At 68.3% G+C, this 115,343-nt stretch carries 88 protein-coding genes, 2 tRNA genes and 4 pseudogenes (2 of these 94 cut by a window edge); 51 read left to right on the forward strand and 43 right to left on the reverse strand.

What is annotated here, in order from left to right; translation table 11 throughout:
• On the forward strand, positions 1 to 498 hold the 3' portion of the coding sequence (locus K883_RS17405; protein ID WP_008255493.1) for a helix-turn-helix transcriptional regulator. The gene continues 237 nt to the left of window position 1, outside the view; 498 of the gene's 735 nt are visible here — the last part of the coding sequence; its start codon lies off the left edge, out of view; its stop codon occupies positions 496 to 498.
• On the forward strand, positions 491 to 928 hold the full coding sequence (locus K883_RS17410) for a group III truncated hemoglobin (protein WP_020822172.1): 438 nt from the start codon (positions 491 to 493) through the stop codon (positions 926 to 928). Before K883_RS17405 ends, K883_RS17410 begins: the two co-directional genes overlap by 8 nt.
• A gap of 15 nt (positions 929 to 943) precedes the next feature.
• Here K883_RS17410 and K883_RS17415 read toward each other — a convergent pair whose 3' ends face one another.
• Both K883_RS17415 and K883_RS17420 read right to left on the reverse strand, forming a co-directional pair.
• On the reverse strand, positions 944 to 1,690 hold the full coding sequence (locus K883_RS17415; RefSeq protein WP_036455053.1) for a succinate dehydrogenase/fumarate reductase iron-sulfur subunit: 747 nt from the start codon (positions 1,688 to 1,690) through the stop codon (positions 944 to 946).
• A gap of 116 nt (positions 1,691 to 1,806) precedes the next feature.
• The gene (locus tag K883_RS17420) at positions 1,807 to 2,214 is read right to left on the reverse strand and encodes a cupin domain-containing protein (RefSeq protein ID WP_231504851.1); all 408 of its coding nucleotides are present in this window, start codon (positions 2,212 to 2,214) and stop codon (positions 1,807 to 1,809) included.
• 52 nt (positions 2,215 to 2,266) lie between these two features.
• On the opposite strand from K883_RS17420, the gene fdxA reads away from it, so the two are divergent.
• Positions 2,267 to 2,620, forward strand: a complete 354-nt coding sequence (gene fdxA / locus K883_RS17425) for a ferredoxin (RefSeq protein ID WP_008255500.1) — start codon at positions 2,267 to 2,269, stop codon at positions 2,618 to 2,620.
• Positions 2,621 to 2,826: 206 nt separating this feature from the next.
• On the opposite strand, the gene K883_RS17430 is transcribed toward fdxA, so the two are convergent.
• The 4 genes from K883_RS17430 to K883_RS17445 form a co-directional block, all read right to left on the reverse strand.
• Positions 2,827 to 3,294, reverse strand: a complete 468-nt coding sequence (locus K883_RS17430; RefSeq protein ID WP_009976198.1) for a GreA/GreB family elongation factor — start codon at positions 3,292 to 3,294, stop codon at positions 2,827 to 2,829.
• A gap of 85 nt (positions 3,295 to 3,379) precedes the next feature.
• Positions 3,380 to 4,657, reverse strand: a complete 1,278-nt coding sequence (locus K883_RS17435; protein WP_036455056.1) for an NAD(P)/FAD-dependent oxidoreductase — start codon at positions 4,655 to 4,657, stop codon at positions 3,380 to 3,382.
• A 138-nt stretch (positions 4,658 to 4,795) separates the two neighbouring features.
• Complete coding sequence (locus K883_RS17440; RefSeq protein WP_051197720.1) at positions 4,796 to 5,413, reverse strand: Rv1733c family protein; 618 nt, start codon at positions 5,411 to 5,413, stop codon at positions 4,796 to 4,798.
• A 180-nt stretch (positions 5,414 to 5,593) separates the two neighbouring features.
• The gene (locus tag K883_RS17445; protein ID WP_036455058.1) at positions 5,594 to 7,117 is read right to left on the reverse strand and encodes a PucR family transcriptional regulator; all 1,524 of its coding nucleotides are present in this window, start codon (positions 7,115 to 7,117) and stop codon (positions 5,594 to 5,596) included.
• A gap of 330 nt (positions 7,118 to 7,447) precedes the next feature.
• Here K883_RS17445 and K883_RS17450 point away from each other — a divergent pair, with 330 nt between their 5' ends.
• The gene (locus K883_RS17450) at positions 7,448 to 8,545 is read left to right on the forward strand and encodes a 3-keto-5-aminohexanoate cleavage protein (RefSeq protein WP_036455059.1); all 1,098 of its coding nucleotides are present in this window, start codon (positions 7,448 to 7,450) and stop codon (positions 8,543 to 8,545) included.
• Positions 8,546 to 8,578: 33 nt separating this feature from the next.
• On the opposite strand, the gene K883_RS17455 is transcribed toward K883_RS17450, so the two are convergent.
• The 10 genes from K883_RS17455 to K883_RS17495 all read right to left on the reverse strand — a co-directional run bounded on the left by K883_RS17455 (position 8,579) and on the right by K883_RS17495 (position 21,289).
• Positions 8,579 to 9,349: a slipin family protein gene (locus tag K883_RS17455; RefSeq protein ID WP_008255514.1), complete on the reverse strand. Its 771-nt coding sequence runs from the start codon at positions 9,347 to 9,349 to the stop codon at positions 8,579 to 8,581.
• Positions 9,346 to 9,972, reverse strand: a complete 627-nt coding sequence (locus K883_RS17460; protein ID WP_036455061.1) for a hypothetical protein — start codon at positions 9,970 to 9,972, stop codon at positions 9,346 to 9,348. The genes K883_RS17455 and K883_RS17460 overlap by 4 nt, the downstream gene beginning before the upstream one ends.
• Before the next feature lie 2 nt (positions 9,973 to 9,974).
• The gene (locus tag K883_RS17465) at positions 9,975 to 12,299 is read right to left on the reverse strand and encodes a nitric-oxide reductase large subunit (RefSeq protein ID WP_036455062.1); all 2,325 of its coding nucleotides are present in this window, start codon (positions 12,297 to 12,299) and stop codon (positions 9,975 to 9,977) included.
• 129 nt (positions 12,300 to 12,428) lie between these two features.
• Positions 12,429 to 12,914 carry a hemerythrin domain-containing protein gene (locus tag K883_RS17470; RefSeq protein WP_029248447.1) on the reverse strand — a complete coding sequence of 162 codons (486 nt, stop codon included), beginning with the start codon at positions 12,912 to 12,914 and terminating at the stop codon, positions 12,429 to 12,431.
• Between the two features lie 437 nt (positions 12,915 to 13,351).
• Entirely contained in the window at positions 13,352 to 14,743 is a 1,392-nt protein-coding gene (locus K883_RS17475) for a PPE family protein (protein WP_036455065.1), read from the reverse strand.
• Between the two features lie 355 nt (positions 14,744 to 15,098).
• Positions 15,099 to 15,428 carry a hypothetical protein gene (locus K883_RS26910; protein WP_020822183.1) on the reverse strand — a complete coding sequence of 110 codons (330 nt, stop codon included), beginning with the start codon at positions 15,426 to 15,428 and terminating at the stop codon, positions 15,099 to 15,101.
• Between the two features lie 196 nt (positions 15,429 to 15,624).
• Entirely contained in the window at positions 15,625 to 16,875 is a 1,251-nt protein-coding gene (locus tag K883_RS17480; protein ID WP_036455067.1) for a hypothetical protein, read from the reverse strand.
• Complete coding sequence (locus tag K883_RS17485) at positions 16,872 to 18,218, reverse strand: condensation domain-containing protein (protein WP_036455068.1); 1,347 nt, start codon at positions 18,216 to 18,218, stop codon at positions 16,872 to 16,874. The genes K883_RS17480 and K883_RS17485 overlap by 4 nt, the downstream gene beginning before the upstream one ends.
• Positions 18,218 to 19,864, reverse strand: coding sequence for an ABC transporter permease (locus K883_RS17490; RefSeq protein ID WP_036455069.1), 1,647 nt, complete (start codon positions 19,862 to 19,864; stop codon positions 18,218 to 18,220). Before K883_RS17490 ends, K883_RS17485 begins: the two co-directional genes overlap by 1 nt.
• A 33-nt stretch (positions 19,865 to 19,897) precedes the next feature.
• Positions 19,898 to 21,289, reverse strand: a complete 1,392-nt coding sequence (locus K883_RS17495) for a condensation domain-containing protein (RefSeq protein WP_036455071.1) — start codon at positions 21,287 to 21,289, stop codon at positions 19,898 to 19,900.
• A gap of 906 nt (positions 21,290 to 22,195) precedes the next feature.
• Here K883_RS17495 and K883_RS17500 point away from each other — a divergent pair.
• Positions 22,196 to 23,854 (forward strand): NAD-dependent malic enzyme, encoded by a 1,659-nt coding sequence (locus tag K883_RS17500; RefSeq protein ID WP_036455072.1) that lies wholly within the window; start codon positions 22,196 to 22,198, stop codon positions 23,852 to 23,854.
• A 10-nt stretch (positions 23,855 to 23,864) separates the two neighbouring features.
• Here the strand turns inward: K883_RS17500 and K883_RS17505 are convergent, their stop codons facing one another.
• Positions 23,865 to 25,448, reverse strand: coding sequence for a diflavin oxidoreductase (locus tag K883_RS17505; protein ID WP_141244905.1), 1,584 nt, complete (start codon positions 25,446 to 25,448; stop codon positions 23,865 to 23,867).
• A 156-nt stretch (positions 25,449 to 25,604) separates the two neighbouring features.
• Here K883_RS17505 and K883_RS17510 point away from each other — a divergent pair, with 156 nt between their 5' ends.
• The 4 genes and pseudogenes from K883_RS17510 to K883_RS17525 all read left to right on the forward strand — a co-directional run bounded on the left by K883_RS17510 (position 25,605) and on the right by K883_RS17525 (position 29,399).
• Positions 25,605 to 26,396, forward strand: coding sequence for a hypothetical protein (locus K883_RS17510; protein WP_036455073.1), 792 nt, complete (start codon positions 25,605 to 25,607; stop codon positions 26,394 to 26,396).
• A 192-nt stretch (positions 26,397 to 26,588) separates the two neighbouring features.
• Positions 26,589 to 27,271: pseudogene (locus tag K883_RS17515) on the forward strand (maleylpyruvate isomerase N-terminal domain-containing protein).
• Positions 27,272 to 27,366: 95 nt separating this feature from the next.
• Positions 27,367 to 27,984: a TetR/AcrR family transcriptional regulator gene (locus tag K883_RS17520; RefSeq protein ID WP_009955693.1), complete on the forward strand. Its 618-nt coding sequence runs from the start codon at positions 27,367 to 27,369 to the stop codon at positions 27,982 to 27,984.
• A 347-nt stretch (positions 27,985 to 28,331) separates the two neighbouring features.
• Positions 28,332 to 29,399 carry a 3-deoxy-7-phosphoheptulonate synthase gene (locus tag K883_RS17525; RefSeq protein WP_036455075.1) on the forward strand — a complete coding sequence of 356 codons (1,068 nt, stop codon included), beginning with the start codon at positions 28,332 to 28,334 and terminating at the stop codon, positions 29,397 to 29,399.
• 138 nt (positions 29,400 to 29,537) lie between these two features.
• Here K883_RS17525 and K883_RS17530 read toward each other — a convergent pair whose 3' ends face one another.
• The gene (locus tag K883_RS17530; RefSeq protein WP_036455076.1) at positions 29,538 to 31,175 is read right to left on the reverse strand and encodes a (2,3-dihydroxybenzoyl)adenylate synthase; all 1,638 of its coding nucleotides are present in this window, start codon (positions 31,173 to 31,175) and stop codon (positions 29,538 to 29,540) included.
• A gap of 95 nt (positions 31,176 to 31,270) precedes the next feature.
• Between K883_RS17530 and K883_RS17535 the strand changes: the two genes are divergently transcribed.
• The 10 genes from K883_RS17535 to K883_RS17580 all read left to right on the forward strand — a co-directional run bounded on the left by K883_RS17535 (position 31,271) and on the right by K883_RS17580 (position 54,006).
• Entirely contained in the window at positions 31,271 to 34,774 is a 3,504-nt protein-coding gene (locus K883_RS17535) for a non-ribosomal peptide synthetase (protein ID WP_036455077.1), read from the forward strand.
• An 8-nt stretch (positions 34,775 to 34,782) separates the two neighbouring features.
• Positions 34,783 to 35,553, forward strand: coding sequence for a thioesterase II family protein (locus K883_RS17540; protein ID WP_009976231.1), 771 nt, complete (start codon positions 34,783 to 34,785; stop codon positions 35,551 to 35,553).
• A 5-nt stretch (positions 35,554 to 35,558) separates the two neighbouring features.
• Positions 35,559 to 36,878 (forward strand): beta-ketoacyl [acyl carrier protein] synthase domain-containing protein, encoded by a 1,320-nt coding sequence (locus tag K883_RS17545; protein WP_081914394.1) that lies wholly within the window; start codon positions 35,559 to 35,561, stop codon positions 36,876 to 36,878.
• Positions 36,878 to 39,925, forward strand: a complete 3,048-nt coding sequence (mbtD, locus tag K883_RS17550) for a mycobactin polyketide synthase MbtD (RefSeq protein WP_036455080.1) — start codon at positions 36,878 to 36,880, stop codon at positions 39,923 to 39,925. Before K883_RS17545 ends, mbtD begins: the two co-directional genes overlap by 1 nt.
• A gap of 1 nt (position 39,926) precedes the next feature.
• Positions 39,927 to 46,502 (forward strand): non-ribosomal peptide synthetase, encoded by a 6,576-nt coding sequence (locus K883_RS17555; protein WP_036455081.1) that lies wholly within the window; start codon positions 39,927 to 39,929, stop codon positions 46,500 to 46,502.
• Positions 46,499 to 50,938 (forward strand): non-ribosomal peptide synthetase, encoded by a 4,440-nt coding sequence (locus K883_RS17560; RefSeq protein ID WP_036455082.1) that lies wholly within the window; start codon positions 46,499 to 46,501, stop codon positions 50,936 to 50,938. The genes K883_RS17555 and K883_RS17560 overlap by 4 nt, the downstream gene beginning before the upstream one ends.
• Positions 50,935 to 52,221 carry an NADPH-dependent L-lysine N(6)-monooxygenase MbtG gene (gene mbtG / locus K883_RS17565; RefSeq protein WP_008255571.1) on the forward strand — a complete coding sequence of 429 codons (1,287 nt, stop codon included), beginning with the start codon at positions 50,935 to 50,937 and terminating at the stop codon, positions 52,219 to 52,221. Before K883_RS17560 ends, mbtG begins: the two co-directional genes overlap by 4 nt.
• Complete coding sequence (locus K883_RS17570) at positions 52,202 to 52,417, forward strand: MbtH family protein (RefSeq protein WP_008255573.1); 216 nt, start codon at positions 52,202 to 52,204, stop codon at positions 52,415 to 52,417. Before mbtG ends, K883_RS17570 begins: the two co-directional genes overlap by 20 nt.
• Positions 52,418 to 52,664: 247 nt before the next feature.
• Positions 52,665 to 53,201 (forward strand): MTB12 family secreted protein, encoded by a 537-nt coding sequence (locus K883_RS17575; RefSeq protein ID WP_009976241.1) that lies wholly within the window; start codon positions 52,665 to 52,667, stop codon positions 53,199 to 53,201.
• 280 nt (positions 53,202 to 53,481) lie between these two features.
• A complete protein-coding gene (locus tag K883_RS17580; protein ID WP_036455083.1) occupies positions 53,482 to 54,006 on the forward strand; it encodes an MTB12 family secreted protein in 525 nt (174 codons plus the stop codon).
• Here K883_RS17580 and K883_RS17585 read toward each other — a convergent pair.
• The 3 genes from K883_RS17585 to K883_RS17595 form a co-directional block, all read right to left on the reverse strand.
• Positions 54,000 to 54,911 carry a sigma-70 family RNA polymerase sigma factor gene (locus K883_RS17585; protein ID WP_036455084.1) on the reverse strand — a complete coding sequence of 304 codons (912 nt, stop codon included), beginning with the start codon at positions 54,909 to 54,911 and terminating at the stop codon, positions 54,000 to 54,002. The two genes, K883_RS17580 and K883_RS17585, sit on opposite strands and share 7 nt — an antisense overlap.
• Positions 54,908 to 55,504, reverse strand: coding sequence for a carboxymuconolactone decarboxylase family protein (locus tag K883_RS17590; RefSeq protein ID WP_008255579.1), 597 nt, complete (start codon positions 55,502 to 55,504; stop codon positions 54,908 to 54,910). The genes K883_RS17585 and K883_RS17590 overlap by 4 nt, the downstream gene beginning before the upstream one ends.
• 83 nt (positions 55,505 to 55,587) lie before the next feature.
• Positions 55,588 to 55,902 (reverse strand): type II toxin-antitoxin system VapB family antitoxin, encoded by a 315-nt coding sequence (locus K883_RS17595; protein WP_008255581.1) that lies wholly within the window; start codon positions 55,900 to 55,902, stop codon positions 55,588 to 55,590.
• Between the two features lie 217 nt (positions 55,903 to 56,119).
• On the opposite strand from K883_RS17595, the gene hrcA reads away from it, so the two are divergent.
• The 8 genes from hrcA to era all read left to right on the forward strand — a co-directional run bounded on the left by hrcA (position 56,120) and on the right by era (position 64,369).
• Entirely contained in the window at positions 56,120 to 57,151 is a 1,032-nt protein-coding gene (gene hrcA / locus K883_RS17600; RefSeq protein ID WP_008255582.1) for a heat-inducible transcriptional repressor HrcA, read from the forward strand.
• Positions 57,152 to 57,207: 56 nt separating this feature from the next.
• Positions 57,208 to 58,356 carry a molecular chaperone DnaJ gene (gene dnaJ, locus K883_RS17605; RefSeq protein ID WP_008255583.1) on the forward strand — a complete coding sequence of 383 codons (1,149 nt, stop codon included), beginning with the start codon at positions 57,208 to 57,210 and terminating at the stop codon, positions 58,354 to 58,356.
• A gap of 13 nt (positions 58,357 to 58,369) precedes the next feature.
• A complete protein-coding gene (locus K883_RS17610; RefSeq protein ID WP_014384384.1) occupies positions 58,370 to 59,131 on the forward strand; it encodes a 16S rRNA (uracil(1498)-N(3))-methyltransferase in 762 nt (253 codons plus the stop codon).
• A gap of 113 nt (positions 59,132 to 59,244) precedes the next feature.
• A complete protein-coding gene (locus K883_RS17615) occupies positions 59,245 to 60,303 on the forward strand; it encodes a PhoH family protein (RefSeq protein WP_036455086.1) in 1,059 nt (352 codons plus the stop codon).
• A gap of 20 nt (positions 60,304 to 60,323) precedes the next feature.
• Positions 60,324 to 60,857 (forward strand): rRNA maturation RNase YbeY, encoded by a 534-nt coding sequence (ybeY, locus tag K883_RS17620; protein WP_008255587.1) that lies wholly within the window; start codon positions 60,324 to 60,326, stop codon positions 60,855 to 60,857.
• Positions 60,858 to 60,907: 50 nt separating this feature from the next.
• Positions 60,908 to 62,128: a hypothetical protein gene (locus tag K883_RS17625; RefSeq protein ID WP_263646491.1), complete on the forward strand. Its 1,221-nt coding sequence runs from the start codon at positions 60,908 to 60,910 to the stop codon at positions 62,126 to 62,128.
• Positions 62,129 to 62,166: 38 nt separating this feature from the next.
• On the forward strand, positions 62,167 to 63,477 hold the full coding sequence (locus K883_RS17630; RefSeq protein ID WP_036455088.1) for a hemolysin family protein: 1,311 nt from the start codon (positions 62,167 to 62,169) through the stop codon (positions 63,475 to 63,477).
• Positions 63,470 to 64,369, forward strand: coding sequence for a GTPase Era (era, locus tag K883_RS17635; RefSeq protein ID WP_008255596.1), 900 nt, complete (start codon positions 63,470 to 63,472; stop codon positions 64,367 to 64,369). The genes K883_RS17630 and era overlap by 8 nt, the downstream gene beginning before the upstream one ends.
• An 8-nt stretch (positions 64,370 to 64,377) precedes the next feature.
• Here era and K883_RS17640 read toward each other — a convergent pair whose 3' ends face one another.
• Positions 64,378 to 65,838: an aminotransferase class I/II-fold pyridoxal phosphate-dependent enzyme gene (locus K883_RS17640; RefSeq protein WP_008255597.1), complete on the reverse strand. Its 1,461-nt coding sequence runs from the start codon at positions 65,836 to 65,838 to the stop codon at positions 64,378 to 64,380.
• A 76-nt stretch (positions 65,839 to 65,914) separates the two neighbouring features.
• Positions 65,915 to 67,405, reverse strand: coding sequence for an amidase (locus K883_RS17645; RefSeq protein WP_008255598.1), 1,491 nt, complete (start codon positions 67,403 to 67,405; stop codon positions 65,915 to 65,917).
• Between the two features lie 62 nt (positions 67,406 to 67,467).
• Here K883_RS17645 and recO point away from each other — a divergent pair, with 62 nt between their 5' ends.
• The 3 genes from recO to K883_RS17660 all read left to right on the forward strand — a co-directional run bounded on the left by recO (position 67,468) and on the right by K883_RS17660 (position 69,728).
• Positions 67,468 to 68,265, forward strand: a complete 798-nt coding sequence (gene recO, locus K883_RS17650) for a DNA repair protein RecO (RefSeq protein WP_008255600.1) — start codon at positions 67,468 to 67,470, stop codon at positions 68,263 to 68,265.
• 165 nt (positions 68,266 to 68,430) lie between these two features.
• On the forward strand, positions 68,431 to 69,300 hold the full coding sequence (locus tag K883_RS17655) for a decaprenyl diphosphate synthase (RefSeq protein ID WP_008255602.1): 870 nt from the start codon (positions 68,431 to 68,433) through the stop codon (positions 69,298 to 69,300).
• Complete coding sequence (locus tag K883_RS17660) at positions 69,300 to 69,728, forward strand: hypothetical protein (RefSeq protein ID WP_008255604.1); 429 nt, start codon at positions 69,300 to 69,302, stop codon at positions 69,726 to 69,728. Before K883_RS17655 ends, K883_RS17660 begins: the two co-directional genes overlap by 1 nt.
• Positions 69,729 to 69,731: 3 nt before the next feature.
• Here K883_RS17660 and K883_RS17665 read toward each other — a convergent pair whose 3' ends face one another.
• Both K883_RS17665 and K883_RS17670 read right to left on the reverse strand, forming a co-directional pair.
• The gene (locus tag K883_RS17665) at positions 69,732 to 70,127 is read right to left on the reverse strand and encodes a Fur family transcriptional regulator (protein WP_008255605.1); all 396 of its coding nucleotides are present in this window, start codon (positions 70,125 to 70,127) and stop codon (positions 69,732 to 69,734) included.
• Positions 70,124 to 70,549: an ArsR/SmtB family transcription factor gene (locus K883_RS17670; RefSeq protein WP_170320583.1), complete on the reverse strand. Its 426-nt coding sequence runs from the start codon at positions 70,547 to 70,549 to the stop codon at positions 70,124 to 70,126. The genes K883_RS17665 and K883_RS17670 overlap by 4 nt, the downstream gene beginning before the upstream one ends.
• Positions 70,550 to 70,732: 183 nt before the next feature.
• Between K883_RS17670 and K883_RS17675 the strand changes: the two genes are divergently transcribed.
• The 3 genes from K883_RS17675 to K883_RS28580 all read left to right on the forward strand — a co-directional run bounded on the left by K883_RS17675 (position 70,733) and on the right by K883_RS28580 (position 74,393).
• Positions 70,733 to 72,124, forward strand: coding sequence for a glycine--tRNA ligase (locus tag K883_RS17675; RefSeq protein ID WP_036455575.1), 1,392 nt, complete (start codon positions 70,733 to 70,735; stop codon positions 72,122 to 72,124).
• A gap of 251 nt (positions 72,125 to 72,375) precedes the next feature.
• A complete protein-coding gene (locus K883_RS17680; protein ID WP_014382304.1) occupies positions 72,376 to 73,602 on the forward strand; it encodes a PPE family protein in 1,227 nt (408 codons plus the stop codon).
• Between the two features lie 503 nt (positions 73,603 to 74,105).
• Positions 74,106 to 74,393, forward strand: a complete 288-nt coding sequence (locus K883_RS28580; RefSeq protein ID WP_369798897.1) for a hypothetical protein — start codon at positions 74,106 to 74,108, stop codon at positions 74,391 to 74,393.
• A 51-nt stretch (positions 74,394 to 74,444) separates the two neighbouring features.
• Here the strand turns inward: K883_RS28580 and K883_RS17690 are convergent, their stop codons facing one another.
• The gene (locus K883_RS17690; RefSeq protein ID WP_036455089.1) at positions 74,445 to 76,424 is read right to left on the reverse strand and encodes a TPM domain-containing protein; all 1,980 of its coding nucleotides are present in this window, start codon (positions 76,422 to 76,424) and stop codon (positions 74,445 to 74,447) included.
• 142 nt (positions 76,425 to 76,566) lie between these two features.
• Between K883_RS17690 and K883_RS17695 the strand changes: the two genes are divergently transcribed.
• From K883_RS17695 to dnaG, 3 genes are all read left to right on the forward strand, one after another.
• On the forward strand, positions 76,567 to 77,844 hold the full coding sequence (locus K883_RS17695; RefSeq protein WP_014382307.1) for a deoxyguanosinetriphosphate triphosphohydrolase: 1,278 nt from the start codon (positions 76,567 to 76,569) through the stop codon (positions 77,842 to 77,844).
• Positions 77,845 to 77,911: 67 nt separating this feature from the next.
• Positions 77,912 to 78,529, forward strand: a complete 618-nt coding sequence (locus K883_RS17700; RefSeq protein WP_008255630.1) for a superoxide dismutase[Cu-Zn] — start codon at positions 77,912 to 77,914, stop codon at positions 78,527 to 78,529.
• A gap of 30 nt (positions 78,530 to 78,559) precedes the next feature.
• Positions 78,560 to 80,512 (forward strand): DNA primase, encoded by a 1,953-nt coding sequence (gene dnaG, locus K883_RS17705; protein WP_014382309.1) that lies wholly within the window; start codon positions 78,560 to 78,562, stop codon positions 80,510 to 80,512.
• On the opposite strand, the gene K883_RS17710 is transcribed toward dnaG, so the two are convergent.
• Entirely contained in the window at positions 80,496 to 80,774 is a 279-nt protein-coding gene (locus tag K883_RS17710) for a hypothetical protein (RefSeq protein WP_009953068.1), read from the reverse strand. The genes dnaG and K883_RS17710 overlap by 17 nt on opposite strands.
• Positions 80,775 to 80,916: 142 nt before the next feature.
• Between K883_RS17710 and K883_RS17715 the strand changes: the two genes are divergently transcribed.
• Positions 80,917 to 80,989, forward strand: a tRNA-Asn gene (locus tag K883_RS17715).
• 28 nt (positions 80,990 to 81,017) lie between these two features.
• On the opposite strand, the gene K883_RS17720 is transcribed toward K883_RS17715, so the two are convergent.
• From K883_RS17720 to K883_RS17760, 10 genes are all read right to left on the reverse strand, one after another.
• On the reverse strand, positions 81,018 to 82,403 hold the full coding sequence (locus tag K883_RS17720) for an NtaA/DmoA family FMN-dependent monooxygenase (RefSeq protein ID WP_008255635.1): 1,386 nt from the start codon (positions 82,401 to 82,403) through the stop codon (positions 81,018 to 81,020).
• Positions 82,400 to 83,521 carry an LLM class flavin-dependent oxidoreductase gene (locus tag K883_RS17725; RefSeq protein WP_036455091.1) on the reverse strand — a complete coding sequence of 374 codons (1,122 nt, stop codon included), beginning with the start codon at positions 83,519 to 83,521 and terminating at the stop codon, positions 82,400 to 82,402. The genes K883_RS17720 and K883_RS17725 overlap by 4 nt, the downstream gene beginning before the upstream one ends.
• Positions 83,518 to 84,639 (reverse strand): LLM class flavin-dependent oxidoreductase, encoded by a 1,122-nt coding sequence (locus K883_RS17730; RefSeq protein ID WP_036455092.1) that lies wholly within the window; start codon positions 84,637 to 84,639, stop codon positions 83,518 to 83,520. The genes K883_RS17725 and K883_RS17730 overlap by 4 nt, the downstream gene beginning before the upstream one ends.
• Positions 84,640 to 84,781: 142 nt before the next feature.
• Complete coding sequence (cysE, locus tag K883_RS17735) at positions 84,782 to 85,465, reverse strand: serine O-acetyltransferase (RefSeq protein WP_008255645.1); 684 nt, start codon at positions 85,463 to 85,465, stop codon at positions 84,782 to 84,784.
• 2 nt (positions 85,466 to 85,467) lie between these two features.
• The gene (gene cysK / locus K883_RS17740; protein ID WP_008255646.1) at positions 85,468 to 86,400 is read right to left on the reverse strand and encodes a cysteine synthase A; all 933 of its coding nucleotides are present in this window, start codon (positions 86,398 to 86,400) and stop codon (positions 85,468 to 85,470) included.
• 485 nt (positions 86,401 to 86,885) lie between these two features.
• On the reverse strand, positions 86,886 to 88,016 hold the full coding sequence (locus K883_RS17745; RefSeq protein ID WP_008255648.1) for a YeiH family protein: 1,131 nt from the start codon (positions 88,014 to 88,016) through the stop codon (positions 86,886 to 86,888).
• Positions 88,010 to 88,162, reverse strand: coding sequence for a hypothetical protein (locus K883_RS27930; RefSeq protein WP_162130882.1), 153 nt, complete (start codon positions 88,160 to 88,162; stop codon positions 88,010 to 88,012). The genes K883_RS17745 and K883_RS27930 overlap by 7 nt, the downstream gene beginning before the upstream one ends.
• 140 nt (positions 88,163 to 88,302) lie before the next feature.
• Positions 88,303 to 89,106 (reverse strand): trehalose 2-sulfotransferase, encoded by an 804-nt coding sequence (locus tag K883_RS17750; protein WP_008255650.1) that lies wholly within the window; start codon positions 89,104 to 89,106, stop codon positions 88,303 to 88,305.
• Between the two features lie 148 nt (positions 89,107 to 89,254).
• On the reverse strand, positions 89,255 to 89,512 hold the full coding sequence (locus K883_RS17755; protein ID WP_369798898.1) for a hypothetical protein: 258 nt from the start codon (positions 89,510 to 89,512) through the stop codon (positions 89,255 to 89,257).
• Between the two features lie 117 nt (positions 89,513 to 89,629).
• On the reverse strand, positions 89,630 to 93,871 hold the full coding sequence (locus K883_RS17760) for a bifunctional nitrate reductase/sulfite reductase flavoprotein subunit alpha (protein ID WP_014379817.1): 4,242 nt from the start codon (positions 93,869 to 93,871) through the stop codon (positions 89,630 to 89,632).
• Between the two features lie 329 nt (positions 93,872 to 94,200).
• On the opposite strand from K883_RS17760, the gene K883_RS17765 reads away from it, so the two are divergent.
• Complete coding sequence (locus K883_RS17765; protein WP_008255654.1) at positions 94,201 to 94,668, forward strand: LppP/LprE family lipoprotein; 468 nt, start codon at positions 94,201 to 94,203, stop codon at positions 94,666 to 94,668.
• Positions 94,669 to 94,712: 44 nt separating this feature from the next.
• On the opposite strand, the gene K883_RS17770 is transcribed toward K883_RS17765, so the two are convergent.
• From K883_RS17770 to K883_RS17780, 3 genes are all read right to left on the reverse strand, one after another.
• Positions 94,713 to 96,665 carry an acyl-CoA dehydrogenase family protein gene (locus K883_RS17770; RefSeq protein ID WP_014379818.1) on the reverse strand — a complete coding sequence of 651 codons (1,953 nt, stop codon included), beginning with the start codon at positions 96,663 to 96,665 and terminating at the stop codon, positions 94,713 to 94,715.
• A 49-nt stretch (positions 96,666 to 96,714) separates the two neighbouring features.
• Positions 96,715 to 99,057: an ATP-binding cassette domain-containing protein gene (locus K883_RS17775; protein WP_036455577.1), complete on the reverse strand. Its 2,343-nt coding sequence runs from the start codon at positions 99,055 to 99,057 to the stop codon at positions 96,715 to 96,717.
• Positions 99,058 to 99,171: 114 nt separating this feature from the next.
• Entirely contained in the window at positions 99,172 to 99,660 is a 489-nt protein-coding gene (locus K883_RS17780; RefSeq protein ID WP_036455093.1) for a MarR family winged helix-turn-helix transcriptional regulator, read from the reverse strand.
• Positions 99,661 to 99,769: 109 nt separating this feature from the next.
• Here K883_RS17780 and K883_RS17785 point away from each other — a divergent pair, with 109 nt between their 5' ends.
• The 4 genes and pseudogenes from K883_RS17785 (at position 99,770) to K883_RS17795 (ending at position 104,239) form a co-directional block, all read left to right on the forward strand.
• On the forward strand, positions 99,770 to 101,806 hold the full coding sequence (locus K883_RS17785) for an ATP-binding cassette domain-containing protein (protein WP_225336764.1): 2,037 nt from the start codon (positions 99,770 to 99,772) through the stop codon (positions 101,804 to 101,806).
• Entirely contained in the window at positions 101,803 to 102,657 is an 855-nt protein-coding gene (locus tag K883_RS17790; protein ID WP_008255659.1) for a CbiQ family ECF transporter T component, read from the forward strand. The genes K883_RS17785 and K883_RS17790 overlap by 4 nt, the downstream gene beginning before the upstream one ends.
• A gap of 10 nt (positions 102,658 to 102,667) precedes the next feature.
• Positions 102,668 to 102,742 (forward strand): annotated as a pseudogene (locus K883_RS28585) (hypothetical protein); the annotation flags it as partial.
• Positions 102,743 to 102,784: 42 nt separating this feature from the next.
• Positions 102,785 to 104,239, forward strand: coding sequence for an amino acid permease (locus tag K883_RS17795; protein ID WP_036455095.1), 1,455 nt, complete (start codon positions 102,785 to 102,787; stop codon positions 104,237 to 104,239).
• An 8-nt stretch (positions 104,240 to 104,247) separates the two neighbouring features.
• Here K883_RS17795 and K883_RS17800 read toward each other — a convergent pair whose 3' ends face one another.
• The 3 genes from K883_RS17800 to K883_RS17810 are packed head-to-tail and all read right to left on the reverse strand — an operon-like array spanning position 104,248 to position 107,280.
• Complete coding sequence (locus K883_RS17800) at positions 104,248 to 105,588, reverse strand: extracellular solute-binding protein (RefSeq protein ID WP_008255661.1); 1,341 nt, start codon at positions 105,586 to 105,588, stop codon at positions 104,248 to 104,250.
• Positions 105,585 to 106,409 carry a carbohydrate ABC transporter permease gene (locus K883_RS17805; RefSeq protein ID WP_008255662.1) on the reverse strand — a complete coding sequence of 275 codons (825 nt, stop codon included), beginning with the start codon at positions 106,407 to 106,409 and terminating at the stop codon, positions 105,585 to 105,587. The genes K883_RS17800 and K883_RS17805 overlap by 4 nt, the downstream gene beginning before the upstream one ends.
• On the reverse strand, positions 106,396 to 107,280 hold the full coding sequence (locus K883_RS17810; RefSeq protein WP_008255663.1) for a carbohydrate ABC transporter permease: 885 nt from the start codon (positions 107,278 to 107,280) through the stop codon (positions 106,396 to 106,398). The genes K883_RS17805 and K883_RS17810 overlap by 14 nt, the downstream gene beginning before the upstream one ends.
• A gap of 58 nt (positions 107,281 to 107,338) precedes the next feature.
• Here K883_RS17810 and K883_RS17815 point away from each other — a divergent pair, with 58 nt between their 5' ends.
• From K883_RS17815 to K883_RS17855, 9 genes and pseudogenes are all read left to right on the forward strand, one after another.
• The gene (locus K883_RS17815; protein ID WP_036455096.1) at positions 107,339 to 108,856 is read left to right on the forward strand and encodes a TldD/PmbA family protein; all 1,518 of its coding nucleotides are present in this window, start codon (positions 107,339 to 107,341) and stop codon (positions 108,854 to 108,856) included.
• Positions 108,853 to 110,226: a metallopeptidase TldD-related protein gene (locus K883_RS17820; protein WP_036455097.1), complete on the forward strand. Its 1,374-nt coding sequence runs from the start codon at positions 108,853 to 108,855 to the stop codon at positions 110,224 to 110,226. The genes K883_RS17815 and K883_RS17820 overlap by 4 nt, the downstream gene beginning before the upstream one ends.
• 41 nt (positions 110,227 to 110,267) lie before the next feature.
• Positions 110,268 to 111,134 carry a carboxymuconolactone decarboxylase family protein gene (locus K883_RS17825; RefSeq protein ID WP_036455100.1) on the forward strand — a complete coding sequence of 289 codons (867 nt, stop codon included), beginning with the start codon at positions 110,268 to 110,270 and terminating at the stop codon, positions 111,132 to 111,134.
• Between the two features lie 438 nt (positions 111,135 to 111,572).
• On the forward strand, positions 111,573 to 111,971 hold the full coding sequence (locus K883_RS17830; protein WP_009953104.1) for a hypothetical protein: 399 nt from the start codon (positions 111,573 to 111,575) through the stop codon (positions 111,969 to 111,971).
• Between the two features lie 326 nt (positions 111,972 to 112,297).
• The gene (locus tag K883_RS17835) at positions 112,298 to 112,717 is read left to right on the forward strand and encodes a DUF732 domain-containing protein (RefSeq protein ID WP_051701161.1); all 420 of its coding nucleotides are present in this window, start codon (positions 112,298 to 112,300) and stop codon (positions 112,715 to 112,717) included.
• A 130-nt stretch (positions 112,718 to 112,847) separates the two neighbouring features.
• Positions 112,848 to 112,921: transfer RNA gene (locus tag K883_RS17840), tRNA-Ile, on the forward strand.
• 113 nt (positions 112,922 to 113,034) lie between these two features.
• A pseudogene (locus K883_RS17845) lies at positions 113,035 to 113,739 on the forward strand (helix-turn-helix domain-containing protein); the annotation flags it as partial.
• Between the two features lie 114 nt (positions 113,740 to 113,853).
• A complete protein-coding gene (locus K883_RS17850; protein ID WP_008258297.1) occupies positions 113,854 to 115,086 on the forward strand; it encodes an IS256-like element ISMysp7 family transposase in 1,233 nt (410 codons plus the stop codon).
• Between the two features lie 49 nt (positions 115,087 to 115,135).
• Positions 115,136 to 115,343 (forward strand): annotated as a pseudogene (locus K883_RS17855) (integrase core domain-containing protein); its annotated part runs 284 nt beyond the window's last position; the annotation flags it as partial.

A 115,343-nucleotide genomic window follows, 5' to 3' on the forward strand; every position in this document is an offset into this window, starting at 1 on the left:
GGCTACCGCGCGGTGCGCGAGCGACTGGACTATCGAATCCTGGCCGAGATCCTGGCCTTGGAACTCGGTGATACCGCCGATAAGAGGCGGCGCCGCGCCGAAGCCGCCGGCCGTCGCTGGGCCGAGCGGATCGCCGACGACGTCCCGCACGAAGACGCTGCGGGACAACGTGTTCCATCCGACGCGGCACCGAAGAAGGCCGCTGACGAGCGATCGGCGATGATCACGACGGTATTCGACAGGATGGGATTCGGTCCCGAGCCGGTTCCGGCACAAAAATCGACTCGCGACTATCAGCGGACGATCCGCCTGCACAGCTGCCCGGTCCGCGATCTGGCCCGTGATCACCCCGAGGTGGCGTGCGCGTTGCATCGCGGCCTGCTGCAGGGTCTGGCCGGCCCGACGAAGCCGGTCGGTTCGACTCCGGGGATGCACGTCGAGCTGGAGCCGTTCGTCGAACCCGAATTGTGCCTCGCGACGGTGATCGCGCATGACTGAGTTGTGTGTTCCCGTCGGCCAGGCGGACGCAGATCTGGTCGCCCGCGCGGACATCGAGGCGCTGTTGCGCCGGTTTTATGGCCGGGTGATGGTCGACGACACCCTCGCCGAACCCTTCTCGGAGTTGCGGAGCAAGGGCCTGGAGTCGCACATCCCGGTGATGGCCAACTTCTGGGAGACGGTGCTGTTCCGCGCCGGACTGTACCGCGGCAGCGCATTGCACGCCCACCGGCACGTCCATCAACGAATCCCGTTGGGGGACAGCCATTTCGTCCGCTGGCTGACCGTATGGAACGCCACCGTCGATGAGATGTTCCGGGGGCCCATCGCCGAGCGCGCGAAGATCCAGGGCGCCCGGATCGCCTGGGCGATGCACCGACGGCTGACGGGCGCGGACTCGCCGGAACTCGACAGCCTGGTCCCGCGCTGAACGCCGAGGGGCGCACTACCGGCGAAAGAATTTGCGCCCCAGCCAGGCCGCCGGGTCGTATCTGCGGCCGGCGACGCGTTCCTTCATGGGAATGATGGCGTTGTCGGTGATCTTGATGTTCTCCGGGCAGACCTCGGTGCAGCATTTGGTGATGTTGCACAGTCCCAGTCCCTGCTGATCGTGGGCGAGGTCACGTCGATCGGCGGTATCGAGGGGATGCATCTCCAGTTCGGCGAGGCGAATGAACATGCGTGGTCCCGCATACGCTCGCTTGTTGTCCTCGTGGTCACGGATCACGTGGCAGACGTTCTGGCACAGGAAGCATTCGATGCACTTGCGGAACTCCTGCGAGCGCTGGATGTCGACCTGGGCCATCCGGTACTCACCGGGACCAAGATCCTTCGGCGGTGCAAAAGACGGTATCTCTCTGGCCTTTTCATAGTTGAACGAGACATCGGTGACGAGATCGCGAATTACCGGGAAGGCTCGCATCGGGGTGACGGTGACGGCTTCGTTCTCGGTGAAGCTCGACGTGCGGGTCATGCACATCAACCGCGGGTAGCCGTTGATCTCCGCGGAGCACGACCCACATTTGCCCGCTTTGCAGTTCCAGCGCACTGCGAGGTCGGGAACTTGCGTGGCCTGCAGCCGGTGGATGATGTCAAGCACGACCTCGCCCTCGTTGACTTCGACGGAGAACTCGTGGAATTCGCCCCCGTGCTCGTCGCCGCGCCACACTCGAATATTCCCGTTGTAAGTCATCAAACGCCTCCGTCCCGTCAGTAGGCTATGCATCCAATCGGTCCCTGCCGCGCAGGAAATAGCCAGCGAGCCGACAACTTCCTTGAATCAAGGATTGTTGCCATCGCTTCCTCCAACTACGGCGGCAGGATTTTCCACTTCTGGTTCACCGTCAGGTAGCGAAGTCCGTCCGGGCCGGCGATGAACTGCGGACGCGCCCGACCTGGGAGCCATAACACGGCGCCGGGCGCCAGTTGGATCGTGTTCTTGGCGGTGGTGAGCCGGCCGCTGCCGGACAGCACGTGGATCATGGCGTCGACTTCGGTTCTGGGGGCGTCGATTTCGCCGTCGGGCGGCAGCGTGACAATGTTCCAGTCCAGGTGTTGTTCGCGCATGCCGGACCGCTTGGCCACTCGGGCGTCTTCGGGCAATCGGCCTGTCGGCAAGCCGGCATCGGCGGCCAGGACCGTCGATCGCATGCCGGACCTGGGCAGCCGCGCGTCGCCGAGTTCGTTGTCGGCCAGGGGTTTCGCGTTCTCGGTCATCGGCGCCCGCTCCATCTGGTTTATACAAGCCAACTTGTGTAAACTCTACGGCATGGCATACGTGATAGGAAAGCCATGCGTAGACGTGATGGACCGGGCCTGCGTCGAGGAGTGCCCGGTCGACTGCATCTACGAGGGTGGCCGGGCGCTGTACATTCATCCCGACGAGTGCGTGGATTGCGGGGCGTGCGAACCCGTTTGCCCCGTCGAGGCGATCTACTACGAGGATGACCTGCCCGAGGAGTTGCAGCCGTATCAGGCGGACAATGCGGCGTTCTTTTCCGAGACGCTGGAAGGCCGTGACGAGCCTCTGGGGTCGCCGGGCGGGGCCGCCAAGATCGGCCCGCTCGGCGTCGACACACCGCTGGTGGCCAGCCTGCCCAAGCAGGAACCCGAGCAAGCGTGACCGCGGTCGTCATGCCGCGCGAGCGGCCACGGGGAATCTCGGGGTGAGCACCGCGTGCGTGCTGCTGCTCGTCACCCTGTGACGTGAATCCCCGCCTCACCCATCACATTCGCCCGTACGCGACGGCCATCAGCAGAAAGATCCCCGCGACCAGAAGAAACATCGTCGCCAACGGGTCGATCACATCGAAAATCATGGAATCGCCATCAGCTGATGCCGGCTAGGTGAACGCCGTAGGGGACGGCCTTCAGCAGTGTGACGGTGAGCGCGACACCGCTGGGCAGGGTATAGGTGCGCTGCTCGCCGGGACGCGCACCGGCGATGGCGGCGCCCAGCGGTGATCGGATCGAATAGACCTCCATGCCACCGTATTCGGCGCCGCGCACGCTGAACAGGAACGTTTCGACCTCGCCGGTGTCGTCGTAGCGGATGGTCAAAACCATTCCGGGCTCGGCGATCCCGTCATCGGGCGGGTCCTCACCGACGACCGCATCGACCAACAACTCATGGATCCGTCGGATGCGCACCTGCCACGCACGCTGGACGGCGATCGAATTCTCGTCATTGGCGCTACCGACGGCGTTGGTGTCACACAACTCCCGCAGCGTCGCCAATTCCCGCTGAAGCCGCTCGTAGGCCTGCGGTGAAATCCATGCGGGTTGAGTGCTGGTCATATCTTTTCCCTTCTTCTGACAGCGTTGGAGCGCGCCCGAGAACGTGCTCGCGGGCGAGGATTGGCGGAAGGCTTGCTTTCCGGGGTTAACGGGTGGCGTGACGCAGGGTCCGGTGCCGCGGGTCGAATTCGGCGAGAGCCTGGGGCTGCTTGCCGGTGGTGATCTGTTCGGCGAGCAGCCGCCCGGTCACCGGGCCGTGTGCCAAACCCCACATGCCGTGCCCGCCCGCCACATACACGCCACGCACCAGCTCACCGATCAGCGGGCGGCCATCGGGGGGGACCGCGCAAGCACCGGCCCAGACATTGCTGCGCGCGGCCCAATCCACCCCGTCGAGTAGGGAACTGGCGTCGGCGGCGATGGCCTCCACCCGCTCGCGTGGGTGCGGCGGGTGGCGTCGGCGGAGTTCCAAGGCGCCTGAAACACGCAGCGCGCCTTTGTAGGGCGTGCACGCGACCCGAATGTCCGGCAGGTAGATAGGCGCCAGTATCGGGCGGTCCACCGGCACGGTGAACGAGTAGCCGCTCTGGGCCTGCACGGGGACGCGCAGCCAGCGGCCGGCCAGCCGCGACAACCGATCACCGGTGGCGATGACCGCGGCATCGGCGGTCAGCGGGTCGCCGCGGCGCGGGTGCACCACGGCCCCGTGATTCGAGCCGTGGACGTCGTCGACTTCCAGCCTGTGCATCGCCGCCCCGCGGGCCATCACCGAGCGGCCCAGGGCTTCGACGAACCGTCGCGGGTCGACGAACCGCTGTCCATTGATGTTTAGCCCCGCGGTGACTTCCGGGGAGGCCAGGGGCACTTGCTCGCGCAGCGCCGCGCCGGAGAGCGCGGTGACATACATTGGCTGTCCGGCGTTTTCGAGCTGCTGCAGCGATTCCAGCATGCGCTGCGCCTCTTTGGTGCTGCGAAACAGCGCGGTGATCGGCGCGTCGGTGATCGGTGCGTCGACCCCGTTGGCGATCAGCACGTCGAAGGCTTCGATGCAGTCCTCGTTGAGCGCCACGCCGGCGCGCAGGGCCCGCTGCGACGACGCACGCCGATGAGGCGGGGACAGCTGCATGAAAATGGCCCCCAGGTGCGCGCCGAGGGTCGACGGCAGCTGCGGCGGCATGGCCGGCTCGCGAACGGCCTGCCATTCGTCGCGCAGCACGCCGGCGGGCTGGAGCGGAAAAGTCAGTGCCGGGGCGATCCATCCCGCATTGCCCCATGACGCGCCCGCTGCAACGCCCGTGCGGTCGACCACCGTGACGTCGACACCACGTTCCTGGAGGAACCACGCCGTGGACAACCCGGCGACGCCGGCGCCCACGACGATCACGGATCTGGGCCCGCCGTCAATAGATTCGACGCCACCCATCGCGCACCTCCGCAACTGATCTTCTGACTGGTGAAGTCCATGGTGGTGTGGACGGGTGCCGCGGTGGTTGCCGGAATCCGACAATGCGGGACTGGGCCGTTGTGCCGAACCGACAACGCCGCTGCTGCCGTTACCTCATCAATGCCCAACTAGGCTGTCGAAGTCCCGTTGCCATCGGGCGTAGCGCGACCGGTCGAGGGCGACACGGACGACGCCGAACAAGCCCGCCGCCAACAAACTCACGGTGGACCAGGTCGCCACGGCGAACGCCACCCCCGCGTCGACAGCGGTCCGCACCGCTGGGCGCACCGGGGCGCCCTTGCCATCGACCCAAATCTCAAACGCGTCACCGGACTTCACGTTCAACGGCGCGGAAACGTCGCCGGTGTGCTCGATCCCGTCGACCGACCATCGTGCAGGCACCGTCACCGTTGGGCTTTCGAGATCCCTGCGCGAGTGGCTGTCGCCGATGGACGTCGCGGTCACCTGCCGGCGAGCCTGCTCGGCGTGAACGCGGCTGCTGGACTCGTGGACGGCGGTTCCCACGGCAGCCCCGATGGGAACCCCCAGTAGCGAGATCGCGACGGCCAAGACCAACACCAGCGCCTCCACCCGGTCGCTGGCGCGTATCAGCGGGTTGTGCCCGAACAATCGCGAAGACAGTCCCCGCGGCAACGGCACTGTGAAGCTCTCCATGGCGGCGCCATCGTCCGGGTCGCCTGCGGGCCGAAGATGATCGGGACGGTGGGTGCTCATCGGATGTTTCCTATCGACGGGTCGGCGCGGGCTTTGATCGCACACGGCAGCCGGAAACACGCCGCCACTGAAACCGGCCACGGGTGACAACCTCATGATGGCGGGCATGATCGCCACAGGGTTTGCCGAGCCAAGACAACCGGGCCGCGGCGCTTTGTCGGATCCCGACAGCCCCGTCGGTCAGTCGGTGTCGGTTGCCGCGAGCTCGATCATCATCGCCAGCCGCTTTCTGGCGTCGTCCAACGACAGGTTGGTGAGCTCGGCCATTTTGCGCAGCCGGTAACGGACGGTGTTCTCGTGCACTCCCAGCCGTTCGCCGGCCTCGGTCGGGTCGCCCTGGGCCTGTAGCCACGCTCGCAGCGTGAGCACGTAGTCCGTTCCGTTGGCCTGGTCGTGGCGGCGCAGTTCGGCCACCGGTCCGCGGGTCGGGGCGCGCCCTGAGCGTGCCGCGGCTCGCAGCCGCTGCAGCAGGATGTCGTCCCACGACTCGTCGTAGGCCGGCGGCGCGGCGGTCGGCGACATCTCGTGCAATGCCAGGCATTCGTCGGCCTCCTGGCGAGCGGCGGCGAGGTCCGCCAGCTCGGCCACACCGCTGATCCCGGCGATCACCGTCACCCGCTCGGGCAGGGCCGCGTGCAAAGTCGTCACCCAGCGCCGCGCCGTCGCCGCGTCCTCGCCGGGGAGCACGGTGTAGACGATATTGCCCGCCAACGCGCTGCGCCCCGGCCGTGACCAGCCGAACCCCGTGGTGGCGCGCTCGAACGCCAACAGCAACGCCGCATCGCGGTCGGTCCCGACGAACGCCTGCACCGCGATCACGCGCAAACCGTTGTGCGCCAGGCCCAACCTGCTCGCCACCGTGGACGCGTCGGTCGCGCCCTCCAGCAATCGGATCACCAGCTCGGACTCGACCTGGCGCTCCAGGTCGGCGCTCGCGCGTGACCGCAGCAGGTGCAGGGCCACGGTGTGCGCGCCATCGGCCAGGGCCCCGCGCGCCGCGTCGTCCAGCGGCGCCGGGCATGCCACCCACACCGACCCGATCAGTTCCGCGCCGGATCGCACCGCAACCACCATGCGTCCGGTCAGACCCTGGTCAGGGGCCTCGGCGATAAACAGCGGCTCGTCGGAGACCGCCAGGTGAGCCAGCACCCCACGCGCCTCGAACAGCGCGCGCAGTGGTTCCGGCGTCTGCCGTCCAAGGATCGTCTCGACCCGTGCCGGGTCTGCATGTTGCTGCAGCCTCGAGTACGCCAACACCCGCAACAGACGGTCGTGGATGACGACGGCGCTACCGATCGCGTCTGCCAAACTATCGGCCAGCGCGAACAGATCGGTTGGGCCGCGCCCGGATTCCGTCTCGCGACCTTCCAGCACCAGGCCGTAGACCACCGCCGCGACCGCGCTCCATGACACCGCCTCGTCGATGACCATCACCGCGCCGACACCGGTGTCGCTGTCAAAGGTCACCGGCGCGTCACGGTCGCTCAGCACCACCACGATCGCGCGCGCCGACGCCGCCCAGCGCACCGCCTCGTCGTGGGAGCCGGCGCCGATGGCCAGCAAAACGTCGCCGACGACCGGCCGTTCGGTGGGCGGCTCGTGGACGACCACGCTGCGCAGCTCGGTCGAGCGGGGCACCGACGACCAACGCAACCGGACGCCATACCCACCCAGGACGTTCACCAGGCGGTCCAGTGTGATCATGCGCCGGCTCCAACGGTGTGCAGAAACGAGAGGTAGGTGCCTTGTATTGTGCCCCGGATCGCGAGCGGTAAGCCGATTGTGGCTGCGGAGTCGGAATTCGCAGCGGTCTACCGCGGGTTTCGGCCGGACCGCCCTAGGCGGTCAGCCGCAGTGAGGCAAGCCATCACGCCGCGCCAGTCGTCCGATGCGGTCCGTTCTGGTCAACGCGCCCGACGACGTCTAGACTTTTCACAATTTCATTTGTAAAAACATAGGGCGGGCATGTGCCGCGCGGGCCGCGATCAGCCACCGGCCGGCGATGGGCATCTGCGAAGAAAGGGCAGCGGCGCAATGAGTTTTCGCGACGACGGCAAGGTGTACCTCGAAGTCGGGGTCAACGAAGACGTCAGCAAGGATGAAAACCCGAATGTGCCCTACGGCGCCGAAGAGACGGCGCGCGACGTGGTCGAGTGCATTCAGCGCGGAGCCACCGCCGTCCAATTCCATGCCCGCTACGACGACGGCCGGCAGGCGTGGGCCGACGACGAGGTCTCCCGCACCATCTTGGCTGCCGCGGCCCGCGACGTTGACCCGTTGGCCTACCCGGGCTACGCCGGTAGCCTCGACCACATCTGGGCGCTGGCCGAGCACCCACCCGCCGGTACAGGACTGCTGCTCGCGCCGTTCGACCCCGCCCAACACGTCAAGCGTGTGCTGTGGCAGGAGGACGAAAACCAGTTCAAGACGGTCGGTTTCGACGATTCTAACGGTTCGCAGCCGTCTTACCCGCCCGAACTCGACCGGTTCACCAAGCTGGGCCTGGTGCCCAGCATCGGTGTGTTCAACGACGTCGACTTGCGCTGGGTGATACTGGCGGCCCGCATCGGGATCTTGCGGCAACCGCTGAACATCAAGTTGTTCTTTTCCGATCGCTGGGTCTCCTATAACGATCCCGACCCCGATGTCCTCGATTACCTGGTCTCGCGCATCCCGAAGTGGATCGACCACGAGATCGTTGTCGTTCCGTATGCGATGAGCTCCGCCGAACGGCGCCAAGAGCTTTGGGAACATGCGCTCAACCGCGGGCTCGGCATCCGGGTGGGCATCGGGGATTGCCCGACGATATCGCGGACCACCACCAACGCCCAGCTGGTGGATCGCGCGGTCAACCTCGTGACCAAACGGGAACTCACGCCCGCCACGCAGGATGACGTACGCGCCCGCTTCGCCGCGGCCGAGGTGGACGAAAGCGAGTTGGTAAGGGTCGTCGTCAACCGGAACCGGTGTATGGGATGGGGCGTCTGCTACTCGCACGCGCCAGAGATCTACCAACCCGATGCCGAGGGATACTGTGTCGTCGTGAAGCCCCACGTCGACCCCAGCCTGCTGGAGAAGGCCCTCGAGGGCGCGGCGAGCTGCCCGGAACGGGCGATCCGCGTCGAGGTGTGACATCGCCCGCGGCCGGACGATGCCCAGCGAGGATCACGGCGGGGATGTCACCGAGCGCTGCAGGAAAGGCGTGAGTATGTCGACGGGCAGTGGGAAAACCACGGTCGAATTCTGATCGGCGCCCAACTCCAAAAGTGTTTGCAGGTACCGGAGTTGAAGCGAGGCCGGATTCTTCGACAGGGTCTCGGCGGCCTGGCTCAGCTCGTCGGACGCCTGTAGTTCGCCGCGGGCGTTGATGACCTTGGCGCGGCGTTCACGCTCGGCTTCGGCCTCCCGGGCCATCGCCCGCTGCATGGATTCGGGGATCTCGACGTCCTTGATTTCCACGACCCGGACCTCGATCCCCCAGGGCCGGGTCTGCGCCTCGATGATGGTCCGAAGATCGTTGTTGAGGTCCTCGCGTTGGGCCAGGAGGGTGTCGAGGTCCGCGCGGCCCAGCAGCGAGCGCAGGGTGGTTTGCGCGATCTGTGAGGTGGCCACCGCGTAGTTCTCCACGGCGAGAATCGCTTTGAGGGGGTCGACAACCTGAAACATCACCACCGCATTGACCCGGGCGGGCACGTTGTCGCGGGTGATCACCTCCTGCGGCGGGATGGTCAATGTCACCACCCGCTGATCGACCCGAATCATCTTGTCCACCAGCGGAATCAACCACCGTGGGCCCGGCCCGTACAACGGGCGGGCATGGCCCATCCGGAACACCACGCCACGCTCGTACTCGCGCACCACCGCAAGCGAAAGAAATGTCAGCACGACCACCAGCACCGCGATTGTCACCCCGGCCACCCACAACAGCGCGCTCACGTCGCCGCGTCCTTCTCGGGTCGGCCCGCGCCCCAGCGGGTCGAATAGCGGTCGACCGCGAGAGCCGCCTGGTCTTCCAGCGCGGAGCGGTGCGCCACGTGCCCGGGAGCGTTGGACGGGGTATGCCACAAATGGCCCGCCAGCGGCGTCCCCGCCGCCAGCGCGATGGCTATGACGCCGATCAGTACCAGCAGGTCGGCGGGGGAGTGCAGCCTGGCAAGCATCACCAGCGGCATCACCACCCCCAAAGCCGCTACGCAGCAAGCGATGCCGCGGTGAAAGCGTCCGGCTTCGGAATGCGGCCAGGGGTCGATCTCGCGGCTGATCTCGCGCCCGTGCTCCGAAGTCGTACAGGTCGATTTGACCGGGCAGCTGTTGCACACGCTGGGCTTGGCCCGGTAACGCATCACCCGGTGCTTCGGATCGAAGGAACTCGGCCACAGCCAGTGGTCCTCCGGGCACACCCACGCGTCATGGTCGGCGTGGTAACGGAATTGGCCGCTACGCCACTGCGCGGCGCGCTGCGACACGCGCCGTGCCATCGCGTCGACACCCCAGGCGGTGCCCACCAGTGCCAGTGCGTACCCGGCAACCAGCCATGCCGCGGCGGTGGGGGATGTCATCGTCAACCCTTCTGCGATGCAGCCGGAGTCGGGTCGAGTTCGGTGTAGAGCGGATGTTCGTGCAGCTCGTCGCTGGTCGGCGCGCGCCGGACGTTGCGTATCGCGGTCCACGCGATCCAGACGAACGGCAAGACACCGCCGAGGATGAAGACGAAATCGCCAGGCAGCCGCAGCCATTCGATCAGCGAGTTGCCGGGACGGGTGAGGTAGCCCAGCGACCGCGCCTCGAAATACCCCGTGCTCACGGAGTGGTACAGCTGCAACACCCCCAGCGGCAGCAAGGTGGCGAACACCATCCAGGCCAGGCCGATGTTCATGCACCAGAAGGACAGCCGCGCCCACTTCTCCGGCCACTTGTCGGCCGGGATCGCGTAACGGAAGGCGAACATGGCCAGCCCGACGGCGAGCATGCCGTACACACCCATCATCGCTCCATGGGCGTGGTTGGCGGTCAGGGCGGTGCCGATCTGGTAGTAGGACACGATGGGCAGGTTGATCAGGAACCCGAAGATGCCCGCGCCCAAGAAGTTCCAGAATCCAACCGCCACCAGGAACATGACCGCCCAGCGATGCGGGAACGGTGTTTCGTGGCTTTGTTGGCGAGATCCCAGCTGCAGGAACGCCCAGGCCTCGACGGTCAGGAAGGTCAGCGGGATCACTTCGGCGGCGGAGAAGAACGCGCCCAGCGCCATGTGTTCCACGGGCGTGCCGGAGAAATACAGGTGGTGCATCGTCCCGATCACACCGCCGGCGGAGTACAGGATGATGTCGAGGAAGATCACTCCGAGCGCGATCCGCTCGCGCACCACCCCGAGCAGGACGAAGATGTAGGCCACCATCACGGTGGTGAACAGCTCGAGGAAGTCCTCCACCCACAGGTGGACCACCCAGAACCGCCAGAAGTCGGCCACCGAGTAGTGGGTGTCGTGGCCCGCCAACAGGCCCACGGCGTAGAAGGCCGGGATCGCCAGCCCTGTGAAGAAGAACATCCACGGCAGGTTCATCTTCGACTCGCCCTTGAGCTTGCCGCGGATGCCGCGCCAGATGATCGCGATCCACAAGAACAGGCCGACCGTCAGCAGGATCTGCCACAGCCGCGGCAGGTCGAGGAATTCCCACTGCTGGGAGAACAAGCCACCCGCGGGAATCACCCCGTAGATTGAGAGGGCCTCGCAGATCAATGAGCCGCCCACCACCAAGACGAGCGCGCCCAGCAGCCCGTACACCAGCCAACTCTGTCGTCGCGGTTCCCGACGGCTGATGAAGGGCACCAGGAAGATTCCCCCCGCCAGAAACGCGGCCGCCGTCCAAAACAGCGACAACTGCACGTGCCAGGTGCGGGCGAGGTTGAAGGGCAACAGCTTGGCCAGATCCAGCCCGTAGAACGCCGACAGGTCGGCGCGGTAGTGCTCGACGGCGCCACCCATCAGGGTCTGCGCCAAGAACAGCACCGAGACGATCGCGAAGATCCAGATCGCGGCGCGCTGCGAGGCGGTCAGTCCCACCTCGCCGGGCTGGCGGAACGACAACGTGGATGCCTCCGCGCTGTGCCACCCGATCTTCTGGCTCCACCGCCCGTACACGGCGAACATGATGCCGGTCCCGCCCAGCAACGTGACCAGCGACAACACCGACCACACCACGATCGATGCGGTGGGCCCATTGTCGACCCGCGGCTCGGCCGGCCAGTTGTTGGTGTAGCTGTAACTGTGACCCGGGCGCTCGGCGGCGGACGCCCACGCCGTCCACGCGAAAAACGCGGTGAGGTCATGGATGTCGGCCGTGCTGGTGATCATGTGCGGCAGCAACCCGTACTTGGTGGAGTTCTCGCCGAAGTAATCCGCGTAATGCTGTTGGAGATGGTCGAAGGCGGCCGCCTGCTTATCGGTGAACACCAACGTCTTGGTGTCGGCGTCGTAGCGGTTGGTGCGAAACTCGGCCACCACCCGTTCCTTCGCGTCAGCAGCCCCCTGTGCCCGCCATTGCGCGGCCACATCGTTGGTCGACATGCGCAGATATTCCGCGGTGTAGTCGGGACCGAGGTAAGCGCCATGCCCCAGCACCGACCCGTACTGCATCAGGCCGCGCGCCTGATAGAGCTCTTGGCCGCGGGTGATCTGGGCGCCGCTGAACAGCACCTTGCCCGACTCACTAACAACGTTGGCCGGCAACGGCATTGAGGCGGTGTAGGTCCGGTACACCAAGATGCCCATCACCAAGAACCCGAAGATCATCACCAGCGCCACGCCCTGAGCCCAGCCCTTGCCGATCAACGACGCGGCGGGTGCCGGTGTGGAAGGTCGTGACGGTGCTGATCGGATTGCCATGTGCCGGTGCGCTCCTCGGGCTGAGTGAGGGAGGGAAACGTGTCCGGGTAATTACACAATGACGATTGTAGAAATTCACTATGAGCTGCATCACGCCCGAATGCGGGCCGCACGACCCCGGTTAGCCGGCTAGCGACCGCGTTTCGTGCCCGCCTGCTGGCAAACCCATCCATCGGGTATGCGGCCCGTGACGACGAACCGGGTGAGCTGCGCGCTCGTCGGCGCCGGCAAATCGTAGTCGGCGTGCAGATACACCACCGGCTCCTCTTTGAAGTTGTGCCCGTGCAGTTGGTCCAGCAGCTGGTTGCAGGTGGCGTCGAGCAGTGGACCGCCTGTCCGGTCGGCGAGCAGTCGCGTCAGGGCTTCCATCGTCCGCCATAGCTCGCCGTGTTCACGCATCATCACGAAGACGGGCATCATGATCCCCGCCTTGCGGATCGGCGGGAACAGGAAGGTCTCCTCCAGATAGATGTGCCGGCGCAGCGCGTCCATCGTCGCCCTCAGCAGCTCGGGTTGCCGGTCGCCGCCGTCGAGCTTTCCGACGAAACATTCGATCGCAGCGCCTATTTCGCGGTGTTGCCGCATGAGTTCGGCGGATAACACCCGGTCGGGCATCACGTGCTCCTCTACGTCAATGTGCAGATCGGGGCGGGCCAGTTCCTAGAAGGTGGCGGGTCAAGCCGGTGGTGTTGCCGGCGACGAGGCAAGGTTCGGTTCCCGTTGCCCGACAGCGAGTCCCTGCTGTAAGCCCCCGATGAGCTGCTGCCGCTGGGCGGGGGCGCCGGCAGGGCTGGTCTGTGTGCAGCTGCAGCTGAGGCCGCCAAAGGGATTGGGGCCGTCGTCACCCGGATCCGGGTCGGCGCCGGCGTGTATCGGCGTCGACGCCCCGAGCGCCACGATGACCGCGGCGCACAGGTTTGTCAGGAGCGCCAAAGGTTTTCGGTTCGGCGGCCGGTGCGCAGACCGGTGTGGTGTGGGTGTGTCCATTGCGATTTCCTTCGGATTCGACGAGCTTGCGCCTCCCGTGACGGGCTGCGGACGGGGGCGCTGTATCATCCGGCCACTGGCGAATGCGGGATGAGCGAGACGCGCAAACCGACGCGCTGAACCGCACCCTCGGACTCGCGACCGACCATGCCGCCCAGCGGCAGCTTGGACACGGTCGGGCCGGGGGACGGCGCCGCGGCCCATCCGCCCGGCATGGCGCTGGAGTGGAGGGCCTGCAGGGGCGTGACCGACGAAACGGTGGCGGCCCAACTCGGGGGCACGGACAACGTGCTCAGCGAGCTGGCTTGGCCCACGCCCGCCGCAACGCCGTGACCCAATCCCGCGACCGGCGGGAGATTGCCCAGACCCGCGGCGGCGCCCATACCGCTGATGCCCTCCACGCCGCTGGCGCCCTCGGCCCCCAAAATGGAACCGGCGCCCGCGTAGTCCAGTGCCAACCCCTGGTAGTCCAAACCGAGCCCCTGGTAATCCAAATCGAGCCCGTAGAGGTCTATGCCGATTCCTCCGGTGTCGGCGATCAGGCCGGCGCCGTCGGCGCCGAAACCCGCCGCCTCTCCCGCCAGCGCGCCCGTACCGCCGTCGAGCGCCGGCGCGGCGGCGAGTGTGGAGGCCAGTCCCGTCGCGGCGCCCGCGCCCGTGCTCGCGCTCTTCGTCGCGCCCTTGCCGGAGGCGTTGGTCAGACCCGACAGCGCGCTGAGCGGGGCGGTGGCCCCCGACGATCCCAGCGAAGCGCCCGTGCCCATCGCCGCCTGCGACAGCCCCGTGCTTGAGGACGAGCCGGGTGTCGAAAGGCCTTGCAGGGTTTGCGGCACAGAGGAGGCCCACTGCGTCGCCGTCGCGTGGGCGGTGCTGCCGGATTGCAGCGCCGCGTGGGTGACGGCGCCGATGTGGCCGGCGACGGCGGTCGAAGTCGCCGTTTGGGGCGGCGGCGACGCCACGGGCGAAAGCGCCGAGGCCGACGCCGAACTGGCGGCGTAGCCGTACATCGCAGTCGCGTCTTGCGCCCACATTTCGCTGTACTCGGCTTCGGTCGCCATGATCGCCGGCGTGTTCTGCCCAAAGATGTTCGTTTGGATCAGGGCCAGCAGCCGAATCCGATTGGCCGCGACCAGCGGAGGGGGGACCGTCATCGCGTACGCGGTTTCGAAGGCCGCCGCGGCGGCCGTGGCCTGGGCGGCGGCCTGCTGGCATTGCTCGGCGGTCGCCGCCATCCACGCGATGTAGGGCATGACCGCGGCCACCATCGACATCGATGCCGGCCCCGACCAGGACTCGTCGGTGAGGCCGGCGATCACGGCTTGGTAGCTGCCGGCGGCATCAGTCAGCTCGGCCGCCAGCGTCTCCCATCCCGCCGCGGCGGCCAGCAAACTTGCGGGACCGGGCCCCAAATACATCCGACCAGAGTTGATCTCCGGTGGTAACGCGCCAAAATCCATGCCTATCTCTGTCCCCTTGTCAGTTCTCTGGGCGGACCGTGCTGACGCCGCGGCGGTCGCACGCGACATCCGGTCACGCAATCGATGTGGTGATGAAAAGCCCGAGTCCCCAACGCATCACGCGACGCGACCTGGTGAGCCCGCATACCCGGGTTCGTTGGATTGACCTCGCTATTGCGCGAATTGGCACACCTGTTTCCCGGCAGCACCGGGGTGTGTGTGATGGCCACAACACGTCTGCTGAACGGCCCAGACGACGACCGATCAGCAGATGCCGGGGGCACCGGAGCTGATCGCGGCTAGCGTCTGATCCGCCGCGGGTGGGTATTGCGCGCCGGCGAGGTGACGCGCCCGATCAGCAACGGGCGACGCAGAACTGAATCAAAATATTGTGCCCGGCGGGACTGGACGCCGGCGCGCGTGCCGGCGTATCGACGCGCTGCTGGGACCAAATTATGCCGAGGGTGGGTGGGGCCGACGATCCGGATTGCCGAGGCGTCGAAAGAGCGAAAGTGCTTCCACGATCACGCTTTAACGCGACGCTCTTGAACGCCTTGTCGTCGTTCACCGTGGATCCGACGCCGAGGCGACGTACCGGAACCGACTCGTGGTCGGAGTGCATGGGGTTGGAAAGCGGGCTGACCGACGAGGCGGCCGCCTCCGGCGGCGAGGCGTTGGCGGCCATTTCGGCTCGCAAAGCCCCGCAACCGAGTACAGCTGCAACGAGTGCCAGCGCAGCTACGATGGCCAACGCGGGTTGCCGTCGCGGCCACCGTGAAAGCAGTCCAACTCCGAAATTCACAGTGCCATGCACTCTACCAGCCGCGATACATCGACAGGCAACGCGTCACGTCCAGCAAAACCCCGATCGGGCGCCCCCGTCAGACCATCCGCGGTCCGCCGAAACCCGGAACCGCGCCCACCGGGATCAGCGCCAGCGCGATGACGAGAAGGATGAACAGCCGCACCGTCTTTGGTGTGGGTCGCCGATCGATCTCGGGCCTGCGCGCCGCGAAAAGGAGGAAGACGATCGCGACGTCGAACGCTACGATCGTCAGCCAACGGGTCCAGTCGAAGCCGGTCAGAAAGACCGGGATGACCAGCAGCAGACCGGTGATCACCCAGGGAGTTCGCCCGCGCAAGGCGTCGACGAACGCGCGCAGCGGGACGCCCGAAAGGGCGCTGAGACCCCACACCGTCACCGCGGCGGCACCGGCGCCGAAGAGCAGTGAGACGGTGAGGCCGAGCGCGCCGATGTGGCCGACGGTTCGGATGGCGTCCGCGATTCCGTTGGCGTAGTTGGGCATCACATTGCGGCACACCCAGTCGTGGTAATCGGTTTGATTCGGTTGTCCCGCAAGCACGTAGTGCATCAGCGTCGCAGGCGATGTGACCGTGGCAAAGGGGTTGGGCACCGGGTGATGTGGCACCGCCGCGCACAGTTGAGGGGCGATGTCGTGGCGACCGAACGCCGCCACGGCAGCCGTGGTGAGGACTCCCGGCAGCACGGCCAGGAGCATGCCACGGCGCCAGGTGGTTTCCAGGGCCCCGCCGAGGACGATGATTGCCAGGAATGCCCCCAACGCGAACTGCAGCCCTATCGCCTCGTGCACCAGCGTCAAGGCGGCGATGACGGCGCCGTAGGCGGCGCACCATACAGTCGCGACGGGCCGGGATCGTGTGAGCGCCAACGCCGAGCTGAACGCCGCGAGGGCCGCCCCACCGAACAGGTCCGGCCGAGCCGAGAACGCCGCGAACGGGACACCGAATGGCAACAGCGGCAAAACCGCCGCGACCATCAGTCTGCGTTCAGACCGATGGCGACCCGAGACCACCACACCGGCGACCGTTGCCAGCCCGCCCAAATAGACCAGCGTGGACAGCCACCGCAGACCGAGCGTGGCCGCGAAGTAGTGGTTCGGGGCCAACCGGACCAGTTCACCGGCGAGCCCGCGGCGGACGAAGCCATGCGTGTAGTCGGCCGTGTAATACGACATCCAGTACACGTCGAGGGGAACGACCTTGATCGCGAACCACAGCACGGCCGCCGCCCACGCCGCGATCGCGACGGCGACACCCACGTGAAGGCGACGCGCGCGTTGATCGGCCTCGAGGGCGAGGTCCACCGTCACGACCCGTCCCCATAGACCGTAGTGGCGGACAAATGCAGGTCGGCCAGCGCGTCGCACGCGAGCTCGCTCGTGGCCGCGGTGATGGGGTGGGCGCCGCCGTGGTAGCCGACGATGGTGAGAAATCGGCTGCCGTTGACCGTTCCTGTGCCGCAGAACAATTGGCCGTGTGTTTGCTCGATGCGCGACCGGGTGAGGCCCTGCTCGGCCAGCCGCATCGAGAACTCGGTGGCATCCGCACCGTCGATGCGGCCGACGGCGGCATCGAGGCTGCCGAGGTTGGAGCAGCCCACCGGCAGCTGGCCGGACGACATGGCGATGCCCTCGGCGCGACGGACCAGCCATCGTGGCGTGAACGGAATGAGTGGCAATCCGGCGAGCATCTCGTTGGGTTGGCGAGCCAAAGACGCCAACAGCTCTTTGACATCCGCACGCACGCCGCTCAAGTCGCCGGCCACGGTGTGGGCGTCGACGGTGAGCGTGATCGAGGTCAGCGCGTTGGCGCGGTCGTCATCGGCGGTGCGATCGCTGACCGGAAGCACCACCGTCACGGAGTTTTCGCCAGGGAGCACCCTGTCCATCCGGTGCGCCAGGCGAGCGGCGAACGCGACGCACAGCGTGTTGCTGCTCCCGCCGAGGCTGCGCGCACGTGCCTCCCATGCCGCGGCGTCGGTTTGAATCGTCACCGACCCGAACCCGTTCTGGCGCTGGCCCATTGGGCCGGACGCCCGAGGTGCGCGCGTTTGCGGCTGCGCCTGTCGATCCGGCGCGGCCTTGACCAGTATCGCCAGCGTCGCGATCAGCGCCCGGACGGCCGCCGGCAGGCTGAGAACGGCGTGGGACAGGTCCTCACGAATCGCGCGCCACCGGCCACGCGAATTCGGCTGTGGGTAGCCGCGATTGCGCGGTTCTCCCTTGACCGCTTCGGTGATGGCCGCTGCCATCGCGAGGCCGTCGACTACGCAGTGTGACGCCACCAGGGTGACCGCCGCCCCACCGTCGTCCAACGGCAGCACGCCGAGGTGAAATGTCGGGCCGTGCTCGGGGTCGACGCGCACCCGCGCGCGTCTTTCGATCCACGCGCCGATCTCGCTCCGGGGGCGCGGCGGTTCGCACGCGATGTCCGGTGAGCGGCTGTCGGCCACCCAGCGATGGCGCCCGAACGGCAGCGGCGAACGCTCGATCCGGCGCCCGAGCAGACCGGCACCGAGACTGTCTCTGAAGGTCCGCAATTCGTCGATATCGACGGCGCGGTCATAGACCCATGTGCATTGCACCGTGCTGCCTTGACCGGTGGCGCGCAGCCGCAGAAACGCGGCCTGGTCCAACAGTGCCAGCCTCGTCACTAGCACCCCGCCTCGGCCGCGGCGCGATATCCGCGCACCGCCACCGGCGCGAACACCGCGACCAGGACGCCGGCCCACAGGGCGGCCTGCCACAGCGGCGAGAGCACCGGCCCGCCCTCTGCGAGCGCGCGCATCGCCTCGATCGTCGGTGATATGGGCGAAAAGCGGACCACCGGTTGCAGCCAGCCCGGAAACACCCCGGCGGGCGCGACACCGGTGTTGAGGAACAGCAGCAGCACGCATCCCGCACCCAGCCAGGTCACCATGGCTTTGCCGTCCGCGCGGGCGGCGATCGCGATCACCAACGTCGCCATCCCGGCCGAAATCGCCACGGGCACCAGCACAAAGGCCAGCGCCGCGATCCAGCCGTAGCTGAATCGCAGCCCCAGGGCGACACCGAAGATGGTGAGCACAACGGCGGACGCGGTGGTGCGGGCGGCCTCGGCGACCAGCCGGCCCGCCACCGTGCTGGCCCGATGCACCGGCTGCACCCACAACCTCGTCAGTACGCCCGACTCTCGTTCCGCCGGCAAAGCCAAACCGGCGCCAAGGGTTCCGAACACGGCGCCCACCACCGCACACATGGGCACCAGCCCGTACAGGCTGTCGTGTCCGGTGACGGCCAGAACGGCTTTGCCGATCAGCAATTTGTAGACGATGAGGAGGAAGGCCGGGAACAACAGGGCCTGCACTGCGACGATCGGGTCGCGCCGCCAGCGGCGCAGGAGCCGGCCGGCCTCCGAAGCGCTGTGACTGAGGAAGGCCGTCAGTGACGGCGCATACGAAACCCGTTGCGTCGCATGGGTAGCCACTGCCCCCCGCGACGGCTGCGCGGACGCATCCCGCGCCTGTCGAGCGCCCTGAGACGGGATCCGGACCGTGCGGGGCGCGCGGGGGCGTCCGCTGCCGACGCGTCGCTGCATCCGCACCGCCAAAACGCCGAACAACGCCAGCAGCCCCAGGCACCACGCCGATGCCACCGCCAGGTCCCTACCCGTTGCGTGACCGGCGGCGAGCCCGCGCAACGTGTCGGTGACCCGGGAGACCGGCTGGTGTCGGACGAACGGGCCCAGCCATGCCGGAAACGACTCCGCGGGAGCGATACCCGTGGACAACAGGACCAGCACCAGCTGGGGCAGCAGCAGCAATTGGCTCGACGATTCGACGGAGCCGACCCGCGAGCCGAGGGCGTCGGCGCCGAGGCACACCGCCATCGCGAACGCCACGACGATGATCACGAACAGGCCCGTGTCGCCCGGACCGCCGGCCATCCGGAAGCCGAACGACCACCCGACGGCGACAGCGGCGACGAGCGCGACGACCGAGCGTATCAAGCAATAGAGCATCCGCGCGGCCAGCGGCACCGCCGCGGGAACCGGCAAAGTCTTGAGACGAGACCCGAAGCCGGAGAGCCGGTCTCGTGCGGCACGGTCGGCGGTCGTCATCGCCCCGAACAGCATCGCCTGCACGATGACCACCGGCAGGACATATTGCGGATAGGTCATCGAGCCGGGATGGATCAGGCTGCCCAACACCAAGGTGAATCCCAGGAAGCAACCCACGGGCGCCAGCGCCGCGAACAGCAGGTCGGCATCGCGCCGGGAGCCGGAAAGTGTGCGCAAGGTGAGTGCCGCCAAGGCACTCATGCCGAGACCTCGGTCGGCGGAGACAATTCCGCGTCACGCATCGGTGTTCAGCCCGGCGTCGGCCACCCGGGTGAACTCGGCGCGCATCGTCTCGACGTAGCGGGAGACCGACCTACGCGCGACGTCGGTGCCGGGGTAAGCGACCACCAGCTGCGTTTTGTCGTGCATGCGATTGACCCACATGCACACCGTCTCCGACAGCCTGTTATCGCCCCACACCCCGGCACGCAGACCGTCGAAGTAGTCGCCGAACGGCAACTTGCGAATATCGATGTACGACAGCATCGGGACCGGACGGTCCGGAACCTCGATGGGGCCTGACGATCCGTCCGGCGACTCGAGCAAGTGGTAGTACGGCACGGCACCCAGGGCCGTGTTTGCATCGAACGATGCCTGGGCGGCGCTGACGACCTCGTCGAACGAAGCGCCGGCGGTCGGAATTGCCAACGGGACAAAACTGGCCAACCATCCGACCGCGGTGGCGTGGGCGGGATCCCGCCGGTTGTCGAACGGGGTGAGGCCGAAATACGTTGCGGCGCCCGTCAACCGGTGCTCGGTCAGGGCGGCGCAGGCGAACACGCCACCGCTGAAACGCGCGCCCGCGGCGCGGCACGCCGCTTCGAACCGCCGTCCCTGGTCGTCATCGATCAGGTCGAACACGTCGATGGCCCCCGGGGTATCGGCGGCCGCCTCGCCAAGTTCCAGCGGAAATTTCGGCAGCGCCCCGTTGTTCGCCGCGAGAAAGGCTCGCCACGAACGGATCTCGGGTGACTCTTCGGTCAGGCCCCTGGTGTACGCATGCTGATTCGCGCTGTATTCGCGATGGCTGGCGGCGGGTGCCAGCGGACACTGTGCCTGCTGCAACGCGCTGAAGTACATCGTCTGGATGTCGAGGAAGATCACCCCGGCCGACATACCGTCGGCGCGCAGGTGGTCGACGGCGATCAGGACCGTGAACCGGTCATCACCCTGGATGACGCCGAAGGTGAAGCAGTCCCATTGCAGGGGATCGGGCGTGTCGAGCAGGAGTTTGCGGATCTGCGGTGGTCCCATCTTTCCGAGATCCGTTGGCGCCAAAGTGATGACCTCCGGCTCGGCAATGACGTAGCGAAGGACCTCGTCGTCGTCACCGAAGGCGAACCGGTCGTGGTAGGTGTCGTGCCGCCGCAGGTGCGCATTCACGGCGTAGGTCATCGCATCGATATCACAGACACCGCTGATCTCCCAGGCCCCAATGCACAACCGTGGGATATCACGACCCCGGCTGACCTGGCGTCGGTAGTATCGAAGATGCTGCGACTGCTGATAACTCACCGGCGCCGGATGGTATTGCGCTTCGGCAACACGCCGGTAGGTGGTCGCGGTGGGGTACCAGGATACGACGGTGCCCTCGGCCGTCCAGTCCTCAACCGTTCCCAAGAACATGCGCTACCTTTCGTCCGTCAGCTGGTGACGCCAGTTCGGATGACCTTAATGGCACAGCGCATGAGTTGCTGAACAAGTTGAGGACCCGAGGAGCCCCGTTACGCGGGCCTCCCGATCGCCGCACCGCCGGATGCGTCGACCAATGCGCGCGAGGGAATAAGTTCACCGTGATGTGAGTTGGCGACCCGCATGTTGACAAGCGGCGCAAAGTCATGACCCGCCGGCGCACCCGCGGCGCAATCATAGAATTCCCCTCTCGGGCCCGAGCAATCTCTCAGGAACTTCTGACAACCCATGGTGTGCCCGTGTGAGGTAGTCAACGACAGGGAGCCGAATTAAATCGCGCGGTTAACACAGAACCGTTGGCCGAACAAGCATTTCTCTCGACGCGATGACCCAATCTGTCGATTCCCACCCACAGAGCGACGCTGTCTCGGCGAGGCCACCCGAGACGATGCTGGGCCTGCCGAAACGGCGCTTCGGTTACCATATCGTGATGTATGGCCGTATTGGAATAGTGTCAGCAAAACCTTTCTTGCACCGGTGAGTCGGGCAAACAATCACACGATCCGCATAAGTTCGGCGGCGCTGCATCACATGCTCCCGTTGATGCGAAGCCTCGCATGGGATTCGGGCCGATTCCCGACTCCGGCAGCAAACTGCGGCCAACTGGGAATCCGGTCAATAGGGGGCGCCGCGGGCTTCCTCACATCTGAGAACGCATCGTTCCGCTATGCCCCTCAAGGCATTCGACGAGCCCAGGCCCAGGTCGTTTTGGCAGCGCACTGACACTTTGACGGCTTTGGCGCTAGGTTACGCGCAGACAAACAGCCGGGGATCATCGATGATGGTTCGGACACTCCCTCGTTCCCCTCCCGCGAGATTCGTACAGAAGGGACGTTGACGATGCCCGATGAGCTCCGGGGGCCGGCCAGGTTGTTCGATGCCCTGACCACCAAGGGCACCGCCTTCACCGAGGACGAGCGACGGCGATTGGGCCTGATGGGTCTGCTGCCGACGACCGTCAAGACCCTCGAGCAACAGGCCGAGCACTGCTGGCACGAATTCTCCACGCGCCGCGACGATCTCGACAAACACATCTATCTGCGGGCGTTGCAGGACCGCAACGAGACGTTGTTCTACCGGGTTTTGCTCGACCACATCCCCGAGGCTCTGCCGATCGTCTACACGCCCACGGTGGGGGAGGCCTGCCAGCGTTTCAGCGAGATCTACCGCCGGCCGCGGGGATTGTTCGTGTCCTACGCCGAGGGGGACTGCCTGGACGAGGTGCTCAACAATCGGCCCCAGCGCGAGGTCGACGTGATCGTGGTGACCGACGGGCAGCGGATCCTCGGCCTGGGCGATCAGGGCATCGGCGGCATAGGCATCCCGATCGGAAAGCTGTCCCTCTACACCCTCATTGGCGGCATCGACCCCGCTCGCACACTGCCGATCGTGCTCGATGTGGGAACCGACAACAGCGAACTGCTTGATGACCCTCGGTACCTAGGGTGGCGGCACCGACGCGTCGACGACGACGATTACTACGCGTTCATCGGCAAGTTCGTCGCCGCGGTACGCAGGCAGCTACCCCATGTGCTGCTGCAGTGGGAGGACTTCGCGTCCACACATGCGCAGCCGATCCTCGCTCGCTACCGCGACGAACTCCTTACCTTCAATGACGACATCCAGGGGACCGCCGCCGTCACCCTTGGGGCGCTGCACGGTGCCGCCAAGGTCGCGGGACGCCCCCTGTCGCAGCAACAGGTTGTCATGCTCGGCGCCGGCTCGGCCGGCATCGGTGTGCTCGACATGATTCGCCGCCAAATGGTGAACGAGGGATTGTCCGAAGGCGCTGCCTCGGAGCGCATCTGGGCCGTCGACGTGGAAGGGCTTCTCACCGATGACCGCACCGATCTGTCCGCCGCGCAGCGCGGATTTGCTCAGCCGGCCGCCCGGGTGGCGGGCTGGGGCGTGTCCGGGCGCGCCCGGCTCGCCGATGTCGTCCACCGTGTCGACGTCGGCGTGCTGCTCGGCTTGTCCACCGCCGCGGGCGCGTTCACCGAAGCGATCGTGCGGGAACTCGCGGGCAAGACCGACCGACCGATCATCTTCCCGCTGTCCAACCCGACGAGCCGGGCCGAGGCGCACCCGGCGGAGTTGGATCGGTGGACCGACGGGCGCGCCCTGATCGCCACCGGATCGCCGTTCGCGCCGCTGCGCCGCGACGGGCTGGAACGTCCTGTCGCCCAATGCAATAACGTCTATATTTTCCCCGCGATGGGTTTGGCCGTCACGGCGGCCCAGGCGACCCGGGTCACCGACGAGATGATGCGCGTCGCCGCGGAGACGTTGGGCGAGGCGTCGCCCGCCCTCACGGACCCCGACCGGCCGTTGCTGCCCGCGTGGTCGGACGTGCCCGATGTCGCCGTCCGCATCGCGCACGCGGTCGCCATGCAGGCCGTGGTGGACGGCGTCGCCCCGACGCGCAGCGACGCGGAGCTCGCCGACCGTATCGCCGAGGTGCGTTGGCGCCCGGAATATCCCACCGCCGCGAGTCAGTGAACACCGGCCGTCAGTAGACGTCGCGCACGTACCGGTGATTCTTGATCAGCTCGTTGACATAGGCGTGGGCGGCCTCGGCCTCCATCGCGCCGGCGTGGGCCACCAGCGCTCGCAACGCCTCGTCGACGTCCTTGGCCATTCGCTCGGCGTCGCCACACACGTACACGTGCGCACCCTCTTCGAGCCAGCCGAAGATTTCCGCGGCGTTCTCCCACATGCGGTGCTGCACATACTGTTTCGTGGCATCCTCGTTTCCGTCGCGGGAGAACGCCAGGTCGAGTCGCGTGAGCACGCCCGATTCCCGGAAGCCGTGCAGTTCGTCGGCGTAGAGGAAGTCCAGCGCCCGATTCCGCGCGCCGAAGAACAGCCACGCCCGACCCGGCGCCCCGGTCGCCTGCCGTTCCTGCAGAAAGCCGCGGAACGGCGCAATGCCGGTCCCCGGACCGACCATGATGATCGGGACGTCAGCGCCGGGCAGGCGGAAGGAGTGATTCGGTCGCAGGTGCACGCGTGCCGTCTCGCTGCGGTCGGCCAGGAAGGTCGAGGTCACCCCGCCATACCGGCGCCCACGGGCGGTGTACCGCACCGTCGCCACCGTCAAATGCGCGCGATCGGGATGGACCACCGGGCTCGACGCGATCGAATAGTCACGGAATTGCAAGGGACGCAAGGCGTCCACGAGTTCGTCCACACTGAGCTCGCCCAGCCTGATCAGGTCGAGCACGTCCCTGCCGTACAACCACGTGCCGGGCTTCGCGGTTCCGTCACCGGCGAGGGCGGCGACCGCGTCGGCATCCCCGGCGCGGGATGCCACCAGCGCCCGCAGCGGCCGCGACGGAGCCCGAATATCCAGGTGGTGAGCCAGCAGGACGCCGAGCGGCTCGTCGTAGCCGGCCACCGCATGGTCGGGGCCCGCATCGAGTTCGGCGAGCACTGCGTCGACCAAGTCGGGGTCGTTGGCGACATGCACCGCGATCGAATCGCCGGCGCTGTAGGCGATTCCGGCGCCGGTGAGGTCCAACTCGTAGTGACGAACCTCCTTCTCCGAACCCGGCGCGCTGAGCAGCCGGTTCACGACTATCGGTGCCTCGAAAAGCTGATGGTGATCCCGGCCCGGCGGGGGAGGAGCGGCCGTTGCCTCCTTGGCAACCGTCGCGACACGCGGTCCCGCATGAGCGCGGTCGGCGGCCAGCAGCTTGACCAGGTCGCCCGTCCACGCCGTCGCGAGTTGCTGGTAGGCGCCGTCCACATCGACACGCGCGGTCAGCCTGACCGCTCCCAGCGCTTCCAGGCGCTCGTCGAGGAGCCGGCCGGCATTGCAGAACAGTTCGTAACTGCTGTCGCCGAGCGCCAGCACGGCGAACTTCAAATGGTCGAGCCGGCCGGCGCTTTCGGCGCTGATCGCCTCCCAGAACAACGCGGCGCTGTCGGGGAACTCGCCGTCGCCGAACGTCGAGGTGACCACGATGAAATGGCTCGCCGATTGCAGGTCGGCGATTTCGACCTGGTTGAGTTCCACCGCTTCCGATTCGATGCCCATGGCTTCCTGGACGGCCTCGGCGAACGACACGGCCGCGTCTTCGGCGTTACCCATGTCGGTGCCGTAGCCCACGATCAGTGAAACTTCGGTTGGGCGGTCATGGTCGCTTCCTCTGTGTGCGCGGACCGGTGTCGCTGACCGGGCGGGAGCGCCGCCCGACCAGGGCTAGCATAGGGTAGCCTAACCTAACTGACACGGGAGGTTGCTCACATGCGCACCGCGATTCACCATCCGCTGATATCGGGGATGGACATCCGCCGGGAGCTTCCGGTGCATGAGTCCAGCCGTCGCCTGCGCGCACTCTTTCCCGGGTGTCCCTTGGTGTATGGCATCGCCGTGCTCGACGATGTCTCGCGACAGCGCTGGTGGCCTCTCGATTCACAGCGGACCGACACGTTGCTGCGGGCGATGTTCGACGATGCCGCGAAAAACATCGGTCCCCACGCCGCCGCGCGGCAACTGGTGGCCAGCCTCATCCACGAGATCATCGGCCGGATGCTGCCGCTGGTGCTGCTGGAAGGAAGAGCCTGGGACGCCGGCCTGGAAAATCTCTGGCTGCACCGCGATCGCGACGGTGCAATTGATTGGGCCGCCGTGGTGGACCCCACGCTGCGCGTGCTGCCCGACGATCCCTGCGCGGCCGCGCGCAGTGGCGATGCCTTCGGGCGGCGCCCGCGCCGAGAGGGCGTGCTCACGCTGCCGAACGAAGCGGCACTGGCGATTTGGATGGCGCATCGCTGCCACCGAAGCCTGTCGCGGCTGTTCGACTCCGTGCACGCAATCAGCAACGGCGCCGTCGCGGTCACGGCGATGTGGCACATCGTGGGGTCGGCGATCATCGGGGTGGCCGCTCAGATCCCGCGCCCGGCGCCCGTGGACGACCATGTGATCACCCGCCGAAGCCAGGCCATCCTCGATGCGATGGTCGGATTCGGGCTGCCGGTACGCCGATCACGCCGCGCGACAGCGCCTTTGGTCGCCGCACACGCCGGCTCAATCTGACACGGGCGGTCCCGACGAATGCCGGAAGGCCGACGTCTTTGGTGGTCGATACCAACTTCGATGTTCCACTTGAACCACATACATACCGTGTGTATGTTAATACATACTGTATGTATGTGGAGGGGGATCATGAGTGCCATGCTCGAGGCCATAGCGGAAGAACGTAGGACCGTTTTGGAGCTTTGCTCGCAGATGCCGGATTCGATGTGGGCCAAGCACAGTGGATGTTCGGGTTGTCGGTGCAAGATCTCGTGTCCCATATGGCGTGCAGCTTCTGGTTGGCGGTCGACCCATCGGCCCTGCCCGATCCCGGCGATTTGCCGGCCGAGCGCGCGGCGGACATCTATGTCGAGTCGCGACGCTCGATGACCCCCCAAGAGGTCGTGGCCGACTACGAATCGGTGAGCGCGCGGGGTCTAGAGGTGCTCGCCGCCATCGAAGGTCAGGACGTCGACATTCCGATAGGCGATGTCGGCACCTATCCGGCGTCGGTCGTGCCGACAACCTTCGTCTTCGAAGCCTTCGTCCACATCCGGTACGACCTTTTTCCTCCTGGTGGGCCGCTGCAAGGTACACCGCCGCCCGTCGACCAGCTACGGCTCGCGCCCACCCTCGATTGGATCGAAGCGGCCCTACCGCAGCAGAATACGAGTCTGCTCAACGAGTTACAGACAGGCGTGGAGCTTCGCCTCGACGGCCTATGCGCTCGGATCCTCCGCATCGGCGACCACGACGATGTCGCCACGCACATCACGTCTGATTCGCAAGCTTTCGTGCGGTGGGTTACCCAGCGCGGTACCTGGGAAAGCTTGGGCGTTCAAGCCGAGGGGGATCCATCGACTCTGAACGTGATTCGCCGGCTCAGGGTGTTTTGAGTCCACCGCCGACCTCGACGCTACGCCGTCGGGCAGGACATCCCACGACCTCCGCGCGGTATGTATGAGAATGCACACGTGAGAGGCGGGGATTGATGGCGAAGGGCGGTCGTCGCACACAGGCAGAGCGCGCGGCCGGCACGCGTGAAGCGCTGGTCGCTGCCGCCCGGCCGTTGTTTGCCTCGTTGGGGTTTGCCGACGCATCCCTGGAAACGATCGTTCGCAACGCGGGGGTGACTCGCGGCGCCCTGTATCACCATTTCGCCGACAAGACAGAGCTGTTCGCGGCGGTGTTCGAGCAGGTGGAGGGGGAGATGGCCGCCCGAATGGGAGATGCCGTCGCGGCTGCGGGGCACGGCGATCCCGTCGAGATCATGCGGCTGTGCGCCGCCCTGTGGTTGGACGCGTGCGCCGATCCCGAGATTCAACGCATCGTTTTGCTCGAGGCGCTGGCGGTGCTGGGATGGGAACGCTGGAGCGCCATCGGGCACCGATACAACATTGGATTTGTCACGGCGCTGCTGACCGAGGCCATTGAGTCGGGCAGCATCCCGCGCCAGCCGATCGAGGCGACGGCCCTGACCATCATGGGGGCGCTGCGCGAAGCGACGCTCTACATCGCGCGTGCGGACGATTACCACCAGGCGCGGGCGGACGCCGGCGTGGTGATGGACAGACTCCTTAGCGCATTGCGCACCAACGCGATTGGCTAGTCTGTCGCCACGTGCGGCGGGTCGTAGACGACCAGGAAAACGAGTTCCCCGAACGAATGTTTGGCGGCCGCGCGTGACCGCGGGCCTATCAACCGGCTTCACGTGGAGCGACGGCTGTCAACGGGCCCGGCCCCACATGGTATGTTCGCCCACGTGAACATCGGCGTGCGCGCGTATTGGCGCTTTATCGAGGCTCCGGGCGGAGCCGGCGATGAGGCGTCTGGTTGACGCACCCGCACGACTGAGACCCGGAGCCCAGCAGTGACCACACGGTCGCTGCTTTTCGCTTTTCAGGGCATCGGGAACCAGCGGCGTGCCCTGGCAGCCAACACAGAAAGACACCCACCATGTCCCTCACCGACGTCACCACAGCTGTCGACACGTCCGACCATCGGATCGTCTCGTTCCGAGAACTCTCGGCTCCGGCCGCGATTCGCACCGAACTGCCACTGACACCCGCGCGCGCCGAGGCCGTCCAGCGCGACCGCGACGAGGTGTCGGCAATCCTGGCCGGCCACGACGACCGCCTGCTCATCGTCGTCGGCCCCTGCTCGGTGCACGATCCCGTCGCGGCCCTCGACTACGCACGCCGGCTCGCCCCGCTTGCGACCCAGTACGCCGAACGGCTGAAGATCGTGATGCGGGTCTACTTCGAAAAGCCGCGCACCACCGTCGGGTGGAAGGGGCTCATCAACGACCCCGCCATGGACGGCAGCTTCGACGTGGAACGGGGGATCCGCGCCGCACGAGGGTTGCTGCTCGACATCATCGACGTCGGCCTCCCGGTGGGCTGCGAATTCTTGGAGCCCACCAGCCCGCAGTACATCGCCGACGCCGTCGCCTGGGGCGCCATCGGCGCGCGGACCACCGAGTCGCAGGTGCACCGCCAGTTGGCATCGGGGCTGTCGATGCCGATCGGATTCAAGAACGGCACCGATGGCAACATCCAAGTCGCCATCGACGGCGTCAAAGCCGCGGCGGCGCCCCACCATTTCTTCGGAACCGACGACGTGGGCCGCGCGGCCGTCGTCGAGACCATGGGCAATCCCGACTGCCACGTGATTCTGCGGGGCGGTACCGCCGGCCCGAATTACGATGCGGCTTCGGTGGTCACGGCCATCGAACGGCTGCGCAAGGTCGGGCTGTCCGAGCTGGTCATGATCGACTGCTCACACGCCAACTCCGCCAAAGACCACGTGCGACAGGCCGAGGTCGCCGCCGAGGTGACCGCGCGCATCGCGGCGGGCGAGCGCGGCATCGCCGGCCTGATGCTGGAGAGCTTTTTGGTGGCCGGCGCCCAATCGCTCAGCGGCGAACTGACATACGGCCAATCCGTCACCGACGCCTGCATGGACTTCGCGACCACGGCGGAATTGCTGGCGAAGCTTTATGCGGCGATGGGTGATCGCCGCTAGGTGGCCCTGAGTCGGACAGGGCCGCGCCGAGTGTGGGGCCAGGTACGGATTTCGTTCGGCCATATCCCACACACTCGGTGAACCCAGCGCCCTTGCAAACCAACTAGTGATCGCGGCTACCATACGCACGGCGTGGTGCTAGCGCGCCGAAATCTGGCCGGCGATCGCCTTTTTGTCGATCTTGCCGATCGGCGTGGTGGGCAGCGTGGTCATCGGAACCAAGACGTCGGGACGCGCGTGCGCGGCCACGCCACGCCCGTCGAGGTAGCCGTTAAGCTCCGCGAGCGATAGCTCAGGGCCGTCGAAAACGATTGCCGCACAGATCTTCTCGCCCAGATAGGGGTCGGGGAGCGCCACCGCGGCCGCCGAGAAGATCGCCGGGTGGCTGTGCATCTGCTCCTCGAGGTCCGCCGCGGAGATGGTTTCGCCGCCGCGGCAGATGACGTCTTTGACGCGGCCGGTGACCACGACGTAGCCGTCGTCGGTGATCCGGACCAGATCACCGCTGCGGAAGAAGCCTTGCGCGTCAAAGCAGCGCTCGTTGTCGCGCTCGGCGCGAAAGTAGCCGTTGAACGTGTAGGGTCCGCGGACCAGCAATTCGCCTTCCTCGCCGGGGGGCACGGGCTCGCCCGCCGCATTGACGACGCGCAGTTCGTCGGCGGCGGACAACGGCCGGCCCTGCGTGTGCTCGGTGACTTCGGGCGGATCGTCGGGGCGCGTGTAGTTCAGCAGCCCCTCGGCCATCCCGAACACCTGCTGCAGGCCCGGCGTCAAGGCGGTGCGCACCAGGCGGGCGTCCTCGGACTCCAGCTTGGCGCCACCGACTTGTAAGAGCCGCAAGGTTTTTGGAGTCACCGTTTCCCACTCGCAGGCCTGCGCCCACAGTTTGGCCAGGGCCGGCACCAGGGCGGTGACCGTGACGCCATGGCGGTCGATGGCGGCGAAGGCCGCCTCGGGGCTGGGATCGGTGCCGAAGACGGTGGTGGCGCCCACCGTCATCGCGCCGAGCAGGCCGGGACAGGCGAGGGGAAAATTGTGGCCGGCCGACAGCACCGCCAGATAGACGTCATCGCAGGTGAGCCGGCAGAGTTCGGCGCTGGCCGTCGCGTTGAACACGTAATCGTCGTGGGTGCGGGGGATGAGCTTGGGTGTGCCCGTGGTCCCGCCGGAAACCAGAAGCAGCGCAGGCGATCCCGGGTCGGCCGAGGACGGCGGGCCGGGCGCCTGCTCGCACAACTGCGCCCACGAGGTGAACGGCCCCGGGTCGCCGTCGACGATGACGTGCCGCAGCGTTGGGTGTTCCTCGATGAGGCCGAGCGCCATCGTGCGATAGTCGAAACCCGCCGCGGTATCGGCGATCAACAGACCGGTGGCCGCGCTGACCGCGGCGAAATGCCCAAGCTCGGCGGCCCGGTGTCCCGGCAGGCACATCACCGGGACCGCCCCCGCCCGCAGCAACCCGAACAAGGCCACCGCGAACTGGCAGCTGTTCGGCAACTGCAGCAGCACCCGGTCGCCCGGCGCGATACCCAGTGCCCGCAGCCCGCCGGAGGCGCGGTTAGCCTGGTCGTCGAGGTCCGCATAACTGAAGCGGGTACCGCCCACGGCGTCGCGCACCGCGGTTCGATCGGGCCACTGCCGGGCCGCGTCGGTCAGGATCGTGTCCAGCGTCCGTCCCGCCCAATAACCGGCCGCCCGGTAGGCGGCGGCGCGATCAGCGGGGAAGGGCACGAACCCGTCGAGGACTCCGGCCGGCGGCGTTGTGTTCGGGGTCATGGCTCCTTAGACGGGGGCTTAGTAGCGGGGATGCACCGAGTAAGGATAGGGTAACCAAAAAATTAGGGCAGCCTGTGCTAATTCAGGGAGGGTCTGTGGTGCACGCCCCGGCACGCTCGGAGGACATCCGGGCGGAGGTGGCCGAACTCCTCGGCGTCGACGTCGATGCAGTTCAGCCGTGTAGCAACCTCATCGGTCAGGGCCTGGACTCGATCCGGATCATGACCCTGGCCGGGCGCTGGCGCCGCCAGGGCATCGCCGTCGACTTCGCCACGCTCGCCGAAACGCCGACGGTCGAGGCCTGGGCGGAATTGGTCAACGCTGGCAAGCCGAGCGCTGATCGGCCGGCCGGGCCCGCCGATGCACCCGCGGACGCTGCGCGGTCCGGGGAGGACGAGCCCTTTTCGCTGGCCCCGATGCAGCACGCGATGTGGGTCGGCCGCCAGGAAAACCAGCAGCTCGGCGGCGTCGCGGGACACCTCTACGTCGAATTCGACGGCGGAGGAATCGATCCGGAACGCCTGCGCGCCGCGGCGACCGCGCTGGCACGGCGCCATCCGATGCTGCGGGTGCGGTTCCTGCCCGACGGCACCCAGCGCATCGCCCCGGCCGACGAGTTCGGCCCCTTCCCGGTCCACGTCGAGGACCTGCGCGAGCGGAGCACCGGCGAGGCCGACCGGCGGCTCGCCGCCATCCGCGCCGCCAAATCACACCAGCAGCTCGACGGCGCGGTGTTCGAGCTCGCGGTGACGCTGCTGCCGGCCGAACGGTCGCGGCTGCACGTCGACCTGGACATGCAGGCCGCCGACGCGATGAGCTATCGCACCCTGATGGCCGACCTGGCGGCGCTCTACCTCGGACGCGACCTGCCCGAACTGCACTACACCTACCGGCAGTACCGCCAGGCCATCGAGGCCGAGGACGCGCGGCCGCAACCGGCCCGCGACGCGGACCGCGCCTGGTGGGCGCAGCGCCTTCCCGAGCTGCCAGACCCGCCCGCCCTGCCGATCACCGCGGGCCGCGCCGAGAACCAAAGCACCCGGCGCTGGCACTGGCTGGACCCGCACACCCGCGATGCGCTCTTCGCGCGCGCCCAGGCCCGCGGGTTCACCCCGGCGATGGCGCTGGCCGCGGGGTTCGCCAACACCCTGGCGCGCTGGTCGACCACCTCGCGCTTCCTGCTGAACGTTCCGCTGTTCGGGCGCCAGGCGCTGCACCCGGACGTCGACTCCTTGGTCGGTGACTTCACCTCCTCGCTGCTGCTCGACGTCGACCTCACCCGCGCGAACACCGCGGCGGCACGGGCCCAGGTGGTGCAGGACGCGATGCGCACCGCCGCCGCCCATTCGGCCTATCCCGGTCTGTCGGTCCTTCGTGACCTCAGCCGTCATCGCGGCAGCCAGGTGCTCGCGCCCGTCGTCTTCACCAGCGCTCTCGGACTCGGCGAGCTGTTCAGCTCCGACGTGACCGGCCAATTCGGCACACCGGGATGGATCATCTCCCAGGGGCCGCAGGTGCTGCTGGACGCGCAAGTCACCGAATTCGACGGCGGCGTCCTGGTGAATTGGGATGTGCGCGAAGGCGTCTTCCCCGCCGGCGTCATCGACGCGATGTTCGCGCATCACATCGACGAGCTGCTCCGGCTGGCCTCCGCCGACGAAGCCTGGGAGGCGCCGGGCCCCCCGGCGCTGCCCGAGGCTCAGCGCGCGGTACGCGAGGCGGCCAACGGCCGCACCGCCGAACCGAGCGGAGAAGCCTTGCACGACGGGTTCTTTCGGCAAGCCGAGCGGCGACCCGATGCGCCGGCGGTCTTCGCCAGTTCCGGTGACCTCAGCTACGCGCAGCTACGCGACCAGGCGCTGGCCGTGGCGGCCGCGCTGCGTGCGGCCGGCGTCACCGCCGGGGACACCATCGCGGTGATGGGCCGCAAAACCGCCGAGCAGATTCCCGCGCTGCTGGGCATCCTGTCCGTCGGTGCCGTCTATCTGCCGATCGGCGTCGACCAGCCACGCGACCGCGCCGAGCGCATTCTCGAGTCCGGCGGGGTGAGCCTGGCCGTGGTGTGCGGAGGACAACGCCTGTCCATGCCGGTGCCCGAGGTGGTGCTCGCCGACATCCTCGGCGGCGCGCCCGCGAGCACCGAGATCACTTCAGCGAGAGTCGATCCCGCCGCGCTCGCCTACGTGTTGTTCACCTCCGGCTCCACCGGCGAACCCAAAGGCGTCGAGGTCACTCACGATGCAGCGATGAACACCGTGGAATTCATCGGCCGCCACTTCGACATCGGCCCCGCGGATCGATGCCTGGCCCTGTCGACCCTCGAGGGCGACATCTCGGTCATGGACGTGTTCGTCACCCTGCGCACCGGCGGCTCCATCGTCGTGGTCGACGAAGCCCAGCGACGTGATCCCGACGCTTGGGCCCGGCTCATCGACGCCCACCAGGTCACCGTGCTGCATTTCATGCCCGGCTGGCTCGAGATGCTGGTCGAGGTCGGCCGCGGGCGGCTGTCCTCGGTGCGGGTGGTGCCCACCGGAGGCGACTGGGTGCGCCCCGAGGTGGTGCGCCGGCTACGGGCCGAAGCCCCCAACCTCCGGTTCGCCGGCCTCGGGGGAGCCACCGAAACCCCGGTGCACAACAGCATTTTCGAGGTGACCGAGCCGATACCCGACGACTGGACGGCGCTGCCCTTCGGCGTCCCGCTGCCCAACAACGCCTGCCGCGTCGTCGACGACACCGGCGCCGACTGTCCCGACTGGGTGCCCGGCGAGTACTGGGTGTCCGGCCGCGGCATCGCGCGCGGCTACCGCGGACGCCCCGATCTCACCGCCGAACGCTTCGTCGAACACGACGGCCGAATCTGGTATCGCACCGGCGATCTGGTCCGCTACTGGCCCGACGGCACCCTCGAATTCGTCGGCCGCGCCGATCACCGCGTCAAGATCAGCGGGTACCGCGTCGAGCTCGGCGAGATCGAGACCGCGTTGCGGCGCGTGCCGGGGGTGCGCACGGCGGTGGCCGCGTTGATCGCCGTGTCCGGGGAATCCGATGTGCTGGCCGCGCAGGTGTGCGCGGACGACGCCACCGTGACCGCCGAGGGAATCCGGCAGGCTCTCGCCGACCTCGTTCCCGCACACATGATCCCGCGCCACATCACGGTCGTGGAGCGGATCGGTTTCACCGATGCCGGCAAGCTTGACCGGCGCGCCGTGGCGCGCGAATTGGAAGGCGCCGTTTCGCAATCGCAGCGGCCGGGCCACCGCGCGCCGTCGACGCCACTTCAATCCGCGCTGGCCATGATCGTGGGCGACCTGCTCGGCCGGCAGAACATCGGTATCGACGACGACTTCTTCGCCCTCGGCGGTGACTCGGTGCTGGCCACACAGGCGGTGGCGCGAATTCGGGCCTGGCTGGACGCGCCGGACATCATGGTCGCCGACATCTTCGCCAACCGGACCGTGTCGTCGCTGGCCGCGGTCCTCGGGGCCGGTGAGCGCGACCCCGGCCGGCTTGACCAGGTCGCCGAGCTATATCTGGAGGTTATCGGCATGGACGCCGAATCGGTTCTGGCGGCCTCTCAGCAACCCGCGAAATCGTAAACGGTGCAATGACATTGAATAATCTGATCACCGTGTCTTCCACGTTCCCGTCCTGGATCAAGCTGACCCGGGGCCGCAACGAGGGGTCGGCGGACCGCCGTGCGGGCGCCACGGTGGTATTCCCGCATGCCGGTGCGGCCGCCGCGAGCTATCGGGTGCTGGCGGCGGCGCTGGCCGCCGGTGGCGACACCTACGTCGTGCAGTATCCACAGCGGGCCGACCGCCTCAGCGAGCCCGCACACGAAAGCGTGCACGACCTGGCCGCCGGCCTCTTCCAGGCCGCACCATGGCCCAGCGTCGCACCGCTGACGTTGTTCGGCCACAGCATGGGTGCCGTCGTCGCCTTCGAATTCGCCCGCGTCGCCGAGACGCACGGTGCGGCCGTCCGCAAACTCTGGGTATCGGCGGGTCCGCCGCCGTGCGTCGTCGCCGACATGCCCGAACTGCCGACCAGCGACGACGGGCTGCTGGCGGACATCGCCGATTTGGGCGGCACGGACCCGGAACTGCTTGCCGACGAAGAGTTCTCGGAACTACTGACCACCGCGGTGCGCGCCGACTACCAGGCCTTCAACCGCTACGACCCGAGCCCCGACGTCCGCATCGGCGCCGACATCCACGTGTTGGGTGGCCATGACGACCACCGCATCGGGACCGGTGTGCTGCGTCAGTGGGAAAGACACACCGCCGGATCCTTCGCCGTGTCGCTGTATGAGGGCGGGCACTTCTACGTCTACGACCATGTCGACGCGGTCGCCGCGCAGGTGAATGCCGGGTGATACCGATGTCGAACGATGCGTATGACGCCAAGAGCGTCGACCCCGTGGTGATCGTGGGAATGGGTGTCGAAGCGCCCGGCGGCATCGAAAACGCCGAAGGTTACTGGGATCTGCTGGTGCACGGCCGGGAGGCGCTGGGACCCTTTCCCACCGACCGCGGGTGGGCCGTGCGCGAACTGCTCGCCGGCTCGCGCCGCAGCGGTTTCAAGGAGATTCACGATCGCGGTGGATTCCTCAGCGGGGCAACCACATTCGACCCGGAATTCTTCGGTATCTCGCCCCGCGAGGCCGTGGTGATGGACCCGCAGCAGCGGGTGTCGCTCCGCGTGGCCTGGCGCGCCCTGGAAAACAGCGGCATCAATCCCGACGACCTTGCCGGCCACGACGTGGGGTGCTTCGTGGGCGCCTCCGCCACGGGCTACGGGCCCGAGATGGCCAGGTTCTCCGAACACAGCGGCCATCTGCTCGCCGGGACCGCCCTCAGCGTCATCTCGGGCCGCATCGCCTACACGCTGGGATTGGCCGGCCCGGCACTGACCCTGGATTCCTCGTGCGCGTCCGCGCTGGTGGCCTTCCACGTCGCGGTGCGTTCCCTGCAGAACGACGACTGCGACATGGCCATCGCGGGCGGGGTCAATGTGCTGGGCTCACCGGGGTTCTTCGTCGAGTTTTCCAAACAACACGCCCTCTCCGATGACGGCTACTGCCGCCCCTACAGCGCGCAGGCCAGCGGAACCGTGTGGGCCGAGGGGGCGGCGATGTTTGTGCTGCAACGCAAATCGACCGCGGTGCGCGCCGGCCGCCGGATCCTGGCCGAGGTGCGCGCCACCGCCATCAACCAGGACGGGCGCAGCGCCGGGCTCAGCGCCCCCAGTGGCGACGCCCAGGTCCGCCTCTTCCAGCGGGCCATCACCCAGGCCGGGATCAAGCCCGCCGAGGTGGGCATGATCGAGGGGCACGGCACCGGCACCCGGCTCGGCGACCGCACCGAATTGCGCTCGCTGGCACAAACCTACGGCGACACCGAGGCCGGCGCCGGGGCGCTGCTGGGGTCGGTGAAGTCCAACGTGGGCCACTCGTTGGCCGCCGCCGGCGCGCTGGGACTGGCCAAGGTGCTCGTCTCCGCCGAACACGGGGCCGTCCCGCCCACGCTGCACGCCGACAACGCAAGCCCCGAAATCGACTGGGACAAACAGGGTTTGCGGCTGGCGCAGACCCTGACACCGTGGCCCGCGACCGACGGGCAGCGCATCGCCGCGGCGTCCGCGTTCGGGATCGCCGGCACCAACGCGCATCTGATTGTCTCCGTTCCCGAGGTGGCGTGATGCTCACCCATCATCTGCCGGACGGGCGCATCCCGGTGCTGCTCAGTTCCCACGACCCGGAGCTGATCCGCCGGGACGCCGCGGCGATCCTCGATTACCTGGGCCGCATCGATTCGCCGAACGCGACCGCCGCGATCGCATCCACCCTGCTGCGGCTGCGGCGCCCCCGCCGGCACCGCGCCGTGCTGCGCGCGGCCGACGCCGCCGAGCTGGCCGCCGGGCTGGCGGCGATCGCGCGGGGCGAGGAACAGGAGCTGGTCACGCATTCCGCGAAGACCACGCCGCCGCGCATCGCGTTCGTGTTCCCCGGCCAGGGAAATCAATGGCAGGCGATGGGCGCCGGCGCCTACCGGGAGCTGCCCGCCTACCGGGAGGCGGCCGACCGGTGCGCCGAAGAGTTCGTCGTCGCCGGATTCGCCTCTCCGCTGCCATATCTGGTGGGGAAGGAAGAGCGTAGCTGGTCACGCCCCGAAATTCAGGGAGCGCAGTTCACCCACGCGGTCAGCCTGGCCGAGGCATGGCGATGCTGCGGTGTGCTGCCCGATATCACCATCGGCCACAGCCTCGGCGAGGTGGCGGCGGCCTATGTGGCGGAGGCGATCTCGCTGCCCGACGCCGTCGCCCTCGTGGTCGCCCGCGCCACCGTGGTCGGCCGGCTGACGGGCCGTTACGCGATGGCGGTGCTGGGCGCCGGCCTCGACGTCGCCGAGTCGCTGCTGGCCGAGGCGCCCGGCTGGGTGGAGGTCTCGGCGGTCAACGGCCCGTCGTCGACCGTGGTCGCCGGCGATCACGACGCGGTGGCCGCCGCGGTGCGCCTGGCGCAACAGCGCGACGTGTTCACCCATCAACTGTCCGTCGACTATCCGGGCCACACCAGTGCGCTGCGGCCATTGCGTGCCAGCCTGGCCGAGCTGACGCCGCGGTCGGCGTTCCGGGACGGGCCGGTGCGCTTCGTCGGTTCCACCCGCGGTGCCGAGTTGGGCGAAGGGACCGATTTCTCGGACTATTGGTATGAAAACCTCTGCGGCACCGTGCGCTTCGATCTTGCCGTGCAGTACGCCCGCGCCTGCGGGGCCGACACGTTCGTGGAGCTCTCGGCGCACCCCTCACTGCTCTATCCGCTGGGCGACATCGTCGGCGACGAGTCGGTTGTCGTCGGCTCGGGCCACCGCGAGCGGCCGGTCACCGAGTCGCTCTCGGCGAGTATCGCCGCGGTCGCGGCCGCCGACCCCGGCTGCCGGTGGGCCGATGCCGTCCCGAACGCTGATCAGCCGCCGCTGCGGGGCTTCCCGAACGCGCCGATGCGCGCGGTGCACCTCTGGGCGGCGCCGGAACGGGTGACCGAAGCGGCCTCACCGCCCGCGCCGACCGTGGCCGTCGAGGACTGGCAGCACGCCACCTTGCACACCGTTGCGACACGTCCCGACATCGGCTTCTTCGGTACGGACGCTCTCGCCCGTTCGCTCGCCGATGCCGTTGCGGCGCAAGGCGACTGCCGCGTGGTGGCGCCGAACGAGGCGGAGGTCCTGGCAATCGTGGCGCCACGTCTCGACGAGCACGACGCCACGGCCGCCATCGAGCAGATCGCCGCCCGTCCCGATGCCGGCCTACCCGACTACCCCGCGCTCATCGGCCCGCGATGCCGGGCTGTCTGGCTGCTGACCGTCGGCGCCGAACAGGTCGATCGAGACGACACCCACGTCTCGCCGGCGCAGGCGGCCCTGGCGGCGATGCATCGCAGCGTCGGGTTCGAATTCCCCGACCAGGCCTTCGGACATCTCGACCTCGAGCGCGCAGATGTGGACGCCGCGACCGCGCGGGCCGTCGCCGACGTGCTTTCGGGCGAGGCTGCCGAGGTGGCGTTGCGGGGCGGCGAACCGCCGCTGAGCCATGTTCGAAGCCACGTCTGGTCATTCCGCGAATGCCGCGAATCGGCGACCAGCCGGCCCCTCGACGCCGCCGCCCTGGACGACGTGGTGATCACCGGCGGCAGCGGGGCGATCGGCCTGCAGTACGCGCGGTACTGCCTCGAACGCGGGGCGCGGACCGTCACCCTGTTGAGCCGCACCGGCGTGGACCCGGCCGCGCTGCGCGAGCTCGCCGACGGCCACGGCGCCGAAGTGCGTGCCCCGCAATGCGATATCACCGACCGCGCCGCACTGGCCTCCGTGGCCGCCACGCACGCGGGTTCGGGGGCGTCGCTGCTGATCCACACCGCGGGCATCGCGCAGGCACGCTCGCGCGCCGACCTCACCGGTGTCGATGTTGCGGCGGTGTGCGATGCCAAGGTCCGCGGTTTGGCGCTGATGGCCGAGGTTTGGCCGCTGCGGCCGGACTGCCGAATCCTCGCCTGCTCGTCGGTGTTCGGGACCTGGGGCGGCTACGGCCACGCGGCCTACGCGGCGTCCAACCGGATGCTCGATGTGCTGGCCGCCCAGCTGCGGGCCGACGGCCGCGACTGTACGGCGATCCGGTGGGGGCTGTGGCAGGGCGCCGGGGTGGTGGTCGGCAACGAGATCACCCGCACCGAACGCTCGGGCCTGGTGGCGATGGAGCCGGAGGCCGCGATCGAGGCCAGCCTGCACCGCTACGACGGCGACCCGCTGATTTTCGACGCCGACTTCGACCGGCTTCAGGTGTTCTTCGAAAGCCAGGGAATGCCAATGCCGTTCAGTGCTTCGCACAGCGGTGACGGCGGCGCACAGGAAGACGTCGCCGTCGCGAAGCCGCTCGCCGAGGTGGTACGGGCCGAATTGGCCGCGACGCTGCATCTGGGTGATTCGCTGTCGATCGACCCGGGCACCTCCCTCATCGACCTTGGGGTGGACTCGTTGCTCGCCCTCGATTTGCGTAAGCGGCTGCGGCGGACGGTCGGGAATTCGGTTCCGGTGGCCCGCATGCTCGGCGGCATCACCGTCAACGAGCTGATCGACGCGCTGCGCGCCGACTCACCCGGTGGCCCCACGCCGCCGCCCATCGAGCGCACCGGCGCCGCCAACGGTGCGCACCACTCAACGCTCGCGATGCTCGAAAGGTTGGACTCCTAGCGTGACAGACACCACCGGCGCCGGCGCCCGTCTCGACGAGGAACGCTTGGAACTGCTGCGCCGCAAGCTCGCTGAACGCGGCCTGGCCAGGCCGACGGGCGCGGCTTCCGTCGCCACCTACGACGAGCCGCGCATCTCCGCCGGCCAGCACCGGATGTGGTTCGTGCAGTCGGTCGATCCCGACAGCGCGCTGCTCAACATCTGCGTCTCCTATCGCCTCCTCGGCGCCGTGGACGCCGCTCGGCTACATCGCGCCGTCGATGCCGTCGCCGCGCGTCACCCCGTACTGCATACGACGTATGACACCGACGGTGAGGGCGACCCGCGGCCCGTCGTCCGCGACGACCTACACCCCGAATGGTCCGAGCACGACCTGTCCGGGCTGGCCGATCAAGCCCGCCGGTTGCGGCTGGATGTGCTGGCGCAGCGGGACTTTCGCCGTCCGTTCGACCTGAGCAAGGATTCACCCCTGCGCGTCACCGTGGCGCACCTGGGCGCCGACGAGCTGATAATGCTGATCACCGCGCATCACATCGCCTGGGACGACGGCTCGTGGGCGCCGTTTTTCGCCGACCTGACCCGTGCGTACACCGACCCGGACGGCTTCGCCGCGGCGCCGGCGCTGCCAGATCTTGCCACCGACCCGACCGCGATCCGTCAGGCCGATCTGGACTACTGGCGGCCGCTGATGGCCGATCTGCCGGAGCCGCTGGAACTTCCCGGCCCCAATGGGTCGGTGGTGCCCAGCACCTGGCGCGCGCAACGCGCGACCGCGCCGCTGTCGGCGGACGTCGTCGACCGGGCGGCCGCGCTGGCCCGCGAGACGGGCGCCACGCCCTACATGGTGTTGATGGCCGCGTTCGGCGCCCTGGTGCACCGCTACACCCAGTCGACGGACTTCCTGTTCGCGGCCCCGGTGCTGAACCGCGGGGTGGGAACCGAGGATGTCATCGGGTACTACGGCAACACCGTGGTGGTCCGGCTGCGGCCGCGGCCACACCAGACGTTCCGCGAACTGCTGGCCCAGACCCGGGACGGCGCGGTGGGCGCCTTCGCTCATTCGCGCGCCGACCTGGATTGGCTGGTGCGTGAGTCGAATCCGGACCGCCGGCACGGCGCGGACCGGATGACCCGGGTCAGCTTCGGACAGCGGGAGCCCGACGGCGCCGGCTTTTGCCCGCCGGGCGTGCGCTGCGAGCGCGCCGAGTTGCGCGGTCATTTCAACCAGCTGCCGCTGAGTCTGATGGTCGAGCTGAACCGCACGCCGGATGGCCTGGGCGGCGGCGTCATCGAGGCCGAGTACCTCGTCGAGGTGCTGGATCAGCAGCTGGTGCAGCAACTGCTGCGCCACTACGCCGCCGTGCTGGACAGCGTGCTGTCCGACCCCGACGTGACGCTGTCGGCGTGCGCGCTGATGAATGACGAAGACGCCGAGTGGCTGCGGTCCGTGTCGACCGGTGAAGAATTCGTCACCCCGGCGAGCACCTTGTCCGAGCTGGTCAGCCGGCGAGCGGCGCGCACGCCCGACGCCGTTGCGGTCGTCTACGAAGGGCGCGCCTACACCTACCGCGAAATCGATGAAGAGTCGAACCGCGTGGCGCACTGGCTCATCGAGCAAGGAATCGGCACCGAGGATCGCGTCGCGGTCCTGCTGGACAAGTCACCCGAACTGGTCATCACCGCGCTGGGCGTGCTCAAAGCCGGTGGCGTCTACCTTCCGGTGGATCCCACCTACCCGGAGGACCGGCTGAGTTTCATTCTCGGGGATGCGGACGCCAAACTGGTGCTGCGCGAACCGGTTTCCGGATTGGAGAGCTATCCGACCACGGCGCCCACCGCGTTGCTGCGGCCGCTGAGCCCGCAGAACACCGCGTACCTGATCTACACCTCGGGTTCGACAGGACTGCCCAAGGGCGTGCCGGTGCCCCACGCGCCCATCGCCGAGTACTTCGTCTGGTTCGGCGACGAGTACCGGATCGACGAGACCGACCGGCTGCTGCAGGTCGCGTCGCCCAGTTTCGACGTGTCGATGGGCGAAATCTTCGGCACCCTGATCATGGGTGCCCGGCTGGTGATTCCGCGCCCGGACGGACTGCGCGACATCGGCTACCTCACCGATCTTCTGGCGCGCGAAGGCATTACGTCGATGCACTTCGTGCCGTCGCTGCTGGGACTCTTCCTGTCGTTACCCGGTGTCAGCCAGTGGCGCACGTTGCGGCGGGTGCCCATCGGCGGGGAGGCCCTGCCCGGCGAGATCGCCGACAAGTTCCACGCCACCTTCGACGCGTCGCTGCACAACTTCTACGGACCGACCGAGACGGTCGTGAACTGCACCAGCTACCCGGTGGAAGGCGCCCAGGGCACGCGCATAGTGCCGATCGGCCGGCCCAAGATCAACACCCAGGTGTACCTGCTCGACAACGCGCTGCGGCCCGTCCCTGCCGGGGTGATCGGTGAGATCTACATCGCCGGAACACATGTCGCGCACGGATACCACCGCAGGCCGCAGCTGACGGCCGAGCGCTTTGTCGCCGACCCGTTCACCCCGGGCGGGCGGATGTACCGCTCCGGCGACCTGGCCCGGCGTAACGCCAATGGCGACATCGAGTTCGTCGGCCGCGCCGACGAGCAGGTGAAGATCCGCGGCTTCCGCATCGAGCTGGGCGAGATCGCCGCCGCCATCTCGGTCGACCCCAGTGTCGGGCAAGCCGTCGTCCTGGCCATGGACCTGCCGCAGTTGGGCAAGAGCCTGGTGGGATACGTGACTCCGGCCGAGGGCGCCGGCACGGAAACCGTTGACGTCGAACGCATCCGCGCCCGGGTGGCCGCCGCGCTGCCGGACTATATGACCCCTGCCGCCTACGTGGTGCTCGACGAGATCCCCATCACCGCCCATCAAAAGATCGACCGCGCCGCGCTGCCGCAACCGCAACTGGCGGCCGGCACCGAGTACCGCGACCCGACGACCCCCACCGAAATCCGGGTCGCCCAGCTGTTCTCGGGGCTGCTCGGACACGAGCGGGTGGGCGTCGACGACTCGTTCTTCGATCTGGGCGGCCACTCGCTGGTCGCCACCAAGCTGGTCACCGCGATCCGCGCGGAGTGCGGTGTGGAACTCGGCATCCGCGACGTGTTCGAGCTCGCCACCGTGGGCCTGCTGGCGGAGCGGATCGACCAGCTGAGCTCGGGCCAACTGACGCAGTCGCGCCCCAGGCTGATCGCAACCGCACACGACGAGCCGATGCCGCTGTCGGCGTCGCAGCTGCGCAGCTGGTTCGCCTACCGCCTGGACGGGCCCAGCCCGGTCAACAACATTCCCTTCGCGGCCAAGCTGACCGGTCCGTGGGACGTCGACGCGCTGATCGCCGCCGTCGGCGATGTCCTCGCGCGGCACGAAATCCTGCGCACCAGCTACGTCGAGCTGGACGGCGTGCCCTATCAGGTTGTGGGCCCGGTCGGGGTCGAGGTTCCGGTGCGCCGCGCGGAGGGCGTCGGCGAGGCGTGGCTGCAAGAGCAGCTCGACATCGAGCGGCGCCATTGCTTCGAGCTGGACTCGGAACTGCCGATCCGGGTCGCGGTGCTGCGCACCGAGAACGCGGACGAGCACGTGCTGTCGGTGGTCGTGCACCACATCGCCTCTGACCATTGGTCGGCGGGTGTGCTGTTCTCCGACGTGATGACGGCCTACCGGGCCCGACGCGGTGGCGAAGCGCCGTCCTGGGCGCCGCTGCGCGTGCAGTACGCCGACTACGCGGCATGGCAGCGCACGTTTTTGGGGGACGCCAGCGGCCAGGAGTCCGCTATCGCCGCCGAGCAGCGGGAGTACTGGACCCGCAAGCTGGCCGGGCTGCCGGAGGACACCGGGTTGCGCCCGGACTTCCCCCGCCAGCCGGTGCCCAGCGGGGAGGGCGAATCCGTCGACTTCCAGATCGACTCGGCCACCCGCGCCAAGCTCGGCGAGCTGTGCCGCGAGCTGGGCATCACCGAATTCATGCTGCTGCAAACGGCTGTGGCAGTGGTGCTGCACAAGGCCGGTGGCGGCGTGGACATTCCGTTGGGCACCCCGGTCGCCGGCCGCACCGAAGCCGAATTGGACCAACTGATCGGCTTTTTCGTCAACATCCTGGTGCTGCGCAACGACATGGACGGCAATCCGACGCTGCGCGAACTGCTGAAACGGGCCCGCGAGACGGCCCTGGCCGCCTACGCCCACCAAGACCTGCCGTTCGACCGGGTGGTCGACAGTGTCAGCCCGGTGCGCTCGCTGTCGCGCAACCCGCTGTTCCAGGTCGTCGTGCACGTCCGGGATCACCTGTCCGCCACGCGGGTCATCGAAACCGCCCCCGCGGGCGGCGATGGACGCGACACCGTGTGCACGTCGCTGGACCCCATCTTCGACATGGCCCACGCCGACCTCAGCGTCAACTTCTTCGGCACCGACGGCACCGACGACGTCGGCTACAACTGCAATGTCATCTTCCGTACCGAGCTCTACGCCAGAACGACCATCGAGCGGTTGGCGCAATGGCTGTCGCGGGCGGTCGCCGCGTTCGCCGAGGATCTCGACTTGAGCCTGCGCGACGTTGCGCTGATCGATGCGGGAGAACAGCACCGCATCCTGCAGGACTGGAGCCGCGGCGCGCCGGCACCGCACGACAGGCCGCGCACCATACCCGAGCTGCTGGAACCGAGTCGGGCGTGGGACGCGGATCGGATCGCGGTGCGCTGCGGGGACGAGCGGATCGATTACCCTGCGCTGCACCGCCGTTCGGACAACCTGGCCGCGCTGCTCGCCAAGAACGGGGCGGGGCCGGGCGCGTTGGTCGGGCTGTCGACCCGCCGCAGCATCGACCTGGTCGTGACGCTGGTGGCCATCATGAAGGCCGGCGCCGGTTACTTCCCCATCGACCCCGGTTACCCCTTGGCGCGAAAGCAATTCATGCTCGACGACGTCGCGCCGCCGGTGGTGGTCGCAACGACCGAAGCGGTGGCGACCATGCCACACGTTGCGGGAGTCGAGTTGATTTCGCTGGACGATCCCCACGTGCGCGACCTGGTGGACCGCGATGACGTCGATCCCCAGTCGCGGGATTTGCCGCGGCCCCATCCCGACGACCCGATGTATCTGGTGTTCACCTCCGGATCGACCGGCAAGCCGAAAGGCGCGGTGGGCACCCATCGTTCGATGGCCGCCCGGCTGGATTGGCAGCTGCGGCACTACCCGCCGAGGACCGAGGATGTGCGGCTGGCGCAGGCGTCGATCACCTTCCTCGAAGGCGGGATGGAGATGCTGGCCGGCCTGGCCGCCGGTGCGACCATGATCCTGGCCGACGACGACGAGCACCGCGACCCCGAGGCCCTCGGGGAGTTGATGACCCGGTATTCGGTCGCCCAGGTGACCGCCGTGCCCAGCCTGGTCTCGGCGTTGGTGGACAGCCGGCCCGACGCCGTGCGCGCGCTGTCGCGGCTGGTGTGCGGTGGCGAGCCGGTCAGCACGTCGCTGCTGCAACGGCTGGTGTCGGTGTGCGCCGACGACGGTGCGACCGAGTTGCTGAACAACATCGGTTCCACCGAGACCTCCGGCGCGGTTTCCCGCGGGCCGTTGGGCCTGCCGAATCCGCTTGTCGGAAAGCCGGTCCCGGGCGCGCAGGCCTACCTCCTCGACGACGGGCTGCGTCCGGTGCCGGTCGGCGTGGTGGGCGAGCTGTACTACGCCGGTGACCAGCTGGCGCGCGGGTACTGGAAACGGCCCGCCCTGACCGCGACGCGGTTCGTCGCCAACCCCTATGGCGGGGAGCCCGGTTCGCGCTTGTACCGCAGCGGTGACCTGGCTCGGTGGACCGAGGACGGCCAACTGGAATTCGTCGGACGCTCCGACCACCAGGTGCAGGTCCGCGGCTTCCGGGTCGAGTTGGCCGAGGTCGAGGCGGCCCTCGCGGCGGCCGACGGCGTCGCCGCCGCGGCCGCGCGCACCTGGGAGGTGCACGGCGGCACGTCGCTGGCCGGATATGTTGTGCCCCAACGGCCCATCGTCGATGACGTCGACAAGGCGGCGTTCGCGGGGGAGGTGCGCGCCGCGATCGCCACGACCCTGCCGGGCTACATGATGCCGTCGTCGCTGACCGTTCTCGACGTCCTGCCCAAGACTGAGTCCGGCAAGTTGAACCGGCCCGGGCTGCCGCTCCCGGCGGTCAGCACCGGTGGCCTGACCGAACCGGCGCGCACGGACACCGAACGGGCGCTGGCCAAGGTGTTCGCCGAACTGCTTTCGACCCCCGAAGTGGGGCGCTTCGACGACTTCTTCGCCCTCGGCGGCGACAGCATCCTGTCCGTGCAGCTGGCCTCGCGGGCGCGCGCCGTCGGCCTGGCCGTGAGCCCGCGCATGATCTTCGAGAATCCGACGGTGCAGCAGCTGGCCGCCGCCGTGGACGCTCTGGGGAACGGGCAGGCTGACACCGAGCGGGACGACCAGGCGGCCGACGTCCGTTTCGAGCCGATGAGCACCTCCGGCCTCTCGTCCACGGATCTGGCTGCGGTGACCCAACTTTGGTCGTCGTCACGTGAGGGCACGACATGACGGCCGCCGACACCGACGTCGCGCCCGACATCGAGGACGTGATGGCGCTGAGCCCCCTGCAGGAGGGCTTGTACTCGCTGACCACGCTCGCCGAGTTCGCCGACGGCGAAGCCGCGGACGACCCGTACGTGATCGGCATGGCCGCCGACATCTCCGGCGCACTCGACGTCGCGCTGCTACGCGAGTGCGCGGAGAAGATGTTGGTGCGCCACCCGAACCTACGGGCCAGCTTCTTCAGCCGCGGCATCCCGCGGCCGGTGCAGATCGTGCCGTCCCGCGTCGAGTTGCCGTGGCGATCCGTCAGCGCCGCGCGCGAGGACGTGCCGGCGCTGGAAACCGGCGAACGCCGCCGGCCCTTCGACCTGGAACACGGGCCGGCCATCCGCTTCCTGCTGATCGAATTGCCGGGCGCGCAATGGCGTTTGGTGCTCACCGCCCATCACATCGTGATCGACGGCTGGTCGATGCCGGTGTTCATCAACGAGATGATGATCCTGTACCAGGCGGGCGGCGACCTGTCGGCGCTGCCCGTGGCGCCGCGGCCGTACCGCGATTACATCGGCTGGCTGGCCAGTCGCGACCCGGAGGCCAGCCAGCAGGTCTGGCGCCGGCACCTCGCCGGCCTGCCCGGCCCCACCCTGCTGGCCGCCGCCCTGGGCTCGGTGGAGACGACGCAGGGACAGCAGACGGCGTTGCCGCGCACCACCGAACTGCGCCTGCCGGCCGAGGCCACCGCGCGGTTGGTCGACGAGACCCGTTCGCGTGGCATCACCGTCAACACCCTGATGCAGATGGCGTGGGCGTTGGTGTTGTCCCGGCTCACCGACACCGACGATGTGGTTTTCGGGGTCACGGTGTCCGGCAGGCCGCCCGAACTGACCGGCGTCGAGACCATGGTGGGTCTGTTCATCAACACCGTGCCCCTGCGGGTGCGGCTGGACCCGGCCGCCAGCGCCGGCGAACAATGCCGCGCCGTGCAGCGCGACGCCGCCCTGCTGCGCGAGCACAGCTATCTCGGGCACGCCCAATTGCGTGCCCTCGGCGGCGTCGGGGAGATGTTCGACACCCTGCTGGTTTACGAGAACTTCCCGATGAACGGGCTGTCCTCCAGTGGCGAATTGACCGCCGGCGGTGCGACATTCCGGCCGTCCGCCCTGCAAACCCTGTCGCATTTCCCGATCGCCGTCGCCGCCCACATGGACGCCGGCGAGCTGGTGGTGCTGATCGAAGTGATCGACGGCGCGCTGGGCGCCATTCCCGCGGCCACGTTCGGTCGTCGGGTGCTGTCCACCGCCGAGCGGCTGTTGCGGGACTGGGCGCGACCGCTGCGCGAGATCAGCGTCCTCTTCGACGACGAGGTTGCCCCGCTGCGTGCCGCCGGGGCGCCCGCCGCGACGTCACCGCGGAGCATTCACGCGCGGTTCGCCGACGTCGTGGCCAGCGCGCCCGACAGCCCGGCGGTCAGCTGGGCGGGTGGCACGCTGAGCTATCGCGAGCTGGATGACCGGTCCACCCGACTGGCCGCCGAGCTCGCCCGCAAGGGCGTCGCGCCCGAAACACCGGTCGCCATAAGCCTTTTCCGCGGTCCGCAGTACGTCGTCGCGATACTCGCGGTGCTCAAGGCGGGCGGCATGTGCGTGCCGCTGGTGCCGGGGATGCCCCCGGAGCGGGTCACCTCGATCCTGCGCCAATCCGGCGCGTCGATCGTCCTGGACGACGAGCTGACCGCACAGCTCCTCGAGGCCGGCCGGCCGCACGACGACTTCACGCCGGTCGACGTCGCGCCCGAGCGGGCCGCGTATGTCGTGTTCACCTCGGGCACCACGGGAGAACCCAAGGGCGTCATCGGAACCCATGGCGCGGTGGGGGCGTACGCCGATGACCATCTGGACCGCGTGCTGCGGCCCGCTGCCGCAAGACTGGGCAGACCGCTGCGCATCGCCCACGCGTGGTCGTTCGCCTTCGACGCCGCCTGGCAGCCGTTGGTCGCCCTGCTGGACGGCCATGGCGTGCATGTGGTCGACGAGCAGACCCAGACCGATGCCGAGGCGCTGGTCGCGCTGATCGCCGAGCACGGCATCGACATGATCGACACCACCCCGTCGATGTTCGCCCAGCTGCAGGCGTTCGGCCTGCTGACCGACGTGCCGTTGACGGTGTTGGCGCTCGGGGGAGAGGCGCTCGGCAGCGCCGCCTGGGACCGAATCCGCGAGGCGTGCAACGCCACGTCGATGACGGCGTACAACTGCTACGGGCCGACCGAGACCACGGTCGAGGCGGTGGTCGCCGCGATCGCCGAGCACGACGAGCCCTGCATCGGCCGACCGACCCGGCACACCCGCGGATACGTGCTGGATTCCGGGCTGCGCCCGGTGCCGTGCGGCGCGACGGGCGAACTGTACCTGGGCGGCGCCCAGCTGGCCCGCGGCTACATCGGCCGCGCGGGGGAGACCGCGGCGCGCTTTGTCGCCGACCCCTTCGCGCCCGCGCAGCGGATGTACCGCACGGGCGACCTGGTGCGCCGATTGCCCGACGGCACAGTGCAATACATCGGTCGCGCCGACGCCCAGGTGAAGATCCGTGGCCACCGCGTCGAGCCCGGGGAGATCGCCGCCGCCCTCGAATCGCATCCCGCCGTCCGGCACGCCGGCGTGCTGGTACATCAGCACCGGGGAGCCCCGCGGCTGACCGCGTACGTGGCGACCACCGATACCACGGGGGCCAAGCCGACGGCCACCGAACTGCGGGCCATGCTCGGCACCCGGTTGCCGCGCTACATGGTGCCGCAGCGCATCGTTTTGGTCGACGAAATCCCGTTGACCCCCAACGGAAAACTGGACGAGTCCACCTTGGCCGCCTTCGACGTCGCCGAATCCGCTGGCGGCGCGGCAACACCCGAGACCGCCACGGAATCCGCGCTGGCCGACCTGCTCGCCGAACTGCTCGGGCACCCGAGCGTCGACGTCACCGCGGACTTTTTGCAGCTAGGACTGGACAGCATCGTGGCGTTGTCGGTGGTGCAGGCGGCCCGGGCGCGCGGAATGGCGCTGCGCGCCCGTCTCATCCTCGACTGCACCAACATCCGCGAACTGGCCGAAGCGATCGACTCGGAAACGGCGGCCGCCACCCAGCAGGTGGACGAGGCAACCGGGCCAATGCCGTTGCTGCCCAACGGCCGATGGCTCTACGAGCACGGCAACCCGCGCCGGCTCGCCCAGACCGAGGCCATCCGGCTGCCCGAGACGCTGCGCCGCGAACAGCTGGACGCCGCGCTGGCAAGCATCATCAACGGCCACGAGGTGCTGCGCACCCGGGTGGACCGCTCCACGATGACCTTGGTTCCGGTGCCGGACGCCGACGTCTTGGGTGCACTCGAAGAAGTTGAGGTGGATAAAGAGCTGGCCGCGGTGGTACCGGCCCACGTCGCCCGGGCCGTCGACCGGTTGGACCCCGAACGGGGAACGCTGCTGGCGGCGGTGTGGCTGCGGCCCCCGGCTGGCGAGAGCGTGCTGCTGCTGGCCGCGCATGTCGTGGCGCTGGACCCGGCGTCGTGGCGGGTGATCCTCGGTGAACTCGGTGCCGCCCTGACCGCGGCGGCGACCGGTCACGCACCGGCCCCCGTACGGGAACACACCAGCTATCGGCGCTGGGCCGAGGCGCTCACCGCGCGGGCGCACGCCTTGGACACCGCGCCGTACTGGGCGTCGGAGTTGGGCGGCGACGACCCCGACCTCGGCGCTCGGCGGCTCGACCCGGACCGCGATCGGGCCCGCGATCTGATCGTCCGCAACGTCGCGACCGACGCCGACCTCACCCGCCGGCTGCTGAATTCGGGTCTGGCGTTGCCCACGCTGTTGGTCGCCGCCACCGCGGCGACGGTGACCAGCTGGCGCCGGCTCCGCGGTCAGGCGACCCCGCCTCCGCTGCTGGCGCTCGAAACCCACGGCCGCGCGGACAGTTTGGTCGATGGTCCCGGCGCGCACGCCATCGACACCGGCGACACGGTGGGCCTGCTCAGCTCCATCTACCCGGTGCGGCTGGACTCCGACGACCCGCACAAGGTGGCGGAGAAGTTGGCCGCGATCCCCGGCGATGGACTCGACTTCGGGTTGCTGCGCTACCTGCGGGACGACACCGCCGAGCGGCTCGCCGGCTTCGCGCCGCCGCAACTGTTGCTGAATTACCTTGGCGCCGCCCACACCGACGGCGGCACCGGGCTGACGCTCGACCGTGAGCTGCTCGCCGGGGTGTCGCCGGTGCCCGAACCCGAGCTGGCGGTGCGCCACGAGCTCACCATCGCGGCGATGGTGCTGACATACGGCGGGGAGCGGGTGCTGGCGGCGCAGTGGCGCGCGCTGCCCGACATTCTCACCGACGCGGACATCACCGCGCTGCAAGGACTTTGGATCGATTCACTGCGGGAGGTGGTGAAATGAGCACACTCGCGATCGTGGGCGCCGGCGCCAAGGCGGTGGCCGTCGCCGCCAAGGCGTCGGTATTGCGCGACATGGGCGTCGAGGTTCCGGACGTGGTCGCCGTGGAACGCATCGGCGTCGCGGCGAACTGGCAGGCCAGCGGCGGCTGGACGGACGGTGCGCACCGGCTGGGCACCAGCCCGGAAAAGGACGTCGGCTTTCCCTACCGCTCGGCGCTGGTGCCGCGCCGCAACGCCGAGCTGGACGAGCGGATGACCCGCTACAGCTGGCAGTCCTACCTGATCGCCACGGCGTCGTTCGCCGAGTGGATCGACCGCGGCAGGCCGGCGCCGCCGCATCGGCGGTGGAGCCAGTATCTGAGCTGGGTCGCCGACCACGTGGGCATGAATGTGGTGCACGGCGAGGTCGAACGGCTGGCCGTCACCGGGGACCGCTGGGCGATCCACACCCACGAGACCACCGTGCACGCCGACGCGTTGATGATCACCGGGCCCGGCCAGGCCGAAAAGTCCTTGCTTCCGGGCAATCCGCGCGTCCTCTCGATCGCCCAGTTCTGGGACCGCGCCGCCAATCACGACCGGATCAGCGCGGAGCGGGTCGCGGTGATCGGCGGCGGTGAGACGGCCGCCGCGATGCTCAATGAGCTGTTCCGGCACCGGGTCTCGAGCATCACCGTCATCTCCCCCCAGGCGACGCTGTTCACGCGCGGCGAGGGGTATTTCGAGAACTCGCTGTTCTCCGATCCGACCAACTGGCCGGCCCTCACGCTGGCCGAACGTCGTGATGCCTTGGCCCGCACGGACCGGGGGGTGTTTTCGTCGAACGTGCAGGAGGCGTTGCTGGCCGATGACCGCATCCACCACCTGCGGGGCCGCGTCGCCCACGCGGTGGGCAGGCAGGGGCAGATCCGGCTGACGTTGTCCACCAACCGAGGAAGCGAGAACCTCGAGACGGTCCACGGGTTTGATCTCGTCATCGACGGCTCCGGCGCCGACTCGCTGTGGTTCGCACCGTTGTTCAGCCAGGACGCGCTTGATCTGCTCGAACTCGGCCTGGGCGGGCCCCTGACTTCGGAGCGGCTGCAGGAGGCGATAGGTTATGACCTGTCCGTCACAGACGTCACCCCTAAGTTGTTCCTGCCGAACCTGTCCGGACTCACCCAGGGCCCCGGATTCCCGAACCTGAGCTGCTTGGGGCTGCTATCCGATCGGGTGTTGGGTTCCACCGTCAGCCCGTCCGCGTATCCCCTGAGAAGGAGACATGATGAGCGCCAACCCCTTTGACGACGACAACGCCACCTTCGTGGTGCTCGCCAATGACGAGAACCAGCACAGCCTCTGGCCGACCTTCGCCGACACGCCGTCCGGCTGGCGGGTGGTCTTCGGTGAGGCAAGCCGCGCGGACTGCCTGGAGTACGTGGAGCAGAACTGGTCAGATATCCGCCCCAAGAGCCTGATTGAGGCGCTCGCGGGGGAGTAAGAGCCCACGCAGGGTCTTGCACTATGCAGGCAGAGGGTGATTTCCCAGCCGCTACACGCCTGCGCTACAAGGCTATTCGGGGTATTTCTCGCATCGCCGCCGTAGCGTCGTCGTAACGTGACCAACTTGAGACACAAATTCCGGAGTCACAGGGCACACTTACACCATCTTCAACCATGAAGACGTGTGACCGTGTGCGGCGATCCCAAGATTTCCGCCACGGTCCATGTGCATCGAAGGGGGACCTGTGAATTCCGTGAAGTCCATTGCCACGGGCGTGGCGGCGCTGACCGCCATTGGCGGCGCCGCCGCCGGTGTGGCTTCCATTGCAGCACCGATGGGTCTGGATCATGTGCAACTGGCTGCGGTCGGCGCGCCACTGCCGCAGGACCCGCCGCCGCCTCCGCCCCCGCCGCCGGGTGCGCCGGGCCAGTTGCCGACGGCCGATCAGTTGGCCACTCTGTGCAACCAGGTAACCGACCCCGGCGTCAACTACAGGGAGAAGGCCAACTTCGTTGAAAACGGCGTCAGCCAAAACGAGGGCATGGTGGCCGACCACGACCTGCGAAAGGCCTACCGCAACGGGAACTTTCCCGAGCAGTTCAACGTGACGAACATCGCGCCGGCGGGTCCGAACATGGCCCAGGCCGACGTCGCCATCACGGGCCCGAAGTTCGCCGGCCCCGTGACCAAGCACCTCGCGTTCGTCAACCAGGGTGGGAACTGGGTCCTGCAGCACGACGCGGCGATCGCGCTGATACAGGCCGCGACCGCCACCAACTGATGACTGCGCGGTGCCTGCCGCGCAAACCCGAAGCCAGTCCGGCGGATTCGCCGGACGTTCCGACACTCGAGGACACCCCATGCGTCGCCTTCTGGCGGCGCATGGGGTTTGGCACCTTCGGCCACCGGTAAAACGCCCGCACAGTTGGCGCACAGGGTGCTCATGTCGTTCGCACAACGGGCGGCCGTAACGTATCGGTGCCGAGACACGAAGTACGAGACGCAACGGGCACGCTGACACCACCCGAGCGTCGAGATTCGTGCCCACCGAAGGGGGAACCATGAACACTGTCAAAACCCTTGCCACCAGCGTGGCAGCTCTGGCGATCGTCGGCGGCGCGGCCGCCGGCCTGGCCTCGATGTCGGAGCCGAGCCCAAGCCCCCAGGTGGGGGTGCAGCTCGCCACGATCGGCGCGCCGCTTCCGCAGGATCCGCCGCCGGCGCAGCCGGTCGCGGGCGCCAACGTCCCGACGCCCGATCAGCTGACCGGCCTGCTCAACAGCCTGGCCGACCCGAGCGTGTCGTTCAGCAACAAGAGCAACCTGGTGCAGGGCGGCATCAGCGGCATCGAGGCGCACGTCGCCGACAAGAAGCTGCAGAAGGCCGCGAAAAACGGTGACCTGCCGCTGTCGTTCGACGTGACGAACATCCAACCCACCGCCGCCGGTTCGGCGACCGCCGACGTGTCGGTCTCCGGTCCCAAGTTGACGTCCCCGGTCACCCAGAACGTCACCTTCGTCAACCAGGGCGGCTGGGTGCTGTCGCGGGCCTCGGCGATGGAGCTGCTGCAGGCCGCCGGTCAGTGATCGGCGCCGGGGGCGCGCAGGCCTAATTTCGCGATGCGTGCCGGATCCGCCAGCACATCGATCTCCCGGATCCGGCCACCCCGCACCACGAATCCCATGACGGACGCCGCGCGTCCGGCGACGAAGATGACGGCGCCGGCGGCGCCGTTGACGGTCGCGGCGCGCACCTCGCGGTCGGGCCCGGCGTAGCTTCGGGCCAGCGTGGCCACCGAGGCCGCACCGTCGGCCCGGAACGCCGCCGCGGCCGGGCCGAAGTCGCCTCGCAGCACCACCTCGGGATGCAGCACCGACACCAAACGCTCGAAGTCACCACTGCGGCCCGCCGCGAAGAAGGCGTCCACCACCTCGCGTTGGGCGGCCAGGTCGCCGTCGGGAACCGGATCGGCCCGCTCGATCCGCCGGCGCGCCCGGCTGGCCAGCTTGCGGGCCGACTCCGGCGTCCGATCGACGATGGTGGCGATCTGATCGAACGGCACGCTGAAGACGTCGTGCAGCACGAAGGCCAATCGCTCCGCCGGCGGCAGCGTGTCCAGCACCACGAACAGCGCCAGCCCCACCGCGTCGGCCAGCATGGCGCGGTGTTCGGGATCGAATTCCTCGTCGGCTTCCACGATCGGGTCGGGCAGGCGGACGCTCAGCTCCTCGCCGCCGTGAGTTCGGCGCTCGCGCAACATGTTCAGGCAGATGCGGGCGACCACGGTGGTCAGCCACGCGTCGGGGTTGACGATCTCCCCGGAGCTGCCGCTCAACCGCAGCCAGGCCTCCTGCACGGCGTCCTGGGCGTCCTCGAACGAGCCCAGCATGCGATAGGCGAGGGCGCCCAACCGCGGCCGGGCCGCCTCGAAGCGCGCCGTCAAGGCCCGCAGTGACGGCGGTGACGGCGCGGACGCATCGGGATTGGTCACGGCCGATCGGTCTCCGGCAGGGCGCACACGCGGTCGCCGGAAAAGCCCGACGACCCGATGTCGAGCGCGATGTTGAAGCGGGCGCGCAGATTGCCCAGCGTGATGACGTGGGTCAGGCCGACCAGTTGGGCGGTGTCGAAGTGCGCGCGCAGCGCCTCGAAAAGCTCATCCCTCACCTCGACGGGGGTGCGGCTGATCGCGGTCGCGTATTCGAGGATCAGTTTGTCGACGTCGGAAAAGCACGGCGCGTCCCGATAATTGGCCATCCCCAGCAGCTCTTCGTCGGTGATGCCCCATTGCCGGGCGATCTGCGAGCCGAGGTCTATGCAGTATTCGCAGCGCACCGTCGTCGCCGATTTCAGCTCCGCCAGCGCGCGGTGGCGCGGACTGAGAACGTCCAGCTTCGATTCGGCCTGCTCCAACTTGCCGTAGGCGTTGAGCAGTCTCGGGATGTGGGCATACATCCGCAGCGGTTCCAGCATTCCCGCGGTTTCCAGCCCGGTCATCTGCGCGAGCTTGCGCCTGGTGAAGAAGAAGGCGATCTTGGCGCCCAGGCCGGCGTCGCGGTCGGAGACTCCCTGTAGCCGTGGCATGGCGATCCTCCCGGCAAGTTGTGGTCGTGAACCAACGTCCTCACTAGGTCGACACGCGGGAAGGCCCAAACGTGACCACTAACTCACCCGGGTTGGCCCAGGGGCATGTCCATGTCGAACACGCGGGCGTGAAGCACGGTGCGGTTCCGCAGCGCCGCGCGCACCGCGCGGTGCAGGCCGTCCTCGAGATAGGTGGTGCCCTTCCACCGCACCGCGTGCGGGAACAGGTCGCCGTAGAAGGTGGAGTCCTCCGAGAGCAGCCGGTCCAGCGCGAGCACCGTTGTGGTGGTGACCAATTCGTCGAGCCGGATCTGTTGCGGCGGTATCTGGGACCAATCCCGATAGGACAGGTTGTGCTCGGGATACGGTTTGCCGTCGCGCACGCCCTTGAAAATCATTGGCCGATCTCCCCCGACGCATAGCTGTGGCCCGACCGGTTCATGGTGGACAAGGCTAGTCGGACACCGCCCCTCCCGGCGAGCAGACGCAAACACACCCCGACACGCCGACGAACAGGGAGCTTTTGCGTCTGCTCGCGTTGCACCAGTGAGGTCGAGGGCGCCCGAGACCGTAAAATGAACCGGGTCAAAGCGGTATCGAAGGAGGTGACGACCAGTGGGAACTGCCGATGACCGACGGTTCGAGGTGCTGCGGGCCATCGTCGCTGATTTCGTCGCCACCAAAGAGCCGATCGGTTCCAAGACGCTGGTGGAGCGCCACAACCTGGGTGTCTCGTCGGCCACCGTCCGCAACGACATGGCGGTGCTCGAGGCCGAGGGCTACATCACCCAGCCGCACACCAGTTCCGGGCGGGTGCCCACCGAGAAGGGCTACCGCGAATTCGTCGACCGGCTCGACGACGTCAAGCCGCTGTCCTCGGCCGAACGGCGCGCGATCCAGGGATTCCTGGAGTCCGGTGTCGACCTCGACGACGTCCTGCGCCGCGCCGTGCGGCTGCTCGCGCAACTGACCCGGCAGGTGGCCGTCGTGCAGTACCCGACGCTGTCGTCGTCGACCGTGCGCCACCTCGAGGTGATCGCCCTGACGCCCGCTCGGCTGCTGATGGTCGTCATCACCGACTCCGGCCGGGTGGACCAGCGCGTGGTCGAACTCGGCGACGTCATCGACGACCACGAACTCTCCCAGCTGCGGGAGATGCTCGGCCAGGCGCTGGTGGGCAAGAAACTGTCGGCCGCCTCGGTCGCGGTGGCCGACCTCGCCGGGCAGTTGAGCAGCCCGGAAGGGCTGGGCGACGCCGTGGGCCGATCGGCGACGGTGTTGCTGGAGTCACTCGTCGAGCACACCGAGGAACGCCTGCTGATGGGCGGCACCGCCAACCTGACCCGCAACGCCGCCGATTTCGGCGGCTCGCTGCGCTCCATCCTGGAAGCGCTCGAGGAGCAGGTGGTGGTGCTGCGGTTGCTGGCCGCCCAGCAGGAAGCCGGTAAGGTGACGGTTCGCATCGGCCACGAGACGGCCGCCGATCAGATACTGGGCACTTCCGTGGTGACCACCGCCTACGGCACCTCCGACACCGTGTACGGGGGAATGGGTGTGCTGGGGCCCACCCGGATGGACTATCCGGGAACTATCGCCAGCGTTGCCGCGGTTGCCCTATATATCGGCGAAGTCCTGGGTGCTCGATGAACGCGCACCCGCAGTGTGGGTAGGCGCGGAGAAGACCAGGTATAGGAGAGTCAGGCGTGGCACGCGATTATTACGGGCTGCTCGGCGTGAGCAGAAACGCCGGTGACGCGGAGATCAAGCGCGCGTACCGCAAGTTGGCGCGCGAACTGCATCCCGACGTCAATCCCGATGAGGCCGCGCAGGCGAAGTTCAAGGAAATCAGCGTCGCCTACGAGGTGCTGAGCGACCCCGAGAAGCGGCGGATCGTCGACCTGGGCGGCGATCCGATGGAGAACGCGGCCGCGGCCGGCGGCGGTTTCGGCGGCGGTTTCGGGGGCCTGGGCGACGTGTTCGAGGCCTTCTTCGGCGGCGGTTTCAGTGGCGGCGCGACCTCCCGAGGTCCCATCGGGCGGGTACGGCCCGGCTCGGATTCGCTGCTGCGGATGCGGCTCGATCTCGAAGAGTGCGCGACCGGCGTCACCAAGCAGGTCACCGTCGACACCGCAGTGCTGTGTGACCGCTGCCAGGGCAAGGGCACCAACGGCGACTCGGCTCCGGTGCCGTGCGACACGTGTGGTGGTCGCGGCGAGGTCCAGACCGTGCAGCGCTCCCTGCTGGGGCAGGTGATGACGTCGCGGCCGTGTCCGACCTGCCGCGGCGTCGGGGTCGTCATCCCCGACCCGTGCCACCAGTGCATGGGTGACGGCCGGGTGCGCGCCCGCCGGGAGATCAGCGTCAAGATCCCCGCCGGTGTCGGCGACGGCATGCGCGTGCGACTGGCCGCCCAGGGCGAGGTGGGACCCGGCGGCGGGCCGGCCGGTGACCTGTACGTCGAGGTGCACGAGCAGAGCCACGACGTCTTCGTCCGCGAAGGCGACGACCTGCACTGCACCGTGTCGGTGCCGATGGTCGACGCGGCGCTGGGCGCCACCGTCACCGTCGACGCCATCCTGGACGGCGTCAGCGAGATCACCATTCCGCCGGGCACCCAACCGGCTTCGGTCATCACACTGCGCGGCCACGGGATGCCGCACCTGCGCACCGGCACCCGCGGCGATCTGCATGTCCACGTCGAGGTGGTGGTCCCCGCCCGCCTGGACGCCCGCGACACCGAACTGCTGCGCGAACTGAAGGCCCGCCGCAGCCGCGACGTCCCCGAGGTGCGCTCGACCCACGCCGGCGGCGGCCTGTTCAGCCGCCTCCGCGAGACGTTCACCGGACGCTAGTCAAGGCGCGCCGATGGTCGCGACCCTGTTCTACGCCGACGCGCTGCCCGAGACCGGCGCGCTGGCCGTCCTGGGCGGTGACGAGGGGTTTCATGCCGCCAGCGTGCGGCGGATCCGCCCCGGTGAGCAACTGGTGCTCGGCGACGGCGCCGGCGGCCTGGCGCACTGCGAGGTGGAGCACGCCGGGCGTGACGGACTGCGGGCGCGGGTGCTCAAGCGCTGGAGCGTCGCGCCCGGAACCCCGCCGGTGACTGTCGTGCAGGCCCTGCCGAAGTCGGAGCGATCGGAGCTGGCCATCGAGCTGGCCACCGAGGCGGGGGCCGACGGGTTCCTGGCCTGGCAGGCCGCCCGCTGCGTGGCCAACTGGCAGGGCGCCCGGGTCGAGAAAGGTCTGCGCCGCTGGCGTGCGGTCGCCCGTTCGGCGGCCCGGCAATCGCGCCGGGCGCACATCCCGCCGGTCGACGGGGTGCTGTCCACCCCGGCGCTGACCTCGCGCATCCGCGACGAGGTGGCCGGCGGCGCGACGGTGCTGGCCTTGCACGAGTCGGCCACCGAGCGGCTCGCCCACGCCGACCTCGCGGGAGCGCCGTCGGTGTTGTTGGTGGTCGGCCCCGAGGGCGGGATCGCCGACGACGAGATGGCGGTGTTGTCCGACGCGGGCGCGACGGCGGTGCGGCTGGGTCCGCAGGTGTTGCGGACGTCGACCGCCGCGGCCGTGGCGCTCGGTGCGCTGGGGGTGCTGACCCCGCGATGGGACCACCCGTCGAGCCTGTGAAGACTCGTCGCGCGCTGCACATTGGGGCCAGCGTCGACCCGGCGGTAGGATAAAAACGCTAGAAAACGCCGGAATCGGCGAGCACTTCACACAAGGCAGGCATCGAAAACCACGTGACGCCCCGCGAGACCAGCGCTGCTGACGCAGCCGGACCCCTCCAGGCCGACGCTCAAGTTCGCAGCAGCATCAACGTTCCGCCCCATTCCGTCATGGGCCTGCTGGGTTCGGCAGACGAGAACCTGCGCTCGCTGGAACGCACCCTGGACGCGGATCTGCACGTGCGCGGCAACACCGTCACCATCTCCGGTGAGCCCGCCGACGTCGCGCTCGCCGAACGGGTGATCTCCGAACTGATCGCGATCGTCGCCGGTGGGCAGCCGTTGACCCCGGAGGTGGTCCGGCACAGCGTCGCCATGCTGGCCGGCACCGACAACGAGTCACCGGCCGAAGTGCTCACGCTGGACATCCTGTCGCGACGCGGCAAGACGATCCGGCCCAAGACGCTCAACCAGAAGCGCTACGTCGACGCCATCGACGCCAACACCGTCGTCTTCGGGGTGGGCCCGGCCGGCACCGGCAAGACGTACCTCGCAATGGCCAAGGCGGTCAACGCTTTACAGACCAAACAGGTCAGCCGCATCATCCTGACCCGCCCGGCCGTGGAAGCCGGTGAGCGCCTTGGCTTTTTGCCGGGCACGCTCAGCGAGAAGATCGACCCGTACCTGCGGCCGCTGTACGACGCGCTCTACGACATGATGGACGCCGAACTGATCCCCAAGCTGATGTCGGCGGGGGTCATCGAGGTGGCGCCGCTGGCGTACATGCGGGGCAGGAGCCTCAATTCCGCGTTCATCATTCTTGACGAGGCGCAGAACACCACCGGCGAACAGATGAAGATGTTCCTCACCCGCTTGGGCTTCGGATCCAAGATCGTGGTCACCGGCGACATCACCCAGGTCGACCTTCCGGGCGGGGCCAGGTCGGGTCTGCGTTCGGCGATGGAGATCCTCGACAGCGTCGAGGACATCCACGTGGCGGAACTGACCAGCGTGGACGTGGTGCGCCACCGGCTGGTCTCGGAAATCGTCGACGCCTACGCCAAGTTCGAAGAGCCCGACCTGACGATGAACCGGGCGGCCCGGCGGGCGTCGGGCTCGCGCGGTCGCCGATGATGGTGCGGTGAGCGGGTTCCATGAGCATTGAGGTATCCAACGAGTCGGGCATCGACGTCTCCGAGGCCGAGTTGATCAGCGTCGCGCGGCATGTCATCGCCAAGATGGACGTCAATCCGGCGGCCGAGCTGTCGATGGTGCTGTTGGACACCGCGGCGATGGCAGACCTGCACATGCGCTGGATGGACCTGCCCGGGCCCACCGACGTGATGAGCTTCCCGATGGACGAGCTCGAACCGGGCGGGCGCCCGGACGCCCCCGAGCCCGGGCCCTCGATGCTGGGCGACATCGTGCTGTGCCCGGAATTCGCGGCCAGTCAGGCCGCCGCGGCGGGGCACAGCCTGGGGCACGAGCTCGCGCTGCTGACCATCCACGGTGTGCTGCACCTGATCGGCTACGACCACGGCGAGCCGGACGAGGAAAAGGAGATGTTCGCGCTGCAGGACCGGTTGCTCGAGGAGTGGGTCGCCGACCAGGTCGAGGCCTACCGCCAGGACCGCCAGGAAGAGCGCGACCGCCGATTGCTGGACAAGTCAAGGTATTTCGACAATTGAGTCGACTCTGGATCCTGGTGGCGGCAGCCATCGCGTTCGCGCCGATCTCGATGATCGTCGCCATCCCCGGCACGGTGGCGCAGGCGGCTCCCTGCGCCGGCGCGGGCTCGAACCCCGTGTCCTGCCAGCGCTGCATGTTCTACGTGAACGCCTATCACACGGCGAACGTGTGCAACGAGGACAAGCGCGGCGTCCAGGGGCCCGCGAGCAACGCGCCGACACCGGTTCCGCAGGTGCCCATCCCGGCGTACGAACCGCCCCCGCTTCCGCCGCCGGTGCAGCAACCGGTGGTCCTGCCGCCGCCCAACGCGGGCCAAAACACCGTCCCGGTGCTCGAGATCAATCCGCCCGGCCCCGATGCGCCGCGAAACGCCCCGGTGGTCGCGCCGCCGCGAGGGCTGGATGCGCCCTCGGTGGCGATCGCAGCGGCGAAGGCCGCGCCGGTAACCCGCGCCGACCCCGCCAACCCGCCGAAGCCGCCGACCGAGGTGGACTTCAACCAGCAGGTGCAAAACGTGGTGAATGCCCACCGGCAAAACGTCGACATCCTCAAGATCGACGAGCACCGGTTCGTGCGGCCGCGTCACTGGGACTACGTCGACTACGACGACGCCTACCGCCGCCCGACCCTCTACAACCCGCTTAACCAGGCGATGACGTTCCGCTACTTCTACAACGGCGCCTACCAGCAGCTGTACCTCCCGCGCGGAGCGCGGATGGTGCTCGACGCCGCGACCGTCGGCGTCGTCCCGTTCACCGCGGTCGGCGACAGCTATGTGGCCTCGGGCAGCTTCTACGGCGGTGGCTCGCTACCGCTCAACGGATACAACGGGCCACCGCCGCCGGACTACAAGCCGCCGGCGCCCCCGAAGCTGTACGACAACGTCGTCGTGTCCGTTCCCGCCAAGGGCGAGACCGTGGAAGTGGGCCACGTGGCGGTGGTGGGCCACGACGGCAGCCAATCCCCGGGCAGCCAGGACACGTTCCTGCTCGACGACTCCACCCTGGCCTGGGGCCAGATCGACAACTCCAGCAGCGCCCCCGCCCAGATCCGGGTGATCAAGACCCAGCCGACGCCGGGCGTCGGCCTCACCGATGACGGCGGCTTCTTGGTGCTGCTCGCCGTTCACCACCCGGAGCCCGGCCAACCCCACCAATCCGTCTGGACCATGGCGCTGCGCTTCGGTGGGTTCGCTGTGGTGGTGGGCCTGGTCGCCTGGCTGCTCAATCGCCGGAACCGCAGCGAGGACGACGCCGCTGAGTCCTCGTGATGCCACAGGGGAATAGTGACCACGTCGAGGGATGACCGTTGACCGGCTGGTCTGAGCTGTTCGCCGCGGTCGCGTTGATCGGGCTGGGCGGGCTTTTCGCCGCGATCGATGCGGCCATCAGCACGGTGTCGCTGGCCCGTGTTCAGGAAATGGTGCGCGACGAGCGGCCGGGCGCGGTGGCGCTGTCCAAGGTGATGTCGGAGCGTCCCCGCTACATCAACCTCGTTGTGCTGCTGCGGATTACCTGCGAGATCACCGCGACCGTGCTACTGGTGGTGTTCCTCTATGACAACTTCGGGCTGAAGTGGGGATTGTTCGGCGCCGCGGCCATCATGGTGGTGACCAGCTTCGTCGTCATGGGGGTGGGCCCGCGCACCCTTGGCCGCCAACACGCCTATTCCATCGCGTTGACGACGGTGCTTCCGCTGCAGGCGATCTCGTGGTTGTTGATGCCGATCAGCCGGCTCCTGGTGGTGCTGGGTAACGCGGTCACACCGGGGCGCGGGTTGAGGAACGGGCCGTTCGCCTCGGAGATCGAGCTGCGCGAGGTCGTCGACCTGGCTCAGCAGCGTGGCGTGGTCGCCGCCGAGGAGCGCCGGATGATCCAGTCGGTCTTCGAACTCGGCGACACCCCGGCCCGCGAGGTCATGGTCCCGCGCACCGAGATGATCTGGATCGAAAGCGACAAATTCGCCAGCCAGGCGATCAACCTGGCGGTGCGCAGCGGCCATTCCCGCATCCCGGTGATCGGCGAGAACGTCGACGACATCGTCGGCGTCGTGTACCTGAAAGACCTTGTCCAGCAGACGTTTTTGTCGGGTGGCGGCGGGCGGACCATCCCGGTGGCGCAGGTGATGCGGCCGGCGGTCTTCGTGCCGGACTCCAAGCCCTTGGACGCCCTGCTGCGCGAAATGCAGCGCGACCGCAACCACATGGCCCTGCTCGTCGACGAGTACGGCGCGATCGCCGGCCTGGTCAGCATCGAAGACGTGCTCGAAGAAATCGTCGGCGAGATCGCCGACGAGTACGACCAGGCGGAGACGGCGCCGATAGAAGACCTGGGCGACAAACGTTTTCGGGTGTCGGCGCGGCTGCCGATCGAGGACCTCGGCGAACTGTACGGCGTGCAGTTCGACGACGACCTCGACGTCGACACCGTCGGCGGGCTGCTCGCCCTGGAATTGGGCCGGGTGCCGCTGCCGGGCGCCGAGGTGATCTCCCACGGTTTGCGGCTGCACGCCGAGGGCGGCACGGATCACCGTGGGCGGGTACGCATCGGCACCGTCCTGCTCAGCCCCGTCGAATCCGACGGCTCACCCGATGGCGAGGAACCCCCGCAGCATGACTGAATTCCGTTCCGGCTTCGTATGTTTGGTCGGCCGGCCCAACACCGGGAAGTCGACCCTGACGAACGCGCTCGTCGGGACCAAGGTCGCGATCACCTCGAAACGGCCACAAACCACCCGGCACACCATCCGGGGGATCGTGCACCGGGACGACTTCCAGATCATCCTGGTCGACACGCCGGGTCTGCACCGCCCGCGCACCCTGCTGGGCAAGCGGCTCAACGACCTGGTGCGCGACACCTACGCCGAGGTGGACGTGATCGGGCTGTGCATCCCGGCCGACGAGGCGATCGGCCCGGGCGACCGGTGGATCGTCGAGCAGATTCGGGCGACCGCGCCCAAGGCGACACTGGTCGCCATCGTCACCAAGATCGACAAGGCGCCCAAGGACCGGGTCGCCGCGCAGTTGGTCGCGGTCAGCGCGCTGGTCGGCGAGCAGGCCGAGATCGTCCCGGTGTCGGCGGTGGCCGGGACGCAAATGGACGTCCTGATCGACGTGCTGGCCGCGGCGCTGCCGCCCGGGCCCGCCTACTACCCCGACGGGGAACTGACCGACGAACCCGAAGAGGTGTTGATGGCCGAGCTCATCCGGGAGGCGGCCCTGGAGGGGGTGCGCGACGAGCTGCCGCACTCGTTGGCCGTGGTCATCGACGAGGTCAGCCCGCGGGAGGACCGCGACGACCTGATCGACGTGCACGCGCTGCTCTACGTCGAACGCGACAGCCAGAAGGGCATCATCATCGGCAAGGGCGGGGCCCGGCTGCGCGACGTCGGCACCGCCGCGCGCGCCCAGATCGAGAAGCTGCTGGGCACCAAGGTGTACCTCGACCTGCGCGTCAAGGTCGCCAAGAACTGGCAGAGCGACCCCAAACAGCTTGGCCGGCTGGGCTTTTAGCGGGCTTTCTACGTGGCGAGCACCCGGATGGTGTTCAGCGACGGATCGGCCGCATCGGGCAGATTCATGCCGGCATTGACGCCCGAGCAAAGATAGTCCAGCACGGCATCGTTGAGACGCTCACCCGGCACGACGGCGGGGATGCCCGGGGGATAGGGGGTGATCTGCTCGGCGGCGATGCGGCCCGCGGCGCTGTCCGTGGACACCGTTTCCACCCGCCCGAAAAACGCGTCACGCGGCAACTCGACGGACTCCAGTTGCAGCTCGTCGGGCGAGGGCAGCGCGATGCTCGGCGGCGGCTCGAAGTCGTCGGCGGCGGTGCGCCACGCGCGCAGCGCGTCGGTGAGACGCCCCAGGGTCTCCTTGTCGTCGGCCATCGACAGGGTGGCCAGGATGCGGCGGTGATCGCTCATCCCCACGTCGATGTGCGCGTGCGCCCGCAGCCAGTCGGCGGCCTGATAACCCGAAGTGCCCGTTGCGGATACGTCGATCAGCACCTGCATCCGGTCCAGGTCGTGGGACGCCTGCGCGCCGAGCAACTCGTCGTCGAGAACCTCCACATCCGGGATGAGTTCGATCTCCTCACGCACGTGTCGCGTCAAATCGAGTGCGGCACCGAGCAATTCATGACCGTGCTGCACCATCTGCCGGCGCCAGCCGTCCATGGCGGCGTACAACAGGACGCTGGGACTGGTGGTCATCAGCTGATCCGCGCAGGCGGACAGGCGATCCCGATCGATCAGGTCGCCCTGCAGGTGAAACACCGAACCCTGCTCGAAACCGGCGCCCATCTTGTGCACGCTGACCACGCAGACGTCCGCGCCGGCGTCCATCGCCCAGGTCGGCAGGTCCTCGTGGAACGGCAGGTGTGCGCCCCACGCCTCGTCGAGGATCAGCGGCTTTCCGCGCCGGTGACACACCTCGGCGATCCCGGCGATGTCGGCGCAGGTGCCGTAGGGGCTGGGGCTGACGACGAGCGCGCCGGCGGCCTCGGGGTGCTTGTCCCAGGCCTGTTCGACCTGCTCCGGCGAGGGCGGATGAGAGAAGTGGTGCGCGGCGTCCCAGCGGGGGGTGATCCAGCGCGGCTGCACGCCGGAGAAGATCAGCCCCGCCACGATCGACTTGTGGCTGTCGCGGCTGACCAGCAGGCTGCCCTCGCCGCCGGCCACCGCCATCATCGCCGCCCGCACCGACAGGGAACTGCCGCAGGTGGAGAACCACGCGGTGTCCGCGCCCACTGCCTCGGCCATCAGGTCTTCGGCGTTCTTCAAGTACTTGTTGCTGGTCCGGCGGTCATCCAGGCCGCCGCTGGCCAGTACGTCGTCGAGGAAGGGTTCACGGCCCAGGACCGCGAGGACCCGCTCGTCGGTGCCGCGGCCCTGCCGGTGGCCGGGCGGCGTGAACCCGTATCGGTTCTTTTCCCGATAGTCGGCCAGCGCATCGAGCAGTGGGGCGTCGGATTGGTCCATGGCGAACGTGTACCCGCCTCGTCGGCAGGAAATTCACCGCTCCGACCTGCCCAGACGGCGGGACGCGGCGGTGATCTCAGCCGCTGGGCGCGGGCGCCGGAGGGGTGTCCGCGCTCTGGTGCCACCAGGGTTGGGGCTGCTTGCTGGCCCATCCGCACACGGCTTCGAGCTCGGCGGCCAGCGAGATCAGCATGCCCTCGCTGTTGGCCGGGCCCATCAGCTGCACGCCGATCGGCAGGCCTTCGGAGGTGAAGCCCGCCGGAACGTTGATGGACGGCCACCCCAGGACGTTCCACGGGAACGTCAGCGGGCAGGCCGCGATCATGGCCCGGTCGGTGCCGAAGCCGCTCAACCGGTCGAAGGCCCGCGCCAGCGGCGGGGGCTGGGCGGTGGTCGGCGCCAACACCACGTCGACGATGTCGAAGATCGAACCGACCCGGCGCTGGTCGGCCGCCTCGTGGCGGCGGGCGCTGCGCAGGATCGCCTGCCCCAGCGCGGCGCCCATGCGCAGGTTGGACAGGGTCCGGGGGTCCAGCACGACGCCGTCGCCCAAGCGCTCCTCCCAATCCCGCAGGCCCGCGGTGGACCGGGCGAGAAAGTCCCACGACAACCGCATGCCGTAGTCGGGGTTGCCGGACACCACGGTGTGGCCCAGCAGTTCGAGTTGGTTACCCACGGCGCGCGTCGCCGCCAGGATCTCCGGGTGCAGCTTGGGCCGGAAACCGGTGTAGGGAAACCGGGTTGACAGCGCGATGTTCAGCGGGCCGGGCGCCTTGCCCACATAGTCGGAGGCGGTGATCGCGGGCGGTTTGTGACGGTCCCCCTCGACGTTGCCGGACGCGGCGTCGAGCACCAGCGCCGCGTCGGCGACCGTGCGGGCCAGCACGCCGTTGACCGTGATGCCGTTGAACGCCTCCGGCAGCGGCCAGGTCGAGATCCGTCCGCGCTGCGGCTTGATGCCCACCAGGTGCGTCCATGCCGCGGGGATGCGGATACTGCCGGCGCCGTCGGACCCGATGGCGGCCGTGACCAGGCCCGCGGCCACCGCCGCGGCGCTGCCGCCCGACGACCCGCCGGGGGTGTGCCGCCGCGACCAGGGGTTGCGGGTGTGCCCGAAACCGGGTCCGCTGGTGAACGGCCACTGGCCGAGCTCACACGTGTTGGTCTTGCCCACGATCACCGCGCCGGCGGCCTTGAGGCGGCGCACCACCTCGGCGTCGTGCGTCGCCGGCGGAACCGTCCCCTCGGTGCCGAACGCAGTGGGCACGCCGGCAATGTCGACGTCGTCCTTGACGGCGATCGGGATGCCCAGCAGCGGGGCGGTGTCCCCGGCCGCGCGGCGCCGGTCGGCCTCGGCCGCGTCGGCCAGCGCCGACTCGGTGAGCACCACCCGGAAGGCGTTCAGCGTGGGCTGGCTGGCGTGGATGGCGTGCAGCGAACGACCCACCAGGGTGGTGGACGTCACCGAGCGGCTGGCCAACTGATAGAGCAGGTCGGTCAGCGTGGGCAGGCGCTGGTTGCCGGACCCGGAAATGGACCCGACTCCCGACCCCGAAGCGCCAATCACGGGGTACGAGACTAGACGGCGCGGATACCCGCAATGTCGCGGCGGGGTGCAAAACTATGGGGATGCGGCTATACCGAGACCGAGCTGTTGTGCTGCGCCAGCACAAGCTCGGCGAAGCCGACCGGATCGTCACCCTGCTGACCCGTGATCACGGGCTGGTCCGCGCGGTGGCCAAGGGCGTTCGTCGTACCCGCAGCAAATTCGGTGCGCGGCTGGAGCCATTCGCGCACATCGACGCGCAGTTGCATCCCGGCCGCAACCTCGACATCGTCACCCAGGTCGTCTCGATCGACGCGTTCGCCACCGACATCGTCAGCGACTACGGCCGCTACACCTGCGGGTGCGCCATGCTGGAAACCGCCGAACGCCTCGCCGGTGAGGAGCGGGCGCCCGCCCCGGCCCTGCACGGGCTCACGGTGAGCGCCCTGCGGGCGGTGGCCGACGGCCGCCGGTCCCGGGGCCTGCTGCTGGACGCCTACCTGCTGCGGGCGATGGGCATCGCCGGTTGGGCGCCGGCGCTGAACGAGTGCGCCCGTTGCGCCACGCCCGGTCCCCATCGTGCGTTTCATGTCGGCGCCGGCGGCAGCGTCTGCACCCACTGCCGCCCGGCCGGTTCGACGACGCCGCCGCCGGGGGTGCTGGACCTGATGTCGGCGCTGCACGACGGCGATTGGGACTTCGCCGAGAAGACGCCGCAGTCGCACCGCAACTACGTCAGCGGTCTGGTGGCGGCGCACCTGCAATGGCATTTGGAGCGGCAGCTCAAGACGTTGCCGCTCGTCGAACGGACGTATCACGTCGACCGCACCATCGCCGATCAGCGCGCGACGCTGATCGGGCAGGATATGGACTGTGGCTAAAGTCTGGGCCGGCGGACGGGCGGTGATCACATCCGTCACACCCGCATCTGCGTCAACCGGCATGTGTTGTGCCCACCTCCGAGCGACAAAAGCGGGTCACCCGAACGTGTCGCTCGGAGGTGGGCACAAGACACACGCCCTGCGACCGAGGCCAGTGGGGCGCTGGTGACACACCGCGGTTTCCCGCAGCTGCCCCCCGCGCCCGACGACTATCCGGTCTTTCCCGACAAGTCGACCTGGCCCGTCGTGTTTCCGGAGCTGCCGCCGTCCGCCGACGGCGGCCCGTGCCGGCCGCCGCAGCACACCTCCAAGGCGGCCGCGCCCAGGATCGAGGCCGACCGGCTGCCCAACCATGTGGCCATCGTCATGGACGGCAACGGCCGCTGGGCCACCCAGCAGGGGCTGACCCGTACCGACGGTCATCGAGCCGGGGAGGCCGTGGTCATCGACATCGTCTGTGGTGCAATCGAAATCGGGATCAAGTGGCTCAGCCTGTACGCCTTCTCGACCGAGAACTGGAAGCGTTCGCCCGAAGAGGTCCGCTTCCTGATGGGCTTCAACCGCGACGTGGTGCGGATGCGCCGGGTGAACCTGAATGCGATCGGGGTCAAGATCCGGTGGGTCGGGTCGCGGCCCCGCCTGTGGCGCAGCGTGATCAATGAGCTGGCGATCGCAGAAGACATGACGAAGGACAACGACGTCATCACCGTCAACTACTGTGTGAACTACGGTGGCCGCGCCGAAATCGCCGAAGCCACAAAGGAAATCGCACGGCTGGCCGCGGCCGGACGGCTGAACCCGGAGCGCATCACCGAGTCGACGGTGGCGAACCACCTGCAGCGGCCCGACATCCCCGACGTGGATCTGTTTTTGCGGACCTCGGGGGAGCAGCGGTCCAGCAATTTCATGCTGTGGCAGGCGGCATACGCCGAGTACATCTTCCAGGACAAATTGTGGCCCGACTACGACCGTCGCGACCTGTGGGCCGCCTGCGAGGAATACGCCTCGCGCAACCGCCGATTCGGGAGCGCATAGTGCCATCGCTACAGGAGCGTCTGGCGTCGATCCTCCGCGATGTCCTTGCGCTGCAGGAGGAGACCGACGGCGCGCTGACCGTTCACCATGACGGCACCATCGCCTCGTTGCGGGTGGTGAACATCGCCGAGGGCCTTGACCTGGTATCGCTCACCCAGATATTGGCGTGGGATCTGCCGCTGACCAAGAAGCTGAGCGATCAGGTGGCCAAGCAGGCGCGCGACAGCAACTTCGGCAGCGTCAGCCTGATCGAGAAGGTCAATGACAAAGCCGTGCAGCGTAATTCGGGCAAGGGCGCGGCCAAGAACGCCGATGTGATGCTGCGCTACAACTTTCCCGGCGCGGGCCTCACCGACGATGCGCTGAGGACCTTGATTTTGCTGGTGCTCGACACCGGCGCCCAGGTACGCCGCACGCTGACGGCGTAATCGTCAGGGCATGCACTCCGAACAGGTGCCGAAGATCTCGATGGTGTGGCTGACGTCGGAGAAGCCGTGCTTGGCGGCCACGGCCGTCGCCCACTCCTCGACCTCGTGATCGCCCACCTCGATCGTGGATCCGCAACTGCGGCAGACCAAGTGGTGATGATGGTGTTCCGAACACCTGCGGTAGACCGACTCGCCGGTGTCGGTGCGCAGCGTGTCGATCATTCCCGCCGCGGCCATCGACTGCAGCGTCCGGTAGACGGTGGTCAGCCCGATGTTCTCGCCGCGCCGGCGCAGCTCGTCGTGCAGATCCTGCGCCGAGCGGAATTCGTCGAGTGTCTCCAACAGCGTCGAGATCGCCGCGCGCTGACGGGTCGAGCGAACGCTCGCTCCTGATGTCACGGGGCGTCCTCGCTCGCGTGCGCGACGGCGTCCACCACGATGTGCGCGAGGTGATGATCGGCGAGCCGGTACAGCACCTCGCGCCCGGACCGCTCGCCGGCAACCACGCCCGCCGCCTTGAGAATCTTCAGGTGCTGGCTGACGAGCGGCTGGGGCACGCCGAGCGCGTCCACCAGCTCGTGCACGCAGCGATGCGACTCGCGCAGCTGCAGGACGATGGCGATGCGCACCGGCGCCGCCAGCGCCCGCAACAACTCGCCCGCGGCGTCGAGGATCTCCCGCGGGGGTGGGACGGGGTAATCGGCCAGTACGGAGTGCCCACCGGCGCCGAGTCCGCCGTGGTCGTGGGTGACCGCGTCCAGGTCCGTTCCTATGTCGCCGTCGGTGGCGGACGGCATCGACGCAGAACGTGAGGGGGACATCATGGGAGCGGCATCACCTCGAGAAGTGCCAGGTAGTGGGAAAGTATCCGCCGTATCGGCTGCCCTCCACTGTCACATGCATGATGACGCATGTCAAAGACCGCGGCGCCGATCGCTACCATGACTGATGCTCTGCGCACGGCGGTCGGCCGCCAGGCGCGCCCACCCAACCCCGGAAAGGGAGTGCACCACCCCGTGGCGTCCGTCATCGACACCGTAGTGAATCTGGCCAAGCGGCGCGGCTTCGTTTTTCCCTCGGGAGAGATCTACGGTGGAACCCGGTCGGCGTGGGACTACGGCCCGTTGGGTGTGGAGTTCAAAGAGAACATCAAACGTCAGTGGTGGCGCGCGGTGGTCAGCGGGCGCGACGACGTCGTGGGCCTGGATTCGTCGATCATCTTGCCGCGGCAGGTGTGGGTGGCCTCGGGCCACGTCGAGGTCTTCCATGACCCGCTGGTCGAGTCGCTGATCACCCATAAGCGTTACCGCGCCGACCATCTCATCGAGGCCTACGAGGCCAAGCACGGCCACCCGCCGCCCAACGGACTGGCCGACATCCGCGACCCCGACACCGGCGAGCCCGGGCAGTGGACCGAGCCCCGCGAATTCAACATGATGCTCAAGACCTACCTGGGTCCGATCGAGACCGAGGAGGGCTTGCACTATCTGCGTCCGGAGACCGCGCAGGGCATCTTCGTCAACTTCGCCAACGTGGTGACGACCGCGCGCAAGAAACCGCCCTTCGGCATCGGCCAGATAGGCAAGAGCTTTCGCAACGAGATCACCCCGGGCAACTTCATTTTCCGCACGCGCGAGTTCGAGCAAATGGAAATGGAGTTCTTCGTCGAGCCCTCGACCGCGAAGGAATGGCATCAGTATTGGATCGACACCCGGCTGCAATGGTATGTCGAGTTGGGTATCGATCCGGAGAACCTGCGGTTGTTTGAACACCCGGCCGACAAACTGTCGCACTACTCCGATCGCACCGTCGACATCGAGTACAAATTCGGCTTCGCCGGTAACCCGTGGGGTGAGCTGGAGGGCGTCGCCAACCGCACCGATTTCGACTTGGCGACGCATTCAAAGCATTCCGGCGTCGACCTGTCCTTCTACGACCAGGCGACCGACGCACGCTACATCCCGTATGTCATCGAGCCCGCGGCGGGTTTGACGCGGTCGTTCATGGCGTTCCTGATCGACGCCTACGTCGAGGACGAGGCCCCGAACGCCAAGGGCAAGATGGAAAAGCGCACGGTGCTGCGGCTGGACCCGCGGCTGGCCCCGGTCAAGGCGGCGGTGCTGCCGCTGTCCCGGCACGCCGACCTGAGCCCCAAGGCCCGCGATCTGGCGGCCGAACTGCGCCAGTTTTGGAATATCGATTTCGACGATGCGGGCGCGATCGGGCGGCGCTATCGGCGCCAGGACGAGATCGGCACGCCGTTCTGTGTGACGGTGGATTTCGACTCACTCGAGGACGACGCCGTGACGGTGCGCCGGCGCGACGACATGACCCAGGAACGCGTCGCGATGAACACCGTGGCCGATTATCTGGCGGCACGGCTCAAAGGCTGCTAATCACCGGGCCGCCGTCGGCGGTGCCATATCGGGTCCCGTTGCGTCGGTGCGCGTCTGGCCGACTCGCGCCGCCGTGAATGATGCGCCGTCGCCGGTTCGCATTTGCGAAATAAGGTTTGCTTAAAAATCGGGCCGCGATGGTGGCGGTGCCCTAGGATCTGCCGTGGGGCATAAGTAGATAGCTAGTTGAGCCATGGGCGGATGTCGGGCGTCTGTCGCTGGAGCCGTTGACTCGGTCGGTTGGGGTGTGGATGATTCCCGCGTTTTTGTTCTTCCCTCCGGAAATCAACTCGGCCTTGATAGTCGGCGGCCCCGGTGCTGGACCTCTATTCGAGGCGGCCTCCGCGTGGGACGGACTGGCGGCGGAGCTGTCGTCCTCGGCGGCCTCGTTCAACACCGTGGTGACGGACCTGGCGGCGGGCCCCTGGACGGGTCCTTCGTCGGCATCGATGACGGCCGCCGCGGCGCCCTACGTGCAATGGCTGCTGATCGCCGCCGCGGAGGCGGAGGTGGCCGCGATCCGGGCCCGGCTGGCGGCGCTGGCGTTCGAGGGGGCGGTGGTCGCGACGGTGCCGCTGCCGGCGGTGCTGGCGAATCGTGCCCGGTTGCTGATCCTGATCGCGACCAACTTCTTCGGCCAGAACACGGCGGCGATCGCGCAGACCGAGCTGGAGTACGTCGAGATGTGGGCGCAGGATGTGGCCGCGATGGTGGGCTATCACGCGGGGGCCCAAACGCTGGTGGAGACGTTGCCGGCGTTCACCCCGCCGCCCGCGGGTCTCGGCGGCGGCGCGGCGTCCGCGGGCCTGGCGGGCCTGGCCGACCTGGTGACGGCGCCTCTGACGCTCGCGTCCCAGTTTTTCCAGGGCTTGTCCTCGCTGGGGACCGCGTTCGCGTCGCAGCTGCAGTCGGTGTTCATGGCGCTCTCCCCGGCGGTCTCGTCGCTGACGTCGTTGATGACCTCGACGCCGGTGGCGACCTTGACGACGGTGGCCCAGGCCGGCATGTACCCGGCCGGCGCGCTGATGCCGCCCATGGTGGCGCTGGCCCAGAGCACCGGCCCGGTGGCGGCCGCGGCGCCGGCGGCGCCGGCGCCGATATTGCTCAGCGCCACCAACGTGGCCGCCGCCGAGGCCCCGCGCAGCGCCCATAGCGTGCTGTCCGACCTGCAACCGCTGGCGGGCGGGGGGCTGGGCGCGCTGGGCGTCGCGTCGGCGGGCCTGGGGACCGCGCGGTTCGTCGGGGCGATGTCGGTGCCCGCGGCGTGGCAAGGGTCGATGCCGGCGTACGTGCCCGCACCGGCGGTGTCGGGTGTGGCCACCGGAGCGCCCGCGGCGACGTCGGCCGCGGCCGGGTCGGGTAACGGCGTGCCGATGACGGCCATGCCGGTGGGCGACAAGGGGCCCGAGGGGGACAAGCGCGGCACCAAGGCGGAGGTGGTGCGGTCACGGCCCAAAGTGGTGCCGCGAACCCGATAATCGCGGTGCCGCTGTTGCGGATGTGCATGGAGTGCACTGCGTGAGAAACCGGAAATTCCGACTAGGTTGGCCGGGGCGGCCAAGCAACGCCGTACCGCAATATGCGAATTCATATAATTCGTCCCGTAACAACGCGCGCTCGCATGCGTTGCCCCGAGCGGGAAGCGCGGAGCCGGACCCCCTGCGCACCCGCGGCCGACCGCTCGATCCGATCACGACGGTTTAACCTAACGTGCTGTGCGGCAAGGAGTTTGTCCGTAGGAATCGACGGCCGATCGTCCGGGATGGCGCCCGAGTTCCCCGGTGTCGCCGGCCCGCGTGGCCCGCGCGGCGGTCCCCTTACCGGTCGGCGAGAGGCCCGCGTGGTCCGATACACGCTCAAATTAAGGAAAATTGGCAATTCCCGCATATTTTCTTCGGTTTGTCTTACGATGTCACCGGTTGGTGTAAATAGGTTCGCCACAGCGCCCGAACGCTTAGATCGGCTGTGGAAGGGGGCAGGGGTGCTTTTGCCTCTCGGTTCGCCGTTACCCGATGACACGGTGGCGGCAGTACGCGGTGAGTGCGGTGTGCTCGGCGGTTTATCGGTCCCACTCAAGTGGGGGGTGGTCGTTCCGCCCGACGACTACGACCACTGGGCGCCGAAGTCGGACGCGAGCGCCGACACCACGGAGGAGACACTCGACGCGCCCCGCCCGACGGCGGTCGCCGACGGCGTCTGGAGCGGGTGGGAAGGCGAAGCCGGGGCACGGCCCGTGGGCGTGATCCCGCATTCCCCGGCCGCCGGCTGAAGACCGGTAGGTAGAGAACCGAAAGCCGCCGCGGTCACCGCGCGCGGCGCGTCAGAATCGGCCGCCACCACCCATGAACCCGCCGTCGGAAGAACCCGGCGAGCCACCGAACGACGTCGGGCTCCAGCCGCCGAATCCGCCCCGCATCCCCCCGCTGAGCAGGTCGCCGATGATGATGCCGCCGAGCATCGCGCCCATGTCACTGCCGCCGCCACGCGTGTAGGCGCGCTGCATCGCCTGCACGTCGTCGTTCGCCAGTGACTGAGCGTGAGCGGCCAGCGTCGACGCCGCATTGGCGTGGGCGATCGCTTCGTTCGGGTTCGTCGCGCCCTTGTCCTGCGCGGCCTGCAGGTGGCGCTTGGCCTCGGCCAGCCGGGTGCGGGCGTCGGGGCCGACGCTGCCGCGGCGCGTGTCGATGTAGTCGGACACCGCGCGCACCCGCGATTGCGCGGTGAACAAGGCCTGTTCCAGTGATCGGTTGAGTCGCTCGGCGGTGGCCTGTTCCTCGGCCAGGGTGGCCAGCAGCCCGTTGAGCGCGGCGTCGGCCTTGGTCACCTGTCCGAAGGCGGCCAGCGGATCTTCGGATCCGCCGGCGCGGGCGCTCTCGACGGCCCTGGTGGCCGCGTCGCGGGCCGCCACCAAATCGCCGCTGCGCGTGGGTTTTTTCTGCAGCAGTTCGTTGGCGCGTGCGATGTCATCCTTGGTGTCGGCGACGGCCGACGGCAGCCCGTCGATCGCGTGCTGAATGTCGCTGGCCGCGTTGTCCACCGCGTCGAGCAGCGCCCGCGCCTGCCCGAGGGCGGACTCGGCGGCCCGGACCGCATCGACCAAGCCGGCCTGCCCACCGGTGACGGCGTGGGCGGCCAGCTCACGGGCGGTGCCGATGTTGCGGTCGGCGAACGCCAGCCGCTCCTTGGCCGTCGTGACATTGCCGGACACCGAAGTCAGTGCGGCAGCGCTGAAGTCGTGGTGCAGCGCCGCCAGCCGTTGCTCCGCCGGCGCCAGACGGGTGGTGAGTTCCACGTACTGCCGCGTCAGCGCATCCAGCCGCGACGCGGCGTTGATCACGAGGTCGCGCAGCTTCTCGAAGGCCTCGGTCTGTGACTCCAGCTCGCGGTCGGCCCGCGCCGCCGAGACGATCACCTGGGTGAGCAGTTCGCGCCGCTGGGCGGGTGTTTCCGGTGTGGAGTCGTCGAGTTGTTGGCGCACCGTGAACGCTTGGGACAGAGCCGCTTTGGCGTTGGCCACCGCGCTCGTGAAGGGTCGGGTGCGCTCTTCGCCGAATTCGCCGACCGCCAGGTCCAATTCGTTGGCGCTGGTGCGTAGCGCGTTGTCGACGTCCACCACCAGCGCGCGGGACAGGTCGTCGAGCGTCTGCAGCGGCAGCGCGGCGAGCGCGTCGACGTCGGTGGGGTCGACGCGCCGCGCGGCCGCCAACGCCGCGGCCCGTCGGCGCTGCCCGCGATGACGCATCACCAGCAGCAGGCCGGCCAGCGCGATGAGAATGCCCGCCAGCGTGGCCAGCAGGATCACCCGCCCCGACGAACCGGGCGACGCGTCGAGCCCGTCCGCCGCGGCCACCGCGGCGCCGCTCCAGTCACCGTTGTGCAGGGCGGGTTCGATCTTGTTGCGCCGCAAGCTGTCGACCTGACCGGCGTTGACGCTCTTGATGGTGGACGGCACCAGGAAGGCGTAGGCGCGGCTGGTGGTCGCGACGGCCAGCAGCGCGTCGTAGCCGCCCAGGTCGCTGGCGCGCACGGTGCCTTGTGCCCACCCGGTCGGGCTCTGCCCGGAGAAGTCGTCGACGTAGACCACCCAGAGCCGGATGTGGCGGTCGGTGTAGAGCTTGTTGACGGCGGCGGTGACGGTGCTGCGACCGGAATCCGACAGGGCCCCCGCGTTGTCGGTGACGTAGTCGGCCAACCGGAATGATGGTTGCGCGCCGGCGGCCGGTGCCGACAGCAGCCCGCCGCCGAGGCCGACCGTCAGGAGCATCGCGAGCACGGCGAGCAGGCGAGCGGTGCAACGCATAAGGCCAATCTAGCCCCGCGACGATGCAGGCCAGTAGGCCTGCTGAGGAGTGGGGCGGTCAGGCGCGGCCCCGGCCGACACACGCCAGCGGGCCCGAGTCGAGCCGGACTTGGGCGGGCATTCCCTGGCAGACTGTGCGTCGGTGACCAGGAATCAGCGCGACCCCTACGACGACTTCGACCGTCAGCGACGGGTGACCGAAGCCGCGAAGACCGCGGGTCTGCCGGGCACCGAAGGTCAGCACCGCACCGACTTCGCCCGCGACCGCGCCCGGGTGCTGCACAGCGCCGCCCTGCGCCGGCTGGCCGACAAGACCCAGGTCGTCGGGCCGCGGGAAGGGGACACGCCGCGCACCCGGCTGACGCACTCCCTCGAGGTCGCCCAGATCGGGCGGGGAATGGCCGTCGGCCTGGGCTGCGACCTCGACCTGGTCGACCTGGCCGGCCTGGCCCACGACATCGGCCACCCGCCCTACGGCCACAACGGCGAGCGCGCCCTCGACGAGGTCGCGGCGAACTATGGCGGCTTCGAGGGCAACGCCCAGAATTTCCGAATCCTGACCAGCCTCGAGCCCAAAGTGCTTGACGCCCAAGGCAACAGCGCGGGTCTGAACCTGACTCGCGCGTCGCTGGACGCGGTCACCAAATACCCGTGGTTCCGCGGCGAAGGCCATGGGAGCGCGGCGCGCAAGTTCGGGTTCTACGACGCCGACCGCGAGGCGGCGGCCTGGATGCGCGCGGGCGGCCCGGAGGGCCGGATGTGCCTGGAGGCGCAGGTGATGGACTGGGCCGACGACGTGGCCTATTCGGTGCACGACGTGGAGGACGGCGTCGTCTCCCAACGCATCGACCTGCGGGTGCTGGCCGACGACGACGAGGCGGCCGCGCTGGCCAAACTCGGCGAGACCGAATTTTCCCGGGTGCGCGCCGACGATTTCATGGCGGCCGCGCGACGGCTGTCGGCGCTGCCGGTGGTCGCCGCCGTGGGCAAGTACGACGCCACGCTCGCGGCGTCGGTCGCGCTCAAGCGGCTGACCAGCGAGCTGGTCGGGAGGTTCGCCTCGGCCGCCATCGCCACCACCCGCGCGGCGGCCGGACCCGGACCGTTGGTGCGCTACCGGGCCGAGCTGCAGGTTCCCGATCTGGTGCGGGCCGAGGTCGCGCTGCTGAAAATCCTGGCGCTGCAGTTCATCATGTCCGACCCGCGCCATCAGGAAACCCAGGCCGGTCAGCGTGAGCGCATCCACCGGGTGGCCCACTGGCTGTACGCGGGAGCCCCCCGAACCCTCGACCCGGTCTTCGCTGCGGCCTTCAACACCGCGGCCGACGACGGCGCCCGGTGGCGGGTCATCGTCGATCAAATCGCCTCCTACACCGAGGGCCGGCTGGAACGGATCGACGCCCGCCAGGCCGGCCCGTAGCGGGTCGGGGGGCGCAACTCGTCCGGCCCGGGGATCGGCGCGGCCGCCGCGAGTTAGGCTGCCCGACATGAAGAAATTCAGCGGCTCGCCTTTGATGGCCTCCCTTCTGATGGGGCTTCCCGTCGTCGCCATGACCGCCTGCAGTTCACCGCAGCACGAGAGCAGCCAGCCGGGCACCACCCCGCCGGTGAAAACCGCCGCACCGACGTCCTCCGGGGAGGCGACGACCCCGGCACCCGCCGGCGGCTCGCTCAGCGCGGAGTTGAAGACACCCGACGGCCGGACGGCGGCCACCGCGACCTTCGACTTCACCGGCAACTATGTGACCGTCACCGTCAAGACGGTGGCGACCGGCATCCTGACCCCCGGCCTGCACGGCCTGCACGTCCACGAGATCGGCAAGTGCGAGCCGAACTCGGTGGCCCCCACCGGCGGTGCGCCGGGCAACTTCTTGTCCGCCGGCGGCCACTACCAGGCGCCCGGCCACACCGGCAAGCCCGAGAGCGGCGACCTGGCGACGCTCGAGGTGCGCCAGGACGGCGCGGCCTACCTGGTCACCACCACCGATTCGTTCACCCGGGACGACCTGCTGGCCGGTACCAAGACCGCGCTGATGCTGCACGGCGCCCAGGACACCGAGAACGCGATGGATCGCGTCGCGTGCGGCGTCATCGGAACGGGATAGCGTTCGCCGCCGCGCGCTTAGACTGAGCCGATGTCAAGCCCGGCAAGTTCACGGAGCGACGGCGACGCGCGCGCCCGGGGCCGCGGCCGGATTCCGGACCGCGACATCGCCGCCATCCGCGAGCGGGTGCGCATCGACGAAGTGGTCGGCGATTACGTGCAGTTGCGGCGCGCGGGCGCGGATTCGCTCAAGGGGCTGTGTCCGTTTCACGACGAGAAGTCGCCGTCGTTTCACGTCCGCCCCAACCACGGCCACTTCCACTGCTTCGGCTGCGGCGAGGGCGGCGACGTGTACGCCTTCATCCAGAAGATCGAGCACGTCAGCTTCGTCGAGGCGGTCGAGCTGCTCGCCGACCGGATCGGTCACACCATCACCTACTCCGGCCCGGCGACCAGCGTGCAGCGCGACCGCGGCAGCCGAAGCCGGCTCGTCGCGGCCAACGCGGCCGCGGCAGAGTTCTACGCCGCGGCGCTGGAATCCGACGAGGCGGCGCCGGCACGGCAGTATCTGACCGAGCGCAACTTCGATGCCGAGGCGGCCCGTCACTTCGGTTGCGGGTTCGCGCCGTCGGGATGGGACTCACTGACAAAGCACTTGGTGCGCAAGGGTTTCGAGTTCAAAGAGCTGGAAGCGGCGGGCCTGTCGCGGCAGGGGCGCCGCGGGCCGATGGACCGCTTCCACCGCCGCCTGCTGTGGCCCATCCGTTCCTCGGCCGGCGAGGTGATCGGTTTCGGCGCCCGGCGGCTCTTCGACGACGACCCGATGGAAGCCAAGTACATCAACACCCCGGAGACGCTGCTGTACAAGAAGTCGAACGTGATGTTCGGCATCGACTTGGCCAAACGCGACATCGCCAAGGGCCATCAGGCCGTCGTCGTGGAGGGCTACACCGACGTGATGGCGATGCATCTGGCCGGGGTCACCACCGCCGTGGCGTCGTGCGGCACCGCGTTCGGCGACGAGCACCTGGCGATGCTGCGCCGACTGATGATGGACGACAGCTTCTTTCGCGGCGAGCTGATCTACGTGTTCGACGGCGACGCGGCCGGGCGGGCCGCCGCCCTCAAGGCGTTCGGCGGCGAGCAGAACCTGGCGGGGCAGTCGTTCGTGGCCGTCGCGCCGGACGGCATGGACCCCTGCGATCTCCGGCTGAAGTCCGGCGACGGCGCCCTGCGCGACCTGGTGGCCCGGCGAACGCCGTTGTTCGAGTTCGCAATCCGGTCGGCGCTCGCCGAGATGGACCTGGACAGCGCCGAGGGCCGGGTGGCCGCGCTGCGGCGCTGCGTGCCCATGGTGGGCCAGATCAAGGACCCCACGCTGCGCGACGAGTACGCCCGCCAGCTCGCCGGGTGGGTCGGCTGGGACGACGTCGCGCAGGTCATCGACCGGGTGCGCGGCCAATCCAAGAACGCCAAAATCCCGGCCCGCGGCGGCGCCGGACCCAAGGCGTCGCGGCGCGCGGAGCAACCCGCCGCCGCGGCCCATGCCGCGGCCAGCCGTCCCGACCCCCGCGACCCCACCCTGTGGCCCCAACGGGAGGCACTCAAGTCGGCGTTGCAGTATCCGGCGCTGGCCGGCCCGGTCTTCGACACGCTGACCGTCGAGAGCTTCACCCACCCCGGCTACGCCGCCATCCGCGCGGCGATCGAGACCGCAGGCGGCACGTCGAGCGGGGTCACCGGGGCGCAGTGGCTCGAGGTGGTGCGCGATCGGGCGTCGTCGCCCTTGACGGCCGCGCTGATCAGCGAGCTGGGCGTCGAGGCCATCCAGGTCGACGAGGAGAAAATGCCGCGCTACATCGCCGGCGTGCTGGCCCGCCTGCAAGAGGTGTGGATGGGCCGGCAGATCGCCGAGGTGAAGTCGAAGTTGCAGCGCATGTCGCCGATCGAACAGGGCGACGAGTATCACGCGTTGTTCGGCGACCTGGTAGCGATGGAGGCCTACCGGCGCAGCCTGCTGGAGCAGGCTAGCGGCGACGAGTAGAGGTCTCGAGCTCCTCGTCGGGCAGCGGCTCGACGTCGCGTTCCATGATGGCGGTTTGGTCGTCGATCTGCGCCAGCGTGACAAAGCCGGCGTCCGGGGAGATCCGGTTCGCGATCTTGCGGCGTCCCCCCTCGATCATCGACTTGGCCACCGGGCTGCTGGTCAGCGCTCGATAGGTGCCGACGATCTGCTCGTATCGCCGACGACCGGCTTTCGAGCCCAGCACGTAACCCAGTCCCAGCACCACGACATACCGGATCAAAGCGTTCCTCCCGACTATCGATGGCTCCATCCTGCCTCACCGGGTGGGGTGCGTGCGCGGTCGACCGGGTGAGACGGTGGCGACCCGCGCCAGTTGGGCGCGGTCGTGCCAGTACGCTAGAGTCGTCCCGCGATCGGGTTAGTCCCCTGTAGCTCAATTGGCAGAGCATTCGGCTGTTAACCGAAGGGTTCCTGGTTCGAGTCCAGGCGGGGGAGCAGCAAAATTCAGCGGGCCGCCCGGCCGTCACTGCCCGCTCGCGATACCGGCCGGATTTCCCGCCCATCCCGGCGTCGGCGACAAACCCAGATGCTCGCGCAGCGTGTGGCCGCGGTACTCGGTGCGGAAGCTGCCGCGCTCCTGCAGCAGCGGGACCACCTTGTCGACGAACTCGTCGAGGCCGTGCGGCGTCAGGTGCGGCACCAGGATGAAGCCGTCGCAGGCGTCCGACTGCACGTAGCGGTCGATCTCGGCGGCCACCTGCTGCGGCGTTCCGACGAACTGCTGGCGGCTGGTCACCTCGATGATCAGCTCCCGGATCGAGAGGTTTTCGGCCTCCGCTCGCGCCCGCCAGGTTTGGGCGACCGTCGTGGGATCGCCGTGCCGGACGCGTCCCCTCGTGATGTTCGGGTTCTCGACGGGGTCGACGTCGGGCAGGGGTCCGTCGGGATCGTAGGCCGACAGGTCCACGCCCCACACCTGCTCGAGGAAAGCGATCGCGGTCGGACCGCTGACCTGCTGCTCGCGGATGTGGCGCGCGTTGTCCTGCGCCTCGTCGGGGGTGTCTCCCAGCGCGAACGTCGCGCCGGGCAGGACCTTGAGCTGGTCGGGGTCGCGCCCGTGGGCGGCGGCGCGGCCCTTCACGTCGGCGTAGTAGCGCTGCCCCGCCTCGAGCGAACCGTGCAGCGTGAACAGGGCGTCGGCGTGCCTGGCGCCGAAGTCGCGGCCGTCGCTGGAGTCACCGGCCTGCAGCAGCACGGGGTGGCCTTGCGGCCCGGCGGGCAGCGCGGCCACGCCGTGGACGCCGAACTGCGGACCGAAATGGTCGACGACGTGGATGCGCGTCGGGTCGGCGTAGGTGCCGGCGTCGACGTCGGCGATCACGGCGTCGGGTGCCCAGCTGTCCCAGAACTTGCGCGCGACGCGGATGAACTCCTCGGCCCGGTGGTATCGGTCGGCGTGGGCGAGGAATCCGCCGCGGCGGAAGTTCTCCCCGGTGAACGCGTCGGAGGAGGTGACCATGTTCCACGCCGCACGCCCGTCGGAGAGGTGGTCCAGCGTCGCGAATTGCCTTGCCACCTCGAAGGGTTCGTTGAAGGTGGTGTTGATGGTGCCGGCCAGGCCGAGTCGGTCGGTCACCGCGGCGAGCGCGGCCAGCACGGTGAACGTGTCGGGACGGCCGACGACGTCGAGGTCGTGGATTTTGCCGCGGTGCTCGCGCAGCCGCAGCCCCTCGGCAAGGAAGAAGAAGTCGAACAGCCCCCGCTCGGCGGTCTGGGCAAGGTGCACAAACGATTCGAACGCGATCTGGCTGCCCGCGCTCGGATCCGACCACACCGTCGTGTTGTTCACCCCGGGGAAGTGGGCGCCCAGGTGTATCTGCTTGCGCTGTCCCGCATCTCGAACGGTCATCCGGTCAGCCCCCATCGTTTGGCGATCAGTTCATGCGAGCGCAGCCGGTCGGCGTGCCGGTGGGTGACGGACGTGATGACCAGTTCGTCGGCGCCGGTGACCCGGCGCAGCAGCTCGAGCCGGTCGGCGACCTCATCGGGGTTGCCGACGAATTGTGTTGAAGTGCGGTCGGCCACCAATGCCTGCTGGGCCTCGGTCAGGGGTTCGCAGAAGTCGGGATCCGGGTAGGGGATCGCGCCCCGGCCGCTACGAATGGAATACACCCAGTGGCCGTAACTGGACGCGAGGTAGCGCGCGGTGGCGCTGTCCTCGGCGACCACGACGTCGGCCGACACCACCACGTACGGCCGCGCCAGCCGGGCGGAGGGGCGGAAGGCGTTGCGGTACGCGGTGATCGCGTCGAGCGCGGTGCCGGGGGTGATGTGGTAACTGGCGACGAACGGAAGCCCGCGGGCGCCGGCCACCTCGGCGCTCTGTCCCTTGGTGCTGCCGAAGATCCACGGTGTCAGCTGCGCGTGTTCGCCGGGAACCGCCCGCAGCTGATGGCCGTCGACGGCGTAGGTGCCGTCCAGCATCGCTTCAATGTCGGCGACCTGGTCGGCGAAATCCGCCGGCTGCGCGCACGGTTGGGCGAGCACCGACGCCTGCGCCCGCATCCGTTCGGATCTCATCAGCGGGGTTTGGTCGAACGGTGTGGGGACGAGCGGGCCGTCGACGTCCCGCCACGGCTCGGGCGCGCGGTCGGGCTGGGGGGCGCGCGAGGTCGCGGCCTCTTGCCGCCGCTGCCCGGAGCGGCCCAGGCCCATGTCGATGCGGCCGGGATGCAACGCGTCGAGGATGCCGAAGCTTTCCACCACGGCAAGCGCCGTCGTGTGGCCGGCCTGCACGGCGGCCGATCCGACGTGAATGCGTTCGGTGGCCGCGGCGATCTGGCCGATCAGCGTCACCGGTGACGAGCTGGCCACCGCGACGAAGTGGTGCTCGGCGAGCCAGTAACGCTTGTAGCCCCATTGTTCGGCGTGCTGGGCCAGGTCGATGGTGTTGCGCAGCGCCGTCGCGGCGTCGCTGCCGGCGCTGATGGGTGCCAGGTCCAGGATCGACAGGGGAGTGAGGCTCATGACGGCGCCGTCGCGTAGCGGTTGGGGGCGGGCGCCAGGCCGAGGCGGTCGCGCAGCGTCTCGCCCTCGCGGTAGCGGGTGCGGAACCGCCCGGCGCGCTGCAGCAGCGGCACCAGGTCGTCGACGATCGCGGGCAGGTCGATCGCGTTGACCGCGGGCCGCAGCCGCACCCCGTCGACCCCGGCGTCCTGCCAGGCGAGCAGCAGCTCCGCCAAATCGCTTGCGCGGCCACGGAAGACGTGCGCGTCGGAGGAGATGGCCGCGCCCGGCGTCAGCGGATCCTCACCCAGCGACACCACCAGATCGGCGTAGGCCTGGATCGTGCGGCCCGCCGCACGCTGCGCGTGGCCGACCTCGGCCAGGATCGCGCGCAGCGATTCCTCGTCGCGTGGGGTGACGAACACCAGGTCGGCGCTGGCGGCGGCGAATTCGTAGACGCGCGGCGCGTGCGCCAGCGCCGCCACCACCGGCTGGCCCTGGGGAGGGCGCGGGGTGATGGACGGTCCCTTGACCGAGAAGTGCTCGCCGGCGAAGTCGATGTAGTGCAGCTTGTCGCGATCGATGTAGCGGCCGGTCGCCACGTCACGGATGACGGCGCCGTCCTCCCAGCTGTCCCAGAGGCGGCGCACCACCTCCACGGCGTCGGCGGCCTCGCGGAAAAGTTCGTCGCCGTCGGGGGCGGATCGCCGGCCGAACAGCGCCGCCTCGTGTGCCGTCGCGCTCACCCGCACCTGCCAGCCGGCCCGGCCGTGCGAAATATGGTCAAGCGTCGCAATCGCTTTCGAGACATGGAACGGCTCGGTGTGGGTGACCGTCGCGACGGGGATGAGTCCGATGTGTGCGGTGACCGGCGCGATGCGCGCGGCCACGAGCGTGGCGTCGGCGCGCCCCGCCAGGCGCCGCGGCGAGATCTCGGGCCGGCGGCCCGGCTGCGCATCCAGGCTGTCGTCGATGGTCAGGAAGTCCAGCAGGCCACGTTCGGCGGTGGCGGCCAGCGCGGCCCAGTATCGCCCGCTGAGTTGCCCGCCGCCGGTTGCGTTGTGCGCGAAGGCGTATCGCCACGCGTGGGGGTGCCACCCGTAGCCGTCGAGCCCCACGGCCAGATGCAGCTCGGTCATGACCGGGCCGCGGAATCTGCCGTCGGGACGCCGTCGTGCATCGTGTCCATAACCCACTGTGCAACGCTCAGCGCGGCAATGCATTCCGGGGCGGAGTTAACGTCAGCGTGAGTAATACTCTGCCGAGTTCATCGCCGAAGAATCAGATGGAGAAGTCCTCGCCGTACCAGACTCCGGCTTCGGGGGGCCGGATGACGTGGTTGGTCTGCGCGCCGTCCGCCCGGGCCTCGAGTTTGGTCACCCGGGTCAGCAGCGACTGCAGGCTGACACCGACGAGATCGGGCATCATCGAGTCATCCGGACTGCCGGGACGGCTACGGCTGATGACCTGTCCGGGCACCCCGATGACCACCGCGCTGGACGGAACCTCTTTGACCACCACGGCGTTGGCGCCGATGCGGCTGTCGTCGCCGATTTTTATCGCGCCCAAGACCTTTGCGCCCGCGCCGATGATCACCCGGTCGCCGATGGTGGGATGGCGCTTGCCGGTGTCCCTGCCGCTGCCGCCGAGGGTGACGCCGTGGTAGATCGTCACGTCCTCGCCGACCTCGGCGGTCTCGCCGATCACCACGCCGGTGGCGTGATCGATGAACAGCCCGGGCCCCAGGACGGCGCCGGGGTGAATCTCGACGCCGGTCAGGATCCTGGTGATCTCGGCGGTGATGCGCGCGATCAGCCTCGCCCCGCGCAGCCACAGCCAGTGGTTGATGCGGTGAAGCCAGATGGCGTGCACCCCGGGATAGGCGAAGATCACCTGCAGCGTGGTCGGGGCGGCGGGGTCTCGCTCCCTGGCGGCCCGGATGTCGGTGCGAATGGCGTCGAGCATGACTAATCGGCCAGGTCGGCGAACAGCGGCGTGCTCAGGTAGCGCTCGCCGAAGTCGGGCAGCACGACGACGATGAGCTTTCCGGCGTTTTCCGGGCGGCGGGCGACCTTCAGCGCGGCCGCCAGCGCGGCCCCCGAGGAGATGCCGACCAGCAGTCCCTCTTCGGCGGCCAGCCGCCGGGCCAACGTCATCGACTCTTCGTTGCCGACGGTGATGACCTCGTCCACCAGATCCATCGCCAGCACCGGCGGGACGAAACCGGCGCCGAGGCCCTGGATGGGGTGCGGCCCTTTCTGTCCACCGGAGAGCACCGGGGACCCCTCCGGCTCGACGGCGATGAATTGTGCGGAGGGCTTACGTTCTTTGATGACCTGAGCCACCCCGGTGAGGGTGCCGCCGGTCCCGACCCCGGCGACGAAGATGTCCACCTTGCCGTCGGTGTCGCGCCAGACTTCCTCCGCCGTTGTCTTACGGTGGATTTCGGGGTTGGCCGGGTTCTCGAACTGCTGCGGCACGAAGTACCGTTGGTCGCTCTTGGCCAATTCCTCGGCCTTGGCGATGGCGCCCGGCATGCCCTCCGGACCGGGTGTCAAGACGATCTCGGCGCCCAACGCGCGCAACAACATTCGCCGCTCGACGCTCATCGTCTCCGGCATGGTCAACACGCAGCGGTAGCCGCGTGCGGCCGCCACCAGCGCCAGCGCGATGCCGGTGTTCCCGCTCGTCGGTTCGAGAATGATCGTGTCCGGCTTGATCACGCCCGCCTTTTCGGCCGCGTCGATCATCGCGACCCCGATGCGGTCCTTGACGCTGTTTCCCGGGTTGAAGAATTCCAGCTTGGCGACGACGTCGGCGACCGCACCGTCGGTGACCCTGTTGAGCCGGACCAGCGGGGTGTTTCCGATCAGTTCCGTGACGTTCTCGGCGATGCTCATCTACCTTTTGTCTCCAACGATGTAGGACCAGGCCTCTCAGCCTGCCAGCTAATATCGAACTCTATGTTCATCTCGGTCGGGATGGCTAGCGCCGCATAATCGAGTCGAGCCTGATCAGGGCCGCTGCGGCTAGCTCCCGCCAGGGCGTGAATCGGCTCGGACGATACGGTCATCGGTCGCTAATTTTCCTGAAAATCTCCGTGAGCCCGCGTCTTGACGCCGCCGGACAAATACACCGAAACCGCCCTGACATGGGCTAGCGCGCGGATTTCTACAGTGTCAGAGGCGTGCGGATCAACAACAGCGACACGAACAGTCCGCGACGCGCGACGGGACAAAGCGCAGCTGTACGGAGTGTTGCATGCGTCCACTATAGGACAGGCGAGGTTTTCGCCCGTTGGGCTCAGCCGGGATCCGCGCCGTCTGGGCTGGTCATCGCTTCGATCGGCTCGGCGCGAGGGTCTCCGCATGTGTCGGCGCCGTGCCTAGGCGCTGACACCCCACCCGAGCAGCCGCGACGTCAGCAGCACGATGCCGAGGGAGACGGTGGCGACGACCGTCAGCCCGATGACCGCGACGACCAGCGGGCGCCAGCCGGTGCGCGCGATCTGACGGATATCGGTGTTGAGGCCCACGCCAGCAAAGGTCAGCAGGAACGCCCATTTCGACACGTTGGCGAGGTTGGCGGTTTGGCCTTTGGTCAGCCAGCCGGCGGTGGCGATCGCCGACACCGCCAGGAAGCCGAGCACGAATTTCGGGAATTTGTTCCAGACGAACGCGGCCTTGGCATTGGCGCCCCGCGCGATCTCGTCGGCCTGCCCGCGCGCGGCCCAATACAGCGCGAAGCCCAGCACGACGAAACCGATCAGCGCGTTGCGGGTCGACTTCACCAGCACCGCGATCTTGCCGGCGTGGTCGGAGTACAGGTAGCCCGTGGCGGTGGTTTCGGCGGTGTTGTCCACGGAAAGCCCTGCCCACAAACCGAATTCGTGATCGGTGAGCCCGATCGCGTGGCCCAGCGGCGGCAACACGAACAGTGACACCGCGCCCAGCGCCAGGATCGCCGCGATCGCGTAGCTGACATCGGAATTGCGGGCCCGGATCGCGCCCTTGGCCGCCACGATCGCCGACACCCCGCAGATCGACGTGCCGATCGCCAACAACGAGCCGAGCTTGCCCGACAACCCGAACGCGCGGGCCACGACGATGATGATCGTCCCCGCGATCGTCATGTCCACCAGGATCTGCACCAGGCTGATCCCGCCGAGCTTGGCGATGTCGCCCAGCACGAAACGCGAACCGAGCGCCACGATGCCGACCTTGAGCCAGAATTCGTAGGTCAGCACGCCGGAGCGAAAGATCGGGTGCAGGCCAACGGTATTGGTGATGAGCAGCCCAATCACGATCGCCCACAACACGTATTCGATGTCGGGCACCGTCCAGTGCTCGTGTTTGGCCAGCGCGTTCCACCAGATCTGGGCGTACTTGCCCAGCACCCCGACGCCGATCAGCAGCAGGATGCCCGGGACATAGTCGAGCGGACGGGTACTGGTGAACGTGGTTTCGGCAGATGCTTCGCCGGGCTCGACGCGCACCGTGCTCACGCCGGTCACCACGGAACCTTCGGAAGCACGTCGGCCACCGCCAGCGCGACGATGGCGCCGGCCACCGCGGTCGCCCACCAGTCCACCGATATCGCGCCGAGCCTCGCGGTCCAGCGCGGTCCCCGCAGCGCGTCGTCCTCTGGCACGCCCTCACCCACGATGGCCACTCCTCACGCGACTCCCCGGGCGACAGTGGCGGCTTGCGCAGCCGCATCCCGTTGAGGGGAATCGTGGCCCGTGGGTCCGGCGCGTCCAAGTGATTGACTCGGGCAGAATTTAGCTCGCCCGGGGCGGTCGATCAGGTTGGCAGGCCGCGCTTCTCGGCGTCGGCACGGTAGCGGTCCACCCACTCGTCGGAGCGATGGTCGGCCTGGCGTTCGAGCACCGGCTCCGGCGCCAGCTGCGGGTCGAGACCCAGCGCCTCGAGGATGGAGGCCACCACCTGGGTGAGGTTGCGCCACAACACCGGATACGGAATCTCCATGGGCGTGATGCCCTCCTGGGCGAACCAGTTCCGCCAGCCCTCTTCTTGCGCGCGCAGCATGGTGACCACGTGAGCGATCGCCCCGGCGTGGTAGGTGGCGCGTGCGTCGCGGGCCGGGTCGGGCCTGCCCCGCCAGACGCGGGTCTGCACCGCGCGCCAGAAGGACACCGCCTGCGAAATCACGTCGGGCCGGTAGACGTGAATCAGTAGCGGGTCTTCGCCCACCACGTCGCGGATGGCCGCGAGCAGGCCGTCGCCGCTTCGGTCCGGCAGGTTCTTGGCGCGGTCGAGCAGCAGCGGTGTCTGGTTCCACATCAGCTTGCCGCCCCACACCCCGTTCGGCGTCCGTCCGACCGTACGGATGTAGGCGCGCCAGATCTCGGGCGGCGCGAGGTCCGGGGTCCCGGCGTCCAGCGGGTCAAGCAGATTCAGGATCGACTCGTCGTCGACGCCGGCGAACCACTCCCGTGGCTGTGGCGACTGGCTGGTGGCCGGCAAATACTGAAAGAACTCCTGCGGCTCGCCGGCCACGCCGGTCGCGCGCAGCGATTCGACCAGCAGCGTGCTGCCGCTGCGCTGCGACGCCAACACCAGGTATGACGACGGCCTGTTTGTCACCCGCAGAGTCTAACCAGAATTTGAAATCCCAATCTGTCAAGCACGATTAGGGTCGGCGTGAATGAAAACCTTGCGTCGCCCCGATGTTGCCCTTATAGCTCCGGCGCGGACGGCCAGCCAAAGCCACGGTTTCGTGAACCCAAGGGATTCAGGAATATTCGAGGTTTTGTTTCGTCGCAGCCAAAGGAGCCTGCTCGGCGGCGATCTCGCAGACGCACAAGCGCCTGCGCATCAGGTGCTGGGCGTAAACCTTGTCGCGCTGATCGCGCGAGAACGCGAAGTCCAGGTTGACGGGCAGCCCCGCCCAATCCACCCGCTCCTCCGTCACGCCGACGCGTCGTAGGCGGCATCGCAGCGGGCAGCCGTTCTCGAGGACCCGATCGGGTCCATCACAGTCCCGAGTCATACGACGACCCCTTCAGGTGCGCGACCTTCTGAGTGCATGGTGCGACGCGGATGTTTCATCGGCGGATGCGCGATGTTTCCGCCGTATTACAAGTTCGATGTCAGCGGCGGATCGGCGCTAGTAGACGTCGCGGTGGTAGCGCTTGTCGGCGCTGAGCCCTTGCACGTACGCCTGCGCCGCGTCCGGGTCGAGGTTGCCGAATTCGGCCGCGATGTCGCACAGCGCGCGGTCGACGTCCTTGGCCATCGGGTCGGCGGTGCCGCAGACGTAGAGCTGGGCGCCGTCCTGCAACCAGCTCCACAGCTGCGCGCCGCGGTTGCGCATCAGGTGCTGCACGTAGACCTTTTGCTGCTGGTCCCGGGAGAACGCGAGGTCCAACTCGGTGAGAAAGCCGTCGTCACGCATCTGTTCGAGTTCGTCGCGGTAGTAGTAGTCGGTGGCGGCATGTTGCTCGCCGAAGAACAACCAGTTGGGTCCGGTGTGGCCGAGCGCGCGCCGCTCCTGCAGAAAGCCGCGGAAGGGCGCGATGCCGGTGCCCGGACCGATCATGATCATCGGCGTGTCCGGGTCGCTCGGCGGGCGGAAATTGCTCGACGACTGCAGGTACACGGCGACTCGATCGCCAGGGGAACGGTCGGCGAGGTAGGTCGAACACACCCCGCGGCGCGGGACGCCCTGGAAGTTGTAGCGCACCGGTGAGACCGTCAGGTGAACCTCGCCCGGGCACTCTTTCGGGCTCGATGAGATCGAGTACAGCCGCGGCTGAAGGCGTTTGAGCACTCGCAGCCACTCGTGGGCCGACGCGATGACCGGCAGCTGCGCCAGCAGGTCGATGGATTGCCGGCCCCACGACCAATCCGCCAGGGCGCGCTTGTTTTCCGGCTTCAGCAGCTCCGCGAGTTTCGCATCGCCCGTGCGCTCCTGCACGAACCGCACCAGGTCCCGGCTGATGTGGGCGATTTCGATGCGCTCGGTCAGCGCCGAGCGCAACGACATCAGCCCGTGCTCGCCGACCTCGACGGGTGTCTGCGCGTCCAGCCCGGTGACGGACAGCCATTCGTCGACCAGCTGGTCGCTGTTGCGCGGCCACACCCCGAGCGCGTCACCGGCCTCGTAGGTCACGGTTTCTTCCGGCAGGTCGAAAACCAAGTGCCGCACGTCTTTTGCCGATTTCGGCCGACTCAGCACGGTGTTGCGGACCATGCCGGTGATCAGCGGATGCTTCTTGCTGTACGTGCTCGGCGCGGGCGGGCCCGGGCGCGACGGCGCCACCACCGTGGAGGCGCGGGCCGGCGCCGCCGCCCTGCCGTCGCCACCGACGGAGGTGGGGGTCCGGGTCAGGGCGTCGATGATGTCGCCAAGCCACTTCGCCGCGGAGTCGTCGTAGTCGGGTTCGCAGTCGACCCGGCCGGTGAGGCGGGTCGCGCCCAGCTCGGCGAGCCGCGCGTCGAGATTGCGTCCGTGGCCGCAGAAGTCGTCGTAATTGGAGTCGCCCAGCGCGAGCACGGCGTAGCGGGTATCGGTGAATCGCGGCGCGGTCTCGGACGTCAGCGCCCGCCACAGGCCGGCACCGTTGTCGGGCGCGTCGCCGTCACCGGTGGTGCTGGTGATGAGCAATAGCTCCCGCGTTTTCGTCAGCTCGGCCACCGGGAAGTCGTCCATGCTGTGCAATGAGACCGGCAGCTTGGCGTCGGCCAGTCGGGCGGCGATGTCGGCGGCGAGCTCCTCCGCAGTCCCCGTCTGCGACGCCCACAGCACCACGACGGGAGCGCGCTCGGGCGCGGGTGGGGGGCCGGCCGGCGCGACGGGCGGCTGCCCAACGGCCGGCGCCGGAGCCGATGGGGGCGCCACGGGCAGCGCCACCGGCTTGGGTCCGTCGGCGCGCGAGAACAATCCCGCCAGTAGGCCGTCCACCCACAACCGGGTGCCGGAATCGAACGGCGCGCTCGGCGGCAAGGTCGGCACCCCGGCGGCGCGGCGGCCGGCGTCCGAGCGGAGCCCGGTCAGCATCCCGGCGAGGTAGGCGCGGCCGAGTTCGTTGAATTCCGGCTTGGGCAGTGTTGTGACGCCGAGCAATTCGCCCAGGGTGTCGAGTTGGGGCACGCTGATTTCTCGTACCTCCCTGGCCGCGGCGTCCGGTGCGTCGGTGTTCGCCGTCGTCGTGGTGTCCGGATCGGGTTGGGAGACAGCTACTTTCGTCAAGGTGACGGCGCACGCCTTGAATTCGGGCTGGTTCGAGATCGGGTCGACGGCGTCGTTGGTGACGGCGTTGATCGACAGGTACTCGCCGAAGGCATCGTTCCAGTGGAACGGCGCGAAGCAGTTGCCCGGACGCACCCGATCGCTGACGACCGCGGGCAGCACCGCGCGGCCGCGGCGAGAAGCGATTTCGATCGGATCGTCGTCGGCGATATCAAGCCTCGCGGCGTCGTCGGGGTGGATCTCGACGAACGGTCCGGGGTTGAGCTTGTTGAGCTTGGCGACCTTGCCGGTCTTGGTCATGGTGTGCCATTGGTGCGGCAGCCGGCCGGTGTTCAGCAGGAACGGGTAGTCGTCGTCCGGCATCTCCTCGGGCAGCAGGTGCGGGCGGGCGAAGAACGCCGCACGGCCGCTCGGGGTCGGAAAGGCCAGTCGCGGCACCGTGCCGTCGTCGCGGACCAACTGTGATTGGCTGACACCGTCGTTCAGATAGCGGATCGGGTTGCGATCGGCCTCGCTGTCCGGCGCGCACGGCCACTGCACCGGACTCCGGCGCAACCGCTCGTAGCTGATCCCGCGCAGGTCGTAACCGGTCTTCGGGTTCGAGAACCGCTTGATTTCCTCGAAGACCTCCTCGGCGGAGTCGTAACTGAACGCCTCCGAAAAGCCCATCTCGCAGGCGATCCGGGCGATGATTTGCCAGTCCGGCATCGCGTGACTCGGTGCGGGGACCGCCGGCTGGAACAGCGTCATGTTGCGCTCGGAATTGACCATCACCCCCTCAGACTCCGCCCACAGGGCCGCTGGCAATAACACGTCGGCGTATTCGGTGGTCTCCGTCTCGAGGAACGCGTCCTGGACCATCACCAATTCGGCGCGCTCCAGTCCGGCCAGCACCGTCTTGCGGTTGGCAACGGAGGCAACGGGATTGGTGCAGACGATCCAGCACGCCTTGATCTGTCCGGCGGCCATTCGGGAGAACATGTCGATGGTGCCGGTGCCGACCTCGGTGCGCAGCGTTCCGCGGGGGACGCCCCACAGGTCTTCGACGAACTCGCGGTCCTCGGCCGAGGCGACCGACCGCTGCCCCGGCAGGCCCGGTCCCATGTAACCCATCTCGCGGCCACCCATCGCGTTGGGCTGCCCGGTGAGGGAGAAGGGACCGCTGCCGGGCTTGCAGATGGCCCCAGTGGCCAGATGCAGGTTGCAGATGGCGTTGGTGTTCCAGGTGCCGTGGGTGCTCTGGTTGAGCCCCATCGTCCAGCAGCTCACGAAATTGTCGGCCTCGCCGATCATCTGGGCCGCGGCGCGGATGTCGTCTTCGGGGATGCCGGATATTTCGCTGACCTTGGCGGGGGTGTACTGCGCCAGGAAGCTGGGCATCACCTCCCAGCCCTCGGTGAACTCGGCGATGAATTCGGGGTCGGTGTGGCCGTTCTCGACGATCAGGTGCAGCAGGCCATTGAGCAGCGCCAGATCCGACCCCGGGGCGATCTGCAGGAAGAGGTCCGCCTTGTCGGCGGTCGCCGTGCGGCGCGGGTCGACGACGATCAGTTTTGCGCCGGCCTTGACGCGGTCCATCATGCGCAGGAAAAGGATCGGGTGGCAGTCCGCCATGTTGGCGCCGATGACGAAGAAGACGTCGGCGTGTTCGAAGTCCTGATACGAACCCGGGGGGCCGTCGGCGCCCAGCGAAAGCTTGTAGCCAGAACCCGCACTGGCCATGCACAGTCGCGAGTTCGACTCGATCTGGTTGGTGCCGATGAACCCCTTGGTCAGCTTGTTCGCCAGGTACTGCGCCTCGATGGACATCTGGCCGGACACGTACATCGCGAACGCGTCCGCGCCGTGTTCGTCGATGATCGCCCGTAACCGTCTCGCGCACTGGGTGATCGCCTGATCCGTGTCGATGGCCTGCAGCGGTTCGCCGCGATCGGTGCGCACGTACGCCGAGTCCATGCGGCCGGGGGCGCCCAGCATGTCCGCGGTGGTGGCGCCCTTGGTGCACAGCCGGCCGAAGTTGGCCGGATGTTCTTTGTTGCCAACCGACTTGGTGACGTGACCGCGACCCGTTTCCGGGTCCGTTGTGATCTGCAACACCATGCCGCAACCGACGCCGCAATACGCGCACATGGTGTTCACGGCGTTCTCCTCCGCCATGGACTCCGTGGCCACGCTCACGTCCCTCCGTCGAGTGCGTACGGGTTAGCTCCGTATCGAGTGAGTTCATTGTGGAGCAGGCATGTTTCGCCGCCGCTCCCCGAAATTTCCCCCCGTTTACTTTCTTCTCTCACCGGCCGACACGCCAATGTGAAATCGCCGGGGGAATTCGCGGCGGGGGATCGCGTTACCGCAGGTCACCGTTGACCACCCGCCCCGCACGAGGTTACGTCGCGCACCCCGCACGACGCTTCTCAGAACGGGCTTTCCGACCAAACCGACGGAACATTCACAGTCTTCGCTAAGCTCACCGCGTGCGTCGGCTCACTGTGATCGTGCTGGTTTTGCTGGCCTGTGGTTGCGGCGGCAAAGCGCCCACGCCACCGCAGGCCAAGCCCGACACCTGCAAGGCCTCCGACGGGCCGACCGCCGACACCGTGCGCCAGGCGATCACCGCGGTCCCCATCGCGATCCCCGGCACCATCTGGGTTGAAATCGGGCGCGGCCATACCCGCAACTGCCGGTTGTCGTGGGTGCAGATCATCCCCACGATCGCGAATGAGTCGACTCCCCAGCAGCTGCTCTTCTTCGACCACAACAGGCCGCTCGGGACCGCCACCCCGAACCCAAAGCCGTACATCACCGTGCTGCCGCCCTCGGATGACACCGTGACCGTTCAGTACCAGTGGCAGAAGGGAAATGATCAGCTGTGCTGTCCCAGCGGGATCGGGACGGTGAAGTTCCGGATCGGCCCGGACGGCAAGCTGCAAACCGTCGGCAAGGTTCCCAACCAATAACCCGTCGGGCCAAGGGCTTCGACGACGCCGATCGGCTTCGCCTGTCAGCTTGTGACGGCGTCCGCCAAGTTCTCCGGGTGCAGCATCTCGGCGTAACGCAGTTGCTCGGGAACCCCGAAGCCGTCGACCAGTGTCGCGGCGTGCGGGCGCAGCGCCCGGCAGCGGTCGTTGATTCCCCGCGTGACGGCCTTGGCGCGCTCGGTGGACAGGTACCGGTGCTCGATGTACCACGCCTTGTCGTCCTCGATCACCGACAACGCGTACAGGTCGCACAGGATCCCCAACAGCTCGCGGGCCTCCTCGTTCGCGCAGCCGTCGATCCCGGCGACGAACGCTTCGAGCACCACGCGGTCGATGTGGGCGCTCGCCGCGTGCAGCACGTGGTCCTGCACCGAGTTGAACGCGTCGAATTCCGACATCTCTTTGGATTTCGCCTGCAGCCGGCGCGCCACCGACGCCAGCAGGTATTCCTCGCGGTCTTCGAACATCTTGATCTGCGTGCCGCGATTGAACAGGCTGCCCTCTTCCTCGCTGTCCTGGCGGGAGTCCACGATCGTTTGGATAATCGCTTCCGCCGCAGTGCGTTTGATGACGCGTTCACCGACGGTGTTGGCGGCAAAGCGCACCCATTCGACCGGGCTCATGCTCTTGATGTCGTCGGCGTACGCGGTCAGCAGTTCCTTGGCCACCAGCTGGGTCAGCACGTGATTGTCGCCCTCGAACGTGGTGAAGACGTCGGTGTCACCGCGCAGCCCGATCAACCTGTTCTCGGCCATGTAGCCCGCGCCGCCGCACGCCTCGCGGGATTCCTGGATCGCGCGGCTGGCATGCCAGGTGTTGGCGGCCTTTAGCCCGGCCGCGCGGGCTTCGAGCTCGCGTTGCTCGTCGGCGTCGGGTGCGTCGGCGCTCTGGACGTCATGACATTTGCTGACCAGTTCGTTCTGCGCGAACTGCAGGGCGTAGGACTTCGCGATCAGCGGGAACAGCCGCCGCTGGTGCACCAGGTAGTCCATGATCAGCACCTCGGAACCGTCGTCGGGGGCGCTGAACTGCCTGCGCTGCAACGCATACCGGGTCGCGATGTCCAGCGCCACCCGGCCGGCGGCGCCGGCGCTGCCGCCCACGGTGATCCGGCCGCGCACCAAAGTGCCCAGCATGGTGAAGAACCGGCGGTTGGGGTTCTCGATCGGCGAGCTGTAGGTGCCGTCGGGGGCGACATCGCCGTACTTGTTCAACAGGTTCACCCGCGGGACGCGAACGTGGTCGAACACGATGCGGCCGTTGTCCACCCCGGGCAGCCCGCCCTTGTATTCGCAGTCCGACGTGGTGATCCCGGGCAGGTCGTTGCCGTCCTCGTCGCGGATCGGGACCAGCACGCAGTGCACGCCGTGATTGACCGGCTTGCCGTCCTCGGTGGTGATCAGTTGCGCGAAAACCGCTGCCATGGTTGCGGTTTCGGCCGCGCCCCCGATGTAGTCCTTGCGCGCCGACGGGGTGGGGGAGTCGATGACGAACTCCTGCGTCTCGGCGTCGTAGGTCGCGGTGGTCTCCAGCGACTGCACGTCGCTGCCGTGCCCGGTCTCGGTCATCGCGAAACAGCCGCGCAATTCCAGGCTGATGATCTTGGGCACGTAGGTCTCGTGGTGGCGCTCGGTGCCCAGGTTCTCCACGGCACCGCCGAACAGCCCCCACTGCACCCCGGCCTTCACCATCAGCGAGAGGTCCGACATCGCCAGCATCTCGATCATCGTGATCGCCGCGCCGACGTCGCCGGTGCCGCCATGTTCTTTGCGGAAGCTGTCGGCGGCCGCGCCGAACGCCGCCATGATCCTCATCTGCTCCGCCACCTTGGTGCGGGCGATCACCGTGTTGGGGGTGTAGTGCGGGCGGAACAGGTCCTCGGTCAGCGTCGTCCGCATCCGGTTTCTGACGTCACGCCACCGGCCGTCCAGCGCGTTGCGGAGATGTTCTGCGGTGCTTGTCTTTTGTGGCGCCATAAGCCGACAGTAATGCGCGGCTCGCGCCGCGGGGAACAAGAACGACGGTTCAGGTGCCGCGGACCGGTGGGCGGTGCTCGCCGGGCAGCGGCGAGCGCAGCCGGTAGAGCGTGAACCCGGCCGCGACGGCACCGAACAGGCCGAGCATCACCATGTCGAAGACCCACCAGCCGCTGTAGTGGGTCCACGTCAAGACGTTGGCGGCCAGCGCGTCGGTCCTGCGTAGATTCACCGTGGACGCCGAGGCCGCGAAGCCCCACTGGGCCGGGACGAACCAGCTGATCTGCTGCAACCCCCACAGGCTCACCAGCTGCACCAGGCTCCCGTTGAAGAGCGCGGACGCCAGGATCACCGGGACCACCAGCGGTAGGACTTGCCGGAGCGCGGTGCCCAGCGCCGAGAGGGTGAGGCCGATCACCGCGGACACGATCGCGGTGGCCGCCGCGGTGACGTAGAGCTCGACCGTGGCGTTGCGCAGCAACGCGGCGTCGCCCGCCGGTCCGCCCCGCACGGCGACGACGATCGCGAACATGACGGCGGTCCACAGGGCGGCGGCCAGCGCGTACACCGTGAGCTTGGCGGCCAGGTAGGCCGGCGCGGACAGTCCTACCTGTTGTTCCCGGCGGAAGACGCGGTGCTCGAGGACCAGGGCGCGGATGGTCAGGGCCGTGCCCAGGATCACCGCGCCGACGTTGAGGGCGGCGAGGATTTCGATGGCTTCGTGCCCGTTGGCGCCGCCCGGCCCGGGACGCGTCAGGCCTGCGTCGCCCGGGATCAGCAGCGTCAGCCCCGCCAGCACGAACGGCAGGATCGCCAGGAACGCGAAGTAGCTGCGATGGGCCAGGAGCAGGCGGACCTCCCGTCGGGCCAGCAACCGGATCTGGCGGCGCCGGGGCAGCCCGGCCGGCGGCGTCCACGGTGCGGCGACCTCGGGCGGGGCGGTCAACGGCTGCGGCCGCGCGCGGAACGCGGCGTGCGTTCCGTCGGGATCGGCGCTCACCCGGGCGAGGAGTTGCGACCAGTCGGTGGTGCCCATGGCGGATCCGGCCTCGAGGGGGGTGCCCAGGTACGCGACCTTGCCCGCCCCGGTGAGTACCAGCACCTGATCGCACGTGTCGACGTCGGTGAGCGACGCGCGCGCCGAGATCGCGACGATGACGACACAGCCGATATTGGCCTGGCGCCGCAGCACCGCCATGACGTGGCGCTGTTGCGCCGGGTCCAGCCCGGCGGTGGGTTCGTCGACCACGAGCAGGCTCGGCCGCGTGATCAGCTCGATCGCCAGGGCGGCGCACCGGCGCACCTCGGGGGGGAGTTTGCGGATCCGGGTGGCGCGGTGCGGCGTCAGGTCGAGCTCGTCGAGCACCTGGCCGACCACCCGCTCGCGCTGCTCGGCCGAGGCCTCCGGTGGCAGCCGCAGTTCGGCGGCGTACTGCACGGCCTGTTCGACCGTGAGCTGGCGGTGCAGCTGGTCGTCACGCGCGACGATCCCGATGCGGCTGCGCATGGCTTGCAGTTCGGCGTGCACGTCGTGCCCATCGACGGTGGCGCGCCCGGAGCTGGGTGCCCTGGTGCCGGCCAGCACGGCCAGCAGCGCGGAATTGCGCGCGGCGGAGGGCCCGATGACGGCCGTCATGGTGCCCGGACGTGCCGCGAACGAGATGTCCGACAGGATCTGCCGCCCGTCGACGGCAAGGCCCAGCTGGTACGCCGTCACCCCGGTGGTGCGCGCCGCGGTTCGCAGCGGCAGACGGAAAGTGGAGTTGGCCTCGTCGCTGCGAATGGAGGGGCGCTGGGCGCGCAGCTTCGAGGTGATCACCCGCTCGATCAGGCCCGGGCCTTTTGGTTGTTCGGGCGGTGCGACGGGCGGGTGCGTCGGTGCGATCGGCGGCTGAACGGGAGGGGGCGCCGCGGGATGCGGCGGTGCCGGCGGGGGTGGCGGCGGGGTCGGTGGGGTCGGTGGGGGCGCCACCACGGGCATGCGCTGGGTGGCGCTTTGGGTGGGGACCCGCGGATCGGGCCCGCCGTGCGGCGGGTGTCCCGGTGCGGCGGGGGTGGGCGCGAGCTGGAAAATCAGGCGCGGGCCGTGCTGGGGATCGCCGATGGTGATGCCCAGGCCGTCGCGGATCTCGACCGTCGGCACGCGAAATCCGTCGAGGAAGATGCCGCGGTGGCTCAGATCGATGGCCACCCATTGGGCCCCGGTGAACCGGAGCACCACATCCGGATGGGGCGCGGGTGGCGGCGCGGGACTTCCGAGGCGCTCCAGCGGGATGTCGCAGCCCGGGCCATAGCCGACGAGCACGTCGCGTCCCGGCGAAAAGACATACCTGCTCGGTCCGGCCCACACGGTCAGCGGGGAGGCCGGAACGGCCGAAGCCTCGGTCGGCATGGCCGCCACCTTTCGTCACCGGTCAGCTCGATTGGGTCTCGCCGTCAGGCGCCGGTCGCCCGTTCGGTTAGGTGTCTACCCGCGCTCGCGGTCCGCTCTCCAGCATTGTGACGTTCACAGCGAGGTACGGCGGCCCGCGAGCGAGGTGGCCAGGGTGGCATCGTCGAGCAGGCGGCGCAACACGTCGACCGCTTGCATCAGCACCTGGCGGTCACCGGCGTCGAGCAGCGCCAATTGGGGTTCGATCGCGGCGGCGCGGTCGGCCCGGACCGCGTTGAGGGTGCGCCTGCCCTCGGCGGTGATGCGGATGCGGACGGCGCGCGCGTCTCCCGGGTCGACCGTGCGGGTCACCAGACCCGCTTCCTCGAGGCGACGCACCTGCGTGGTCATCGTCGGTTGCGAACAGTGATCGACGGCGGCGAGGTCACCGATTCGGGCTTCGCCGTGAACTTCGATGGTGGCCAGCAGCCTTGCCTGCGCGGCCGGCAGCGGCATCTGGATGCGCTGGGTGGCGAGGCGGTTGAGCCGCGCGACCACGGCGAGCAGATCGGCCCCCAGCCCCTGCGCTCCCTCGAGCTTTGCGGTGTCGACGACATTGTCCATGTATCCATGGTTGCATAGCTTTGCTAAGCGAGGCCTAAGCGACCAGGCGTGCCGCGCCAAAACCCTTCTTCAGCGGACACCCCCTCGCGGGACTGGCAGAATCGCCCAAGTGACCTTGCTGCGTATTCGGCAACCCGGGGAAGGGGCCCTGCGTCCGAATGAGTTGGCACAGGCCGCGGTCATGGGGGCCCTCTGCGCGGCGATCGAGATCCTCGCCGCGGTAATCCCATTCGCTCAGGGGTTGGGCGTGCTGGGCACCGTGCCCATGGGATTGCTGGCGTACCGCTACCGCCCCCGCGCCCTGATGGCCGCGACCGTCGCCGGCGGGGTGATCGCCTTTTTGATCGCCGGACTGGGCAGCCTGTTCATGCTCGTCGACTGCGCCTGGGTCGGCGGACTGTGCGGAATCGTCAAGCGCAAGGGCCGGGGCACGCCGACGGTCGCCTTCTTGTCGTTGATCGCCGGAGTCCTGTGGGGCGCCGGGTGGGTCGCGGTCCTGGCGGTGCTGACGCGGCTGCGGCAGCTGTTCTTCGACGTCATCACCGCCAATGCCAACGGGGTCGCGGCATTCCTGAATTGGGTACACCTGCCGGGCGTGGGCGACGCTTTGAAGCGATACGTCGCCAACGGGATACACCACTGGCAGCTACTGATTTTCCCGTACATGGTCTTGTTGGTCGTCATCGTTTCGTTCATCAGCTGGTCGGCGCTGTCTCGCCTCCTGGAGCGAATGCGCAAGATTCCCGACGTGCACAAGTTGGACGTTTCCGAGGGTGCTGGCAGTGCTCCGGTGGGGCCGGTGCCCGTGCGGCTTGACAAGGTGTCGTTCCGGTATCCCGGCGCCGACCGGGACGCGCTGCGCGAGATCAGCCTCGCCGTCCAGGCCGGCGAACACATCGCCGTGACCGGGGCCAACGGTTCGGGCAAGACCACGTTGATGTTGATGCTGGCCGGCCGGGAGCCGACGTCGGGAACCATCGACCGCCCCGGCGCGGTGGGGCTGGGCGAAATGGGCGGCACCGCAATTGTCTTGCAGCACCCCAAAAGTCAAGTTCTGGGCACGCGCGTCGCCGACGACGTGGTGTGGGGTTTGCCGCCGGGGGCGGAGATCGATGTGGGCGGATTGCTGCGCGAGGTCGGGCTCGAGGGACTTGCCGAGCGCGACACCGGCAGCCTGTCCGGCGGAGAGCTGCAGCGCCTTGCGCTCGCGGCGGCGCTGGCGCGCGATCCGGCGTTGCTCATCGCCGACGAGGTCACCACGATGGTCGACCAGCAGGGGCGAGATGCGTTGCTGGGCGTGCTCTCTGGTCTTGCGAAACGCCACCAGAGCGCCTTGGTGCACATCACCCACTACGACAACGAGGCCGCCTCCGCCGACCGCATCATCACGCTCAGCGATTCACCGGATAACACCGCCAAGGCCGAGACCCCGGCCACCCACGCCCAGACGCCTCACGTCGCGGCCCCGTCGCGCACGCCGGTGCTCGAGCTCGTCGACGTCAGCCACGAATACGCCAGCGGCACACCGTGGGCCAAGGTCGCCCTGCGCGATGTCAGCTTCGTGGTCGAGCAGGGTGACGGGGTGTTGATCCACGGCGGCAACGGGTCGGGCAAATCGACCTTGGCGTGGATCATGGCGGGGTTGACGACTCCGACCAGCGGTACCTGCCTGATCGACGGCGAGCCCACCCACGAACACGTCGGGGAGGTCGCGCTCTCGTTCCAGTCGGCCCGGTTGCAGCTGATGCGCGACCACGTCGACGCCGAAGTCGCTTCCGCAGCGGGCTTTTCGCATCATGACAAAGATCGGGTGGCCGAGGCGCTGATATCGGTCGGCCTGGACCCGGCGATGGGCACGCGGCGCATCGATCAACTCAGTGGCGGCCAGATGCGCCGTGTCGTGCTGGCCGGGCTGCTGGCCCGTTCCCCGCGGGCGCTCGTCCTCGACGAACCACTGGCGGGATTGGACGTCGGCAGTCAGCGGGGCCTGCTGCGGCTGCTGGAAAACCTGCGCAGGGAACGAGGTTTGACGCTGGTGGTCATCTCCCACGACATCGTCGGGCTGGAGGAGCTCTGCCCGCGATCCCTGTATCTGCGCAACGGCGTGCTCGAGACGGCGTCGACGGCGGCGGGGGGCATGCCATGACCGCGCCCGCGGACGCCAAGTCGGCGAAGGGAAAAACACGGCGCACTCCCCGGCCGGTCGTCCTGCTGGTGCCGGTGCCCGGAACGTCGAAAATTCACGAACTGTGGGCCGGCACCAAACTGTTGGTGGTGCTGGGCGTCTCGATACTGCTGACCTTCTACCCGGGTTGGGCGAGCGTCGGGCTGATGTTGGTGTTGCTGATCACGGCGGCCCGGCTCGCGCACATTCCCCGCGGCGCGCTGCCCTCGCCGCGGCGCTGGATATGGATCGTCCTCGCGGTGGGCGGCATCACCGCCGCTCTCGGCGCCGGAAGCCCCGTGGTCTCGATTGCCGGCGTGCATATCGGGCTGGGCGGCACGTTGCACTTCGTGCGGGTCACCGCGCTGTCGATCGTGTTGATCGGGTTGGGGGCGATGCTGTCCTGGACCACCAACGTCGCCGAAATGGGGCCGGCGCTGGCCGCTTTGGGCCGGCCCTTGCGGTGGTTGCGGATCCCGAGCGACGAATGGGCGGTTGCCCTGGCGCTCGCGCTGCGCGCCTTCCCGATGTTGATCGAAGAGTTCCAGGTGCTCTACGCCGCCCGGCGCCTGCGTCCCAACGAGACTCCGCGCAGCCGCCGGGCGCGCCGGCGCCAGCAGGCGCGGGACATGATCGACTTGCTCACCGCGGCAATCGTTGTGACGTTGCGGCGCGCCGACGAAATGGGCGATGCGATCACCGCCCGTGGCGGAATCGGTCAGCTCTCGGCCGCTCCCGGACGTCCGAAGCTCGCGGACTGGGTGACACTGGCGATCACCGCCGCGGCCGGCGCCGCCGGCGTGGTCGTCGACTCGATCCTCCAGCTTCACTAGGCGCGAAGCCGTGCGCGCCTTCGACGATCCGGGCACCTGGACCGAGCCCGGGGTGCGCCACCTGGCGGCCGACGGGCCCGGAGGGCTTCGCCGGCGCTGATCGCCGAACCGGAAACAGGAGGCGCAATTGGCAGCCACGTCGGTTGGCCTGAAGGAGCAGCTGCTGCGGCGCCGCCCCGTGGTGGGCGCGCACGTCGCGCCCGGTGCCGCGGAGGGCCTCAAGCGCGGCATCGGCACCTTTCAGCTGACCATGTTCGGGGTCGGCTCGACCATCGGCACCGGCATCTTCTTCGTCATGTCCGTGGCCGTGCCCGAGGCCGGGCCGGGAGTCATCGTCTCCTTCCTGCTGGCGGGCCTCGCCGCCGGCCTCGCGGCCGTGTGCTACGCCGAATTGGCCTCGGCGGTGCCGGTTTCGGGGTCGTCGTACTCGTACGCGTACACCACGCTCGGGGAGGTGGTGGCGATGGGTGTGGCGGCCTGCCTGCTGCTGGAATACGGGGTGGCCACCGCCGCGGTCGCGGTCAACTGGAGCGGCTACCTCAACAGGCTGCTGAGCAATGTGGTGGGATTTCAACTGCCACATGCCTTGTCGGCCGCGCCGTGGGACGCGCAGCCCGGCTATTTGAACGTGCCGGCGATCGCGCTGATCGGGATGTGCGCGTTGCTGCTCATCCGCGGCGCCAGCGAATCGGCGAAGGTCAACGCCATTATGGTGATGATCAAGCTCGGCGTGCTCGTCGTGTTCGCGATCGTCGCCTTCACCGCGTTCGACGCGCACCACCTGCGGGACTTCGCGCCGTTCGGCGTCGCGGGCATCGGGTCGGCCGCGGGCACCATCTTCTTCTCCTACATCGGCCTCGACGCCGTGTCCACCGCGGGTGACGAGGTGAACAACCCGCAGAAGTCCATGCCGCGCGCGCTGATCGCCGCTCTGCTGACCGTCACCGGCGTCTACGTATTGGTTGCGGTGGCCGCACTGGGCGCGCAGCCCTGGCAAGCTTTCGCCGGACAGCAGGAGGCCGGGCTGGCAACGATTCTCGAGAACGTCACCCACGGCAGCTGGGCCGGCTCGATCCTCGCTGCGGGCGCGGTCATTTCGATCTTCAGCGTCACGCTGGTCACCATGTACGGCCTGACGCGCATCCTGTTCGCCATGGGGCGGGACGGCCTGCTGCCCGCGAGGTTCGCAAAGGTGAACCCGCGCACCATGACCCCGGTAAACAACACGGTGATCGTCGCGCTCGCGGCCTCGACGTTGGCCGCCTTCGTCCCGCTGCAAAAGCTCGCGGACATGGTGTCGATCGGCACCCTGACCGCGTTCGTGGTGGTTTCTGTCGGAGTGATCGTCTTACGGGTGCGCGAGCCCGACTTGCCGCGGGGCTTCAAGGTCCCGGGTTACCCTGTCACGCCGATCCTTTCGGTGGCGGCCTGCGGGTGCATCCTCGCGAGCCTGCACTGGTACACCTGGGTCGCGTTCAGCGGCTGGGTCGTGCTGGCGTTGGTTTTCTATTTCGTCTGGGGCCGCCACCACAGCGCGCTCAACGACGAGACGGTCGGAGAGGTTTCGAGCGGCTCGCCGTGATCAGGCGCTCACTGACGCGCCGCGGCGGCGTTGGCCGCCGCCTGAGCGCGCCGTAACGTCGACGCGACATCGCCGCGGCCCAGGAACATTTCGTCGAAATACGGCTGCAGGGCGTCATTGCCCGCGGCAAACCCCGCGCCGCCGGGCGCCGCGATGCGCGGGCCGTTCAGCACGGTGAAGAAGGGCGTGACATCGACGCCCCGGGTGGCCCAGTAGTGAAAGTAGACCGGCTGGGCCGACGACACCGCGGGGATCGCCGCACCGTGGCGGCCCAGGTATTCGTTGCCCTGCCTGCTGCCCATCCAGGCCAGCACCCGGCGCACCGCGTCGGGATGCCGTGATGCCGCATTGCCCGCCGCGGCAATGCCGTTGGTGACGCTGACCCGGCCCGCCGGGCCCGACGGCATTAGCGCCACACCCCAATGGAAGCGGGCGTCGCGGGCCACCGGGGCCAAGTTGTAGGTACCGGACTGGAACAGCGCCATCCGGCCGGCCAGGAACTGGTTGCGGGAAAAGTCGCCGTTGTCGTTGGTGTCGGCGGCGGGAGGCGCGACGTGGTCGCGGTTGATCAGGTCGACCAGATATTGAAACGCGGTCACGGCCCCGGGATTGTCGAACGCGAACTCGTCGCCACGCTGAAACACACCGCCGGCCGACCCGATGTAGTTCAGGTAGATCCCCTGGGGGTCATTGGCCGCGTTGTATCCCCACTGCCGCACCCGCCCGGCGTCGAATCCCTTGCTATCGCCGCGGTTTCCGTCGGCATCGACGGTGAGCCGGGCGAGGACGGGCCGCAGCGTGTCCCGCTCGTCGGGACCCCATCGCAACGTGCTCAACTGGGCAGGGTCGACGCCGGCCGCGCCCAGCAGGTCGGCGTTGTAGTACAACGCGATCCCGGCGTCGGTCAGCTGCGGCACGCCCCAAAGCGTGCCGTTGCGGGTGAACTGCTCGACGACCGGTCGCTCCCAGGCCGACGCGGCGGTGGGGCCCAGCGCCGCACCGATATCCAGCAACCGGCCGCTGTCGGCGTAAGCCGCGAGGTAGGCGTTGGACAGCCAGAAGATGTCATCGGCGCTGCCGCCCGCCACGTCGGTGCGCAGGGTATTGAAGTAGGTCGAATACGCCACCAAGTTGACGTGCACTTCGATGTCGGGATGGGCGCGACTGAACTCCTGGAACGATTGCCGATAGGCCGCGGCGATCTGATCGCCCCAGATACGCACCGTCACAATGGTCTTGCCGCCGTGGGGCTGGCCCGAGTAATCCAGCAGCACCGCCGTCGCCGCCAGCAGCACCGCAACCGCCCCGAGCGCCGCGGCGACCAGCGTGGAAAACCGGGGCCGGGTCATTTGAGCCCCGAGACGACGATCGAGGCGACGATGTGGCGCTGGAAGGCCACGAACAGCACGATGAGCGGCGCGATGGCAATGGTGGTGGCCGCCATCACCAGCGTCCATTGGGAGTTGAACCGCGACTGCAGGTCGGCGGTCGCCACGGTGAGCACCCGCCACTTGTGGCCGCTCGTGATCACCAACGGCCACATGAAGTTGTTCCACTGCGAGACCACGGTGATCAGCGCCAGGGCGGCCAGGACAGGCCGGCTCGACGGGATCACCACGTGCACGATCTCGTCCAGCGTGTTGGCGCCGTCCAGGCGGGCGGCGTTGACCAAGTCGTTCGGGATCATGCGAAAGTGCTCGCGCAGCAAGAAGATCGCGTAGGGCGAGCCGAATATGAACGGCAGCACCAGCGCCCAGAACGTGTTGCGCAGGCCGAGCTGGGCCATCATGAGATACATCGGCACGATCGTGACCGTCGCCGGCACCATCAGCGTCGCGATGTAAACCCAGAACAGCGCGTCGCGCCCGGGAAACTGCAAGCGCGCGAAGGCGTACGCGGCCAGCACGGAAAATGTCAACTGGCCCACCAGAATCACCGCCGTCATCAACGCGGTGACCGCCGCCGCGCGGCCGAACCCGGCGCCGGCGAGGTCGGTGAAGTTTGCGAGCGTCGGTGGCCGCGGCAGCTGCAGCGGCGTACCCGTGACGAATTGGTGCGCCGAGGTGAACGCGGTCATCAAGCCAAGGGTGAACGGCGCCAACGTGATCAACGCGCCCAGGGTCAGCCCGGAATAGATCAGCGCGTTGCTGGCGCGGCTAGGTGAGGTCATAACTGATCCGTCGCCGAAAATACAGATGCTGAAGCAACGTGACGCCGATCAGGATCACGAACAGCACCACCGCCATGACCGACGCCCGGCCGATCGCCGCCGAACCGAACGCCTCGGCGTAGATGCGGTGGGCCACCAGGTCGGTGCTGCCCGCCGGCCCGCCGCCGGTCAGGGCGTACACCGTGTCGAAAACCTGTGCGGTGCTGACAATCCCGGTCACCAGCACAAAGAAGGTCGTCGGCCGCAACATGGGTATGGTGATGCGCCAGAACCGCTGCCACGCGTTGGCGCCGTCGGTGCGTGCGGCGGCGTGGACCTCGTCGGGGATGGCCAGCAGGCCCGCCAGGAACGACAGCGAGACGTATCCGACGTTGGTCCACACCACGACGGCCGACACGAGCGGCAGCGCGAAGCTGGGATCGGAAAGCCATTCGATGCTGTGTCCCAACACGGTGCTCACGGCGCCGTCGGTGGGAGCCAGGATCCACCGCCACAACACCGCAATCGCCAGTGGGGCGCAAATCCATGGCAGCACAAACACGGTGCGAAACAGGCCGGTGCCACGAAGCTGGCGGGCCAGCATCGACGCGGCCAGCAATCCCAGCGCCGTCTGCGCCGGCACCACGATCGCCACGAAGATCGCGGTGACGATCAGCGAATTGCCGAATGTGCCGTCGGTCAGCACCGACCGCCAATTGGACAGGCCCACAAAGCGCAGCGGTCCCAGCAGATCCCACCGGCACAGGCTCAGCCAGATCACGACCAGGATGGGCAACAGCAGAAAGGCGAGGACCCCGAACAGGCTTGGCGCCAGCAGCGCATAGCCCAGCGCGGTCGATCGAGGACGAATCCTGCGTGCGGCGCCGGCCATGGGGTAATTAAAGCGGGCGCTGCCGCGGTTTGGGGTGAGCGGCCGTTACGGTGGACCCGTGACACCGAACCGGGGGATCGATGCCGACTTCCTCGGCCTGCCGCGCCACGAACTGGCCGACGCCGCGCTTGCAGCGGCCACCGCGGCCGGGGCCACGCACGCCGACCTGCGCGTTCATCGCATCACTACCGAGATCATCCAGCTGCGTGACGGCGCGCTCGAGACGTCGGTGATCAACCGCGAGGTCGGCCTGGCGGTGCGGGTGATCGTCGACGGCACCTGGGGATTCGCCTCGCACGCCGAGTTGGTGCCGTCGGTCGCCGCCGAGACCGCGCGGCACGCGGTGCAGGTCGCCACCACGCTGGCGATGCTGAGCACCGAGCGCGTCGAGCTGGCGCCCGAACCCGTCTACACCGACGCGACCTGGGTGTCGAACTACCGTATCGACCCGTTCGATGTCTCCACCACCGACAAGATCGCCGTGCTCGAGGAGTACTCGGGGCGGCTGCTCAGCGCCGACGGCATCGATCACGTCTCAGCGGTGCTGACCGCGGTCAAGGAGCAGACGTTTTACGCCGACACGTTCGGATCATCGATCACCCAGCAGCGCGTCCGCATCCAGCCCACCCTGGAGGCGGTGACCGTCGACCCCGCGGCGGGCAGCTTCGATTCGATGCGCACGCTGATCCCGCCGATGGCCCGGGGTTGGGAGGTCCTGACCGGCGACGAGGTCTGGAACTGGACCGACGAGCTGGCGCAGCTGCCGGCGCTGCTGGCCGAGAAGGTGAAGGCGCCCACCGTTGTTCCGGGTCCCACAGACCTGGTGATCGACCCGACCAACCTGTGGCTGACGATTCACGAATCCATCGGTCACGCAACCGAATACGACCGCGCGATCGGCTACGAGGCCGCCTATGCCGGAACGTCGTTCGCTACACCGGACAAACTGGGCACCATGCGGTACGGGTCGCCGGTGATGAACGTGACCGCGGACCGGACGGACGAATTCGGTTTGGCCACCATCGGTTACGACGACGAAGGAGTTGCCGCGCAGAGTTGGGATCTGGTGCGCGACGGGATCTTCACCGGCTATCAGCTCGACCGGGTGTTCGCGCGGCGCCTGGGGCATGAGCGCTCCAACGGCTGCTCGTACGCCGACTCGCCGCACCACGTGCCGATCCAGCGCATGGCCAACGTGTCGCTGCAGCCTTCCCCCGAGGACATCAGCACCGACGAGCTGATCGGCCGGGTCGAGGACGGCATCTACATCGTCGGCGACAAATCCTGGTCGATCGACATGCAGCGCTACAACTTCCAGTTCACCGGCCAACGGTTCTTCCGCATTCGCGACGGCCGCCTCGACGGGCAATTGCGCGACGTCGCCTATCAGGCCACCACGACCGACTTCTGGAATTCGATGGAGGCCGTGGGGGGCCGGTCCACCTGGCGCCTGGGTGGGGCGTTCAACTGCGGCAAGGCCCAGCCGGGGCAGATCGCGGCGGTGAGCCACGGCTGTCCCTCGGCGCTGTTCCGCGGCGTCAACGTGCTGAACACCCGCACGGAGGGCGGGCGATGATCCGCCCGCAGCACGTCGTCAACATCGTGCTCGACGAGGCGGCCAAGCTGGGCGGCGCCGACGAGACGATGGTGCTGGTCACCGACAAGGTCGAGGCGACCCTGCGCTGGGCGGGCAATTCGATGACCACCAACGGGGTTTCGGTGAGCCGCAGCGTATCGGTGATCTCCGTGGTGCGTCGGGGCGGCGGCGCGCGCATCGGCACGGTCGTGTCCGCCGAGGCGGATCCGCGGGTGCTCCCCGGATTGGTGGCGGCCTCGCAGGAGGCCGCCGGCTCGGCGCCGGAGGCCGGCGATGCCGCGCCGCTGCTCGCCGATAGCGGGGTGCCCGCCGGCTGGGACGCGCCGGTGCCGGGGACCGGGCCGCTGGTCTTCGCCGACGCGGCCGACTCCCTGAGCCGCGGCTTCAAGGGCGCGGACCGGCTCTACGGCTTTGCGCACCATAGCGTTTCGACGACGTTCCTGGCATCGTCGACCGGGTTGCGGCGGCGTTTCAGCCAACCCACCGGGGCGGTGGAGATCAATGCCAAACGCGGCGACGCCAGCGCGTGGGCGGGCGTCGGGACACCCGACTTCGTCGATGTGCCAATCGATTCGCTGCTCGAGCAGCTGTCGACCAGGCTGGGCTGGGCGCAGCGCAGCGTCGAGCTGCCGGCGGGGCGCTACGAGACGATCATGCCGCCGTCGACAGTGGCCGACATGATGATCTACATGGCGTGGTCGATGTCCGGCCGCGGCGCGCAGGAGGGTCGGACCGCGTTCTCGGCGCCCGGCGGTGGAACCCGGGTGGGGGAGCGGCTCACCGATCTGCCGCTGACCCTGTTCTCCGATCCGATGGCGCCCGGCCTTGTCTGCACGCCGTTCGTCGCGGCGAGCAGCTCCTCGGAGACGCTGTCGGTGTTCGACAACGGCATGGAGATCACCCAGGTGGACTGGATCCGCGACGGCGTGATCAACGCGCTGGCCTACCCGCGGGCCACCGCCGAGAAGTACGACGCCCCGGTCGCCGTCGCCGCCGATAACCTGGTGATGACCGGGGGGACGGCCACCCAGGACGAGATGATCGCGGCCACCGAGCGAGGCCTGCTGCTGACCACGCTGTGGTACATCCGGGTCGTCGACCCCACCACACTGTTGTTCACCGGACTCACCCGCGACGGCGTCTACCTCATCGAAGGCGGACGCGTGACCGCCGCCGCCAACAATTTCCGGTTCAACGAAAGCCCGCTGGACCTGCTGCGACGGGCCACCGAGGCCGGTGCGAGCGAGAAGACGCTGCCGCGCGAATGGGGGGATTGGGCGACCCGCGCCGCGATGCCGTCGCTGCGGATCCCGGACTTCCACATGTCCTCGGTGAGCCAGGCCCAATAGTTCGATTGCCGCCGGGCGACACGCGCTCTAGCGTGTGACGAATGGCGGCCCCGGTTTCGGTTCGAGAAGACCAGCTCACGCGCCTGGTGGCGCTGTTTCCCGCGGCGCCCGCCGACGCGCGCATCGCGGCGTTGATCCGGCGGGTGTGCGCGCAGACGGTGTCCCTTCCGCCGCTGCCCTCGGCCGTCGAGGTGGGCGAGCCGGAATCCGACGCCGAGGCGGCCGTCGTCGACTTCGCCGAACAATTCAGCGCCGACGTCGCGGCGATCACCGCCGAGCAACGGTCCCGGTTGTCGAAACACCTCGGGGACCGCACCTTTGGGGTCGTCGTGCAGATGTACATCGCCGACTTCGTCCCGCGGGTGCGGGCCGGGCTGGAAGCGCTCGGGGTCGGCCCGCAGTACCTGGGCTGGGCGGCCGGACCGATCAATTGGGATCACACCACCGACCCGTCGGATCTGGTGTTCAACGACTTTTTAATCGCCGTGGCGCGAATGCGTGCGCTGGACCCGGTCACCTCCGAACTGGTGCGGTTGCGGGGCGCGGCGCAACACAATTGCCGGCTGTGCAACTCGCTACGCGAGGGCGGCGCGCTCGACGCCGGCGGTTCGGAAACGCTGTACGAGGAGATCGAGCGGTTCGAATCGTCGGGTTTGCTCGACGACCGCGCAAAAGCAGCGCTGCGCTATGCGGATGGGTTAATTTGGACCCCTGCGCACCTCGCCGCCGACGATGCCGCCGAGGTGCGCTCCCGCTTCTCCGAGGCGGAATCCGTCGAGCTCACCTTCGACATCATGCGCAATGCCAGCAACAAAGTCGCCGTGTCATTGGGCGCCGACGCCCCACGCGTCGAGAGCGGCACCGAGCGGTATCTGATCGACGCCGAGGGGCACACGGTATTTAGCTGACCGCGGCCGGTGTTAACCCGGTAGTCGATTGCCGCCCGCCGTTTAGCTGCGGGCACCGCGACGCCCGGCGGCAGGGCTCTGCGACGTTTGCGCCGCGACGTGGCCGGCGGGTGAGCCAGGAGCTCATCCGGGCGCGAGGGCACGAAATGTTAACCATTCGTACATCGACGCGCAAGCGTGCGTTTTCGCTGTGTGCGGGGGTCGTTGGATAACTTAAGCCCCGTCGCCGACACTGAAATGACCACTGAGACGTGACGGTAGCGAAATGGCAGCGTGGCCCCAGCCGGGTGGCCATGGGACGTACGTCATGAGCCGTCATGCCGATGGATTTCCCGGTTCGTTGTTTGCAGCATTCGTAGCTTGGGTTTGCGTCGGAGCCAATCGAGTTCCTGCGCAGAGGGAGGTTCGAACATGACAAGCACCCGTACCCGCTCGCGCATGCGGGTGTCGTCGGTCTGGGCTGCCGGTGTCGCGCTGGGGGCCTCGATGTTCGGCGGAGCGGTGCTTTCAGCGCCCGTGGCTTCGGCGACGTGCGACTTGAGCCCTGCGGATGACCAATACATCAACCTGCTCGCGCAGAACAACATGGTGCACACCGCCGAGTACAGCGACTGTCATGAGGCCGCCGAGGGCCGGTGGTTCGCCAACCAGGTGAAGAGCTCGTCCGATCCGTTCGGTCGGGCCAAAGAACTCGTCAACATGGTGACCAACACGACGCCGCTCAAGGCCGACAAAGCCGAGTGGGAAGTCGAGTCGGCGATCTATGTGTACGCGCCGGAAGTGATCCCGAAGATCAAGGACCAGGCCGCCAAGCAAAACTGGCCGACGGAGTCTTGATCCCCCGGGCCCGCGTCTGCCCTGCCTAACGAATATCGAACGGCCGCAACGGCTTTGAATTTCATCCGCTGTATTTGATGTTGTCAGCTAATTGAATAGCGGCACATTAAACCGCTGACGGCGATGCCGGAAGCCGCCGTGCCGGTGGAGAAGCTCGTCGATCCCTGAGCGGGGTGTTCGCTCAAATAGCTTCTTGCGCTGCGGTTTTCGATCGTACTTGTTCACCCATTGTTTGTATTCCCGCCGTTTGTCGTGCTCTCTGTCCGTGTACCCATTGGTGTGCGACAGGTGGATCAGCAAATTTCTACGCGAAGGAGTTCGAAAAGATGACCATCAGACGTACACGCTCGCGCGGGCAGATGCTGGCGTTGGGGGCGGCCGGCGCCGTCGTGGCGACGTCGATGCTGGGCGGAGCGCTGCTGTCGGCGCCGCAGGCAGCGGCCGCCTGCAATATGACCCCGAAGGACGACCAGTACATCAACCTGCTTGCGCAGAACAAGATGATCCACTCCGCCGAGTTCAACGACTGCAACATGACCGCCGAGGGCCGCTGGTTCGCCGACCAGGTCCGCAGCGCTGACAATCCGTTGGCCGCCGGGAAACGGCTCGTGAACATGGTGACCAACACGACCCCGCTGAAGCCGGAGCAGGCTGAGTGGGAGGTCGAGTCCGCGATCTTCGTCTACGCGCCGGAAATGATCCCCGCGATCAAGGGACAGGCGGCACAGGCGTCGTCGCCCGCCTGAGTGCGTTTTGTCGATGGGCGCCACCGCGACGTGGCGCCCATCGCTGTGTGACCTGCCATGTGGGCGCCTGCCGCCCGACGGACACTGACTCCGGTCTTCGGCTACGGTTTCCTACGGAACTACCCCGTCGGGGGCGGTAGCTCAGTTGGTTAGAGCCGCGGACTCATAATCCGTTGGTCGCGGGTTCGAGCCCCGCCCGCCCCACGTCAGAGGTGTATGACGTCGGGTGATGCGTGACATTTTGCCTTCGGTTGATGCGTGTCAGTGTTTCGGCTGATGCGTGACAGTTGTTTCGGTTGATCGGTGACACTCCCTAGATGAGGGAGTTAAGTGTGGCTGAGCAGCGGTATCAGGCCGTGATGGCGGTGATCGGCGACGGGTTGTCGGTGTCACAGGCCGCAGAGAAGACCGGGGTGGCGCGTCAGACGCTGCACCGATGGCTGGCCCGTTATGAAGCCGCGGGCTTGGAAGGACTGGTGGATCGGTCGCATCGGCCGGTGTCGTGTCCGCATCAGATGCCCGGGCAGGTGGAGGCCGAGATGCTCGAGCTGCGCCGCTCGCGACCGTATTGGGGGCCGCGGCGGTTGGTGTTCGAGTTGGCCAAACGAGGTGTCCATCCGGTGCCGTCGGAGTCGGCGGTGTATCGAGCGCTGGTGCGGGCCGGTCTGATCGACCCCGCGATGCGAGATCGACGGTCGCGCAAATGGAAGCGCTGGGAGCGTGGGGCGCCGATGGAGCTGTGGCAGATGGACATCGTCGGCGGGTTCGCGTTGGCTGACGGCACCAGCGCCAAAGCCTTGACCGGTATTGATGATCATTCCCGGATGTGTGTGTGCGCCAAGTTGATGGCTCGTGAGCGCACCCGTGCGGTCTGCGACGGATTACGGGCGGCGCTGGCGGCTTACGGCGTGCCTGAGCAGATCTTGACCGATAACGGCAAGGTGTTCACCGGGCGGTTCTTTCATCCACCGGTCGAGGTGCTCTTTGATGCGATCTGCCGCGAGCACGGCATCGAGCACGTGGGCGTGTCTTATTGACTGTGTAAGGGGTTCGGCCTGAATGGTGGTGGCTGACCACCGGACAGGAGAGTTCCATTGCCGCAATCTGATTCGTCAAGAGATGATGCTGCCGCCCAGTTGGCCGAGTTGTTGCCGCCGGCGGCAGTCGATGCCTTGTTGGCCGACGCTGAAGCGTCTGGCACCCCGATTGATGGCCCCGAGGGGTTGCTCGCGCAGATGACCAAGGCGGTGCTCGAACGCGCTTTGGACGTCGAAATCGCCGATCACCTGGGCTATGAGCACGGCGATCCGGCAGGGCATGGCTCGGGCAATTCCCGTAACGGCCATGGCCGCAAAACCGTGTTGACCACGGCCGGGCCGGTCGAGCTGGAAGTGCCCCGTGACCGCAACGCCACGTTTAGCCCGGCGATCGTGCCCAAGCGCAAACGCCGCCTGGGCCAGGTTGAGGACATGATCTTGTCGCTGTATGCCCGGGGCATGTCGACGCGCGATATCACCGAGCACCTCGGCGAGGTCTATGGCGCCCGCGTGTCGGCGGCCACGATTTCGCGGGTCACCGACGTGGTCACCGAGGAGATCGCCGCCTGGCAATCCCGGCCGGTCGATCCGGTGTATCCGATCTTGTATATCGACGCGATCCGCATCAAGATCCGCGACGGCGGCGTGGTGGCCAACAAGGCCGCCCACGTGGTCATCGGCGTCGATGTCGAGGGAATCAAGCAGGTCCTGGGCATCTGGATCCAGCAGAGCGAGGGCGCCAAATTCTGGCACGGGGTGCTCACCGAACTGCGCAATCGCGGGTGCCGCGATGCGCTGTTCGTGTGTTGCGACGGGTTGGCCGGCCTGCCCGAATCGATCGCGGCGGTCTGGCCGGCCGCGGTGATCCAGACCTGCGTGGTGCATCTGCTGCGCTCCTCGATGCGTTATGCCTCCTACGCCGACCGCCGCAAGATGGCCACCGCGCTGCGTCCGATCTACACCGCACCCACCGAAGAGGCCGCCAAACTGGCCCTCGAGGAGTTCCGCGCCCAGTGGCGCACCAAATCCCCCGGAGCCATCGCTGTCTGGGATCGGGCCTGGGCTGAGTTCGTGCCTTTCCTGGCATTCCCGGTCGAGATCCGCAAGATCATCTACACCACCAACGCCATCGAATCGCTGAACTACCAGCTGCGCAAAGTCACCAAGGCCCGCGGCTCGTTCCCCTCAGACGCCGCAGCAATGAAGCTGCTGTATTTGGCCATCCGCAACATCAACCAGAAACGAGGATCAACACACGGACCAGGCACCTACCGCTGGACCGAAGCACTGAACACCTTCGCCATCCAATTCCCCGACCGACTCCCACTATGACCCAAAGATAAACGGCTGCAACACCTTACACAGTTATCTTGACAAGCCCGAGCACGTGTTGACCCAGCCGCGAAGTCCGACCACGACGGGCAAAATCGAGCGGTTTCACCGCAGTCTGCGTGCTGAGTTCCTCAGCGGCCGTGAGCCTTTCACCAACCTCAAGGTCGCTCAGCAGGCGCTCGATGAGTGGGTCGAGGACTACAACACCACCCGGCCGCACCAAGCCCTGAAGATGACCACACCGGCTCAACGGTTTC

The organism is Mycobacterium sp. TKK-01-0059, assembly GCF_000709305.1.
In the GTDB taxonomy this organism is placed as follows: domain Bacteria; phylum Actinomycetota; class Actinomycetes; order Mycobacteriales; family Mycobacteriaceae; genus Mycobacterium; species Mycobacterium intracellulare.

Bases quoted from the DNA above. Each gene is read 5' to 3' on its own strand.
- K883_RS17410 (WP_020822172.1), top strand. From the start codon at position 491: ATGACTGAGTTGTGTGTTCCCGTCGGCCAGGCGGACGCAGATCTGGTC.
- K883_RS17415 (WP_036455053.1), bottom strand. From the start codon at position 1,690: ATGACTTACAACGGGAATATTCGAGTGTGGCGCGGCGACGAGCACGGG.
- K883_RS17420 (WP_231504851.1), bottom strand. From the start codon at position 2,214: ATGACCGAGAACGCGAAACCCCTGGCCGACAACGAACTCGGCGACGCG.
- fdxA (WP_008255500.1), top strand. From the start codon at position 2,267: ATGGCATACGTGATAGGAAAGCCATGCGTAGACGTGATGGACCGGGCC.
- K883_RS17430 (WP_009976198.1), bottom strand. From the start codon at position 3,294: ATGACCAGCACTCAACCCGCATGGATTTCACCGCAGGCCTACGAGCGG.
- K883_RS17435 (WP_036455056.1), bottom strand. From the start codon at position 4,657: ATGGGTGGCGTCGAATCTATTGACGGCGGGCCCAGATCCGTGATCGTC.
- K883_RS17440 (WP_051197720.1), bottom strand. From the start codon at position 5,413: ATGAGCACCCACCGTCCCGATCATCTTCGGCCCGCAGGCGACCCGGAC.
- K883_RS17445 (WP_036455058.1), bottom strand. From the start codon at position 7,117: ATGATCACACTGGACCGCCTGGTGAACGTCCTGGGTGGGTATGGCGTC.
- K883_RS17450 (WP_036455059.1), top strand. From the start codon at position 7,448: ATGAGTTTTCGCGACGACGGCAAGGTGTACCTCGAAGTCGGGGTCAAC.
- K883_RS17460 (WP_036455061.1), bottom strand. From the start codon at position 9,972: ATGACATCCCCCACCGCCGCGGCATGGCTGGTTGCCGGGTACGCACTG.
- K883_RS17465 (WP_036455062.1), bottom strand. From the start codon at position 12,299: ATGGCAATCCGATCAGCACCGTCACGACCTTCCACACCGGCACCCGCC.
- K883_RS17470 (WP_029248447.1), bottom strand. From the start codon at position 12,914: ATGCCCGACCGGGTGTTATCCGCCGAACTCATGCGGCAACACCGCGAA.
- K883_RS17475 (WP_036455065.1), bottom strand. From the start codon at position 14,743: ATGGATTTTGGCGCGTTACCACCGGAGATCAACTCTGGTCGGATGTAT.
- K883_RS26910 (WP_020822183.1), bottom strand. From the start codon at position 15,428: ATGGCCGCCAACGCCTCGCCGCCGGAGGCGGCCGCCTCGTCGGTCAGC.
- K883_RS17490 (WP_036455069.1), bottom strand. From the start codon at position 19,864: ATGAGTGCCTTGGCGGCACTCACCTTGCGCACACTTTCCGGCTCCCGG.
- K883_RS17495 (WP_036455071.1), bottom strand. From the start codon at position 21,289: ATGTTCTTGGGAACGGTTGAGGACTGGACGGCCGAGGGCACCGTCGTA.
- K883_RS17500 (WP_036455072.1), top strand. From the start codon at position 22,196: ATGCCCGATGAGCTCCGGGGGCCGGCCAGGTTGTTCGATGCCCTGACC.
- K883_RS17505 (WP_141244905.1), bottom strand. From the start codon at position 25,448: ATGGGTAACGCCGAAGACGCGGCCGTGTCGTTCGCCGAGGCCGTCCAG.
- K883_RS17510 (WP_036455073.1), top strand. From the start codon at position 25,605: ATGCGCACCGCGATTCACCATCCGCTGATATCGGGGATGGACATCCGC.
- K883_RS17520 (WP_009955693.1), top strand. From the start codon at position 27,367: ATGGCGAAGGGCGGTCGTCGCACACAGGCAGAGCGCGCGGCCGGCACG.
- K883_RS17525 (WP_036455075.1), top strand. From the start codon at position 28,332: ATGTCCCTCACCGACGTCACCACAGCTGTCGACACGTCCGACCATCGG.
- K883_RS17530 (WP_036455076.1), bottom strand. From the start codon at position 31,175: ATGACCCCGAACACAACGCCGCCGGCCGGAGTCCTCGACGGGTTCGTG.
- K883_RS17540 (WP_009976231.1), top strand. From the start codon at position 34,783: ATGACATTGAATAATCTGATCACCGTGTCTTCCACGTTCCCGTCCTGG.
- K883_RS17545 (WP_081914394.1), top strand. From the start codon at position 35,559: ATGTCGAACGATGCGTATGACGCCAAGAGCGTCGACCCCGTGGTGATC.
- mbtD (WP_036455080.1), top strand. From the start codon at position 36,878: ATGCTCACCCATCATCTGCCGGACGGGCGCATCCCGGTGCTGCTCAGT.
- K883_RS17560 (WP_036455082.1), top strand. From the start codon at position 46,499: ATGACGGCCGCCGACACCGACGTCGCGCCCGACATCGAGGACGTGATG.
- mbtG (WP_008255571.1), top strand. From the start codon at position 50,935: ATGAGCACACTCGCGATCGTGGGCGCCGGCGCCAAGGCGGTGGCCGTC.
- K883_RS17570 (WP_008255573.1), top strand. From the start codon at position 52,202: ATGAGCGCCAACCCCTTTGACGACGACAACGCCACCTTCGTGGTGCTC.
- K883_RS17580 (WP_036455083.1), top strand. From the start codon at position 53,482: ATGAACACTGTCAAAACCCTTGCCACCAGCGTGGCAGCTCTGGCGATC.
- K883_RS17590 (WP_008255579.1), bottom strand. From the start codon at position 55,504: ATGCCACGGCTACAGGGAGTCTCCGACCGCGACGCCGGCCTGGGCGCC.
- K883_RS17595 (WP_008255581.1), bottom strand. From the start codon at position 55,902: ATGATTTTCAAGGGCGTGCGCGACGGCAAACCGTATCCCGAGCACAAC.
- K883_RS17610 (WP_014384384.1), top strand. From the start codon at position 58,370: ATGGTCGCGACCCTGTTCTACGCCGACGCGCTGCCCGAGACCGGCGCG.
- ybeY (WP_008255587.1), top strand. From the start codon at position 60,324: ATGAGCATTGAGGTATCCAACGAGTCGGGCATCGACGTCTCCGAGGCC.
- K883_RS17625 (WP_263646491.1), top strand. From the start codon at position 60,908: ATGATCGTCGCCATCCCCGGCACGGTGGCGCAGGCGGCTCCCTGCGCC.
- era (WP_008255596.1), top strand. From the start codon at position 63,470: ATGACTGAATTCCGTTCCGGCTTCGTATGTTTGGTCGGCCGGCCCAAC.
- K883_RS17640 (WP_008255597.1), bottom strand. From the start codon at position 65,838: ATGGACCAATCCGACGCCCCACTGCTCGATGCGCTGGCCGACTATCGG.
- recO (WP_008255600.1), top strand. From the start codon at position 67,468: ATGCGGCTATACCGAGACCGAGCTGTTGTGCTGCGCCAGCACAAGCTC.
- K883_RS17670 (WP_170320583.1), bottom strand. From the start codon at position 70,549: ATGTCCCCCTCACGTTCTGCGTCGATGCCGTCCGCCACCGACGGCGAC.
- K883_RS17680 (WP_014382304.1), top strand. From the start codon at position 72,376: ATGATTCCCGCGTTTTTGTTCTTCCCTCCGGAAATCAACTCGGCCTTG.
- K883_RS17690 (WP_036455089.1), bottom strand. From the start codon at position 76,424: ATGCGTTGCACCGCTCGCCTGCTCGCCGTGCTCGCGATGCTCCTGACG.
- K883_RS17700 (WP_008255630.1), top strand. From the start codon at position 77,912: ATGAAGAAATTCAGCGGCTCGCCTTTGATGGCCTCCCTTCTGATGGGG.
- dnaG (WP_014382309.1), top strand. From the start codon at position 78,560: ATGTCAAGCCCGGCAAGTTCACGGAGCGACGGCGACGCGCGCGCCCGG.
- K883_RS17720 (WP_008255635.1), bottom strand. From the start codon at position 82,403: ATGACCGTTCGAGATGCGGGACAGCGCAAGCAGATACACCTGGGCGCC.
- K883_RS17725 (WP_036455091.1), bottom strand. From the start codon at position 83,521: ATGAGCCTCACTCCCCTGTCGATCCTGGACCTGGCACCCATCAGCGCC.
- K883_RS17730 (WP_036455092.1), bottom strand. From the start codon at position 84,639: ATGACCGAGCTGCATCTGGCCGTGGGGCTCGACGGCTACGGGTGGCAC.
- cysE (WP_008255645.1), bottom strand. From the start codon at position 85,465: ATGCTCGACGCCATTCGCACCGACATCCGGGCCGCCAGGGAGCGAGAC.
- cysK (WP_008255646.1), bottom strand. From the start codon at position 86,400: ATGAGCATCGCCGAGAACGTCACGGAACTGATCGGAAACACCCCGCTG.
- K883_RS17755 (WP_369798898.1), bottom strand. From the start codon at position 89,512: ATGACTCGGGACTGTGATGGACCCGATCGGGTCCTCGAGAACGGCTGC.
- K883_RS17760 (WP_014379817.1), bottom strand. From the start codon at position 93,871: ATGGCGGAGGAGAACGCCGTGAACACCATGTGCGCGTATTGCGGCGTC.
- K883_RS17770 (WP_014379818.1), bottom strand. From the start codon at position 96,665: ATGGCGCCACAAAAGACAAGCACCGCAGAACATCTCCGCAACGCGCTG.
- K883_RS17775 (WP_036455577.1), bottom strand. From the start codon at position 99,057: ATGCCGACCGAGGCTTCGGCCGTTCCGGCCTCCCCGCTGACCGTGTGG.
- K883_RS17780 (WP_036455093.1), bottom strand. From the start codon at position 99,660: ATGGACAATGTCGTCGACACCGCAAAGCTCGAGGGAGCGCAGGGGCTG.
- K883_RS17790 (WP_008255659.1), top strand. From the start codon at position 101,803: ATGACCGCGCCCGCGGACGCCAAGTCGGCGAAGGGAAAAACACGGCGC.
- K883_RS17800 (WP_008255661.1), bottom strand. From the start codon at position 105,588: ATGACCCGGCCCCGGTTTTCCACGCTGGTCGCCGCGGCGCTCGGGGCG.
- K883_RS17805 (WP_008255662.1), bottom strand. From the start codon at position 106,409: ATGACCTCACCTAGCCGCGCCAGCAACGCGCTGATCTATTCCGGGCTG.
- K883_RS17810 (WP_008255663.1), bottom strand. From the start codon at position 107,280: ATGGCCGGCGCCGCACGCAGGATTCGTCCTCGATCGACCGCGCTGGGC.
- K883_RS17820 (WP_036455097.1), top strand. From the start codon at position 108,853: ATGATCCGCCCGCAGCACGTCGTCAACATCGTGCTCGACGAGGCGGCC.
- K883_RS17825 (WP_036455100.1), top strand. From the start codon at position 110,268: ATGGCGGCCCCGGTTTCGGTTCGAGAAGACCAGCTCACGCGCCTGGTG.
- K883_RS17830 (WP_009953104.1), top strand. From the start codon at position 111,573: ATGCGGGTGTCGTCGGTCTGGGCTGCCGGTGTCGCGCTGGGGGCCTCG.
- K883_RS17835 (WP_051701161.1), top strand. From the start codon at position 112,298: ATGACCATCAGACGTACACGCTCGCGCGGGCAGATGCTGGCGTTGGGG.